This is a genomic window from Geodermatophilus sp. SYSU D00700, assembly GCF_054050255.1.
Genome location: NZ_JBJGZA010000008.1, coordinates 1 through 110,536, shown reverse-complemented (window position 1 = coordinate 110,536; position 110,536 = coordinate 1). Strand labels below are relative to the sequence as shown.

Here is a 110,536-nt window from a genome sequence, read left to right as displayed (position 1 = left end):
GACCGCAACCACCTGGCCGCGCACGTGACCCTGTTCCACGCCCTGCCCGGGGAGCAGCGGCCCGCCGTCGACGCGGCGCTGGCCCGGGCCGCCGACCGGCCGCCGTTCGACGTCGAGGTGACCGGCCTGCAGCTGCTCGGGCGCGGCGTGGCCTACCGGCTGCGGTCCGGCGAGCTCTCGGCGCTGCACGCCGGCCTGGCCGCGGAGTTCGACCCCTGGCTGACCCGGCAGGACCGCCAGCGCCTGTCGGCCCACGTGACCGTGCAGAACAAGGTCGAGCCGGAGGTCGCCCGGCGGCTGCGCGACCGGCTCGCTGCCGGCTTCACGCCGCACGCGGTGCCGGCCCGGGGGCTCGGGCTGTGGCGCTACCTCGGCGGCCCGTGGGAGCCGCTGGCCGAGCACCCGTTCGGGAGCTGACCGCTACGGCCGGCGGGTGGCCAGCAGCAGGCCCGCCCCGACCGGCAGGACGGCGGAGGTCAGGTGCTCGTCCTCGCGCACGGTGCGGGCCAGCTCGCGCCAGGCCACCGTCTGCGGGTCGCGGGCCGAGCGGTCGCCGATGCGGTCCCCGGCGAGCAGGCCGTGGCAGGCCAGCGTGCCGCCGGTGCGGACCAGCCCGACGACGGCGCCGAGGTGCGCCGACCACTCGGTCGGCGGAGCGGCGCAGACCACCAGGTCGTAGGCGCCGGGGGACAGCCGGGGCAGCACCTCGGCCGGCGTGCCGAAGATCAGCCGGGTCCGGCCGGGCGGGACACCGGCCTCGGCCAGGGTGCGCCGGGCCGCCCGCAACTGCTCGGGATCGGTGTCGAGCACGGTGAGGACGCCGTCGGGGCGCATGCCGCGCAGCAGCCACAGGCCGGCCACCCCGCCGCCGCTGCCGATGGAGACCACCGTGCGGGCGTTGCTCCCCGCCGCCAGCACGGCCAGGGTGGCCCCGACCGCCGGCCCCACCGGCGGCGGCCCGCCCAGCGCGCCGGCCCGGGCGCGGGCGGCGGCGAGGACGGGGTCCTCGGTGGCGTACCGGTCGGCCCACGCGGCGCTGCCGGTGCCGCCCGCGTGCGACGGGGGTCCCTCGGCGCTCATCACCGGCCGAGGGTAGAGGCCGCCGGCGCCGCGACCCGGGACCCGGAGGTGTGACCCCGACCTGTGAGGTGCCTGTGAACGGGAACACCCGGTGATCCGCCGTCCGTTGCTCCCGTCGTGACACCCGAGCGTGCCGCCGTCCCCTCCCAGCCTGCGGGGGAGGCCGGCAGCGTGCGCGTCCGCGATACTGACGACGTGCCCGAGGCCCCCGTCCCCGCCACCGCCGACCGGCCGGACGCGTCCGGCGCCGGCGAGGTGTGGGTCGCGCCCACCTGGGAGCAGGTCGTCCGGGACCACTCCGCCCGGGTCTACCGGCTGGCCTACCGCCTCTCGGGCAACGCCCAGGACGCCGAGGACCTCACCCAGGAGACCTTCGTCCGGGTGTTCCGCTCGCTCGCTGACTTCTCGCCGGGCACCTTCGAGGGCTGGCTGCACCGGATCACCACGAACCTGTTCCTCGACATGGTCCGCCGCCGGCAGCGGATCCGGTTCGACGCGCTGCCCGAGGACACCGAGCGGCTGCCCGGCACCGCGCCCAGCCCCGAGCAGGTCTACGCCGACACCCACCTCGACCCGCAGGTGCAGGCGGCGCTGGACGCGCTGCCACCGGAGTTCCGCGTCGCCGTCGTCCTGTGCGACATCGAGGGCCTGACCTACGAGGAGATCGCGGCCACCCTCGGCATCAAGCTCGGCACCGTGCGCAGCCGGATCCACCGCGGCCGCGTGCAGCTGCGGCAGGCCCTGGCCCACCTCGCCCCGCGGGGGGTCGCGGCACCGGGAGCCCCGGCATGAGCCTGCCGGAGAGCCACCTCGCGCAGGAGGCGATCGCGGCCCTCGTCGACGGCGAGCTGGGCAGCGGCCCGGCCGCCCGCGCCGCCCGCCACCTGGCCGGCTGCGCCGAGTGCCGGATGCTCGTGCAGGCCCAGCGGGAGGCCAAGGAGGCGCTGCACACCGCCGCCGACGTCGCCGTCCCCGGTGACCTGCTCTCCCGGCTGTGCGCCATCCCCTTCACCGCCGACGTCCCCGGCTCCGGCGGCCTGGGCACGGTCGCCGCGGGGCCCGGGCAGCTGACCGTCACCGACTCGTCGGGGCGTTGGACCATCGCACTCGACGACCCGCCCGCACACGGCGCCGCGCCGCACCAGGCGCGCTGGCTGCGCCGCGGCGTGGCCGGCACCTTCCTCGCGCTGAGCGTGGGCGTCGCCGTGCTCGCGCTCAACCTGCCCGACGTCGGCACCGTCCCGCCCGGCCCGACGCCGGCGTCGGTGGCCGACGGGTCCGGTCCCGACGAGCGCACCGAGGTGGTGCCGCCGGTGGTGCGGACGGTGATCTCGTCCGCGCCGCACGACCCGGCCGGCGGCGCGCCCTGAGCCGCGACACCCGATCCCGCCGCACCGGCCTGCCGGGCCGGGGGAGGATCCTGTACCCGTGACGCCCCCCGACGCCCGGCAACCCGGATCCGACGACGGCGACCGCACCGTCGAGGCCGTCGTCCGCCCCCCGGTCGACGCCCCGCGCGCCGCCGACCCCGGCCGGCCGGCCGACGGCGACGCGGTCTTCGCCCGTCCCGCCGGCGCCGCCGGTCCGTTCGACCCGCCCGAGCGCCGGCGTCCCGCCGTGCAGCCGGCCCCGCCGCCGAGCCCCGCGCAGCAGGCCGCCTTCGGGCGCCCGGCCGCCGTCGCCGGCAGCTTCGCCAGGGACCGGCCCACCCCGCCGCCGCAGCCCGTCGCCCCCCCGCCGCCGGAGGCCGTGCTGCGGGCCTTCCGCGCCCCGGCCGGGCAGGGCGGCCTGCAGGAGCCGCCCGGCGGGCGCCCCGGCCGGCGGCGCACCTCCGCCGGGCCGTGGTGGAAGTCCGACGCCCGCAGCGACCCCTGGCGCGACCCGCACGCCCCGGCCGGCCTCACCGGTCCGGCGGTGTTCGACGAGGAGGCCGAGCAGGAGGGCCCGGTCGTCGTCGACCGCAAGGGCCGCCGCAAGCTGCGGCTGCGCGACCTGTCGGTGCGGGTGGCCGCGCTGGTGCTGCTGGCCGTGCTGCTGGCGGGGGCGCTCGGCGGCGGCGTCGGCTACCTGCTCACCCGCGAGGCCGCGGAGACCCCGCTGCTCGCGCCGGGCACGACCCTCTCGGAGACCGGCGACGCCGTCACCCGCGAGCCCGGGTCGGTGGCCGACATCGCCGAGCGGGTGATGCCGGCGGTGGTGTCGATCGAGGTGCGCGTCGGCGAGGCCGGCGCCACGGGCTCGGGCGTCGTCGTCGACGGTGAGAACGGCTACATCGTCACGAACAACCACGTCATCTCCGGTGCCGACGGCGTCGAGGGCGCCGGGATCCGCGCGGTGTTCAGCGACGGCACCGGGTCCGAGGCGCGCATCGTCGGCCGCGACCCGGCCAGCGACCTCGCCGTCCTCAAGGTCGACCGGCCCGGCCTGGTCACCGCCTCGCTGGGCAGCTCCGACGACGTCGTCGTCGGCGACCCGGTGGTGGCGATCGGCTCCCCCCTGGGGCTGGCCGGCACCGTCACCAGCGGGATCGTCAGCGCCCTCGACCGGCCGGTGCGGCTGGCGGGGGAGGGCAGCGACACCAACGCGGTCATCAGCGCCGTGCAGACCGACGCCCCGATCAACCCGGGCAACTCCGGCGGCGCGCTGGTCGACGCCACCGGCGCGGTCATCGGCATCAACACCGCGATCGCCTCGCTGGGCGGTGGCAGCGTCGGCCTGGGCTTCGCGATCCCGATCGACACCGCCCGCGAGATCGCCGAGCAGCTGATCTCCACCGGCGCGGCGGTGCACGCCTCGCTCGGGGTCAACACGCGGTCGGTCACCGACGGCACCCGCGACGGCGCCCTGGTGCTCAACGTGGAGCCCGAGAGCGCCGCGGCCGCCGCGGGGATCCGGGAGCAGGACGTGGTCATCGCCGTCGACGACGTGCCGGTGGGCAGCTCCGAGGAGCTCGTGGTGGCCATCGACGCGCACCGGCCCGGCGACGTGGTGACCATCGAACTGATCCGCAATGGTTCCTCCACGACGGTGCAGGCGACGCTCGACCAGGCCTGACGAAGGACCCCGCTGCCCCCCGCCACTCGCAGGCTCGCGGCGGGGCCCTGCAGCGGGGCCGAACTACGCTGGGTCCACGGAGGAGGGATCGGCACGTGTTCGACTCGATCGGCTGGGGCGAGATCGTGGTCCTCGCCCTCGCCGCGCTGTTCATCTTCGGCCCCGAGCGGCTGCCCACCCTGGCCCGCGACGCGGCGGCCGGCCTGAAGAAGGTCCGCACCGCGCTGACCGGGGTGCGCGCCCAGGTCGACGACTCGCTGGGTGAGGAACTCGCCGGACTGCGCGACCTCGACCTGCGCAAGTACCACCCGAAGACGTTCATCCGGCAGCAGCTGTTCGAGGACGACGACGCCCCGCCGGTGCGCCGCGGCAGCGCCGGCGAGCCGGGCGTGCCCGCCGGTGCGACCGCGGCCAGCCTGGTCAAGCCGCCGCCCGCGGTGCGGCGCGACCCCGCCGTCCCGCCGCCCTTCGACGTCGACGCCACGTAGCCGGCCCCGCTGCGCAGAAAGGCCCGGCTCCCTCGCGGGAGCCGGGCCGTTCTGGGTGCCGGTGGGTCAGCGGCGGACGGGGGTGAGCCCCAGCGACATGCCCGACAGGCCGCGCTGCCGGACGGCGAGGGAGTCGGCGATGCTCGTCAGCGCCTGCGCGGCGGGCGTCCCGGGCTCGGCGAGCACGATCGGCGCGCCGGCGTCGCCGGATTCGCGCAGCCGGGTGTCGAGGGGGATCTGGCCCAGCAGCGGCACCCGGGCGCCGAGCGTGCGGGTCAGCGCGTCGGAGACCGCCTGGCCGCCGCCGGAGCCGAAGACCTCCATCCGGGAGCCGTCGGGCAGCTCCAGCCAGGACATGTTCTCGATGACGCCGACCACCTGCTGGTGGGTCTGCGTGGCGATCGCGCCGGCCCGCTCGGCCACCTCGGCGGCGGCCTGCTGCGGTGTGGTCACCACGAGGATCTCGGCGTTGGGCAGCAGCTGGGCGATGGAGATCGCGACGTCGCCGGTGCCGGGCGGCAGGTCGAGCAGCAGGACGTCGAGGTCGCCCCACCACACGTCGGCGAGGAACTGCTGCAGCGCCCGGTGCAGCATCGGCCCGCGCCACACGACCGGGGTGTTGCCCGGGGTGAACATGCCGATCGAGATGACCTTCACGCCCATCGACTGCGGCGGCATGATCATGTTGTCGACCTGGGTCGGCTTGTCGTCGACGCCCAGCATGCGCGGCACCGAGTGGCCGTAGATGTCGGCGTCCACGACGCCCACCGACAGGCCGCGCTTGGCCAGCGCGGCGGCCAGGTTGACCGTGACGCTGGACTTGCCCACGCCGCCCTTGCCGGAGGCGACGGCGTAGACGCGGGTCAGCGAGCCCGGCTGGGCGAAGGGGATGACCGGCTCGGCGGTGTCGGTGCCGCGCACGGTCCGGCGCAGCTCGGCGCGCTGCTCGTCGCTCATCACGTCGAGGCCCACCTGCACCGAGGTCACGCCGGCGACGGCGGACACCGCGGTGGTGACGCGGTTGGTGATCGTCTCGCGCATCGGACAGCCGGCCACGGTCAGGTAGACCTCGACCCGCACGGCACCCGGGTCGCCGCCGACGCCGATCTGCACGTCCTTGACCATGCCGAGCTCGGTCAGCGGGCGGTTGATCTCCGGGTCCTGGACGGTGGCCAGAGCGGCGTTGACGGCGTCGAGCGCCGGCGAGCCGGTCAGCGTGTCGGACATGGGGGTGTGTGTCTCCTTCGACGGGGGGACCCGGCTGCGGCCTGCCGCACACGGCGGGGACCAGCTCCGCGGGCCACCTGCCACTGTACGGCGGTCGGCACCGGGTGCCGCCCGGCGCGGGGGTGACGTACTGCGCAGTCCGGCGCGGCGCACCCGTGCAGGTCAACGCGGTGCCGGGCGCCGTGCTTCCCCTCCGCGGCCGGTCGCTAGCCTCGGGTCCCGTGTCCGGATCCGCCCGCGCCGCCGTCCTGCGCGACGCGATCGGGCTCGGTGTCGCCGTCGGCCTCTACGGGGTGGCCTTCGGCGCGGCCGCCGACGCCGCGGGCCTCGACCCCTGGCAGGCGCTGGCGATGTCGCTGCTGATGTTCACCGGAGCCTCCCAGTTCGCCCTCGTCGGCGTGCTCGGCGCCGGCGGTGGCGCGGCCGCGGCGGTCGGCAGCGCGCTGCTGCTCGGCACCCGCAACACCGTCTACGGCGTCCGGCTGGCCCCGCTGCTCGCCCCGCGCGGCCTGCTGCGCCGGCTGGGCGCGGCGCACTGGGTCATCGACGAGACGACGGCGCTGGCCGTGGCCGCCCCCGACCGCCCGCTGGCCCGGCTGGCGTTCCTCGCCGGCGGCGCGACGATCTTCACGGTCTGGAACACCACCACGCTGGTCGGCGCGCTCGGTGCCGCGGCGCTGGGGGAGACCGCACAGGCGGCGCTCGACGCCGTCGTCCCCGCCGCCTTCCTCGCCCTGCTCTGGCCGCGGCTGCGCGCCGGCGCCGAGGAGCCCGCCGTCGCCCGCCGGGTCGCGCTCGGCGGTGCGGCCGTGGCACTGGCGCTCACCCCGTTCGTGCCGCCGGGCGTGCAGGTGGTGACCGCCGTCGTCGCGGTCGCGCTGGCCGGCCGGCCCCGGCAGGAGGCGGCGGCGTGAGCAGCGGGACGCTGTGGGCGGTGGTGCTGGCCGGGTCGCTGGGCTGCTACCTGCTCAAGCTCGCCGGGCTGTCGGTGCCCGCGGCGTGGGTCGAGCGGCCCTGGGTCACCCGCATGGTCACCTTCGTCCCGGCCGCGCTGCTGGCCGCGCTCGTGGCGGTGCAGGCGGTCGCCGCGGGGCGCGACCTGGTCGTCGACGGCCGGCTGGCCGGGCTGGCCGTCGCCGCGGTGGCGCTCGCGCTGCGCGCCCCGTTCGTCGTCGTCCTGGTGGCCGCCGGCGCCACCGGGGCGCTCGTGCACGTCCTGGGGAGCTGAGATGACCGAGCCCACCTCGCTGGCCGACGTCCGGAGCGCGATCGACCGCCTCGACGAGGACCTCGTGGCCCTGCTGGCCCGGCGGGAGCGGCTGGTGCGGGCGGCGGCCCGGTTCAAGACCGACGCGGCAGCCGTGCGGGCTCCGGGCCGGGTCGAGCAGGTCGTCGCCCGGGCGCGGCGGCTCGCGGCGGCCCGGGGGGCCAGTCCGGAGGTGGCCGAGCGCGTCTACCGGGCGATGATCGCGGCCTTCGTCGACCTGGAGCTGTCCGTGGCCGGGGTGCCCGACGACGGGCCCGACTCCGCCGGGACCTGACCGGCGCCGGGTCAGAACAGCCGGCTGTCGCGCTGCTCGAGGTCGAGCAGGAAGCGCTTGCGGGCGAGTCCGCCGCCGAAGCCCACCAGACTGCCGTCGGCGCCGACCACCCGGTGGCAGGGGACGACGACGGCCAGCGGGTTGCGCCCGCAGGCGAGGCCCACGGCCTGCGCGCCGCCGGGCTCGCCGACGGCCGCCGCGACCGCGCCGTAGCTGCGCGTCTCGCCGTAGGGGATGCGGGTGAGCTGCTGCCAGACGGCCAGCTCGAAGTCGCTGCCCACCGGCCGCAGCGGCAGGTCGAAGGCCTCCCGGTCGCCGGCGAGGTACTCGCCGAGCTGGCCGGCGGCGCCGGCGAGGGCGGCGTCGTCCCGCGCGCCGATCTCGGCCCGGGGGCCCGGCGGGGAGAGGTACAGGCGCACGAGCACGCCGTCGTCGGCGACGACGGTCAGCGGCCCCATCGGCGAGGGCACCACCGTGTGTGCGCGCACGCCCCGCAGGATGCCGCAGGGGGACGACGAAACGGTGCGCTACGTCGCGGGGTCGGCCAGGGCCGGCTGGGCGACGTCCTTGTGCCGCTTCTTCCCCTTCTTCTCCCGCTCCTCGGCGGGGAAGCTGTCGACGAGGCGGGTGAGCTCGCCGCGGATGAAGTCGCGGGTGGCCACCTCGCCGATCGCCAGGCGCAACGCGGCCAGCTCACGCGCGACGTACTCGGTGTCGGCGCGGGTCTGCGCGGCGCGGGCCCGGTCCTCCTCGGCCTGCACGCGGTCTCGGTCGGCCTGCCGGTTCTGGGCCAGCAGGATCAGCGGCGCGGCGTAGGCGGCCTGGGTGGAGAACGCCAGGTTGAGCAGGATGAACGGGTAGGGGTCCCAGCGCAGCCGCACGGCGAACACGTTGAGCGCGATCCACAGGATCACGATGATCGTCTGGACGGCGAGGAAGCGGCCGGTGCCGAGGAACCGGGCGATGGCCTCGGCGAACCGGCCGACCGCGTCGGGGTCCAGCCGCAGGTAGCTGCCCAGCCCGCGGGGTGAGCCGCGGGGGACGTCGAGCCGCCGGCCGTCAGCCACGGCGGGCCCGCTCGCGCCAGTTCTCGGGGAGCAGGTGGTCGAGGACGTCGTCGACGCTGACCGCGCCCACCAGCCGGCCGCGGTCGTCGACCACGGGCGCCGCCACCAGGTTGTAGGTGGCGAAGTACCGGGTGACCTCGGCCAGCGGGGCCTCCGGCCGCAGCGGCTCCAGGTCGTCGAGCACGCCGCTGACCAGGGCCGACGGCGGCTCGCGGAGCAGCCGCTGGATGTGCGCGAGTCCCAGGTAGCGCCCGGTCGGGGTGGCCGAGGGCGGGCGGCAGACGTAGACCTGGCTGGCCAGCGACGGGGTGAGCTCGGGCTCGCGCACCCGGGCCAGCGCCTCGGCGATGGTCGCGTCGGGCGTGAGGATCACCGGCTCGCTGGTCATGATCCCGCCGGCGGTGTCCTCGGAGTACTGCAGCAACTGGCGCACCGGCTCGGCCTCGTCGGGCTCCATGAGCTCCAGCAGCCGGTTGCGGTCGACGTTGGACAGCTCGGAGAGCAGGTCGGCGGCGTCGTCGGGGTCCATCTCCTCGAGGACGTCGGCGGCGCGGGCCTCCTCGAGGTTCTGCAGGATCGCCATCTGCTCGGTCTCGGGCAGCTCGCCGAGCACGTCGGCCAGCCGCTGGTCGTCGAGGGCCCCGGCCACCTCGTGCCGCCGCTTGACCGGCAGGTCCTGCAGCGCGTGGGCGAGGTCGGCGGCGTTGAGCTCGCGGTAGGTGGCGATGAGCGTCTCGGCGCCCTGCCCGCTCTCGGGCAGCGCCAGGCCCACCACCTCGTCCCAGGCCAGCTGGTGCAGCTGCCCCCGCCGGCCCAGCCGGCCGGGCTCCTGCACGGCGAGCCGGGTGATCTCCCACTCGCCGGTGCGGGTCTGCTCCATCCCCGCGTCGACGACGGTGGCGGGCCGGCCGGTCTCCCGGATGGTGACCGTGCGGTCGAGCAGCTCGCCGAGCACCAGCGTCTCCCCGCGCCGCTGCTCGAACCGCTTGAGGTTGAGCGTGCCCGACGACAGCACGATCGCCCCGGGGTCGACCGTGGTGACCCGGCCCATCGGCACGAAGATGCGGCGGCGGGCCACCACCTCGACGACCAGGCCCAGCACCCGAGGGCTGGCGGTGCCCACCCGCAGCGCCACGACCAGGTCGCGCACCCGCCCGACACGGTCGCCGTTGGGGTCGAACACGGGGAGCCCGGCGAGCCGCGCGACGTACGCCCTGGTCACCGTGCTCACGGTTCGTGAGGTTACCGTCGGGCCGTGGCCACCCCGGGTTCCGTGGAGTACGAGGTCGTCGACGTCTTCGCCCCGCGGGCGTTCGCGGGCAACCCGCTGGCGGTGGTGTTCGACGCCGACGACCTGACCACGGAGCAGTGCCAGGCGCTGGCCGCCGAGTTCGCGCTGTCGGAGACGTCGTTCCTGTGCGCGCCGACCGAGCCCGGCGCGTCGTACCGGGTCCGCATCTTCACCCCGTACGCCGAGCTGCCCTTCGCCGGGCACCCGAGCGTCGGCGCGGCGCACACGCTGGTGCGCACCGGCCGGCTGCCCGCGGGCACGCTGCACCAGGAGTGCGGGGCCGGCGTGCTGCCCATCGAGGTCACCGAGGACGGCGCCACCCTCACCGGCGGCCGGCCGACCTTCGAGGACGGCCCCGACCCGGCGGTGCTCGCGGAGGCACTGGGGCTGGCCGCGGCCGACGTCGTCGGCGTGCCGGCGGGGGTGGCCGGGTGCGGCCTGCCGTGGACCTTCCTGGCCGTGCACCCCGGCGTCGTCGACCACGCCGCCCCGCAGCCGGCGGCGCTGGCCGCGCTCGGCGTGGGGGAGGGCGTCTCGGTGCTCTCCTGGGACGCCGCGACCTCGACCGCCTACGCCCGGGTCTTCGCCCACGACCTCCGCTGGAGCGAGGACCCCGCCACCGGGTCGGCCGCGCTGGGCGCCGGCGTGTGGCTGGTGGCCTCCGGGCTGCTGGCGCCGGAGGGCACGTCGGCCTACACCGTGCGCCAGGGCGAGGCGATGGGCCGGCCGTCGGTCCTGCGCTGCACCGTCACCGCCGACGGCGGCCGGGCGTCCACGGCCACGGTGGCCGGCGCGGTGGTGCCGGTGGCAGCCGGTCGCATCCGCGTGCCATGAAGGACCCTGCTGCCCCCCACCACTCGCAGGCTCGCGGCGGGACCCTGCAGCAGGGCCGAGGGGCAGGCGCGGTCGACCCGTGGGCGGTGCACCGCCCGGGCGCCCGCGACGTCGGGCTCATGGCGGTCGCCGTCGTCGGGATCTCGTTCTCCGGGCCGCTGACCGCGATGGTGACCGCCTCGTTCCTCGCGATCGCCTTCTGGCGCAACGCCGCCGGCGCGGCGCTGCTCGTGCCGGTGCTGCTGGGCCGTGAGCGGGCCACCCTGACCGGCCTGCGGCCGCGGGACCTCACGACGTCGGTCGTGGCCGGGCTGTTCCTCGCCGCGCACTTCGCCGCGTGGCTGCCCAGCCTGTCGATGACCACCGTCGCCGCGTCGACCGCGCTGGTCACCACGACGCCGGTCTGGACGGCGCTGGCCGCGCGCGTCTCCGGCGTGCGGCTGCCCGCGCAGGTGTGGGTCGGGCTGGCGCTGGCCGTCGTCGGCGCGGCGCTGATCGCCGGGGTCGACGTCGCGGTGAGCCTGGAGGCGCTGGCCGGTGACGGGCTGGCGCTGCTCGGCGCGATCTGCGCCGGCGGGTACATGCTGGCCGGCGCCCGGGCGCGCACCCGGCTGGCGACGTCGGCCTACTCGGTCGTCTGCTACTCCACCTGCGCGGTGGTGCTGGCCCTGGCCGCGCTGGTGACCACCACCCCGCTCGCCGGGTTCAGCGCCCGCGACTGGTGGCTGATCGCCGCGATCACCGTGTGCGCCCAGATCCTCGGGCACACCCTGCTCAACCTGGTGCTGTCCACGGTCGGACCCACGGTGGTCGGGCTGGCGGTGCTGCTCGAGGTACCCGGGGCGCTGCTGGTCGCGCTGGTGCTGCTGCAGCAGACCCCGCCGCTGCTCGCGCTGCCGGGCATGGTCGCCGTCGTCGCCGGGGTGGCGCTGGTGGTCCGCGCGGGCCGGCCGGTGACGCCGGTGGAACCGGTCACCTGACGACGGACCCCCTCGCCCCCCTGCAAGGACCTTCCTGCCCCCCACCGCTCGCAAGCTCGCGGCGGGCCCCTGCAGGGAGGCCGACCGCCGCTCGTGGCGGGACCCTGCGAGGGGACCGACGGGCCGTCACTACCCTCCGATCAACGATCACCACTGGAGGCACCGTGGCCGAGCTCCGATCCCGCCGTTCCAACCTGGCCGTCCCGGGCAGCAACCCGCGCTTCCTGGAGAAGGCCAAGGGCCTGCCGGCCGACCAGGTGTTCCTCGACCTCGAGGACGCCGTCGCGCCGCTGGCCAAGCCGGGCGCGCGCAAGAACGTCGTCGCGGCGCTCAACGAGGGCGGCTGGGGTGAGCGGATCCGCACGGTCCGGGTCAACGACTGGACGACGGAGTGGACCTACCGCGACGTCGTCGAGGTGGTCGAGGGCGCCGGCGCCGAGCTCGACTGCATCATGCTGCCCAAGGTCGCCGACGCCGCCCAGGTGCGGGCGCTGGACCTGCTGCTCACCCAGATCGAGAAGACCAACGGCCTGGAGGTCGGGCGGATCGGCATCGAGGCGCAGATCGAGACCGCGCAGGGGCTCGTCAACGTCGACGACATCGCCTTCGCCAGCCCCCGGATCGAGACGATCATCTTCGGCCCGGCCGACTTCATGGCCAGCATCGGCATGCGCTCGCTGGTGGTCGGTGCGCTGCACCCCGACTACCCGGGCGACCCGTTCCACCACATCCTGATGACCATCCTCATGGCCGCCCGCGCCCGCGGCGTGCAGGCCATCGACGGGCCCTTCCTGCAGGTGCGCGACGTCGACGCCTTCCGCGAGGTGGCCAAGCGCTCCGCAGTCCTCGGGTTCGACGGCAAGTGGGTGCTGCACCCGGGGCAGATCGACGCCGCCAACGAGATCTACGCGCCGTCGCAGGAGGACTACGACCACGCCGAGCTCATCCTCGACGCCTACGACTGGTACACGTCGGAGGCCGGCGGGAAGAAGGGCTCGGCGATGCTCGGCGACGAGATGATCGACGAGGCCAGCCGCAAGATGGCGCTGGTCATCGCGGGCAAGGGCCGCGCCGCGGGCATGTCCCGCACGTCGTCGTTCACCCCGCCGGAGGCCTAGGCACCTCCAGAGGCCTAGGCACCTCCAGAGGCATAGGAAGCCATCCGCACGTTCGCGGCCCCGATTCGTGGGGATTGCTTCCTATGCCTCGGAGCGGCGCGGGGGTGACCCGGGACACGGCGACGGTGCCCGGGGGGTGGCCCATACTCGCCGGTAACACGGACACCGGAGTCCCGGAGGAGCAGACGTGGCCCGACTGGCGCAGACCGCCGACCTGACCGACATCCAGCAGGAGATCCTGTCGACGGTCCGCAGCTTCGTGGACAAGGAGATCATCCCGCACGCCCAGCAGCTCGAGCACGGCGACGTCTACCCGCAGGAGATCGTCGACGGGCTCAAGGAGCTGGGCATCTTCGGGCTGATGATCCCCGAGGAGTACGGCGGTCTCGGCGAGTCGCTGCTCACCTACGCGCTGGTGGTCGAGGAGATCGCCCGCGGCTGGATGAGCGTCTCGGGCGTCATCAACACCCACTTCATCGTCGCCTACATGATCCGCCAGCACGGCACGCAGGAGCAGAAGGAGCACTTCCTCCCGCGGATGGCCACCGGCGAGGTGCGCGGCGCGTTCTCGATGTCCGAGCCGGGCCTGGGGTCCGACGTCGCGGGCATCCGGACCAAGGCCGTGCGGGACGGCGACGACTACGTCATCGACGGCCAGAAGATGTGGCTGACCAACGGCGGCTCCTCCACGCTGGTCGCGGCGCTGGTGCGCACCGACCTGGGCGCGGACAAGCCGCACCAGAACCTGACCACCTTCCTGGTGGAGAAGCCCGCCGGCTTCGGCACCGTCGCTCCGGGCCTGACCATCCCCGGCAAGATCGACAAGATGGGCTACAAGGGCGTCGACACCACCGAGCTGGTGTTCGACGGCTACCGCATCGGCGCGGACATGGTCCTCGGCGGGGAGCCCGGCTGCGGCTTCGCGCAGATGATGGACGGCGTCGAGGTGGGCCGGGTGAACGTCGCCGCCCGCGCCTGCGGCATCTCCATCCGCGCCTTCGAGCTCGCCGTCGAGTACGCCCAGCAGCGGGAGACCTTCGGCAAGCCGATCGTGCAGCACCAGGCGATCGCGTTCCAGCTCGCCGAGATGGCCACGAAGGTCGAGGCCGCCCACCTGATGATGGTCAACGCCGCCCGGCTCAAGGACGCCGGCCGGCGCAACGACGTCGAGGCCGGCATGGCCAAGCTGCTGGCCAGCGAGTACTGCGCCGAGGTGACCACCCAGTCGTTCCGCATCCACGGCGGGTACGGCTACTCCAAGGAGTACGAGATCGAGCGGCTCATGCGTGAGGCGCCGTTCCTGCTCATCGGCGAGGGCACCAGCGAGATCCAGAAGACGATCATCAGCCGCGGCCTGCTCCGGGAGTACGGCCTGCGCCGCTGAGGACGCCGCCCGGGACCACCACGGTCCCGGGCCGCTCGCGCGTCAACGGGGCGGGCGGCGCTCGTAGTTCGCCCGGGCCCACAGGTGGCCGACCAGTGCGATGCCGGCGCACCAGGCCACCGCGAGGAGGGCGGACGACCCGATCGCCGTCCCGGTGAGCAGGCCGCGCAGCGTCTCGACGATCGGGGTGAACGGCTGGTGCTCGGCGAACCAGCGCAGCCAGCCGGGCATCGACTCGACCGGCACGAAGCCGCTGCCGAAGAACGGCAGGAGCATCAGCGGCATCGGCAGGTTGCTGGCCGCCTCGACCGTCCTCGTCCACAGCCCCATGGCCACCGACAGCCAGGACAGCGCGAAGCTGGTCATGGCCAGGACGCCGACCGTCGCGAGCCACTCCAGCGCGCTCGCGTCCGGCCGGAAGCCGATCAGCAGCGCGACGGCGAGGACGAGCGCCAGCCCGACCAGCGTCTGGACCACGGCGCCGACGACGTGCCCGGTGAGGACCGACGCCCGGGCGATCGACATGGTGCGGAACCGGGCGATGATGCCCTCGGTCATGTCCATGGCGATCCCGATCGCCGTGCCCTGCGCGCCGCCGGTGACGGCCAGCACGAGGATGCCGGGGACGACGTAGGTGACGTACTCCGCCCGGCCGCCGGACGGAGCGCCCAGCCCGGCGCCGAGCGTCCCGCCGAAGACGTAGACGAACAGCAGCAGGAAGACGATCGGCAGCGCGGCCACGATGACCGTCAGCCCGGGGTAGCGCACGGCGCGCCTCAGGTTGCGCCGCAGCATGGTGGCGGAGTCGCTCAGCGCGAGGGCCAGCGTGGTCACGAGGCCACCTCCTCGGCAGCCGGCCGGCCGGTCAGGGCCAGGAAGACGTCGTCCAGGTCGGGGGTGTGCACGGTCAGGTCGGCGGCCTCGACGCCGGCGTCGTCGAGCCGGTCGAGCAGCGCCCGCAGCGCGGGCACGCTGCCGTCGCCGGGGACCTCGAGGACCAGCGCCGCGGGGTCGGCGGTGCCGGTCGGCAGGGCGCGGGCGGCCCGCCAGAGCGCCGCGGCGTCGGGGAAGCGCAGCCGCACCGAGGCGCCGGGGACCAGCCGCTTGAGCTCGTCGGCGGTGCCCTCGGCCACCAGCCGGCCGCCGTCGAGGACGCCGATGCGGTCGGCGAGCTGGTCGGCCTCCTCGAGGTACTGCGTGGTGAGGAGGACCGTGACGCCGTCGGCCACCAGATCGCGGACGGCGTCCCACATCGCCCGCCGGCTGCGCGGGTCGAGCCCGGTCGTCGGCTCGTCGAGGAAGACGACCCGTGGGCGGGCCATGAGCCCCATCGCCAGGTCCAGCCGGCGGCGCATGCCACCGGAGTAGGTGGCCGGCGGCCTCCCCGCCGCGTCGGTCAGGTCGAACCGGGCGAGCAGCTCGGCGGCGCGGCGGCGGCCCTCCTCCCGGCCGAGGTGGTGCAGGTCGGCCATGAGCCGCAGGTTCTCGGCGCCGGTGAGCAGCGTGTCGACGGCGGAGAACTGGCCGGTCAGCGCGATCGCGGCGCGCACCGCGTCCGGCTCCCGGTGCAGGTCGTGCCCGGCGACGCGGACCTCGCCGCCGTCAGCGGGGAGGAGCGTCGAGAGGACGTCGACGGTGGTGGTCTTGCCGGCCCCGTTGGGGCCGAGCAGGGCGTAGACGGTGCCCTCGGGCACGGTCAGGTCCAGCCCGTCGAGGACGGTCGTCGGGCCGAAGGCCTTGCGCAGGCCGGTGACGGCGATGGCGGCGGTGGCGGCGGTCATCCCGGTCCTCCTCAGGCCCGGCGGACGAGGATGTCGCCGTAGGCGGTGCGCGCCTTGAGCTGCACGGTGCCGGTGGCGTCCTCGGGGCCGTCGGCGGCGGTGAGCTCGTTGCGGATGCTGCCCGAGGCCGACTGCAGGTCCAGCCAGGCCGCGGTGCCCGCGGCGATGCCCGCCTCGACCTCGCCGTAGGCGGTCTCGAGCACCAGCGACCCCCGCACCGCCTCGCCCACGCGCACCCTCCCGTAGCTGGTGCTCCCGAGCAGCGAGCCGGCGATGTGGTCCACGGTGACGTCACCGCAGTTGGTCCGCAGCCGGGTGTCGCCGTCCGTGCGGCCGATCCGCACGTCGCCGTAGTCGGTCTGCGCGACGGCGTCGCCGGAGACGGCGCCGACGGTGATGCCGCCGCTGCTGGTGCGGGCCCGCAGCCCGGCGGCCGAGTCGAGCTGGAGGTCGCCGTGGCGGCTCTCGAGGGCGGCGCGGCCGAGCCGGCCGGAGCAGGAGATCCCGCCGGCCGTCGTCCGCACCTCGACCGACGAGCCCTCGGGCAGCGCCACGTCGACGTCGACCTCGCCGCCGGAGCCGAGGAACAGCAGCCGCGGCCGGCCGGTGGTGCGGACCAGCAGGTGCCCGCCGGCGCAGGTGACGGTGGCCTGCTCGGCGGCCTGGACGTCGGCGCTGCTGCGGTCGTCGTGCGGCCGGACGTCGACCACCGTGACGGGCTGGTCGGTGGCCCGCACGCGGACGCTGCCGGCGGCGACGTCGATGCGGGCGGTGATCGGGTCGGGGGTGTCGAAGGTGGGCATGGCGGCGCCTCCCGGGCGTGCCGGATCGGCCCCGGCCGGTCGGCCGGGGGTGCGGTGCGGGCGTGCGTGTGCGGTGTGCGGGCTAGCGGACCCAGCCGGTGTAGGACTGGCCCGCCGACCAGCGCGAACGGCGCGGCTCGGCGGCCGGGGGACGGTCGGCCCGGGCGACGGCGTCGGCCACGACCCGGACCAGCCAGGTGTTCACCGACGAGCCGAGGCGGGCGGCGGCCTCCTCGACGCGGACCTTGAGCGTCTCGGGCAGCCGCAGGGTGATGCGGATGGTGCTGCCGTCGTCGGCGTCGGGGACGACCGCCTCGGGAGCCGGCGCGGGCAGGTGCTCCTCGGCCGGGGGAGGGGTGACGACGAAGCCGATGTCGCTGCCCCGCAGCCGCACGTCGACCGAGCCGGGGGCGAGCTGGCCGGTGATCTCCTCCGCCGCCGCGGACAGCGCGCTGAGCAGGGCCAGCCGGACCGAGGACTCCAGCGGGGCGGTGAGCCGCTCGGCGAGGGCCTGCGCCTCCTCACCGCCCGGCGCGGCGGCCAGCGCCAGCTCCCGGCGGAGCTGCTCGACGTACGGCGTGAGGTCCATGACGTCATATTGACACCACTGTGACGTCATCCGCAAGCCCCGTGACGTCATGGCGCGGGAGGCCCCTAAGGTCGGGGCGTGCGAGCCGTGGGAGTGACCGAGTTCGGCGGGCCCGAGGCCCTCTCCGTCGTCGACGTCCCGGACGAGCCCCTCGGGCCCGGCCAGGTGCGGGTGCGGGTGCGGGCCGCGGCGGTCAGCCCGACCGACACCCACCTGCGCGAGGGCGCCTACGCCGGGCGCGACCCGGTGAAGACCCCGCCGTGGGTGCCGGGCATGGACGCCGCCGGTGAGGTGGTCGAGGTCGGCGAGGACGTCGACCGGGTCGCGGTGGGCGACGCGGTCATGGGCATCGTCGTGCCCACCGGCGCGCACGGCGGGTACCGCGAGGACCTCGTGCTGCCCGCGGCCTCGGTGGCCCGGGTGCCGGCGGGCGCCGACGCCGTGGCCGCCTCGACGCTGCCGATGAACGCCCTCACCGCCCGGCTCTCGCTCGACCACCTGGCCCTGCCGCCGGGGTCGGTGATCGCGGTGACCGGCGCGGCCGGTGCCTACGGCGGCTACGTCGTCCAGCTGGCGAAGGCAGACGGGCTGACCGTCGTCGCCGACGCCGCCGAGGCCGACGAGCAGCTGGTGCGCGACCTCGGCGCCGACGTCGTCGTCCGGCGCGGCGACGACGTGGCCGACCGGATCCGCGCCGAGTTCCCCGACGGCGTCGACGGGCTGGCCGACGGCTCGGTGCAGGACGCCCACGTGCTGCCGGCGATCCGCGACGGCGGCCGGCTGGCCACGGTGCGCGGCTATCGCGGCGACGGCTCGGGCCGGGTCGAGGCCTTCCCCACGCGGGTGCGCCACTACGCGGAGAACGCGGCGGCCCTCGACCGGCTGCGCGAGCAGGTGGAGTCCGGCGCGCTGACCCTGCGGGTGGCCCGCGCGTTCGCGCCCGAGGAGGCGCCCGAGGCGCACCGGGTGCTCGCCGCCGGCGGGGTGCGCGGGCGGTTGGTGATCACCTTCTGAGGTCGCGGGGACGGGGCGGTGCCTGACAGGGTGGGGCCGACCGGGCGCGGCGCCCGGCCCGACCCCCAGGAGTGGCGCAGATGGTGCACAGGCTCGTCGTCAGCTACGGGCAGCCCGAGGACCCGGCGGCGTTCGACGCCCACTACCGGGACACGCACGTCCCGCTGACCGTGCAGCTGCCGGGCCTGGTGCGCTTCACCACCGGCCGGCCGCACTCCCTGGACCCCTCGCACCCCGCGCCCTACCTCGTCGCGGAGCTCGACTTCGACTCCGAGGAGGCGATGGGCGCGGCGTTCGCCTCCGAGGAGGGCAAGGCCGGGGCCAAGGACATCGCCTCCTTCGCCACCGGCGGCGCCACGATGACCCACTACGAGGTGACCGAGGTGCACGTCTCCCGGTGAACGGCGCCCAGGCTCTCATCCGCACCCTCGTCGACGCCGGCGTCGACGTCTGCTTCGCCAACCCCGGCACGTCGGAGATGCACTTCGTCGCCGCGCTCGACGACGTCCCGGAGATGCGCGGCGTGCTCACCCTCTTCGAGGGCGTGGCCACCGGCGCCGCCGACGGCTGGGCCCGCATGACCGGCCGGCCCGCGGCCACGCTGCTGCACCTGGGCCCGGGCCTGGGCAACGGGCTGGCCAACCTGCACAACGCCCGCCGCGGCCGGGCGCCGATGGTCAACGTCGTCGGCGACCACGCCCGCTCGCACAAGCGCCTGGACGCGCCGCTGGAGTCGGACGTCGACGCGCTGGCCGGCACCGTGTCGGGCTGGGTCCGCCGCTCGCTGGCCCCCGAGGACGTCGCCGCCGACGCCGTGGACGCCGTCGCCGCGGCCGCCCGCGGCCAGATCGCCACGCTGGTCCTGCCGGCCGACGTCTCGTGGTCCGACGGCGCGGCCGTGGCCGACCCCCCGGCGGCGCGCCCCCGCCCGCGGGTGCCCGCCGCCGCGGTGTCCGCGGCGGCGTCGGTGCTGCGGTCGGGGGAGCCCACCGTGCTCTTCGTCGGCGACGACGTCGTGGCGTCCGAGACCGGCCTGCTGGCCGCGGCCCGGGTGGCCGCGGGCACCGGCGCGCGGCTCCTGTCCGAGACCTTCCCCGCGCGCATGGTGCGCGGCGCGGGGCTGCCCGCCGTGGACAAGCTGCCCTACCCGCCGGAGGTGGCGATCAAGGCGCTCGCCGGCACGCGGCACCTGGTGCTGGCCGGGGCGACCTCCCCGGTGCACTTCTTCGGCTACCCGGGCACGCCGGGCACGCCGGTGCCCGAGGACTGCACGGTGCACGTCCTCTCCGCACCGGGCGAGGACGGCGTCGCGGCGCTGGAGGAGCTGGCCGGGGAGGTCGCCGCCGGTGCCGAGCCGGAGCTGCTGGAGGCCTCCCGCCCGGAGCTCCCGACCGGGCGCCTCGCGCCACGGACGGTGTCGGCGGTGGTCGGCGCGCTGCTGCCCGAGCGGGCGATCGTGGTCGACGAGGCCATCACCTCCGGGATCGGGCTGGCCGAGCTGACCTCCGGCGCGCCGCGGCACGACTGGCTGGCGCTCACCGGTGGCGCGATCGGCGACGGGCTGCCGATGGCGGTCGGCGCGGCGGTGGCCTGCCCCGACCGGCCCGTGGTCGCCCTGCAGGCCGACGGCAGCGCCATGTACACCGTCCAGGCGCTGTGGACGATGGCCCGGGAGCAGCTCGACGTCACCGTCGTCCTCTACGACAACGCCTCCTACGCGATCCTGCAGGGCGAGTTGTCCCGGGTGGGCGCCACCGGCGGCGGCGAGCGGGCCGGGCAGCTGCTCGACCTCGGCGGACCGGCCCTGGACTTCGTCGCGCTGGCCACCGGCATGGGCGTGCCGGCCACCCGCGCCGAGACCGCCGAGGACCTCGCCGACCAGCTCGGGACGGCGCTGCGCGAGCCGGGGCCGCACGTGGTGGTGGCGGTGCTGCGCCCGGGGAGCTGACCCGGGGTCACCCCCGCGGGGGACCGGCGACCGGAAGGGTTCCAGACCGTTCCGTTCCACGCCGATGCGCAGACCGTGTCATCGACCAGCGTCCGCGTCGGCAGCGTCGCCGTCCCCCCTGCGGTCCTGCGCCGGGCGGTCCTCGGCGCGGCCGTCGTCCTGGTCGCGCTGGTGCTGTGGGCACTAGCCGCCTGGTCGGGCAGCACCGCGGGCACCGCGCTCTACTTCGGCGTCGTCGGGCTGACCGTCGTCGCCGCCTGGGGCGGGGCCGCGCGGGGGAGCCGTCGCCCGGCCGCATCGTGCATCGCCGCCGGCGCGACCCTCTCCGCCGTCGGCGACGTGCTGTGGCAGGTGCAGGCCTCCTCCACCGGGTCGGGCACGGGGGCCGGCCCGGCCGACGCCGTCTACCTCGCCGGTTACGTCGCGCTGGCGATCGGGTTGGCCCTGCTCGCCCGCAGCCACACCGACGACCGCGACGAGCAGGTGGCCGGCTGGATCGACGCGCTGGTCGTCTTCGTCGCTGTCCTCCTGGTGGTGTGGGAGGTGTCGATCGCCGCGACCGTCGGGGACGCGTCGCTGGACCTGCCCACCCGCATCGCGCTCGCCTGCTACCCCGCGCTCGACGCGGCGCTGATCGGACTGGTCGTGCGCCTGCTGGCGACCCGGCGGCAGGGGGAGCGGACGTCGCTGGTGGCGGCCGCCTGCGCGTGCTGGCTGTTCTCCGACGTCGCCTACCTGCTGCACGCCGACGCGGACAGCTTCGGCTCCCTGCTCGACGCCGGCTGGGTGCTCGGCAGCGTGCTGCTGGCGGTCGCCACCTGGCTGCCGGGCTCCCCGGCGTCCGGGACCGCGCCCGCGCCGTCCCGGCGGTCGGACCTGGCGCGGCTGGCCGTGTGCCTCGGCGCGCTGCTGGTGCCGCCCACGACCGACCTCGCCGTCCACGCGAGCGGCGGCGCGGGCGACCCGGTGGCGATCCTCGCCGGCATGGTGGTGCTCACCGCGCTGGTCTTCCTCCGCGCCGCGCTGCTGGTGCGCCGCGAGGCGGCGGCCCGGGCGCTGCTGCGCTCGCGGGAGCGCCACGCGGCCAAGCTCGCCGCCCACTCCTCCGACGCGGTCCTGGTGGTCTCCCGCGACGGCCGGCTGCTCAGCGACCCCGCACCGATGGCGGCGGTCCTCGGGACCGCCCCGCTGCGCGGGCACAGCGCGGGGGAGGCGGTGCGGCTGGCCGGCCTCGACCTCGAGCAGGCCCAGCGGGTCTTCGACCGGGCGCTCGAGGCGGCCGGCACGGTGGTCGACGCCGAGGTGCCCGCCCGCTGGCGCGGCGAGGACCGCTGGCTCGGCGTCCGGCTGGTCGACCTGGGTGACGACCCCGACGTCGGCGGCGTCGTCGTGCACGTCACCGACGTGACCGGCCGCCGCCGCGCCGAGGAGGCCCTGGCGCACTCCGCCCTGCACGACGGCCTGACCGGCCTGGCCAACCGGGAGCTGTTCGCCGACCGCGTCCAGCAGGCGCTGCTGCGCACGGTGCGCGGCGGCGGCTCGGCCGCGGTCGTCTGCCTGGACATCGACGGCTTCAAGACGGTCAACGACACCCTCGGCCACGCCGCCGGGGACGCGCTGCTGCGCGAGGTGGCCGCCCGGCTGCGCGCGGCGGTGCGGGCCGACGACACCGTGGCCCGGCGGGGCGGTGACGAGTTCGCCGTGCTGGTCGAGCAGGCCGGCGGAGGGGACGACGAGGCGCTGGCCACGTCCGCGCGCGTGGTCGAGGTGCTGCGCCGGCCGGTGCAGCTCGACGCCGGGCCGGTGACGCTGTCGGTGAGCGTGGGCGTCGCCGTCGGCCGGGGCGAGGTGGGCGCCGGGTCGCTGATCGGCGACGCCGACCTCGCGATGTACACCGCCGAGCTCGACGGCGGCAACCGCGTGCGGCTGTTCGAGCCCGGCATGCGCGCCGCGGTGCAGGCGGCCCGCGAGCTGGAGCGGGAGCTGGGCGGCGCGCTGGCGGGCGGGGAGTTCCGGCTGGTCTACCAGCCCGTCGTCGCCCTGGCCGACCGGCGGGTGACCGGCTTCGAGGCGCTGCTGCGCTGGGACTCCCCGCGCCTGGGCCCGGTGGGCCCCGACCGGTTCGTGCCGGTGGCCGAGGCCGCGGGCCTGATGGGTCCGATCGGCGCGTGGGTGCTGCGCGAGGTCTGCGCCACCGGGGCCGCGTGGCGGCAGGCCCACCCCGGCGCCGGTGACCTGACGATGGCGGTCAACGTGTCGGCCACCCAGCTGACCTCGCCGGACCTCGTGGGTGCCGTCGCGGCCGCGCTGGCCGACAGCGGCCTGCCGGCCTCCGCGCTGGTGCTCGAGGTGACCGAGACCGCGCTGGTGGACGACCCGGAGCGGGCGGCCGCGTCACTGGCGGCGCTGCGGGCGCTGGGTGTCCGGTTGGCGCTCGACGACTTCGGCACCGGCTACTCGTCGCTGGCGCACCTCCAGCAGTTCACCGTGGACGTGCTCAAGATCGACCGCTCGTTCGTCCACGGGATCGCCGAGGGCGACCCGCTGCCGGCGATCGTGCGCGGCACCATCGAGCTGGGCCGCACGCTGGGGTTGGAGGTGCTGGCCGAGGGCGTGGAGCACGAGCACCAGGCGCGGCTGCTCGCCGAGGGGTGCTGCGACACCGCCCAGGGTTTCCTCTTCGCCCGGCCGCTGGAGCGCACCGACGCCGAGGCGCTGCTGCTCGAGCGGGCCGCGGGCCGTCCGTCGCCGTCGGCGGCCGTGCCCCGGCCGCGCACGCGCCGGCAGCTGAGCCGCCGGGGCTGACCGGGACGCACCGAGCCCCGCCGGTGCGGGCACCGGCGGGGCTCGGGTGGGTCGTCGCCCGGGTCAGGGCTGCCCGGGGAAGGCCGAGGCGATCGTGTGGTACGCGTACAGCGCGCGAGCGCACTGCTCGCGGTCGTTGGCCCGCAGCGAGGGGAAGGGGCCACCCTCGGCGTAGAAGGTGTACGGGTAGGAGATCGCCCCCTCGTCCTCGTACAGGGCGCACTGCGCGTACGGGTCCCCGGCGCCCTCGACGACGGGCACCCGCCCGGCCAACGTCCGGACGCACGAGCTGTAGCGGAAGTCGTCGAGGGTGCCGCCGTACTCGGCCACGGTGTTCTGGATGGTCGCGCAGGCCTGCGCGGGGTTGGCGACCTTGACGGCGCCCGAGCCGCCGGACGGGGCCGCCGACGCGGAGGTGGCGCCGGTGACGACGGCGGCGAGGGCGGCGGCCGCCACGAGGCCGGTGCGGGCGAGGGTCTTCATCGGGGAGGTCCTCCTCAGGACGGGGTTCATCGGGTGCCACCCGGGAACAGCGGCGCGCGTCCCGGGTCGATCTCGCCGTGCGCCACACCGCTCATGACCTCGATGCAGTCGGCGCGGTTCTGGAGCACGTACGTCTGGGCGAAGCGGACGGTGATCGGGTAGGGCCCGAAGCGGGCCTCGATCCCGGTCCGGCACTGGGCCGCGATCGCCGCGGTCGACAACTGGCCGTCCCCGTGCGCCCAACTGCTGGCGCAGCCGCCGGTGGTGGGGACGGCGCGCTCGTAGGCGCCGTCGGCCGCGCCGGTGGCGCCGTCGTAGGTCGCCTCGTACTGGATGACGAACCAGTTGCCGTCCTGGCAGAGCTGCCCGGGGCCGGCGCTGGGCGCGGCGGCGGCCGGGGCGGCCGCCAGCACCAGCGAGGACGCGGCGGTGCACAGCACGGCCGCGAGGGATGTACGTCGCCTCACGCGGGTCTCCTCGGTCTCGGAAGCCGGCGGAAGCTAGCACCGGGACCGGAGGCCGAGGAGCACGTTGAGCGTGATCAAGTGTGCTCTGCGTCACACATCGACGAAGCCCTGGGCAGGGCGGATGCGTGCGACGTCCCCGGGAACGGGGTCTGGGGCGGCCCGGTGGGGCCGCCGTTGGTCAGCCGGTGGCGCTCGGCGCGGGCTCGAAGGTGACCGTGACGCTGTCCACGCCGAGGGAGCCCGCCAGCGTGGTGAGCATGTCGCGGGTGTTGGCCTCGGCGCGCTCGCCCAGGTCGCTCTCGGCGGCGGCCGACTCCAGCCGGTCCTCGGCGAGCGCGAACAGCGCGCTCTCGTCGGTGGGGTCGTCGGCGAGGGCGTCGCCGAGCCGCTCGACCAGCCCGCGGTCGCGGTCGAGCACCCGGCTCTGCTCGGGGTCCACCCGCGCCTGGCCCAGCTCCGGGGCGGGGAGGGTGATGGTGGCCGACTCGCCGTCGGCGGAGAGCTCGACGTCCCCCTCGCCGATGCCGGAGAAGTCGACCGAGGCGTCGACGCTGCCGGTGGCCAGGAACTGCACGCGCTCGCCGCTGATCACCGAGGGCACCCAGGCGGTGTCGCGCTCCTGGTCGATCACGACCTGGAAGGTCCCGGTGGCGGCGCGGTACTCGGCGAGGTCCTCCAACGCCAGCAACAGCGGGGGAGTGCTGCGGTCGACGACCTCCTGCTCGAACGGCGCCGTCCAGTCCGCGACCCGGTCGGCCACGACCAGCCCGACCGGGACGGCGACCCCGGCGGCGACGCCGAGCGCGACCAGCCGGCGGGGAGCCCGGGAGCGCCGGCGCACCGGGCGGTGGGAGGAGGAGGCGTCGGGGTCCCGGTGCAGGAGGGTCGTCGGCATGCTCGGGCGGTCTCCTCACGGGCGGCGTCGGGGGACTGTGGGCTGGAGCACGCGCCGCGCCGGATCTGTTCCCGGTGCCCCGGCGTGTCGGGCCCGGCCGCAGCGGTGGGGGCACGCCGCGGCCGGGCGGTCACTCACCGGACGACGCGCCGGCCGGCTCTCCTTGCCCCCCGGGCGAGGAGCCGGGTCCCCGCGACGCGACGTCCCGGCTCGGCCCGGGGGGTGAACACCACGGCGGTGAGCCGGCCCGTGCCGTCGACGGCCCCCGCCAGGCGGCGGAGCAGTGCCGCGACCTCGGCGTCCGCGGCGGCCACCGCCGGGTCGGCGTCCCGGGGGTGCCAGACGCCGCGGTGCGACGGGACCGGCGGCTCGAGACTCACGGCCGGCCCACCTGCTCGAGGGCCGAGGCGTCGGCGGGCACCAGGTCGCTGGGCTCGGGCAGCTCCACCGGCAGGCGCCCAGGGGCCTGCTCCGGGGTCACCACCACCCGGTTGGGCGCGCCGTTGAACAGCAGCCGGAAGACGTCGGGGCGCGAGTAGTGGCCGACCGGGTCGGCGGCGGACTTGGCGATCGCGATGAGTGCGGGGTCGAGGTCGGCGTAGAGGATCCCCTCGGCGTCCTCGGGCAGCGGCTCGGCGAGCTCGGTGCCCTCGGGGCCGTAGATCCGGGTGAACCCGCCGCCCTGCAACAGCAGCTGCCGCTTGGCCTCGGTGTCGGCGAACAGGTCGTGGGCGGCCTGCCCGATGACCGAGCACGGCGCGAGGACGAAGGTCTGCCCCTCCACCGCGTACACCCGGCTGGCCGCGGTGTTCACCTCCGGGCCCAGCGCCGTGGCCGCCCCGCGGTAGATCGAGAAGCTGGGCCAGGAGGCGACGTGGATCTGCTCGCCCATGCTGTACATCGCGTACTTGGTCAGCGGCTGGAAGTGCTCCCAGCAGTTGAGCGCCCCGAGCCGACCGAGCGCGGTCTCGTGCACCTGGATGTCGCTGCCGTCGCCCTCGCCGAAGACGCTGCGCTCGACGTGGGTCGGCTTGAGCTTGCGGCGCACCGAGACCACGGTGCCGGCGTCGTCGATGAAGGCCTGCGACATGTAGAGGCTGCCGCCGGCCCGCTCGGCGAAGCCCAGGACGACGTGCACGCCGTGGCGTCCGGCCGCGGCGGCGATCCGGCGCATGTGCTCGCCGTCGCGGGTCATCGAGTTCGCGGCGTAGCGGGCGACGAACTGCATGCCCCACGCAGGCGAGTCCAGCCATATCCACCACGGGTAGCCGGGGACGAACGTCTCCCCGAAGGCGACCAGGTCGGCGCCGTTGCCGGCCGCCTCGCCGATCAGGTCGACGACCTGGTCCACCCCGGCGTCGAGGTCGAGCCACCGCGGTTCGGCCTGGACGGCGGCCGCGCGCACCGGACGGACGGGAGCGGAGCTGTCGGGGACGCTCATGCGGTCCTCCTGCGACGGGCCCGCCGGCTGCGGGCGTGCGACCACGGTGAGCCGACCGCGCGCAGGCGGACTCGCGGTCCGTGCCAGGTCCCTGCCGCTGCGTGCCAGGTCCGGCCGCTCCTCAGGGCCGGCCGGTGACCGCCCGCCGGTAGGCCGCCGGGGTCGTCCCGGTGACGGCGCGGAAGGCGCGGTGGAACGAGGCCTCCCCGCCGAAGCCGGAGCGGACGGCGACGGTGGCCAGGGGCAGCGTCGGCGCGGTGCGCAGCAGGCGCTGGGCGGCGGTGACCCGCAGCCGGCGCAGCACGTCGCCGAGCCCCTCCGGCTCGCACTCGAAGAGCCGGAACAGGCTGCGCCGGGAGAGGTGGCAGGCCGCGGCCACCCCGTCGGCGCAGAGCCGGGGGTCGGTGTGGTGGGCGGCGAGGTGGGCCAGCACCCGCTCGCGGTCCAGGGCGGCCGCGCCCGGGGGCGGCCCGGTCCCGGCGGCCAGTCCCAGGGCCGAGGTGAGCAGCCCGAGCGCGTGCGGGGCGAGCGCCGCCGTCCCGGCCGGGTCGGTCGCCTGCTGCCGGGCCAGGCCGCGGAGGAAGTCGGCCACCAGCCGGGCGCTGCTGTCGGCGCCCAGGGTCACCGCGGTCGCCCCGGCCAGGGGGCCGGCGGGCAGCACCCGCCGCGGCACCTGGACGACGAGCTGCTCGAAGGCGCCGTCGAAGTGCAGCGTGTAGGGCCGGGTGCTGTCGTAGAAGGCCATCGCACCGGGCACCAGCCGGGCCTCGCGGTCGTCCTGCGAGACGATCCCCCGCCCGGCCAGCTGGATGCTGGCCAGCACGTACTCCTCGTTGCTGCGGGCGATCAGCCGGCGGGTGCGCTGCACGTTCTGTCCGCTGGCCCGGACCGTGGTGAGCTCGACGTCGCCGACCACGCCGTGCGCGATCCGGCCGCGGAACGGGAGCTCGGTGGTGGGGGACGCCGAGAGCTGGACGAAGGTGTCGCAGATCAGGTCCTGCCAGAAGGAGAACGCCTCCGCGGGCCGCACGGAGTCCGTCGTCACCGTGACCTGGTCGGACCCGGTGCCGGCGCGCTCCTTGGCCGACCTCGTGGGCACGTCGCGATGATGACCCCGGCGCCGGGGGACGTCCATCCCCTCGGTGCGGACTCCGTTGGCGTGCCGGTCGTCGGGTCGTGAGCATGGGGGCTCGACACCACGAGGGGGATCCGGATGGACGCCGTCCAGCTGCGGGAACTGCAGGCACCGCTCAAGCAGCGCTACCGCGACGACCCGGGATCGGCCTGCGCGCGGATGTCCGCCGAGGCCGACTTCTCCGCGCCCGGCATCACCGCGACCGTGCGGACCTGGGCCGGACCCGCCCGCGCCGGGCTGCACCCCTCCACCGGCGGCGACGGCAGCGACGCCTGCTCCGGCGACATGCTGCTGCAGGCGCTGCTGGCCTGCGCCGGGGTGACGATGCGCAGCGTGGCAACCGCGATGGGGCTCGACGTCCGCGCGGGCCGGCTCACCGCGTCGGCGGACCTCGACCCGCGCGGCACGCTCGGTGTGGACAGGTCGGTGCCCGTCGGGCTCGGGCCGATCACCGTGGACGCCGAGCTGGACACCGACGCCGACGACGCCGCGCTGGCGCGGCTGGCGGAGCTGACCGAGCGGTACTGCGTGGTGGCGCAGAGCCTGGCGCACCGCCCGCACCTGACCGTCCGGCGCGCCTGACCCAGGTGCCAAGCGTGTGCGCCGGCGCCGGGTTCCCGGGCTGCGTCTGCCGCGCCTGCGCACACGCTCGGGCCACCCGGGGGCGGGTCACCCGACCGGATGGTGCCGGTGCGGGCTGTCCACAGATCGGTTGACCGGGCTCCCGTCCACGCCCGGAGTCGACCTACGGTCCCTCCCGTTCTGCAACGGGGTGTGACGGGGGTCCAGTGCCGACGAGTGCGCTCGACGTGGTCGACGGCGAGGTCCGCGAGCTGATCCGCCGGCGCGGACTGGACCCGTTCACCGACCCCGCGCCGGTGCGGGTGCTGGTGCGCGACGTGGTCGCCGACTACTCCGAGCGGTCGCTGACCTCGGCGCTGCCGCCGGTCGGCGACCCGGATGCGGTGGTGCGCGACGTGCTCGACCGGGTGGCCGGGTTCGGGCCGCTGCAGCGCTGGCTCGACGACCCCGAGGTCGAGGAGGTGTGGGTCAACGAGCCGGGCCGGGTGTTCGTCGCCCGCCGCGGCCGCAGCGAGCTGACCACCACCATCCTGGGCGCCGGTGAGCTGGCCGACCTGGTGGAGCGGATGCTGCGCACCTCGGGACGGCGGATCGACATGAGCCAGCCCTTCGTCGACGCGATGCTGGCCGACGGTTCCCGGCTGCACGTGGTCATCCCCGACATCACCCGCCGGCACATGGCGGTCAACATCCGCAAGTTCGTGCTGCAGGCGCACTCGCTCGACGAGCTGGTGGCCACCGGGACGCTGACCGTGCAGGCCGCCCGGTTCCTGGAGGCCGCGGTCGCCGCGGGGCTGAACGTGATGGTGTCCGGCGGCACGCAGGCCGGCAAGACGACGCTGCTCAACTGCCTGGTCGCGGCGATCCCGGCACGGGAGCGGGTGATCACCTGCGAGGAGGTCTTCGAGTTGCGGGTCCCGCTGCCCGACGTCGTCGCGATGCAGACCCGCCAGCCCAACCTCGAGGGAGCCGGGGAGATCCCGTTGCGCCGGCTGGTCAAGGAGGCGCTGCGGATGCGGCCCTCACGGATCGTCGTCGGCGAGGTGCGGCAGGAGGAGTGCCTCGATCTGCTCATCGCGCTCAACAGCGGCCTGCCCGGCATGTGTACGCTGCACGCCAACAGCGCCCGCGAGGCCGTGGTCAAGATGTGCACGCTCCCGCTGCTGGCCGGCGACAACATCGGCCACGCCTTCGTCGTCCCGACCGTGGCCGCGAGCGTCGACCTGGTCGTGCACGTGGCCACCGAGGCCTCGGGGCAGCGGCGGGTCCGCGAGATCGTGGCGGTGCCCGGGCGCGCCGAAGGTGGCGTGGTCGAGCTGGCCGACGTCTTCACCACCCGCGAGGGCCGGCTGGTCCGGGCCGAGGGCTTCCCGCCGCACGCCGAGCGCTTCGCCGCCGCCGGGTTCGACCTGCCCGCGCTGCTGGAGGCGCGCCGGTGACCGGTGCCCTCCTGGGGCTGCTGCTGGGTGTCGGCCTGCTGCTGGTCTGGCGCAGCGGGCCACGGGCGCCGCAGCGTCGCTCCGGCCCCCGCCCGCCCGGCCGCCGGGCCCGGCTGCTCGCCGAGGCCGGCCTGACCGGCATCAACCCCGCCCAGCTCGTGGCGCTGCAGGCCGGGCTCGGGCTGCTGGCCACCGTCGTCGTCCTCCTCACCACCGGCACGGTCAGCGTGAGCCTCGCCTTCGGCGTGTTCGGGTTCGTGCTGCCGCACGTGCAGGTGCGCCGGCTGGCCGGCCGCCGACGCGCCGACCTGCGGGAGGTGTGGCCGGAGGTCGTGGACAACCTGGCGTCGGCCGTGCGGGCCGGGCTGTCGCTGCCCGAGGCGCTGTCGGCCCTGGCCGTCCGCGGGCCGGAGGTGCTGCGCCCGCCGTTCGCCCGCTTCGCCGCCGACCACCGGTCCAGCGGCCGGTTCGGCGAGAGCCTCGACCGGCTCAAGGCCGACCTCGCCGACCCGGTGGGCGACCGCATCGTCGAGACGCTGCGCGTGGCGCGCGAGGTCGGCGGCTCCGACCTCGGCCGGGTGCTGCGGACCCTGGCGACCTTCCTGCGCGAGGACGCCCGCGCCCGCGCCGAGCTGGAGACCCGGCAGGGCTGGGTCGTGCAGGCCGCCAGGCTGGCCGTCGGCGCGCCCTGGGCGGTCCTGCTGCTGCTGGCCACCCAGTCGACGACGCTGGCGGCCTACGACTCGCCGCTGGGCACGGCGCTGCTGCTCGGCGGCGGCGTGGTCTGTCTGGTGGCCTACCGGCTCATGATGCGGATCGGGCGGCTGCCGCAGGACGTGCGGGTGCTGCAGTGAGCGAGCATCGCAGCGAGCGCCAGCGAGCGAGGAGCGGAGCGAACGGGCCGCGGAGCGGCGGGGTGTCGTCGTGAGCGCCTCCTCGACGGGCATGCTGCTCGGGTTGGCGGCCTCCTCGGGCCTGCTGCTGGTGGTCGGCTTCGCGCCGCCGTTCCGGTCGGTGCGGCTGGTCGACCGGCTGGCGCCGTACGTCCACGACACCCCGCCGCCGTCGCGGCTGCTCGGGACGGCGACCGAGCCGGGTCTGCTGGTCGCCGTGCGTCGGGTGTTCGGCCCGCTGGTCGCCGACGGGGCGCGGCTGGTCGACCGGGTGCTCGGCGGCCGCTCCGCGGTCCGGCGCCGGCTCGACGCCCTGGGTGCGGAGCAGACCGTCGAGGACCTGCGCGTCGAGCAGGTGGTCTGGGGCGGGCTCGGCCTGCTCGGCGCGGCGCTGCTGGCCGGCGTCTCGTCGCTGCTGGCCGGCAGCGTCAACGTGCTGTCGGTCGCGCTGCTGTGCCTGGGCGGGCTGCTCGGCGGCGTCCTGGGGCGGGACTGGTGGCTGACCCAGCAGGTACGCCGCCGCGAGGAGTTGCTGCTCGCGGAGTTCCCGGTGGTCGCCGAGCTGCTGGCACTGGCGGTCACCGCGGGGGAGAGCCCGACCGCGGCCATCGCCCGGGTCTCGCGGCTGTCCGGCGGCGAGCTGGCCAGCGAGCTCGGCGGTGCCCTCGGCCGGGCCCGCGCCGGCGTCCCGCTGGTGCAGGCGCTGCAGGAGGTGGCCGACCGGACGTCGGTCGACGCGCTGGCCCGCTTCGTCGACGGCCTGCTCGTCGCCATCGAACGCGGCACCCCGCTGGCCGAGGTGCTGCGCGCACAGGCCGCCGACGTCCGGGAGGCCGGCAAGCGCCAGCTGCTGGAGGCCGGCGGCCGCAAGGAGATCGCCATGATGGTCATAGTCACCGGGCGCGTACATTCCGAGCATGCGCGCCGCCGTATACGTCCGCCAGTCTCTCGACCGGTCCGGTGAAGGCCTCGCCATTGCCCGGCAGGAGGCCGACTGCCGTGACCTGGCCCAGCGGCGCGGCTGGGAGGTCACCGAGGTCTTCCGCGACAATGACCTGTCCGCCAGCAGCGGCAAGCCCCGGCCGGGCTACAGGGCACTTCAGGCCGCCATGCGTGCCCGCTCCGTCGACGTGGTGGTCTGCTGGGCCGTGGACCGGCTGGTACGCCGCATGGCCGACCTCGAGGAGGTCATCGGGCTGGCCGAGAAGACCGGGGTGGGCCTCACCACGGTCACCGGTGACCTGGACCTGACCACGGACACCGGCCGCATGAACGCCCGCATCCTGGCCGCCGTGGCGCAGGGCGAGGTGGAGCGGAAGGGGGCGCGTCAGCGGCGCGCGAATAGGCAGCGCGCCGAGTCCGGGCGCGTGGGGTGGACCCGGCGGCCCTTCGGCTACGACCGCCGCGACGGGGTGGTCTTCGTGGTGGACGCCGAGGCCGATGGGCTGCGGGACGCCGCGCGCATGGTGCTGGACGGCGAGACGCTGGCCGCCGCCTGCCGCATGCTGAACCTGCGGGGGCTGTGGACCACGGGGCACCGCGTGGTCCGCGACGAGGACGGCGAGCCGCTGCGGGACGCGGACGGCTCGACGCTGAAGCGGACGTGTCTGAAGTGGGACACCAAGGCGCTGCGGGGGGCGCTGCTGAACCCGCGCTACAGCGGGCGGGTGACGTACCGGGGCGCGGACGTGGACGCCGAGGCCACCTGGCCGACCATCCTGGACGCGGACACGCAGGAGCGGGTGGCGAACGTCCTGCGGAACCCGCAGCGGCGCACCGCGCCGGACACCGCCGTCAAGTACTGGCTGTCCGGGCTCGCCCGCTGCGGCATCTGCGGCGGCCCGCTGTTCGCCTCCCCGATGGGCGCGAAGGGCAAGCGGTGGATGGTCTACAAGTGCCGGGCGGCGCACCTGGCGCGCCGGATGGACCTCGTGGACGAGGTTGTCGACGCCGTCATCGTGGCTCGCCTGACCCGGCCGGACGTGCTGGCGCTGGTGTCCGTGGGCGAGGACGTGGCTGCGCTGGCCGCCGCGCTTCGGGACAAGCGCCGCCGGAAGGCAGACCTGGCGGCGCTGCTGGCCGAGGGGCTGCTGGACGCCGCCGCCGTCCGCGCGCAGGCCACCAAGCTGAACGCCGAGATCGCCGCACTGGAGGAGCGCATGGCGGCGGCCGAGGCGAGTGGTCCGCTGGCCGCGCTCGTCGCCGCCGATGACGTGGTGGCGCACTGGCGGACGCTGCCGCTGGGGGACCGGCGCAGCATCACCGAGCAACTGCTGACAGCCACGGTCCTGCCGGTGACGAAGGGCGCGCGCTTTACGCCCGACCAGGTTGCGATCACGTGGAAGGGCGCGGATCGGCCCGCATGACTCGCGTGGCCCGATAACGGCTTCGGTTGCTCGCTGCGGCGGCCGGGGCCGGTGCACGTCCAGGCCCCGGAAGTTTGCGCGTGCGCTAGTAGGCACCGCCGCTAGGCACGCCTAGCGTGGGTCCTGTCAGCAGCCGGGGCACAGGCCCCGCACCCCGCCGATAGGGGCTGACACCGGAGGCACTAGGCGGCCAGGGACGCGCCTTCGAGGTATCCCTGACCCCAGGAGAGACACCGTGTCTTCGGTGACTCATCAGCGTGCGCGCGTGGCGCACGCGACGCGCTTCCACGGCCCCACCGCTCCCGAGACCGAGCTCGCGAAGCGGGACCTGCGCGCCGCCAAGCTGGAGGCGTACGTCCTGCGCGTGCTAGCCACGGCTCCCCGGCTGACCAGGGAGCAGCAGGACCACATCCGCTCGCTGATGGCCCCCGGTACCGCCGGGGAGCAGCGCCGCCGGGACGCCGCCCGTGCCAGCGGCGTGGACACCGGCCAGGACCCCGAGCCGGCCGCAGAGGCGGCCCGGTGACCGCCCCCGCGCAGCACGTCCGGTGACCCAACCGTGCCCCGTGATAAGTCCCCCGAGATCCGTGCCGCCGTCGGCCGGATGATGACCGCCGCCCGCGTCCAAGGGCGCGGGTCACCCGAGGCGGTGGACGCCCGCCAGGGCGTCGCCGCAGTAGTCCTGACCGGTGACATCCGCGAGGCCCTCGACGCCGGGCTGCTGGCGGACCGCCACTGCCGAGAGCTGGCCGACATGCTGCTGGCCGGTGGTCCGCGATGACCGGCCGGACGGCGGACGCCTGGACCGGCCGTCTGCGGACCGCTGCCCTCAGCACCCCAGAGCGACTTGTCGCGGGCCAACTGGCCGACCGGCTGGCCCGCGCCTGCTACGGCGCGCACGTCGACCTCGACGACCTGGCCGCGTGCTGCGCCCTGCCGAGCGAGGTGGCCCTGGCCGCCGTAGAAGGGCTGGCCGCGCGAGGCCTCGTCTCGTCCCGCGCCGACGGGCGGCTGGTGCTCGCCGTGCCAGGTGGTGACGCCTCGTGAACGGCGGGGGCCGACCAGTGCCGCCACGTACTGACCGGCCCACCACCACCAAGACCGCCGCTGACGCCAATCACCAGGGGGTCCGTGACGCCCAAGCTAGCGCGCCCTCGGGAGCCCGCGCCGCCAGCAGCGCGACGGCGCACGACGTCCTGGGCGATGCGGTGCGCGACCTGATGGCCCACCGCCGGGACGGGCGGCTGCTGGACCGGGTGACGGACGCCGCCGCCCGGCTGAGGCCCCACGTGGCCGCCGGTGACCTGTCCCGAGTGTCCGTGGTGGCTGCGCTGACCGCCGCCGCTGCCGCTGGCGCGGTGGCCCAGGACGCCGCCACGGCCGCCGTCCTGACCGGGCTGGACCGGGGGGTCGAGTAGTGGCCGGGCACTCGAAGCGGAAGCCGAATGCCGGGCTGCGTGCCAGGTGGATCGAGGCCGTCCTGCACGACAGCAAGCTGCAGCCTCCGGCGGTGAGGGTGGCGTGGCGGCTGTCCCTCGACATGACCGACGACGGGCGGGTCAGCGTCAGCCGGGCGGAGCTGGCGGAGTCCCTGGGCGTCGACAACCCGCAGCGGGTCACCGACCGCATCGCCGACCTGCGCCGCGCCGAGTACCTGTGGTGGGACCCCACCAGTGGCGTCGGCGGCCGAAAGGCCCGCTACCAGGCGATGATCCCGTTGCCCGCTCGTCAGTGGTTGGCTACCCGGCACCGCATCCCCACGCCGAACGACCGGGGGTCAGGCACCGCAGAGCCAGGTACCACGGAGCGCGGTACCTGATGGACGCCAACAGGGGGTCTTGCGCACTGTCTGGTAACGGGCAGCGCGGTACCACGGAGCGCGGTACCAGCCCGAGCCGGCAAGCTGTGAAGACGCGAGGGCCTGGTACTGCGGAGCGCGGTACCAATACGCGCGCGGTCTCTAACGGGACGTTCCACGGTCCCCTGCGGGACCGCACCCGGCAGCGGTCCGCAGCCACCGCCGGACCCCACCTCGTCCTTCGCTGCGGTGACGCCAACGGCGGCACCTACGGGACCGGACCACGACGGCCCCGCCGGAGGCGCGGCCAGGTGCTGCGGGCTGACCGCCGGACGGCGACGGCACGAGCCACCGTCAGCGATGAAGAACAACAAAGTCATCTCCCGCCACCACGACGGCACCGGCGGACGGCGGGCCAGCAGCACCGCCCTGCGGGGCCGTCCGTCCGACGCCCGACCGATGTCGCGGGGCGCGGTACGCGAAGCCACCTGCGGGCCGCAGGACCGCGTACGCGCGCACATCTCCCAGGACGACGCTGTGACCATGACGCAGGACCCGCCAGGTGACCGCATGACCGCCATCGCCGGGGTGCACCCGTACGCCGAGAAGTTCCCGATGCTGCCCGAGGACGAGCTGGCGGAGCTGGCCGAGTCCGTCCGGGCAAACGGCCTGCGACAGCCCATCGTCGTCACGCCCGACGGGCTCATTCTGGACGGGCGCAACCGATGGGCCGCCTGCCAGCGCGCGGGAGTGCCGCCGGTGACGGTGGTGTACCAGGGCGAGGACGCGGCCCAGTTCGTCATCGACTGCAACGTGACCCGGCGGCACATGAGTACGGGGGCGCCGGCGATGGCCACCGCGCTGGTGCTGCATGCGGCAGGCCGTCGCGCCAACGGCCGGTGGAAGCGCGGCAGCGTGCCAGCCGATAACCGAGACTCCTCGGTTAGCAGCGGCTGGGAGCAGGCGATGCGCCAGGCCGGGGCCGTCCTCGACGAAGCGCCGGACTTGGCCCCCAAGGTGGTATCCGGCGAGATGACCCTGAACGCCGCCTACGAGTGGATCAAGCGTGCGGACGTTGACGGGCTGCCCACGGACGAGGACGCCGCCCGCGCCTACGTGCAGAAGCACGCCCCGGACCTGGCCGAGCTGGTTGCCGACGGCACATATCGGTCGTACCGCGAGGTGGTCTGGTGGGCGCACTACCTCGATGCCGACCGGCAGCGACAGGAGCGGGCCGACCGCGAGGCGCAGCGGCGCATGGAACGCGGTTACACCAATCTCGCAGCGAGCGTGCACCGGCTGGCTGGGCTCGACGGCGCTCTGATCGGGGGCGTTGACCGCATCATGGGCGACTACGACCCCGCCAAGCTGGACGCCACCAGTGGTGTCAGTCCACGCGACCTGGAGCCGGATAGCCTGCGCCGCGCGGCGCACTTCCTGACCCAGCTCGCAGAGTGGGCGGAGCGGCGGACCAAGCCGTGACCGGCCCGCGAACGGGATCTACCCCCAGCACCCCCACCCGGTGCCCCCTCCCGCGATCACGCACGTCGCCCTGAGCGCCCCGACGTCGTGACGCACCGGGGCCTCGGGCCGGTCACACCAGGGGCCACCCCCTCGCCCGGCTCCGTCCACTAAGCGGGGCAAGGGCCAGGGGCTCCGTCCCCCGGTGCATCCACCCCCGTGGACCCCACGCCCACCCCGCACGGGGCCAGCACCCACCCCCGCCCGAGCACCCCACCGCCGTCCACCCACCTGCCCGCCCGCGGGCCTAGGTACTTGGGGGCCTCACACCCCAGCGGCCCAGCAGCAGCCAGCCAGCAGGGCAGGGCAGGGGACAGGCAGCCCAGCCGCCAGCCCGGCAGCCAGCAGGGGCACGGGACAGCAGGCAGGCGCAGGCAGGACAGCAGCAGTACGGGCGGCAGCACAGGCACAGCACGGAAACCGAGGCACACGGGCATCGCACGGTCAGCGATGCACACGGCAACGGCGTCCCGCGACGTGACGCGCACATCGGCATCGGCAGTGCATCGGCAACGGCAATGTATCGGCAGGCACAGGCACGTGGGCATGGCACGCGGCACCCGGCCGCACCAGCGCCACCACCACGAGCACCACCGCTAGTACCACCACGAGCACCGCTACGGCGATCCGCGCCGCGAGCCGGCCGACGTCGGCATGACGCCCAACGGCGGCAGCAGCAGCGCCCGCAGCGGCCAGCACGCCGACCGCGCCACGACCGGCGGCACATCGTCAGCCACCCGCCGCAAGCTCGACGGCCGGGACCAGGCAGTCAGGCCCGGCCCACCGTCAGAGGGGGAGAGGGTTCGAATGTCCGACCCCCCGCCCGGCCTGACCCCGCGCCGCTCAGCCATGCGTCCCCCTACTGGAGTGCTGAAACCGACGGGACCACCGAGAGCCCGCCGAGTGGCCCCGAGTCGCCCTGCCGGACCGCCCGGCAGCCACTGACCCACGACAGGAGCGCACCCCATGAGCGCCGACGAGACCGCGCAGCAGCCGCCGCCCCCGAAGGACCTGGGGCCGGACGGCCTGCGCCTGTGGACCGCCATCACCGCCGAGTACGACCTGGACGAGCACGAGCTGGCGCTGCTGCGGCAGGCGGCGCGGGTGGCGGACTTGTGCGCCGACCTGCACGGCATCGAGAGCCAGCAGGGGCTCATCGTGGACGGCCGCATCAACCCGGCCACGGTGGAGCTGCGGCAGCAGCGCATCGTCCTGACCCGCCTCATCGTGGCGTTGCGGGTGCCGCTGGGCGAGGACGGAGAGGCCGCGCCGGACGGCACCCGCTCGCAGTACCGGGGGACCCGTGGCGTCTACCAGCCGCGCGGCCTGCGGGCCGTGGACGGTGGCGCGTCGTGAGGCGGCGCACGTCCGGCGCGCCCGAGACAGGGCTGCCGTCCCGCGCGCTGGTGGCCTTCGATCCGGCGGACTGGCCGGACGACGGGCCGGTGCCTGGCGGCGGCTGCGCGCACTGGCCGCCGGACCTCGCCGGGCCGATGCGCGCGTGGTGCCGCTGGAAGGCGGCCCGGCAGGCGTGGGCCGACGAGCACGGCTGGTGGCCTACCGGCGGCGTCGAGCGGTGGGTGGAGGAGCGGGCCGCGCGGCCCAGCGGCCGGACACGGCCCGCGCTGTGGAACGCCTACGACGAGGACTTCGACGACGGCGGGGTGCTGTGATGCCTGCGCGGCACGGTCCTGACCGGACGGGCGTAGCGTCCCGGTGGCCGACGGCGTGGGTCCCGGCGCGGCCCGTGCTGGAGCAGGCGGCGACTGCCCGGCACGCGCTGTCCAGGGAGGCGCTGGTCGCCTACCGGGACCTCGGCCGTGCCATCGCCGCCGTCGGTCCCACGCCCTGCCAGGTGGCCCAGGAGTGTGATCGCTGGTTCGCGGACTGGACCCGCGCGGACCAGGCTGCCGCCCTGTGCGCGGGGTGCCCGGTCGTCGACGCGTGCCTGCGGTACGCCCTGGTGGCCAGGGAGGACGGCGTGTGGGGCGGCCTGAACGCGTCGGACCGCGAACACCTGCGCCGTGAGCGCCGCGCCACCGCCAGGCGGGACGCCGCCAGGGCCGCGAGGGACGCCGGGGACCGCCAGCCGGTGACCGTGGGCGGCTGACCCCTGGGCAGGCTGCTGACCTGCGCGAATGCGCGAGGCTGCCACGAGGGCGCGCGAGGCGGCCTGACGGCCCGGTCGGGGGTAGTCAGCCCGGCAGCCGCACGCCGGGGCCGTGTCGCAAAGCCGTCACAACTTGCTCAAGGAGACCCCGGCCGGCGCGCCACCTCTCGCCAAGCGCGCGGGCCGGTCCTGAGGTGGCGTCCGGGGCGGCAGCCGCGCGCCGGGGGACTCTCACCGGCCACCCGGCGCGCGGCCGGACCAGCCTCACCACCGGGCCGAGGCAGCGGCCAGGGTGGGCCGCCTGACCGCTGCCCGCCAGCCCCCTCGGCGTGTTATGCCGGTCGTGCGCTCGGCGCGGCGCGGCGGCCGGGCTGCCCATGCTGTGTGGTCCTTCGTTGCCACGCTCTGCGAACCGCTGCCAACTTGGAGCCGCAGCCACCACCGCACCGTCGGGGGCTGCCGCGCCACCCCTGGCCTGCCCGTCGAGCGACGACCGGCCCGCCGGGGGGACGCCACGGCCCCAGGAGGGCCGGGTCCGATGGCACTACCCGACCGCTACATCGCCGCTGGCCGCGTGGCCGCCCTCACCCGCAGCCGCACCGACGACGATCCCGAGCTGGTGCAGGCCCGCCGCGACCTGGCGCTGGGCCGCGCCGCCCAAGCCGCCCGGCAGGCCGTCGCCGCGCTGCCGCAGGACGTGACACCGGACGAGCTCGATGAGTTGGCCCGGCTGGTCTACCGGGACCGCTGGTGACCGGCCGCCCGCCGTTGGCCCGCGCCACCCGCGCCGACGTGCTGGACCGGCTGACTCCGGGGATGCGCGAGGTGCTGGCGCACCGGCTGCTGTCCCGGGTCACCCCCGGCCCTGGCGGCTGCTGGATCTGGACTGGCAGCACCACCGGCGAGGACGGCACCGACTACGGCCTCATGAAGGTCCGGGGCCTGCCGGTGCTGGTGCACCGCCTGTCCTACGTGCTGCACCACGGCCCAATCCCCGCGGGCAGGAGATCGACCACCGATGCCACCGGCCGGACGAGTGCGCCGGGGGCACCGGCTGCTTCCACCGCCGGTGCGTCCGGCCGGACCACCTGGCCGCCTGCGACCACCGGACCAACGTGCTGCGCGGCGCGTCCCCCCCTGCCGTCCGCTGGCGCGCCCGGCAGCGGCAGCAGGCCCCCAGGGCTGCCCGGTGACCGGCGCACCGGCGGACCGCTGGCCGGTGCTGGACGCCGCCGACGGCTACGCGGTGCGGCTGCCCGGCGGCGCAGTGGCCCTGGGCGGGCAGGCGGTCCTCGACGTGCTGTGCGCTTTCGAGGCCGTGCAGCGGCTCGAGCGGGCGAACGGGGGTGGCACCGTCCCCCCGCGCGTGCGCGGCCTGATGGACACCCTGGGCCGGGTGCTCGCGGACCAGCAGCGCACGCCGCTGACCAGCACGAGTGCCGCGTCCGGCACAACGGCACAGCCGGACAGGCCACCCCTGCCAACGTGGGAGGCGTCCGAGTGGTTGACCGTCGACGAGGCGGCCCGCCTGCTGGGGCTGGGGGTCCGCCGCGTGCGGGTGCTGGCCTCGGAGGGACGCCTGACCGCCCGGAAGGTGGGCGGGACCTGGCAGATCGACAGGGCCGACGCCGAGCGCGCCGCCCGTGAACGCGATGGGAGCGCCGCAGCATGACCCGCATCCCCCTGGCCGCTGACGTGGCCGACACCGAGCCAGCCACCCCCGAGCTCCGCGCGGCCGCCGCGCTGGAGCCGCTGCTGGACGACGCCTACCGGCTAGCCGGGCTGCACCGCCGTACCCCGGCGGACGTGGCCGCCGACTACGCCGCGAGCCGCCAGCGCGCCGCCGAGGTGGAGCAGAGGGTCACCGCCCGCGAGTACGACCTGGCGCTGGCCTACGCGCTGGCGCAGACCGGCCGGACGGGAGCTGTCCGATGACGCGCGGCAAGCCCCTGAGCCGGGCGAACGCGGAGATCACCGCCAAGGCCCTGGGCGTGGACCTTGCGCAGGTGACGGCCACCGGCCCCCGTGGCGCGTACACCACGACCGACCTCGTGGACGCCTCCCTCGGCGTCAGCACCATCGCGGCTCGGCACCCGGCCCCGGTGCCCGAGCCGTCCGCCGACGCGCGGCCCTTGACGCTGCACGGCCGCGCGATCCAGCCGTGGCTCGCCGCCGAGAACGCCCGCGTGCCCGCTGACGCGGACGTGCGGCAGGCCGCCGGGGAGCGCGAGGTACGGCTGGCCGAGGTGGAGGGCACCGGCCCCGGCGGGCGGCCCACCATGTCGGACGTGCTGGCCGTCGCCCGGCAGCAGGACGCGCAGCGAGCCGCCGCGCACCGCGCCGCCTTCCCCGCACCCGCCCCCGAGGCGGACCCCGTGATGCCACCCTTCAGTGCGTCCGGGGTGGACCCGCGTGCGCTGCTGGCCGGGGTGCCCGCCGTGGCCTGGCGCGCGCTGGCCGCCGCCGAGACAACGGCCGAGGCCTACCGGCTGCGCGAGCGGTACCTGGGCCTCAGCGACGACGAGGCCCGTGCCGCGCTGGCGAAGGACCGCAGCGTCGCCACCCGGCACGGCGGTCTCGCCACCGGCGGTGCGTGGCCCCAGGGCTAATCCGTGACCGGGGGCGGTGCGCCGTCAGGTCGGCCGGAGTGGTGTCCCGGCTGTGGCGCACCCCCCTGCCGCCTGGCCTGCTGCCTCCGGTGCACTCCTTCCCACCGTGGGCGGCTGCCAGGCCCCCCGACCGGCCGGGCTGGCGAGCTCCTCGTCCCTCGCTGGCCCGGCCAGTCCCCGGCTGCCCACCAGGGTGCCCGACGACCGCTGAGAGGACTGACCTGTGACCCGCCGCTCGCCCCGGCGTCGTCGCTGGCCCGTGTGGCTGGCCGTGCTGGCGCTGCTGGCCGTCATCGCCGCCGTCCTGCCGGACCCCGCGCCCCCGGCCCTGCTGCCGGTGGTGGTGACCACGCCGCCCCCGCCGCCTGCGCCGGTGGAGACGGTGCCCCTGGTCGAGGACCTCGACGTGCCGGACGTGGACCTGCCCGGCAACGCGCGGGTCTGCACGGGTTCCTCGTGGGCTCGGGTGTGCCTCTGATGCCCGCCGACCGGACCGCGAGCGGCTGGCTGCCGTCCTGCTGCGCGAGCAGTGGGTGGAGAACAGCCGCATCGGCCCGGTGCTGGTCCGCGTCGAGGCCAGCGTGGATGAGACCGGCGGCCTGGTGGCGGACCGCACCGTCGCCCTGTGCCGTTCACCCAAGCCCGCGCAGGACCCCGCGCCGCAGGACCCGAAGCGCGAGCCCGGCGGCTCCCTCTAGGGTTCAAGCCTCAGCCTGGGTCGCACCGGGGCGGCGGTGGGCCGCAGGGTCCAGTGCCGCTCGGTCTCGTCCCTCGCGCCCGCGTGCAATCGCACGGTGTCCCCAGTGACCGAGACGCCGCCACTGAAGGCGATGCGGTGCTCCTCGCCGTCCTGCGTGGTCACCACCAGCAGTCCGGCCCCGCCGATGTCCTGGGCGGCGCGGTCCCCGATCCGCACCCACACGGCCACAGCTCGGAAGCGGCGCATCTGACGGATCCACGGCTGCTGCCCCTCCCTGTCCCTGGTGTGGTCGACGTCGTAGTAGGGGTCCAACTCCTCCTCGACGTCCCACACGTAGGACAGGTCATCGAGGTAGTTGCGCTGGCCGTGGTGGCCCTTCGCGACGCTCGTCATGGGCTCGTGTCCCTCCGCTCGGCTGGTGCCGCGAGGGTCGTTGGCCCCGCCGCGACGGGCAAACCGGGCACGGTGCCCGTCCTCGGCGTGCATGTGGGCAGCGGCGGCCGGTGCTGCCGGACCTGCCCCCGGGCTGCGGCTCTCCGATGTTGGCCCGACAGCCCTGCGAATCGGCCTCTCGCGGAGAGCGCCGTCCTGGCGGGCTGGTTCGTCAGTCCAGCCGCCAGGTCATCAGCGCCGCGCTCGTCGGCCCCGTCAGCCACCCCACGGCGGCCACGCACCCGACCCACAGGACCGCCAGGCTGGCCGCGACCCACGGCCGGTGCCGTGTGCGCCAGGCGGCCACCGGGCCCAGGAACACCAGTCCGACCAGCGTGAGCGGGGTCCACGCCAGGGACAGCAACCCGGCCACGTCCAGCAGTCCGCCGCACTCGGTGTACGAGGGCCACAGGAGCTTCGGGTCGTGCCGGCCGGACGCCACCTCAGCCAGTGGCAGCCGGTGGAGGCCGTTGACGTAGTAGGGCAGCAGGACGCCCGCGCCGTAGGGCAGGACGGCCGCCAGGACGCCGCCGAGGTAGGCGGCCAGCCAGCGGCGGGGACGGGCCGGGGCGGGCGGAGCGGTGGGCGCGGGTGCCGGTGCGGTGAGGGCCACGCCGCCGAGGTTGGCACCGGCCGGCTCGGGTGGCGACAGTGGCGGTCGCAGAGTCGAGCTGAGCCGGCCCCGCATTGAGGGCATGGGCATGGGCGCGGGCACGGACAGGCGGACTGGGTGCGGCGTGCCCGGTCGGAAGTTGTCAGACCCCTCCTTAGACTCCGAAATCATGCGAGGCCGCCACAAGCTAGGGACGCCGACCAGCGACCAGGCGTGGCAGGCGCTACGCAGCGGGGCTACGCACTCGGGCGACGACTACGCGCTCTACCTCGACGACGCTGCCGATGCTTTAACTCAGATGCCTGACGGCAGCATCAACACTTGCTTGACGTCCCCGCCGTACTGGGCGGTGCGGGACTACGGTCACCACGATCAACTGGGGCTAGAGGACGAGGCCGAGGACTACGTCGAGCGCCTCGTCAAGATCTACCGCGAGATCTACCGCGTCTTGGCCGATGACGGGACAGCGTGGCTGAACATCGGAGACAGCTACTTCAACCGAACGATTACGGTGGGCGGCAAGCCGCCGCGCACAGGTTGGCGGCGGCACAAGCAGCTCAGCCTGATCCCCTTCCGCGTCGCGCTAGCCCTAGAGGACGACGGCTGGTGGGTCCGCAACGTCGCGGTCTGGCACAAGCCGAATGCGATGCCTAGCAGCGTCTCGGACCGGCTGACCAACACGTGGGAGCCGGTCTTCCTGCTCGCCAAGTCCGAGAAGTACTACTTCAACCTGGACGCGATCCGCGTCCCCCACGTCACCGATGACGGTGTCGAGCGCGTTCGTGCCGAGCGCGGTGATGCTGCTGGTAAGGCCAAGGGGCAGGCCGAGCTCCGCCGCTGGCTAAACTCGCCGCGGCACCGCTCGACCATTGACGGCCTCAAGGAGGTCGAACGCCGGCCAAACGCGCCGGAGGCCGTGGAGTTGGCGGCCTATCTGCGTGCCGCACTCAAGCGCGAGAAGCGGTCCATCGGCTGGGTCGCTGAGCAGATTCAGCAGCCGTTTGAGCGGACGCGGCACTACTTCCGCACGGACGCGATCGGGTCCCGTGTGCCGCCTAACGAGACGTGGCTGCGGTTGAAGGAGCTACTCAACCTCGATGACACCTTTGACGAGGCGATGCGGGTGGAGGTAGGCGACAACGTCTTCCGTAACCACCCGCTGGGACGTAACCCTGGCGACGTGTGGCCTATGCCGGTGGCCGCTAACCGAGGCGATCACCTCGCTGTCATGCCGAAGGCCCTTGCGAAACGGACGCTGACCGCAACGCTGCCAACGGGTGGAACTTGCCTCGACCCCTTCATGGGCACGGGCACTACCGGACTCGTGACCCGTGCCCTCGGTGGTCGCTTCGTGGGTATCGACGTGCAGGCGGACTACATGCATAGCTACCTGACGGCCAGCATGCAGCCCGTTCTTATCGAGGTAGATACAGAAACGGCTGATTGACCTCCATCCCGGCGGCGTCCACGTCCCGCCAGGAGGCAGCCGTGTATCCATCCGTTGAGCCGGCGTAGGTCAACTGCTGAAGTCGCCACGGGCAGGCTCCCCGTAGGCGGTTGAAGTAGACCCTGATCCGGGGCTCCTCGCCGCGTGCAGGGGAGTGCTTACCCTGGCCGAAGAAGCCCGTCGTGGCATCGGGGTTGTACCGCTCCTTCAGTCTGTTGTGGGGCACCGCCAGGACGTAAATGTCCATCAGCTCGCGGTACGGCGGGACAGGCGATGCGAGGTCCCGGTAATAAAAGTGAATAAAGATCGAGGTGGTCACGGCGTGCAACGGTTGGCCGTCCGCCGCCTCGATCTCCATGTGTGGAGAGACGCCTGCCGGCAGGTGCACCATCTTGCCGTTGCTGGTTCTGAAATCCGCGTCCATCGGGAGCTGTGATTGCTGCAGGGTGTCGCGGTTGTTCTCCGTCGATGCCTTGGCATCGACGAGCAGGACCTGAGGGAACAGCCCATCGCCCGTAGGCAGCCAGCGAGCGCGCTTGTAATCGATGAAGCCAGCGAAGCGCTTGTTGATGGGGTAGACCTCGGCGACCTCAAGCGCGTACTGCACCAAGTCCTCAGCCAGGACAATGACCTCGCTGCCGGACGCCGCAGGCGTACGCTCGAAAATCTCCTTGGCCTCGCGGGAGTACTGCTGCAAGGCCTGAACGATCATCCGCAGCGTCTGTTTCTCAAGTAGCTCGAGCCCGTCAAGGGGAAGCAGGCGGTAGTCCTGGTGCACCGGCGGACCGTATCCGGGCACACGGTCCGCCAAGCTGTAACGCGCATGGTCGCCACTCATTGGTGTCATCTGACGAGGCTGATGGGTCACTTGGGGTTGAACCTGCGTCGGTCGACAGGCTCAAGCAGCCCTGCGTGCGGACCTAGCTAGGAGCCGGACAACAAGTAGTCACCCGTCAGTGTCAGCCCGCTCCACCGCCGCTGAGTCCAGCAGCCGCGCGAGGACACTCAGCGCCGCCAGCGCTTCGAAGCCCCGCTGCTCGCTCCACACCTCGGCCACGTTGTGCGTTGCCGGGTTCCGCAGCAGCGACCAGACACCACGGGCGTAGAACAAGGTTCCTTGCTGTAGCGCCTCCTCGAAGGGCCGTCCTGGGGTGGCCGGGACCCGGAGGCGTGGCTGGCTCTGTGTGGGTGGCTTCTCACTCAGGGCCGCCGTCATTAGGGCGTCGTCCGCCACGTCCCATCGGTCCAACTTCACCTGCACCTGCAAGCTGACGTTCCCTGCGGCTGCCGCCACCGCCTGCCGGTAGTGCTTGCCCGGCCATAGCTCAGCGGCCGGCTCCCATACCCACGGATGCAGGCCCTCGGCCTGCACCTGCGGACCGGGCGGAGCGAAGGCCCGCTCGACCGCGTCGCGGTCCCGTAGGACGCCCTCGGCGCGCAAGACGGCTTCGCGGTGCTCCTGACGTCCACCGGGCGTCTTGCCAGTGTTGCGAACGCGCTCACCGCACTCCTCCAGCAAGCGCCGGAGGGTGGGCTGCGCACGCAGCATGTCGGCGGCTATCAGTTCGCGGTCCCTGGACGGCTGCTCGGCATCGATGTCGTCCAGCAGCGCGAGGTAGTGCTGGAAGTAGCCGAGCGCGAAGGTGGCGTCCACGGGCACCGGTGAAGGCTAATTTGGCCTCCCGACAAGCTCGATGAAGGTCCCCGCAGTATGCGGAGAGGGGATCGCGCAGACACAGCTCGTCTGAGCCTCCGGGCTCCCGAATCCGGTCCGCGGATTAGGACTTAGAGCCGCTCCCGCGTCGCCTTGCCTTTCGCGAGGGCTTGCGGCCCCGCCCCTCTGTCGGCGGACTGGGCGGCGTCGCTGCTGGTGCCGGAGACTGCTCCCGCGTCGCAGGAGGCTCCGCGTCGTCTTCCCCCTTGAGTGCCCGGGAGAGCTTATGCCTCCAAGAGGCGAGCCCAATAAGCGCGGCTCCAATCGATCCTGCAATGAAGAGCACCTTGGGCCAATTCCGCGTCATCCAGGCTTCGGCCCGGTCTATCATTCCCGACTGTACTTCGATATCAGTCTCATAGGTACTCGTCAGACTCGAAGAGTCAACGTTTGCTGGGACGACATAACCTCCGTCTCGCACGGCGACGGCCGGCCGCATCTCAAGGCGAACCTTGGCATCGTTAGGTTCCTTAGCTCGGATGGTCCAATGCCATTCAATGATCCCCGGGGTATCGAATTGCTGAAGTAGCCAATCGCTGTTGTCTTCAATGGCGACGTTGCTGCCGAGCGGTACAAGGCGCGCACCAAGCCCGCATCGCACCTGCACGTTTGCGGTTGCGATGTTGGCGTCCGATGATTGCTGCTGCTGGGCACCGGGTCGGATGTCGACACTGGCTCGATAGGTGGTGGACTCGTTTAATGGGATGGTAAGCGTCTTGGGGTAGCGAACCTGCCCCTGCCGCCAATCGTTGAGTTGCTGCTCGCAATCCGATATGTAGCGGTCCATCTCTGCTTGATCAGGGGGAGGTGTATACGGTGGGAGATCCCCGGCAAAACCGCAGGCGCGGCTAGCAAATAGGTTGATGAGCAAGAAAATGAGAAAGAGCGCGATGGTGCTGCCAGTCGCGGCGGTGAGACATCCTAAGCGCCGCCTCTGGCGCGGCCTTCCTCCTCGGTCCTCGATCCCCATGGCGGGCTCCCCCGGGACGTTGGTGCGTAGAGGGTATCGCCGCGAAGAGAGATCATGGGGGACTTCTCGGTCGGATCTTGCTGCTCCGGTAGACGCCCTTACTGCGCCCCGATGATGGGCCAGCTGACGTTTTCCGGGCTCACTGCGTAGACCGGGCACGCATCGTGACTCATGCCGAGCCGGACAGTTCACGCTGGTGAACCGCGCTGCTGACCGCCCAGCCTGGTCGTGCGGGACGCGACCGTGCTGGCCTACGTCACCCCCATGTCCAAGCTGGTGCAGAAGATCCCCGCGCACATCCCACCCATCCTGGACAGCGCCGAGAAGCGTGGACGTACTGAGGTGGACGCGATGGGGCCAGCCATCCAGCGGGCCGCCGTCTACGGGCGGGCGCTGGAGACGCTGGAGCGAATGACCCGGGAGCGCGTAGTGGAGTACCCCTTCGAGTTCCGGCGGCGGTGGTGGCACCGTATCCCGCTGCGCTGGACGCGCAGGCGCGCGTGACGGTCAGCCCAGGAGGCGATAGACGCCTGGCTGCCCGGACCTGCGTGAGGTCCGGCCCGGAGGCGCTGCACGCCTGGGGGCTGGCGTGGCCTGACCGGCTGGCGTGCCGCCCCGCCGGGTTGTGGGCCACCGGCCGGCTCGGGGCGCTCGGTGTCAGCAGCCGCCTTCGCCCTCGGGGAACAGCAGCCGGGACAGGCTCTCGGCGCGTTCGAGGTAGGCGGCGGCCGGTGTGCCTTTCAGCGGGTCCGGTAGCCGCCAGCGCGCGCCCCTGGTGGCCGCCCCGTTGTGCTGCACCACCCTCGCATTGCGTAGGCGGGCCAGGTGGTGCCGGGCCGTTCGGTCGGGGATACCTGCGCGGGCGGCCACATCGGTGCACGCCTGCCAGCCGGGTGCACCAGCCACCAGGGCGCGCAGGACGGCCATCTCTCGGGGAGAGGGCACGGACGCGCCGGTGCCGCTGACCCTGGGCGTCGTCATGTGGCCACCGTAGCGACTACTGGCAGAGGCATTGCCAGATTCGCGCAGTGGTGGGCAACCTCTGCGAGCCGGGCCCCCGCCCGGCACCGCCGGGGCTGACCACCCCGGCAGCACCGCCCACCACCAGCGGCCCGACCAGCCGCACCAGGGAGCCACCCGTGAACCCCACCCACACCCTGCACGCCACCGGCATGAAGATCGGGCACATCCGGGGCGTCCAGCCCGTCCCCGTGGACCTGGCGGCGGACACCCGCCCAGTCGTGGACGTGCTCAACGAGGCCATCGTCACGGCCACCCGCCGGGTGCTGCCCAAGGCCAGCGACATTCGCGTCGAGTGGACCAGCGACCAGCGCGCCCAGGTGTCCATTGGCCTGTCCCAGCGGATCAACGGCTTGACGCGAGTGAACGTGGCCCACTTCACGCTGCGGCCGGTGACCCGGTGACCGCCCAGGACCGGCAGCGGGCCGCCGCCGCGCCCGCCCGCTGACCGGCACCGGGCCACCCGGCCCCGGTGTCAGCATGACCCCCGACGGCTGCCCGGCCGTCGGGTCCGCGCCAACCCGAAGGAGTGCACCGTGAACTTCCGCCGCCTGACCGCCGCTGCCACCCTGGCCGCCGCGCTGACCACCGCCGGGGTGGGCACCGCCACCGCCGCGCCCTCGGCGGACCCCGCCGCTGCCTGTAAGAAGGGTGGCTTCGCCTCGTACGTGGACCCGGCCACCGGGCGGCCCTTCGCGGACCAGGGGACGTGCGTGTCCTACGTCCGCAACGGCGGGGTCCTCGAGCCCCCGCTGCGCTTCCTCAACCTGTTCGCCTACCCGTACGAGATCGCGCCCGGCCAGTGCAGCGTCGTCGCGGTCTTCGACAACTACCTGCTCGACCACCCGTACGCCGTCGCGTGGGCCGTTGACGGTGCCGTGGTGACCCCGCCCGGGTTCACCGCCAGCACAGGGCCGGTGGACGCCGGGCTCTTCTACTTGGGCTGGAACTTCGTCCCGCAGGGCTCCACGGTCACCCTGACCATCCAGGGGCAGACGTACACGTTGGAGAACGTCGTCTGTCAGCCGGTCACGCCCTGACCGGACCGCGCCAGCGCGACTGAGGCGGTGCCGCTGAGGCGATGACCGCCAGCGCGGACCGGGCCCCCGTCAGCCCCCACCGGGTGTTGGCGGGGCCCGCTGCCGTCCCGGGCCCGGTGGCACCCGGCGGACGGGCGCAACCGCCCGCCGGGCTCCGCCGCCGGTGTGCACCCCGGCTCGGGCCGCCAAGAACCACCAAGGCGGCTTCCACCACCACTCGGAACCATCCGAGGGGCGGTGCCCATGATCGCACCGCCTTGGACCCGAGCTTCTGACGTACCGAAGGGCGGCCTGCTCGCAGTCGAACCCATTGCGCCTGACAACGACCCCCGCGAGGCTTGGTGAGTTCCGACCCGACATACGGCCGAGACCATCACTGGGGGGGACATGTCGTTACAACAAGGTGCCGGCGGTACCGTCGATGCTGACCCGAAGGTCCTGGCCCTAGGCGCATTCGAGCGGTGGAGCAACTACCTCCTCGTCACTACCGTAGCTGCCGCCGGTTGGATCGCATCCAAGAATCTCGAGATACGGCCGGGATGGCGCGACGCGGCATTGTGGTGTCTGGGGCTGTCCATCGTCTTCGGCATCCTGACGCTGGCACTGGTCCCCCTGATCGTCCAGACAATGGCCGCGCGTCACACCTCGATCTACCGAGTGCCGGTGAAGTTTCACCTCTTCACAGGAGAAATGCCGAGAGTCTTCTTGACGCAGGCGTGCAGGCCCCAGCACGCATTTTTCATCGCAGGCATTGCGTGTTATTGCATCGGCGTGTCGGAGCGGGGGAATTGGCAGACGCCCGCAATCATCACTGCGGCCGCTGTTGTGTACGGCCTACTCTCGTTCCCGAAGGATCACAAAGACATTCCGGACGGAGAGGATATACATAAGGAGCGGTCGGAAACTCCCTCAGTAGGCGGCGCGCCGGGGGAGTCTGCGCGCACGGAGTCGTCTGGAGCAGCCCCGGCCTGATGGTTTGCCTTCGTCGGATCCTAAGTCTCCGCGCCCGGCGCGGAGACGACAGGGGCGGGCTCGCGCTCGTCCCGCGCATGTCCGGCAACGGCGACAGCGGCTGAGCCGGCGGCCTGACCAGTGCTGGCGTGACAGTCGCGCCCGCTGGGACAGGCGGGCTCGGCCAGCGTGTGCGGCGGTCTGTTGTTGGTGACCTCGCCTTTCGTTGCGTGTTCCACTGCCCCCGCCGTCATCGGAACACGGGGGTACAGGAACGTGTATAACCGCAAGGCGCTGCGCTTCGTCGCGGGCGTCCTCATGGCCATCGGCTGCCTGCTGCTGCTACTGCCCTTGTCGGCCAGAGCTACAGCGGATGCAGTCGGCTGCGGCAGCGCCCTAGACCTGTCCGGGCGCGAGGCCACCGAGCAGTTCCTGGACGACCTCGAGTCCAACATCGACGGTGGTGGGCTGAGGCGCGAGGATATTGACTGGCGTGCCCTCTGCGCGGACCGCATCGAGACGCAGCGCATGATCGCCTGGCCGCTCGTTGTCGCGGGCGGGCTTGCCCTCCTCTACCTGAACGGGCAGACGCCCAAGGCGGACTCCCGGTTCGGTCGCCGGTCCGCGCAGCAGGAGCCGGAAGGCAACGAATCCAAGCAGTGACGGGCAGGCTGACCGCCGCCGCGCCCGCCGGTCAGCCCGCGGCCAGCGTCCGGCAATCGGGGCAGGGGCGGCCCGCGCCCAGTCCCCGGCCGGGGGTCCACGGCCCCCCGATGACGCGGACAGTCGTTCCGCACTCGGCCCGCCACGGCCCCTCGCCAACCTCGGCCACCTGGCGGGCCACCGCGTGGGCCCAAGCCGGCACGGTCCTGGCCCTGCCCACGGTGTCACCCAACTTCGGGGCGTCGTCCTGATCGTGCTCGCTGCCGGTCACGTAGTCCTGTGCCATGACCGGAGCATCGCTGCCCCGGCCGACGGCACCCGGTAGCGCAGCGACAGGTGGGGCCGGTGCGGCGGGTGTGGCTGGTGTGCCGCGGGCCGGGCAGCAGAGCCGGGAGGGCGGGCCGCCGCCTCTAGGGTCCCCGGCGTGGACTACGACATCGTGCGGCGCTTCCGGGCCGAGTTCGGCGGGCAGGTCGAGGAGGTCTACGTGGAGGGCCGCCGGGTGGGCATGGTCTACCGGGACCCCAAGCCGCCCGCCGGGATCGGCGAGCTGTGGATGGCTCACACGCGGGGCGGCCACGGGACTGGCAGCCGCGACGAGGCGCTGCGAGCGGTGCTGCGGCACGCGCAGGAGAACCCGGACTACGAGCTCAGGTAGGCCCGCCGGGGTCAGCCGGGCGGGTCCTGTGCCCGCCTGCGTCTGCGGTCCACCAGGGCAGTAGCGACCCCGTGGACGAACAGGGCCGCCTCGTGTGCGACCTCCCAGCCGAAGCCCTCGTCGAGGGCCGCCCGGTGCCAGCGGACCGCCACCGCCTGCGCCGCGTACCGGATGCCGACCTGCTGCCGCTCGGCCTCGGCCATGATCTCGCGCTCGGCCTGGGCGGCTGCCGCGTCCCTGGCCTGCCCCGGCTGCGGCGCGTCCTGCGCCCGCTGTTCGTCCGCCTCGTGGGCTGGGCCGCCACCGGTGCGCTGCACCGGCCGTCGCCGGTCCTGGGGCAACGGCGGACGCGCCTGCGCCAGCACCCCGTGCACGTAGTCCACCAGCCGCCGCTCGGGCTGGCTTGGCTGCCGCCGTGGGCCTGTCATGGGGTCAGGGTCCGCCGGGCCGCAAGGCTCCGGCCGGGGTCAGCCGCGCGTGTCCTGCTGGCCGTCCGCTGTCCCCTGCGCGTACTCGCCGGCAGGCACGCAAGCGTGGCAGACCCGCCACGTGAGGTCGTCAATCTGCCGCTCGAGGTCCCGCAGTTCGTCGCACGTGGGCAGGGGTTCGTGCCGCGCCACGGCGATCTCCGCCTTCCGGGGGTGCAGCAGCATGAACGGAGTGCCTGGCGTGCAGCCCCCTGTGATGAGTGAGTGGGTGATCCGGTTGCGCTCGGCCACCAGCGCCTCGGCCTCGCGCACCAGTCCCCGCACCAGCGTGGGCAGCGGCCCGCGCGGGAGCTGGCTGGACAGCCGCCGTAAGTCCCGCAGCGGACGGCCCGGCTCGGACGCCACCGCGAACGGGTCCTCGGAGCGGGTCAGCAGGCAGGCCAGCGCCGCCATCTGCATGTCAAGCCAGGCGCAGGCCATGACCACTCGGCCGACGCCCTCGTAGAACCACGATTCGGGCTCGGCTGGCGCGCCGGGGTGGAACGGGTCCCCGTTGTCCTCAGGCTTCGTCACCGCCTAAGCATCGAGCAGGGGTGCGACGTCGGGTGCCGCACCCCACGCCGTGCCAAAGCACTTTCGACTCAGGTTGAGACGACATGCACTCGCGCAACCTGTGTGACGCCTGCACGGGAGCTAGTCTCACCGCACGCTTCCGAAGGCCACTCACCATGGCCTGCGACGTACTTGGGGGAGTTCGTGACGGCGGATGGGTGGGGCGGCGTTCTTATCGGGCTAGCTGCAATTCTTGCTGCATTTGCCATATTCGCATACACCCAGAAAAAGCCGCGGTGGTGGACCATTGCCGCAGGGGTTGGCAGTGTGCTTAGCACTATCGCTGCACTATTTGCCGGCTTCATCATTGATGAGGGACCGGGACCGGGGCCGGATGAAGACTTGTCGGCAGTCTTCGATGCACCCGCGGAGGACGCGGACGTGACGAGCCCTATAGATGCGAGCGGCTCGGCCGAGCTAACTGAAGGATGGGTCTTGTGGCTGCTCTCAAAAGCCCCTAATGGCAACTACTACACCACCACGTCAAACCCGTCGCCGGTTGACATCAATGCGCGCGGTTATTGGACCGTTCGCGAGGTCGGTCTAGGCAAAGAGTCCAGCGATCTACCCGACCCCTATGAGCTCGTTCTAGTAGCCGCACCGAGCGACGACAGCGCGATCGAGGAGGCGGTTCAGAATCGGGACGGGATGGCCGCCAACCTCGGAAAACGACTCCCCGAGGACACGCTGGAACTGGACAGGGTGGCGGTGACGTTGACTGCAATCCAGGGGTCAACTACCTCCCCCACCTCCATACCTACTTCAAGCTCGACCCCTACTTCCAGTGCCAGTCCGAGCCAGGCGGTCCTCCGGTTCGACTCGCTGGGCGGTGGGTCGCAGTACATCAGTGTCTACCCGGGCGTGGAAGACAGGCCGGAAGACAAGATCAGCAATGGCAGCTTCGAGCATGACCAGACTGCACCGGCCCTTTGTCGGACGACGGGCCGGTTGGTCGTCTCGGATACGAATGCCGGTGAGGAGTCGCGAGAGTCAGATATCTGGATCCGCATCGAGGGGTCGCCGAATGTGGTGCAGTACGCGTCCCTGACCTACGGCGAGATTGAGGACGGCGCTCTTGAGGGACTGCCTCAGTGCTGAGCGGGTGTCGACGGGGCAACTGAAGTCCGTAGAAGTGCCTTTCATCGACGGCTGCGGAATGGCTACCCTGCGCATCACTGGATGCCTGGCCGAGCTAGAGCGCCCGGCCAGGCACCCAGGCGGCGGACCTAACGGATCACGGGTAGGAGCGTCGTCACGACCGTCGTCATGTCAGGCGAGTCGGCGAAGATTGCCGTCAGCGTGACTGCGCTCGCAACAATCGCCAGTCGCGCGACACGCTGCCACCCGTGCGGCGGGGGAGGCGTGCCTGTGGCGCGCATGGGCCTCGCCCCGACGAGGGGGGTGACCCCTCTGCGGCGTACACGAGCTGGCGTAAGCCCGCTAAGCGTGTGCCTCTGGGGGGCACACGGGCGTTTGCCGATCGGCGCGGTCGAGGCTGCAAAGGCCGGCTCGATGCGTCATGCTGTTGCTCTCGGAGGTACAGCCATGCGGCGCAGCCCGATGATGCCGACCGTCATCGTTGGCGCTTGCTCTGGTGCAGCTGCGGCTGCTGGAGCCCTAAGCTCAGCCGATTATCTGCCTCCGGCCGTCCAGCTGATGTTCACCGTCCTCGCAGCCGTCACCGCCGGAGTAGGCGCTTCCCAGGCAGTGAGCTCGCCATCAAAAAACGTCTAAGGGAGACGATCCTGTTCCCCTTTGTTGACCGACGGCGCTCTGAGAAGTAGGGCTCCGTACACCTCTGCTAGTCCGTCGTCCTGCGGGTGACGTCCCGTCTCTCAGGCGGGAGGCTGCACACCGGCATCTCCATGATCGTGGCGTTCGGCATCCTAGCGGTCATGATCATCGGCCTAGAAGCGGAAGCGCCCGGAAAGAAGAGCCCAGGAAGCTGGCTGATGTGGATGCTGGCCGTCTTTCTCGCGTTCCTCTGGATTGCATGGTGGCGGGCGTGACGCATGTCCTGGGAGCGGGCAGATGAGGGGTCATGTGAAGTTCGGAGTCCCGCTTCGGTAGGCCAGAAATCTGCTAGGTCGTTGTGCTGCGGGTGCCCTGGACGCTTGCCGACTCTCCGGACAAGCAGGGTTGCCAGGGCGCGGCCCGCCGCCGTAGGTACGGCAGTCGGTCCTCTTGCTTCGGATAGGACTAGGTCCTCCTGACGATTGTGGTGCCGGTCGTCTTCCTGGTGCTGCCGGTCACCGTCCTGTTCGCCCTGTTCCCGGGGCTGATCAGCATCGTCTCGCTGGCGCGCTGAGCGCCGGCACAACCCGAGGAGGACGACGGATGCGGGCCCTGGCCTGGCTTCTCACGCTCACGGCGGCACTGGCCGCGCGGCTCCGGGAGGACGATCCCGAGCGGGGCGACGTGCCCGGCTGGGTGATGATCACCGTGATGACCGCGGCGCTGGTGCTGGCGATCCTGGTGCCGTTCCGCGAGGCGATCGTGTCGGCGGTGCAGAACGCGCTGGCCTCCGTCACGGCCGGTGGCTGAACGGCGGGACCCCGAGAGAGGCGGCGCCGTCGTCGACTTCGTGCTGGTGTCGGTGCTGGTCGTGGTGCTGCTGCTGGCGGTGCTGCAGGTGGCGGTCTACGTGCACGTGCGCAACGTGGTGACCGCCAGCGCGCAGGAGGGTGCCCGGTACGCGGCCAACGCCGACGTGCCGACGTCGGCGGCGACCGGCCGGGCGCTGGCGACGGTGGCCCGGGCGACGTCGACCGGCACCGCCGAGGGGCTGGTGTGCACCGCCGCGGAGGAGGTCGACCCGACCGGGCTGGTGCTGGTGACGGTGCGCTGCACCGGCGCGGTGCCGACGCTGCTGGCCGGACTGGGTGACGTGCTGCCGCTGGAGGTCACCGGCCGGGCGGTGGAGGAGGCGGCGTGAGGTGGCTGCGCGCCCGGCTCGGGCAGGTCGCCGGGGAGCGGGGCTCGGCTCTGGTGGAGTTCGTGTTCGTGGCGCTGGTGGTGTTCGTGCCGCTGGTGTACGTGGTGGCCGGGTTCTCCGCGGTGCAGCGCGGGGTGTTCGCCGCGACCGCGGCCGCGCGGGAGGCCGGGCGCGCGCTGGCCACCGCGCCGGACGCCGTCTCCGGGCTGGCGCGGGCCGAGCGGGCCGCGCAGCTGGCGGTGGCCGACCAGTCGGTGGAGGCGTCTGACGTGCGGCTGGTCTACGTCCCGGCCGGCGCCGACTGTGCGGCGGCGGGGGGCTACGCGCCGTCGCTGGCGCCGGGGGAGGAGTTCTCCGTGTGCGCCACGGTGACCGTGCGGATCCCGCTGCTGCCGGAGTTCGTCGACGCCAACACCGCCACCGGCCAGTTCGTCGTCGAGACCGACCGCTACGTCGACCGCTGAGCCGTCCACGGCTCAGCGGCCGAGTGCCTCCTCGGGACTGAGAACTGCGCAGCGGTGATCAGCGGTGCGCCCAGAGCCTCGGCCAGCGCGACGTACCAGGCGTTGTGGGCGGTCATGTCACCGCGCAGGTCCACCAACCGCTAAAGGAACGACGTGAAGGGATGAATGCCGCACGACGGTGCCCTCAGTTTGGCGGTTCGTCGCGCAGGATGTCGTCAGGTGCAGTCCCGAGTTGCTGCGACTTCTCACCTTCCCACTGCTGCACTCGTAGATACTCTTCGTGTAGGTCGCGGTAGCACGCTCCGACGGGCCCGGGGATCTCAAGGTCTTCGTCCGTAACCCACAAGGCATCAATTGCCATATGAGGGGCGCCGAGGATGGCCACGCCTGCGTCGAGTACATCGGAGTTGCCATCACGGGTCAGAGATATCTGCACTCTGTACATGTGAGTGCCCACTACGTTCTCAGGCTCGGGCACCTGCATGGAGAATTCGAACCGATCGGCTTGGCCGGGTTCGATCTCCTGGGCGACGTCAACGTCCAGGATCTGATTGGGCTGCGGGTCAAGGGGCAGCGTCACGTCATACGTCTGGCTGACCATCAGCGCGCCGCCAGCTTCGCAAACGTCGAAGAAGGCATGGTCGAGAATCTGAAGCCGCGCGCCATCCACTACGGAGACCTGATCACCGACATTGCGTAATACGACCTGCAATCGGGGTGCCACTATCTTGAATTCGCCTTCTCGTTGGCCGACCGCGATGGAGCCGTCTTGCACCGCAATGTCGACGATCTCGAGCTCGGTGCGCGGTCGACTCATCCACCACGTGAATGCTGCGGCCACCAGAGCGACGAGTAGCGGGGCGATCAGATACACGGCGACCTTCTCCGAAGTCAGCCAACGCGACTTCGTTGCCGGTCCGACAGACTGGCCCTGATCAGTCACCATTCCGCTCCCGTGGCATCCGGAAAGGGTGAGGACGACGCCGTGGTCGTCCGTTCAACGCCTTCACTAATAGGCAACGTGATATTGGCCGACCTGGCGTCACGGGTCCGTCACCAGGGCGTCACCGTTCCGATTGCGCGTTACTGGCAGGGCGCTTGCCCTGCTGGGCTCCGAGGCGTGACCTGTCTCGTTGGTCCGCAGGCGGGCCGCAGGACATGCCAAGAGCCATCAGCCACGAGCGCGCGTGTGATCGGCATCGGGCTTGGTCGCGTCGCTTCGGCCTCAACGACCTCCGCCCTCGACCACGTGGTGTTGCTCAAGGAACTGGGCGGGTGCCGCATGCTCGCTGAGCTGACACCCAGGTGTGAGCAAGGTGACGCGGCTCGATTGGGCCTAATGGCCTGGCGTGCGCCATGGCGATCGTCTGGATCACCGACGAGGACCGCCAGGACATGCACCATGCAGCGGAAGAGCGTCGCGTCCCAGCTGAGCTCGAGCAGAAGTACGCGGTGTACCGGGAGGCGGACAGGACCCCGCTGACCGAGGGGCGGCTGCGGATCCTCAACGGGCAATTGGACCTGTCGCCATCCAGGAGAGGGCGGAGAAGGAGGACCGAGAAGGTCGACGGCAAGGTGACGGATGAGTGACCACCGTCCGCGGTGCTGTCTGGCTGGCCGCTCTCGCCATCGCGTCTGTCGCGGCGTACGCCACGCTCGTCGTGCTGCCCTACTTCGTCAACGACCTCGATCGCTTCCCGTTGGCCGAGGTCGGAGGCGGCTACCACGACCCCAAGGACCTGTGGCCGACGACGGTCCCGTACGTCGGTGGATAGCTGCACCTGGGTGGCGTGCTGTCGATGGTCTTCGCCCCGATGACGCTCCTGTGTGTGGCCTTCACGAGCGGGTGCGCGTCGGGGGGCCATCACCCGCCGGGCACCAGGGGTTGCAGCCGCGCACGCAGTCGGTCCCTGGTGTGCGTCGTCGCTGCAGCGTGGTTCTTCAGCCCCTTCGCGCAGGCTCTCGCCGCGTGGCAGATGGACCAGCGCGGTACCGGTGACCCTGAACCGTCCCTGACTTGAGCGCCGGAAATCCGATGTCGCCTCGCGCTGGCGGACGCGTCGAGCACCTTCACCCGCTGTCGCGGTCGGCGCGGACCACGTCGGCCGACGAGAACGTGCTGAACCCCGCACCGGCGCCGCGCTCCAGGTGTGCCCGGACCTCCGACACCACGGCGGCCGGCCGTTGCCCACCGGCGTCCTCGACGACCCCCGCCGGCACCGGCTCCTCCAGGCCCTCGCCGGTCTCCTCGGCGCGCCGGTGGACGTCCCCCGACATGTCGGAGGTCAGCCCATCGTCTTCTGGCCGTCGATCGACTCCCGCAGGATGTCGGCGTGACCGGCGTGCTGGGCGGTCTCCGCGATGACGTGGAGGAACACGCGCCGGACCGACCAGCTGGCGCCCGGCTCGAACCAGGGCGCCTCCGGCAGCGCGTGCTCGGCGTCCAGGTCGAGCGTGGCGACGAGCTCGTCGGTGTGCCGGGCGACCTCCTCGTAGTCGGCCAGCACGCCGGCCAGCGTCTCGCCGGGCGCGAGGTGCCAGTGCCGGGTCGCGGCGTCGGGGCCCCAGTTGCGGTGCATCGCCTCGGCGCCGCCCTCGGCGAACCGCACCCAGCCGGCCTCCGTGGCCGCCACGTGCTTGATCAGCCCGGCCAGGTTGAGCGCGCTGACGGTCGGCCGCCGCGTCGCCTGCTCGTCGGTGAGATCGCGGACGGTGAAGCGCAGGAACGCCCGGTGCCGCCGCAGCGACTCGATCAGGTCGGCCCGCTCGCGGGTGAGGGTGGTCGAGCCGGTCATGGGGTCCCCTTCCGCCGTCCTCGGACTGGTCGGTGCCGACGCTAGGGGGAGGGAGTGCCGGACGGAACGGATCGGCATCCGCCGATGACCCCGGCGTATCAGAACCGTCATACCTGCGTCCTAACGTGCAGCTCACAGGCACCGTTGGCCAGGAGGTCGTCATGAGCCCGACCATCACCAGCATCGACCAGCTCGACCTCGACATCTCGGTCGCCTACATCGCGCTCGGCGTCGCCCGCAGCTCGTGGGACCGGTGCCCGAGCGCGGAGAACAGCCGCGCCGTCGACGAGGCGGAGCGCAGTGTCAACCGCCTCCTCGAGGACCGGTTCGCCGCCCAGCAGTGACCCGCCACGAGGAGGGTCGTCCGAGCCGTCCCCACGGGCCGCGACGGCGGGTCCGGCCGGCCGATGCCGGGGTCGCGACCCGCGCCGCCCGGAGCCCGGACATCCCCCTTTCGTGTTCGGGGAGTGACGAGAGCCACTCTCGTGATCTCCACAATCGTCACGAAGGGTGATGACAACCGACTAACTCGTGCGCGACACCCCGCGTAGAGCGGGTCCAAGCGCAGGTTCCCCCGATCGGTGCGGCATCTGACGATCTAGCGCGCTTACGGTGCGTCAGGCGCCCGACCGGGTGCCAGCGAGAGGACCGATCGGCTCCCCCCGACCCCGCGCAGCGGCGCGCGGGTGCGGCACCGGGCGCCGGAGCCTGCCACGGACGGCAGCCCCGGCCGGCCCCGTACCGCGGGTCCTCTGGTCCTGCCTGTCCGCCGGGCGCTGCGCCGTGTGCGCGCGCCCGGACCGCTCCACCGACGAATGGGTTCGCTCTTGCCTGTCACAGCTCCTCCGTCGTGCCGCGTGCCGTCGTCGTCGGTCGCCCTCCGGGAAGGAGGCAGCCTCCCGGTCACGTCCCGGCGTGGCTGACCTCGACACCCGGACGGACTACCCCTACGACGACTTCAGCGAGCTCGCCGGACCGCTGCAGGAGCCGGCCGCGGACCACCGCGTCCGCTTCCGCCCGGTCACCCGGGGCGGGGCGCGCGTGCGGGCCTGGCTGCTGGTGTCGACGGCCCTGCTCTTCGAGGTCCTGTTCCTCGCCTTCCTGCTGCGGCCGGCCAACCACCCGGTGTTCACCGGCGGCTGGCAGGCGTACCTGGCCATGGCGCTCATCGGCAGCATCGCCGTCATCGAGGGGCTGCGGCTGCTCAACGTCTGCACCCTGGCCGTGGCCACGCTCAACGCCCGCGACCCGGTCCCGATGACCCCGCTGACCGGTCAGCGCCTGGCGTTCATCACCACGATCGTGCCGGGCTCGGAGCCCATCGAGATGGTGCGGCGGACCCTCGAGGCCGCCGTCGCCGTCCGGTACGAGGGCACGTTCGACGTCTGGCTGCTCGACGAGGGCGACGACCCGGCCGTGCGGGCCATGTGCGCCGAGCTCGGCGTCCGGCACTTCAGCCGGGCCGGGGTGCCGCGGTGGAACCAGAGCTCGGGCCGGCACAAGGCACGCACCAAGCACGGCAACTACAACGCCTGGCTCGAGGCCCACGGCGCCGAGTACGACTTCTGGGTGTCGGTGGACACCGACCACGTGCCGATGCCGAACATGGCCGAGCGGCTCATGGGCTACTTCCACGACCCCGACGTCGCCTTCGTCGTGGGGCCGCAGGTCTACGGCAACTACGACAACCTCGTCACCCGGGCCGCCGAGTCCCAGCAGTACCTGTTCCACAGCGTCCTGCAGCGGGCGGCGAACCGGTCGACCAGCGCGATGTTCGTCGGCACCAACAACGCGGTGCGGATCTCGGCGCTGCGGGCCGTCGGCGGGCTGCAGGACTCCATCACCGAGGACGCCGCGACCAGCCTCGTCTGGCACGCCGCCCGCAACCCACAGACCGGGGCGCGGTGGAAGTCGGTGTACACCCCCGACGTCCTGGCGGTCGGCGAGGGCCCGAGCACCTGGCGTGACTACTTCACCCAGCAGGGCCGCTGGGCCCGCGGGACCGACGAGGTCGTCCTCCGCCGGTTCTGGCGGCTGGTCCCGCGGATGCCGTTGCGCCGGCTGACGCACTACGCGCTGCTGATGTCGTACTACCCGGCCGCTGCGATCAGCTGGGTGCTCGGCATCACCAACCTGGTCGCCTACCTGCTCACCGGCGTCGCGGGCCTGATGGTGCCCGCCCAGCTGTGGCTGATGCTCTACGTCAACGCCGCGGTGCTGCAGGTCGCCGTCTACTTCTGGAACCGCAAGCACAACGTCAGCCCGCACGAGGAGGAGGGGTCCTCGGGGGTCAGCGGGATGGCCATCTCGGTGATGTCGGCGCCGATCTACGTCAGCGCCTTCCTCGCCGCGGTGCGCAACCGCAGCACCGGGTTCCACGTCACCCGCAAGGGCGCGGTCAGCGGTGACCGGCTCGGCGTCTTCGGCCGGCACCTGGGCTGGGCCGCCGTCCTGGTGGTCGCGCTCGCGGCCTCGCAACTGCTCGGCCACACCCACCCGGCCATCCGCGTCTGGGCGCTGCTGAGCCTCGCCATGGCCCTGCTGCCGGTCGCCCTCTGGAGCGCCGGGCGGGCGCGCGCACGCCTGCGCACGCCGGCCCCGGCCCTGCCCGCACCCGACGTCGTCCCGGCGCCGGCCCTCGCCGCGCCGGCCGTCCGGTTCGTCGGCAACCGGCTCGTCGACGTCCCCCAGACCCAGGAGAGCACCCGATGACCCGACGCAGGCCGCGCCCCGCGCGGCGGCTGCGCAACGCCGCCCTGGTCGCCGCCGCGGTGGCCGGGCTGGTGGCCGCCAACGGCCCGGTCGTGACGGCCGTCGCCGAGGAGGTCTACACCGACTACCAGCGCAGCCGCCCCGACTACCAGGCGGAGTACGGCTCCTGGGAGACCATCGAGCTGCCCGAGGAGTACCGCGGCCAGGCCGTGCACGCCGCCCTGCTCCACACCGGCGACGTGCTGCTCATCGCGGGGTCGGGCAACAACGCCCGCGACTTCGAGGCCGGCACCTTCCGGACCATCCTCTGGGACCCGGTCAGCGGAGAGGCCGAGGAGATCCCGACGCCGGAGGACCTGTTCTGCTCCGGGCACGCCTACCTGCCCAACGGCAACCTGCTCGTCGCGGGCGGCACCCGCGACTACGAGGTCCTCGCCGACGACGTCACGCACGCCGCCGGCGTCCTCACCGTCAAGAACGAGCGCCTCGACGGCCCGGTGACCCTGCCCGCGGGCACCCGCTTCACCGCGCTGGGCAACGCGTACGTGACCGCCGAGGAGGTCACGGTGCCACCCGCGCACCTCATGCCCGACGGCAGCTCCATGGCCGGCGAGATGGAGGTGTGGATCGAGGCCGAGGAAGAGGGCGAGCAGGCCGTCGTCCGGGGCGGCCAGCAGTTCCAGGTCGAGGAGTTCAGCCCGGAGGAGCGGTCCACGCTCTACGGCCAGGGCGACACGATCACCCTGGACAAGCAGAACTACACCGGCCTCGACGCCTCCTACGAGTACGACGTCGCCAGTGAGCGCTACGTCGAGACCGAGCGGCTGACCGAGTCGCGCTGGTACCCGACGCTCGTGGGCCTCGAGGACGGCGGCGTGCTCGCCGTCTCCGGCCTCGACGAGTACGGCCAGGTCGTCGACGGCGACAACGAGGTCTACGACCCGGCCACCCGCACCTGGGAGAACCGCCCCGACCTGGAGCGCTACTTCCCGACCTACCCCGCGCTGTTCCGCCTCGCCGACGGCCACCGGGTGTTCTACAGCGGCTCCAACACCGGCTACGGGCCGGCCGAGGAGGGCCGCCAGCCGGGCATCTGGGACTTGCGGGACAACAGCTGGCAGGACGTCGAGGGCCTGCGCGACCCGGAGTTCAACGAGACCAGCACCTCGTTCATGCTCGCGCCGGTGCAGGACCAGCGGGTCGGCATCGTCGGTGGTGGCGGCGTCGGCGACAGCGAGGAGTCCACGGCCCGCTTCGACGTCGTCGACCTCAGCGAGCCCGAGCCGCGCTACGAGCCCGCCGGCGTCGACTACCCGAGCCCGGCCCGCTACGTCAACGCGGTGACGCTGCCCGACGACACCACGCTGCTCACCGGGGGTTCGGTCGGCTACCGCGGCAACTCGCAGAGCGACCTGTTCCTGACCACGCGGTACGACCCGCACAGCGGCCACCTGCACGAGGCGGCGCCCAACGAGGTGGGTCGCAACTACCACGCGACCGCGCTGCTGCTGCCCGACGGGCGGGTCATGACCATGGGCTCGGACCCGCTGTTCTCCGACGAGGAGAACACCATCCCCGGCCGGTTCGACACCCGTATCGAGATCTACTCCCCGCCCTACCTGTTCGCCGGGGACCGGCCGGCCATCACCGAGGCCCCGCAGGAGATCGGCCGGGGGAGCAGCTTCCGGGTCGAGACCGAGGGCAGCGTCGCCGAGGCCCGGCTGATGCGGCCCAGCGCCGTGACCCACCAGACCGACCCCGAGCAGCGGTCCGTCGCGCTCGAGGTCGGGCCGGGGTCCTGCCCCGAGGACGCCTCCGGTGCGCACGCCGCCCACGGCGGCGCCGGTCACCAGGCCGCCGACGGCGGCGGCTCCTGCCCGGACGGCTGCTGCGGCAGCGGGACGGTCGAGCTGACCGTCCCCGAGGAGGAGGGGCTGACCCCCTCGGGCTGGTACATGTTGGTCGTGGTCGACGACGAGGGCGTCCCCTCCCCGGCGCGCTGGGTGCACGTGGGATGACCGCAGCACCCCCGCGCCGGCGGTCGCTGCGCGCCGCGGTGCTGGCCGTCGTGGCCGGCACCGCGGTCGCCTGCGGCGGCGGCACGGCCGACCCCGAGCCCGCCGCTCCCGAGCAGGACAGCCAGGGCCGGAGCGCCCTGGCGGGCGAGGAGCTGTGGCTCAACCCCGAGGGCCACGGACCCGTCGCGGTGGAGCAGGCGCGGGCCGAGGGGCGGACCGAGGACGCCGAGGCGCTCGCCGAGCTGGCCGAGCAGCCGACCGCCACCTGGATCGCCACGAACGACAACCCCTATCCGGCGGTCGAGGAGATCTCGCTGGCCGCCGACGCGGCCGGGCAGCTGCCGGTCCTGGTGGCCTACAACGTGCCGGGACGCGACTGCGGCTCCTACTCCAGCGGCGGCGCCCCCGACACCGACGCCTACCTCGCCTGGATCGGCAGCTTCGCCGCGGCGCTCGGCGACCGTCCCGCCGTCGTCGTGCTGGAGCCCGACGCCGTCCCGCAGGCCGTGGTGGGCTGCCCGGGGCTCGACGCTGCGGCCCGCTACGAGGTGCTCTCCCAGGCGGTGGAGATCCTCGACCGGCAGCCCGGCGCCCGGATCTACCTCGACGCCGGCAACGCCAGCTGGATCCAGGACCTGCCGGTGCTCGCCGACGCCCTGCGCAGCAGCGGGATCGACTCGGCCGACGGGTTCTCGCTCAACGTCGCCAACTACGAGACGACCGCGGCCAGCACGGAGTACGGGACGGAGCTCTCGCAGGCGCTCGAGGAGGGCGCCCCCGAGGGAGCGCCGCCGGCGCACTTCGTCGTCGACACCAGCCGCAACGGTTCCGGCCCGCCGGAGACCGCCGACAGCGACGAGGGCCGCTGGTGCAACCCGCCGGGGCGGACGCTCGGTGAGCCGCCGACGACCTCGACCGACGTCGACCGCCTGGACGCACTGCTGTGGATCAAGCAGCCCGGCGACTCCGACGGCACCTGCGGCGGCGGCCCGCCGGCGGGTCAGTGGTGGCCGGAGGCGGCCCTGGAGCTGGTGGCCGGCTGACCCCGCCGGTGCGTCACTCGCTCCAGGGCGCGTAGTCCGTGCCGCCGCCGAGCGCGGTGAGCACGATCATCCCGGTGAAGGCGAGCAGGATGAACGCCACCACGACGGCGAACAGCACCCAGCTGCGCTCCTCGATGCCGCGCTTCTCGGGGGTGAGCGGGGTGGCCGGTTCGTCGGAGGGCCGCTGGGTCTCCTCGTCCGCGGCGGGCGGGCGGTCGACGGGCGTGGTCATGGCGACTCCCTGGGTGGGCGCCTCGGGCGCCGGGTGATCGGCGTCCGGTGATCACGCTAGGGCGGTCACGGGGCGCCGGAACGGGTCGGAAGTCCCTGCCGGAGGGCACCTGACGGTCCGCCCCGGGACTCCCGATCCGATCCTGGGCGGTCCGCGCGCCCGGTGAGCCGGGCCGGAGGTCCCGCGACGCAGGGCCCCACGACCTCATCCCGACGCCCGGGGTCCGGACCCCGGGGTCCGGACCCCGGGGTCAGCCGCCGCGCTCGACCTCGGCCTGCACGATGCCGCCGATCGCGGTCTGCAGCGCCGGGTTGGCGGTGTCGCCCTCGGCCAGGGCGGCGCGGGCGGCCTCGGGCAGCAGCGCGGGGTCGACGTCGTCGAGCCAGGTCACCTCCCCGCCGACGCGGCGGCCCACCTGCAGGCCCTCGGTTCCCTGGCGCAGCACGTACTGGTCGCCGTCGACGTCGATCGTCAGGTCGTCGCTCATGGGCGGCCCCTACCCCGCGGGCACCGGCGCACGCACCGCAGGATGGGGGCGTGGAGACCGAGGTGGTCGAGGTCGTCGTCACCGGGCCGGACGCCGACTGGCTGGCCGGCTACGCGCGGACGCTGGTCGAGGAGCGGCTGGCCGCCTGCGGGCAGCAGCTCGCGGCGATCCGCTCGGTGTACCGCTGGGAGGGGGCGGTGCACGACGAGGCCGAGGCCCGGGTCGCGCTGCACACCCGCCGCTCCCTGGTGCCGGCGCTGGTCGCGCGCACCCGCGAGCTGCACCCCTACGACGTCCCGTGCGTGCTCGCCCTGCCGGTCGCCGACGGCGATCCCGGCTACCTGCGCTGGGTGCTCGCCGAGACCCGCGAACCCTAGGGGGTCAGCAGCAGCTTGCCGCGCACGTGCCCCTCGCGGCTGCGCCGCAGCGCGTCGGCGGTCCGCTCGAAGGGGTAGGTGCCCGCGACCGGCAGCTGCAGTCTGCCCTCCGCCACGAGCCGCGCGATCTCGGCCAGCCGGGGCTCGGCGCCCTCGCTGCTCGTGGTCACCTGCACGCCGAGGTCGCCGGCGCCGAAGTCGGCGGTGGTGACCACCCGCCCGGGGTCGCCGGTGAGGGTGACCAGGTCGCGCACCGATCCCCGCCCCGCGGTGTCGACGGCGCCGTCGACCCCGTCCGGCACGAGCTCGCGCACCCGCTCCGGCAGGCCCTCGCCGTAGGTGGTGGCCAGGGCGCCGAGGGAGCGGACGAACTCGGTGTTGGCCTGCGACGAGGTGCCCACGACGCGCAGCCCCCGGCTGAGGGCGACCTGCACGGCGGCGATGCCGACCCCGCCGCTGGCGCCGTCGACGACGACGGTGGAGCCCTCGGGCAGCCCCAGCAGGTCGAGGACGCGGACGGCGGTCTCCCCGGCGACGCCGAGCCCGGCCGCGGCCGCGAGGTCCACGCTCGGCGGCGCGGGCGCCCACGCGGTGAGGACGGCGTGCTCGGCGGCCGTGGCGCGGCCCAGCCCGAACACCGCGTCGCCGACGGCGACGCCGGTCACGCCCTCGCCGACCTCGTCGACGACCCCGGCCGCGTCGAAGCCCGGCACGGTCGGCCCCGCCGGCGCGCCGCCGCGGGCCGTCAGCCCGGTGACCTGCTTCCAGTCGATCGGGTTGACGCTCGCCGCCCGGACGGCGATGCGGACCCGGCCCGGCCCGGCGTGCGGCTCGTCGACCTCCCCGACGCCCACGACCTCGGGCTCCCCGTACTCGGTGTAGACGACGGCGCGCATGGGCGGGCTCCTCCCGGACGGCGGTGACGTGCGGCTGCAACCACCGTGGCCGCCGTCACCTTCCGCGGGGCCGGTCAACCGGGCTCGCCGCGCGCCTTCCGCCGGGCCACCACGACCAGGTCGACCAGCGCCACCGCGGCGAGGACGAACAGCAGCACCGCGGGCCAGGACGGCAGGTCGGTGCGCAGCCACAGGACCCCGAACACGACGCAGGTGACCAGCCCGAACGCGGCGAGGACCAGCCGCAGGGTGAGCGCCGACTGCGCCGGCGCCGCGCCGCCGATGCCCGCCGTCGGGTCGTGGTGGTCGGGCAGGCCGCGCGCGTACTCCTCGCGGGTCCGCCGGCGCCGGGGCTCGCTCATGCCGGGGGGATACCCGGCGCCGCCCCCGGCCACCCGGCGGCCCGCTGCGAGGATGGCGGCCGTGACACCGGCCGCCCGCGACACCACCGCCGTCCTCCGCGAGCTCGGCGCGGCCCTGCTGGCCGCCGCGCCGGCGGACGCGGCGCGGCTGCGCTACCGCGCCACGGTGGTCGGCGACGTCCGTCGCGACCAGCTCACCGCGGAGCCCGGCGACGGGCCGCCGGTGCCGGTGCCGGTGACCGACGCCGTCCGGGCGCGGGTCGAGGAGCTCAAGCGGGTCATGTGGACGCCCGAGCGCGGCACATGGCTGCAGACCGAGATGGTGCTCGACCGGTCCACCGGCCGGCTGCTGCCGCTGTTCAACGCCGAGGCCGTGCCCGCCGGCCCGCCGCTGCCGCGGGAGGCGCTGGTCGCCGAGCTGCGTGACTTCCCCCGCCCGCCCGACGCCGTCCCCGGGTGGATGACCGAGGTGATCGGCTGACCCTGCCGCCCGGCACCGGCCGCCCCCGGGCGCACTACCCTGGATCGACGTGGCCGCAGACTTCGCCGTCGTCCTCGACGAGCTCGACACGACCCTCCGGAGCATCGAGTCCGTCCTCGACGTCGACCGGCTCCGCCGGGAGGTCGCCGACCTCGAGCAGCAGGCGGCCGCGCCCGACCTCTGGAACGACGTCGAGGCCGCCCAGGCGCTGACCTCGCGGCTGTCCTACCTGCAGGGCGACCTGCGCCGGGTGGAGGAGCTGCGCAGCCGGCTCGACGACGTGGGCCTGCTGCACGAGATGGCCGCGGAGGAGAACGACGAGGCCACCACCGCCGAGGCCGAGCGGGAGCTCGAGGCGCTGCGCAAGGCGATCGACGAGCTCGAGGTCCGCACGCTGCTCAACGGCGAGTACGACTCCCGCGAGGCGCTGGTGACCATCCGCTCGGAGGCCGGCGGGGTCGACGCCGCCGACTTCGCCGAGATGCTCATGCGGATGTACCTGCGCTGGGCCGAGCGGCACAAGTACGCCGTCGAGGTCTACGACACCAGCTACGCGGAGGAGGCCGGCATCAAGTCGGCGACCTTCGCCGTCAAGCAGCCCTACGCCTACGGCACCCTCTCGGTCGAGCAGGGCACCCACCGGCTGGTGCGCATCTCGCCCTTCGACAACCAGGGCCGCCGGCAGACCTCGTTCGCCGGCGTCGAGGTGCTGCCCGTCGTCGAGCAGACCGACCACGTCGAGATCCCGGAGAACGAGATCCGCATCGACGTGTTCCGGTCGAGCGGGCCGGGCGGGCAGAGCGTGAACACCACCGACTCCGCCGTGCGGATCACCCACCTGCCCACCGGCATCGTCGTCTCCTGCCAGAACGAGAAGAGCCAGATCCAGAACCGGGCCGCGGCGATGCGCGTGCTGCAGGCGCGGCTGCTGGCCAAGCGGCAGGAGGAGCAGCGCGCCGCGATGGACGCGCTCAAGGGCGAGGGCTCGAGCTGGGGCAACCAGATGCGCTCCTACGTGCTGCACCCCTACCAGATGGTCAAGGACCTGCGGACCGAGCAGGAGACCGGGAACACCACGGCGGTCCTCGACGGCGACATCGACGCGTTCATCGAGGCCGGCATCCGCTGGCGCCGTCAGCAGGAGAGCGTGCCGGCCAGCTGAGCATCGCCTCCGTCACACCGCGGCGCGGTTGGCGGGCCGATCCCGCTGGGTAGCGGGGGAGGTCGCGGAATCGCTCCCGGAGCGTCTCGGTGCGAACCGACCAGGGTGCGGCTCCGGACAGGTACCGTGGCCCCTCGTGATCGAATTGCAACACGTCACCAAGCTCTACCCGGCCAGCCCCCGGCCGGCCCTCGATGACGTGACGACGGAGATCGACAAGGGGGAGTTCGTCTTCCTCATCGGCTCCTCGGGCTCCGGCAAGTCGACGTTCCTCCGGCTGCTGCTCAAGGAGGACGACCCCACCCGCGGGACGATCACGGTCAACGGCAAGACCCTCAACGGCATGAGCAAGTGGCAGGTGCCCAAGCTCCGCCGCACCATGGGCTGCGTCTTCCAGGACTTCCGCCTGCTCCGCAACCGCACCGTCGCGGAGAACGTGGCCTTCGCCCTCGAGGTCATCAACAAGCCGCACCGCACGATCAAGCGGGTCGTGCCCGAGGTGCTGGAGATGGTCGGGCTCGACGGGAAGGCCAACCGGCTGCCGCACGAGCTCTCCGGTGGTGAGCAGCAGCGGGTCGCGATCGCCCGCGCGTTCGTCAACCGGCCGCTGGTGCTGCTCGCCGACGAGCCCACCGGCAACCTGGACCCGGACACCAGCGAAGGGATCATGCTGCTGCTGGAGCGGATCAACCGCACCGGCACCACCGTGATCATGGCGACGCACGACTACCACATCGTCGACTCCATGCGCCGCCGCGTCATCGAGCTCAACGGGGGCCAGATCACCCGCGACCAGTCGCGCGGCGTCTACGGCGTCGGCCGCTGACGGTCGCCCCCCGCCACGACCTGCACCTCACGACAGGGAACCCATGCGCGTCAACTTCGTCCTCTCCGAGGTGGCCACCGGGCTGCGTCGCAACCTGACCATGACGGTCGCGATGATCCTGACCACGGCCATCTCGCTCGGTCTCATGGGGACCGGCCTGCTCATCGCCGGGATGATCTCCGACATGAAGGAGATCTACTACGACAAGGTGCAGGTCTCCATCTTCCTGGCCGACGGCGTCACCGACGAGCAGCGCAGCGCCATCGAGACCCAGCTCGCCGACTCGCCGGAGGTGGCCACCTTCCTCTACGAGTCCAAGGAGGAGGCCTACGAGCGCTTCCGGCAGCAGTTCTCCCAGCAGCCCGAGCTGGTCGAGAACACGCCGCCGGACGCGCTGCCGGAGAGCTTCCGGGTGGAGCTGGTCAACCCCGAGCGCTACGAGGTCATCGCCGCGGAGTTCCCCAACGGGCAGAACGGCGTGGACCAGGTCCGCGACGAGGGCGACTTCCTCGACCGGCTGTTCAGCCTGCTCAACGGCGCCCGCAACGCGACCATCGCCGTGGCGGTGGTCCAGGCGCTGGCGGCGCTGCTGCTGATCTCCAACACGATCCAGCTGGCGGCGTTCAACCGGCGCAACGAGACCAACATCATGCGCCTGGTCGGTGCCTCCCGCTGGTACACCCAGCTGCCGTTCATCCTCGAGGCGGCGCTCGCCGGGCTCATCGGCGCGGCGCTCGCGGTGGGCGGCCTGGTGCTGACCAAGGTGCTCTTCGTCGACCGGACGCTGGCCGGGCCGATCAAGGCGGGCATCATCCCGCCGGTCGACTGGAGCGCCATCGCCACGATCAGCCCGATCATCGCCGGTGCCGGCGTGGGCCTGGCCGCGGTCGCCGCCTACGTCACGCTGCGCCTCTACGTGCGTCTCTAGCGGGTTCGCCGCCTCCCGTCGCGGGCGGGGCCGGAGGCGGGTAGACAGCGGGCATGACGACGGTCGACGTCAGCGGTGTCCACGAGCAGGCGGCAGCGGGGGCGGGCGACGTCGACGCCGGCCGCGCCGACGTCCGCGCCGCGCTGCGGCGGCTCGGCGGGGTCGGCGCGTTCGGGTCCGACGACGAGGACCCCACCGAGGAGCTGCTGACCGCGGTGCGGATGGTCCGCCGGCTGGCGTCGGTGTCGCTGGCCACCGCCTTCGCCGCCTGGTCCCAGCGGATGGTGATCGAGTACCTGGGCGGCGCCACGCATTCCGGACCGCTCGGCGCCCTGGCCAAGGGGCTGCGCGCCTGCACAGTGGCCGGCGCCAGCGCGATGGCCCCGGCGGTCGCCGACCTCGCCGGCACCGGCACGCTGCCGGTCACCGCCACCCGCGACGGGGACGGCTGGCGGCTGTCGGGCACGGTCGCGTGGGCGTCGAACCTCTTCGACGACGCCGTCGTGGTCACCCCCGCGCGGATCCCCGACGAGGGCCGGCTGGTCGTGTGCCTGCGGCGCACCGACGACGGCGTGACCCCGACCGCGCTCTACGACCTGCTCGGCCTCAACGGCACCGGCACCGGCGGGCTGGAGCTCGACGGCGTCGCGATCGGCCCGGGGCAGGTGCTCAGCGACGACCTCGCCTCCTTCATGGCGGTGTGTCGGCCGGCGATGCTGCTGATGCAGACCGCGATGGCCGTCGGCGTCACCGACGCCGCGCTGGCCGCCTCGACCGAGCACCGGCCCGCCGTGCTGCGGGCCGACGGCGACGCCCTGGGCGAGCGGCGCGACGACACCGTGCGGCGGCTGGAGGACCTCGCCGGCGACCGGGTGGGCGTGCACCCCGGCGACCTGGCCCGGCTGCGGCTGGCCGCGCTGGACCTGGCCGCCGACGCGGTGCGGCTGGAGTCGGCGGTCGCCGGGGGAGCGGGCTACCTGGCCGGCAGCGACACCGCCCGCCGGGTGCGCGAGGTCGCCTTCCTCCCGGTGCAGGCGCCCACCTACGCGCAGCTGCGCCGGGAGGTCGCGGTGTCCGACGGTGGGCGGGCACCGGCCCGGTAACCTGGGGATATGCCGCGGGAACAGGGGCGCAAGCTGATCGCCCAGAACAAGAAGGCGCGGCACGACTACTCGATCCTCGACACCTACGAGGTCGGCCTGGTGCTCACCGGCACCGAGGTGAAGAGCCTGCGCGCCGGCCGGGCGTCGCTGGTCGACGGCTTCGCCACCGTCGACGACGGCGAGGTGTGGCTCCAGCACGTGCACATCCCCGAGTACACGCAGGGGACCTGGACCAACCACGCCCCGCGCCGCAAGCGCAAGGTGCTCATGCACCGCGAGGAGATCGACAAGCTGATCGGCAAGACCCGCGAGGGCGGCCTGACGCTCGTGCCGCTGGACCTGTACTTCAAGGACGGCAAGGTCAAGGCCACCCTCGCCCTGGCCAAGGGCAAGAAGTCCTACGACAAGCGCCAGGACCTCGCCGAGCGCGACTCGCGCCGGGAGATCCAGCGGGCGTTCGGGCGGTACGTCAAGGGCCGCCGGTGATGCGGGGGATCGCCTACGACCGGTTCGGCTCCTCCCAGGTCCTGACGCTGCGCGACGACCTGCCCGAGCCCCCGGTCGGGCCCGACACCGTGCTCGTCCGCACCCACGCCGCCGGGGTCAACCCGGTCGACGTCGGGATCCGCGAGGGGCACCTGGCCGCGGCCTACCCGCACCACTTCCCGATCGTCCCCGGCTGGGACCTGGCCGGCACCGTCGAGGCGGTCGGCCCGGCGGTGGTCGACCTCGCCCCCGGGGACGAGGTCATGGGCTACCTGCGCCGCGACGAGGTGCAGTGGGGGACCGCCGCCGAACTGGTGCCGGCGCCGCAGCGCTGTCTGGCGCGCAAGCCCGAGTCGCTGTCGTTCGCCGAGGCCGGGGCGCTGCCGCTGGCCGGGCTGACCGCCTACCAGGCGCTGACCGAGGCGCTCGACGTCGGCGAGGGCGACCGCGTGCTGGTGCACCGGGCCGCGGGCGGGGTCGGCTTCTTCGCCGTGCAGATCGCCGTCGCGCTCGGCGCGCACGTCATCGGCACGGCGAGCCCGCGCAACCACGGGTTCCTGCGTGACGCCGGCGCCGCCGAGGTCCTCGACCACTCGGCTGGGCCGGTCAGCGGGCAGCTGTCGGAGCCGGTCGACGCCGTCCTCGACCTCGTCGGCGGGGCGGCGCTGGCCGACGCCCCGGCGCAGGTGCGCGACGTCGCGCGCCTCGTCAGCGTCGTCGACCCGGCGGTGAACGGGATGGGCGGGCGCTACGTGTTCGTCCGGCCCGAGCGGCACGACCTCGAGGAGCTCGGCCGGATGGCCGACGCCGGCCAGCTGCGGGTGTCCATCGCCCGGGCGTTCCCGCTGGAGCGCACCGCCGAGGCCCACGACCTGGTGGCCGGCGGGCACGTGCGCGGCAAGGTGGTCGTCACGCTGTGACGGTCCGGCCGCCGGCGGGGGACGACGACGTCCCGCGGTTCTGGCGCGAGCTGGGCCTGCCCGGCCTGGTCGACGTCCACGTGCACTTCCTGCCCCCGCGGGTGCAGGCCAAGGTGTGGTCGTACTTCGCCGCCGCGGAGACCCACTACGGCGCCGCCTGGCCGGTGCACTACGCGCTGCCCGAGGACGAGCGCCTGGCCGTGCTCGGCCGGCTCGGCGTCCGGGCGTTCCCGACGCTGCCCTACCCGCACAGGCCGGGCATGGCGGCGTGGCTCAACGACTGGTCGTCCGCCTTCGCCGACGCCCACCCGCAGGTGCTGCGCTCGGCCACGTTCTTCCCCGAGCCCGAGGCGCCGCACTACGTCGCCGAGGCGCTCGACCGCGGCGTGCGGGTGTTCAAGGTGCACGTGCAGGTGGGTGGCTTCGACCCGCGCCACCCGCTGCTCGACCCGGTCTGGGCGCGGCTGGAGCAGGCCGGGACGCCGGTGGTCGTGCACTGCGGCTCGGGTCCGCTCGCCGGTGAGCACACCGGGCCCGGGCCCGCGGCCGGCCTGCTCGAGCGCCACCCCGGGCTGTGCCTGGTGATCGCCCACCTCGGCATGCCCGAGTACCGCGAGTTCCTCGACCTGGCGCAGCGGTACGAGCGGGTGCACCTGGACACCACGATGTTCGCCACCGGTTTCACCGAGCGGCTCATGCCCTTCGACCCCGCGCTGCGGCCGCGGCTGGCCGCCCTGCGGGACAAGGTGCTGCTCGGCAGCGACTTCCCGTCGATCCCGTACCCGTACGCCGAGCAGCTGGCGGCGCTGGCCCGGCTCGACCTCGGCGACGACTGGCTGCGCGCGGTGCTGCACGACAACGGCGCCCGGCTGTTCGCCCTGGAGGACTGAGTGCCCACGTTCCGGTTCACCGCCGCCGTCCTCGGCACCCCGGACCCGCGCGGCCTGGCCCGCTTCTACCAGCGGCTGCTCGGCTGGCCGATCCGCGACGACGAGCCGGAGTGGGCGACCCTGCGCCCCGCCGACGGCAGCACCGGGCTGTCCTTCCAGCTGGAGGCCGACCACGTGCCGCCGGTGTGGCCGCCGGAGCCGGGCACCCAGCAGATGCAGGTCCACCTCGACCTGGAGGTCGACGACCTCGACGCCGCCTGCGCGCTCGCCGAGGGGGCCGGCGCCCGGCAGGTGGGCGGCCACGAGGACGAGCACGAGGTGGTGCGGGTCTACGCCGACCCCGCGGGCCACCCGTTCTGCCTGTTCGTCCGGCGGTAATCCGGTCGCGGCCGGGGGAGGGACCGGCCTACCGTCCTCGTCCGTGGCCGACCTCCTCGCCGACGTGATGGGCCTGCCCGACGGGTTCACCGTCCGCCCGCTCACCCTCGACGACGCCGATGCCGCCGCCGGGCTGCTCGCGGCGGCCGAGGCCGTCGACGGCACCGGCGAGCACGAGGACGCCGACGACCTCACCGAGTGGTGGGGCAGCGACCTGGTGGACCTGGCCCGCGACGGGCGGGCGGTGGTGACCGCGGAGGGCCGGCTGGCCGGCTGGGCGACGTCGATCGTCTCGCGCGGCGGCCGCGAGGCCCTGCGCATCTGGGCGGAGGGCCGGGTCGCCCCGGAGTTCCGCGGCCGCGGCATCGGCCGCGCGCTGCTGGCCTGGCAGGTGCGCCGCGGCACCGCGCAGCACGCCGAGGTGGCGCCGGCCGGGCTGCCCGGCCGGCTGGTCGTCTCCGTGTGGCCGGCCATGACCTCGCTGGGGTCGCTCCTGCAGCGGACCGGGTTCGAGGTCGAGCGGCTGTTCGCCACCATGGAGCGCCCGCTGACCGACCTGCCCGGGGTGTCCCCGCCGGCCGGTGTGGAGCTGGTCCCTTTCGACGGGAACCGCGACGACGAGGTCCGCCGCGCACACAACGTCGCCTTCGCCGACCACCACGGGTCCACCGAGCGCGACGAGCAGGCGTGGCGGACCTGGTTCACCGGCGTCAAGGCGTTCCGCCCGGACCTGTCGGTGCTGGCCCTCGCCGACGGCGCCGTCACCGGCTACGCGCTGGCCTACGTGTACGACGCCGACACCCGCGCCACCGGCGTCCGCACCTCGCACCTGGGCCAGATCGGCGTGCTGCCCGCGGCCCGCGGTCGGGGGGTGGCCTCGGCGGTCATCGCCGCCGCGCTGGCCGCCGCCGCGGCCGGCGGCTGCGACCGGGCGGCGCTCGACGTCGACACCGAGAACACCACGGGCGCCTTCGCCCTCTACGAGCGCGTCGGCTTCCGCGTCGTCCGCACCTCCCACTCCTGGGCGTACCCGGTCCCGCCGCTCGCCTAGGGTGCCCGCATGGTCAGCGCCGATCAGCCCGCACCCGCCCTCGACCCGGTCCTCGTCGGCCGCGCGTACCGCGCGCTGGCGCCGCTGCACGACCACGTCTACTTCGTGCCCGAGACCGAGCAGCACCTGACGGCGGTCGGCCTGCGCCCGGGCCGGATGGTCTACTTCGCCGGGCGCGCGGCCCCGATGGGCGCCGTCGGCCCGGGCGTGGTGACGGCGACCTTCTCCAACTTCTCCCCGGCGATCGTGGCGCGGCACGTGCCGCGGGCCTGGACGCTGGCCACTCCGGAGCAGGTCGTCGCCGCGCGGTTCGCCGCCGCCCGCGCCTCGCTGACCCGGCTGCTCGGCGGCGAGGAGGCCGCCGCGGCGCCGGAGGTCGGCGAGCTCGGCGACCTGCTGGCCGAGGCGTGCGGCGTGCTGACCGCCGAGGGCCGGCCGCTCTACGCCGGGCACGCCGACCTCGCCTGGCCGGCCGACCCGGTCAGCCGTCTCTGGCACGCGGTCACCCTGCTGCGCGAGTGGCGCGGGGACGGGCACGTGGCCGTGCTGGTGCGACACGGGCTGTCCGGGCTGGAGGCGCTGCTCACCCACACCGCCACCGGCCGCGGCTTCCAGCCCGCCGCCGCCCGGGCGACGCGCGGCTGGACCGACGAGGAGTGGGCCGCGGGCCTGGCCCGGCTGGCCGCGCGCGGGCTGCTCGAGGGCGAGGCGCTCACCGACGCGGGGCGGGCGCTGCGGGCGGAGCTCGAGGCCGAGACCGACGCGCTCTCGGCCGCACCGTGGGTCCACCTGGGGCCCGAGCGGACCGGCCGGGTGGTCGAGCTGGGCAAGCGGCTGTCGACCACCGTCGTCGGCAACGGGGCCTACCCCTCCGGCGTCCTCGCCGGCCGGTGAGCGCACGGCTGCCCTCCGCCCCCGACGACGGCCCGGCCGCCGACCTGCTGCGCGCCCGCCGCGGCGGCGTGCTGACCGACCTCGACCGGCTGCTGCTGCACAGCCCGCCGGTGGCCGAGGGGTGGAACGCGCTGGTCGGCGCGCTGCGCGGCGGCACCACGCTGGCCGCCGACCTGCGCGAGCTGGTGGTGCTGCGGGTCGCGGCCCTCGCCGGAGCGGGGTTCCCGTGGGCCGCGCACGAGCCCATCGCCCGCCGCGCGGGGCTCACCGACGGGCAGCTCGAGGCACTGCGGGCCGAGGACGCCGCCGCCGGGCCGGGGTGGACGCCCGTGCAGGCCGCCGTCCTGGCCTTCACCGACGCGTCGGCCCGCGCCGTCGCCGTCCCCGGCGCGGTGTTCGACGCGGTCCGCGCGCACCTCGACGACCGGCAGGTGGTGGAGCTCGCCGTGCTGGTCGGGGCGTACGGGATGGTCGCCCGTTTCCTCGTGGCGCTCGACGTGCCGCCGCCCGGCGGCGAGGTGCCCGGCTGACCGGTCCTCCCTATGGTGTGGGTCACACCATCCGGGGGAGGCGTCATGGCCACGATCGAGCGCCCGGGCCAGCCCGGGCAGCGTACCGACGTCGACGCCGCGTTCCGCGGCTCGGCCACCTACCGCAGCCTGGGCGAGCAGCGGCTCAGCCCGGCCGAGGAGCGCTTCGAGAAGGGACGGCGCACGGTCGGGCTCTTCCTCGCCCCGGTCGTGACGATCGTCTTCGCGCTGCTGCCGCTGGACCTGCCGCGCGACCAGCACCTGCTCGCCGCGATCCTGCTCGGCGTCATCGTCCTGTGGATCACCGAGCCCGTGCCGATCCCGGTCGGCGGCCTCATCGGCGTCGGGGCGATCGTCGTCCTCGGGGTGGTGCCGGCGGACGACGCCGTCGCCCCGTTCGGGTCGACGACGGTGTTCACCTTCATCGGCGCCTTCATCCTCGCCGCGGCGATGCTCAAGCACGGCGTCGCCCGACGCTTCGCGATGGCCATCCTGTCCATGAAGTGGGTCGGCGGCTCGACCGCGCGGGTGGTCATCGCCTTCGGGCTGATCACCGCGCTGCTGTCGGCGTTCGTCTCCAACACCGCCACCGTCGCGATGCTGCTGCCCACGGCCATCGGCATCCTGTCGGTGATCGCCAAGCTGCTGCAGGACAAGGAGCTGGTGGCACCCGACTTCGACCCGCTGCGGCTGCGGGTGGGCGTCGCGCTGATGCTGATGCTGGCCTACGGCGCGAGCGTCGGCGGCCTGATCACCCCGGTCGGCACCCCGCCGAACCTGATCGGCCGCGGGCTGATCGAGGAGGCCACGGGGGAGCGGATCGGGTTCCTGCAGTGGATGCTCATGGCGCTGCCGATCTGCGCGCTGATGTTCGTGGCGCTGGCCGTCGTCCTGCTGCTGCTCAACCGGCCGGAGATCAAGCGGATCGAGGGCGTGCACGAGTACGTTCAGGCCGAGCGCGCCGAGCTCGGCCCGGTCTCGCGCGCGGAGCGGAACACGCTGGTCGCCTTCGGCATCACCGTGGCGCTGTGGATCACCCCGGGCGTCATCGCGCTGACCGCCGGCACCGACTCCGACGTCTACACGACGGTCAGCGACCGGATCGACGAGGGCATCGTCGCCGTCCTGGGGGCGTCGCTGCTGTTCCTGCTGCCCACCGACTGGAAGCGGCGGGAGTTCACCCTCAACTGGTCCGACGCCGCGAAGATCGACTGGGGCACGATCCTGCTGTTCGGCACCGGGATCATCTTCGGCTCGCTGCTGGCCGACACCGGGCTGGCCGAGACCATCGGCAACGCCTCGGCCGACACCCTCGGGCTGACCAGCACCTTCGCGATCACGGTGTTCGCGGTGATCCTCGCGATCATCATCTCGGAGACCACGTCGAACACCGCGTCCGCGGCGGTCGTCGTGCCGATCATCATCCCGGTGGCGGTGGCCGCGGGCATCAACCCGTTCGTGCCCGCGCTGGCGGCGACCTTCGCGGCGTCGTTCGGGTTCATGCTGCCGGTGTCCACGCCGCAGAACGCCATCGTCTACGGGTCCGGCGTCGTCCCGATCACCAAGATGATCCGCTCGGGCATCTCCTTCGACGTCCTGGGCGCGCTGCTGATCGTCCTCCTGCTGCCGCTGATGGTCGGCCTGGTCCTGGACGTGTGACCGGACGCCTGACCGGGGGGTGAACGGAGGGGGAAGTCATCCCCTCGGACGGGCGGGCCCGTCGGGAGTCGTGTCACGATGGACGACGGCCGTACGCAGGGAGGCCACCGACGGGAGGGAGGGCGAGGGCATGCGCAGCGAACCGCCCAGTCCCAGTCCCGAGGCCCTCCTCACCACCTGATCTCCCGGCCGCCGTGCGCGCCGGGGTGCCGGTGCGTGGAGGGCCGCTGCTGAGTCCTGTCACCCAGCGTCCTCCGGGAGCCCCGCCATGGCCGACCGCCGCCTCGCGCCCCTCACCGCCCTGTCCACCCTGGGCCGCCGCCCGCGCCCGCCGGTGCTGCGTCCCGCCCCGCCCGTCCCGCCGGCGCCCGTGGAGCCGGTGCGCCCGTCGCGGCTGGTGGACAACGCCGTGTACGCCGGTGGCCGGCGCATCGCCACGCCGCCGTCGGCGGAGGAGAGCCACGACTGGCTGACCGAGGGCTTCGACGACCGCATGGTGTGGCTGGGCCTCTACCGGCCCGAGCCGGCCGAGCTGGGGGAGCTCGCCGAGCAGTACGGGCTGCCCGAGCTGGCCGTCGAGGACGCCATCCAGGCCCACCAGCGGCCGAAGTTCGAGCGCTACGGGGACACGCTGTTCGTCGTCCTCAAGGCCGCCCGGTACCTCGACGCGGCCGAGGAGGTGGAGTTCGGCGAGCTGCACCTGTTCCTCGGGCGGCAGTTCGCGATCACCGTGCGGCACGCGGAGTCGCCCGACCTCGCCCGGGTGCGGCGGCGGCTGGAGAGCGAGCCGGCGCTGCTGGCCAAGGGCAGCGAGGCGGTGCTGTACGCGATCCTCGACGCCGTCGTCGACGGGTACTCGCCGGTGGTCGCGGGCCTGGCCAACGACATCGACGAGATCGAGACCGAGGTCTTCCGCGGGGACCCCGGTGTCTCGCGGCGCATCTACGAGCTCTCCCAGGAGGTGCTGGAGTTCCAGCGGGCCGCCCGGCCGCTGACCGGCATCCTCGCCGCGATCACCGCGGGGTTCGACAAGTACGGCGTCGACGAGGACCTGCGCAGCTACCTGCGCGACGTCGCCGACCACGTCACCCAGGTCAACGAGCGGATCGAGGCCTTCCGGCTGCAGCTGCGGGACATCCTCACCGTGAACGCGACGCTGGTGGCGCAGCGGCAGAACGACGAGATCCGCGAGCTCACCGAGGCCTCGATCGCCCAGGGCGAGGAGGTCAAGAAGATCTCCGCGTGGGCGGCCATCCTGTTCGCCCCGACGCTGGTGGGCACGGTGTACGGGATGAACTTCCAGGAGATCCCCGAGCTGACGTGGCACCTGGGCTATCCCTTCGCCCTGGTGCTGATGCTCGGGGTGAGCGTGACCCTGTACGCGGTGTTCAAGCGCCGCGACTGGATCTGACGCGCTCGTGTTGATCATCGGATGCGTGCACGACGACACGCCGTCGCACGGCGTGTCGAGTGGCACCCATCCGATGATCAACGCGCCGTGGCGCCGGGGGAACAACCCGGTGGCGGTCCCGGTTACGATGGGTGCACAACTGCACAGGGGGTGAATGGTCTCGACTGCGGTCGGGTGACCAGGGGAAGCGAGCCGAGGAAGCCGACGATGAGCTCGTTAACCACGCGTCGGAAAACACACAAGCGCCGACAACAGTCAGCGCGCGTTCGCCCTCGCTGCCTGATCAGCGAGTGTGACGCTGTCAGCCCGGGTTCCGTCATCGGCCCGGAGTCTGGCATCAGCTAGATGACTCACCGTGCGTGCCGGTCGCGGGCGTGCACGGGACACCTCACAGCGACTGGGCCCGTCATCCCGACGTGTTCGTGCGATCGGGAGGGCCGAGCAGAGACAGAGCGGACTGCGCTCGGAGAAGCCCTGGTGATGCGTCGCAGGACGCGGGTTCGATTCCCGCCACCTCCACCCCACCCCGGGGTGCTGGCGACAGGCCGGCACCCTGGTTGGCGAGAAGCCGGGGCCACCGCGACCAGCGGTGGCCCCGGCTTTCGTCGTCCATGGGCCCAGCGTCTCGGCCGTGTCGGTATCCGGTGTCGGCCGGGGGCGGCAGTATCGACTCCTGTCAGGGGATGGGGAGCGCTCTGCGGCCCAACGCGTTGAGGGCCCGCACGGTCACCGCGTCGATCTCACCCATGGCCTTGATCGCACGTAGGAGACCGGCCTCGGCGTAGAACGCCGTCAGTGGCGAGGTCAGGTCTCGGTAGACCTCCAGGCGGCGGCGCACCGTCTCGGGCTTGTCGTCCTCGCGCATGGTCCACTGGCCGTCGACCAGCATGCGGCGGCCGGAGAGGCGACGGACGACCTCGGCCTCGTCGACCACGAGCTCGAGGACGTGGTCGAGTCGGTGCCCTTGGTGAGCAAGCGCCTCGTCCAGGCGTTCGGCCTGCGGGATCGTGCGCGGAAAGCCGTCCAGGAGGAAGCCGCGGGCGGCATCAGGCTCTGCGAGCCGGGCCGAGACCATGGCGACCGTGATCTCGTCGGGGACGAGGTCGCCGGCGTCCATGAACACCTTGGCCTGTCGGCCGAGATCCGTGCCGCCGCTGACGTTGGCGCGGAAGATGTCGCCGGTGGAGATCGCCGGGACACCCAGTTCTCGGGCGATGATCTGAGCTTGGGTGCCCTTGCCGGCACCGGGCGGTCCGAGCAGCACGACGCGCATCAGTGCCTCATTCCGTCGCCGGACCGGCCGGCACGACACCGGTTCCGATCACGTAGGTGCGGGTGTTGGTGAACTCGAGCGCCCCGGCTTCGCCCAGTTCGCGGCCGTAGCCGCTGCGCTTGGTCCCGCCGAACGGCAGGCGGGGGTCAGAGGCGACGACGGCGTTGACGAACAGCGCACCCGACGTGATGCGCCGGCCCACGGCCAGGGCCCGCTGCGGGGCGCTGCTCCACACGCTGGCGGCCAGCCCGTACCGGGTGGCGTTGGCGACGCGGACCGCCTCGTCGTCATCGGAGACGGTGACGACGGCGGCCACCGGACCGAACGTCTCCTCGGCCATGACCGGCATGTCGGGCGTGACGTCGGTGACCACCGTCGGGGCGAACCAGGCGCCCTCGCGGTCGAGCCGCTGGCCACCGACGAGCACGCTCGCCCCGGCCGCGACCGACTCGCGGACCTGCCGTTCGAGGCCGTCGAGCAGGTCGGCGCGGGCCATCGGGCCGATGGTGGTGGCCGGATCGGTCGGGTCACCGACGCGGAGGTCGGCGACGGCGGCCGCGAACCGGCGGCTGAACTCCTCGGCCACGGCCCGGTGGACGACGAACCGCTTGGCCGCGAGGCAGCTCTGCCCGGAGTTGATGAAGCGGCTCTTGACCGCGCCGGCGACAGCGGCGTCGAGGTCCGCGTCGTCGAGGACCACGAAGGGGTCGGAGCCGCCGAGCTCCAGGAGGCTCTTCTTGATGACCCGTCCGGCGGTGGCGGCGACCGCGGAGCCGGCGCGCTCGCTGCCGGTGAGGCTCACGGCGGCGATCCGGTCGTCCTCGAGCAGCGCCTGGCTGACCGCAGGGACGTCCTCCTCGGCGACGACGATGCTCCGGAACGCGTTCTCCGGCAGCCCGGCGTCGCGGAAGACCTGCTCGACGGCCAGCGCGCAGCCGGTCACGTTGGGGGAGTGCTTGAGGATGGCCGTGTTGCCGGCCAGCAGGGTCGGTGCGGCGAACCGCAGCACCTGCCAGAACGGGAAGTTCCAGGGCATCACGGCGAGGACGACGCCGAGGGGCTCGGGCGCCACCCAGCTGCGCTGGTCGCCCGTGTCGACGTCTCTCGGCGCGAGGGCGGCCGGCCCGTGGTCGGCGTAGAAGTCGCATGCCGTGGCGGACTTCTCCACCTCGGCGCGCGCCTCGACGATCGGCTTGCCCATCTCAGCAGTCATCAGGGCGGCGAGCTCGTCGGCCTGCTTGCGGAGTTGAGCGCCGATCGATCGGACGACCTCGGCCCGCTGCTCGACTGGGGTCCCGGTCCACGCGGCTTGCGCCTCAGTGACGGATGCCAGGACGGACAGGGCCTCGCCGACGTCCGAACCGGGGTAGCTGGTCAGGGTCTCGCCGGTGGCCGGGTTGACCGTGGTGACGGTGGAAGGCACGGGGGCTCCTCGGTGCGGGTCAGCGGCGGTTGCCGAGCCGGCCGATGGCCCAGCCCAGGACGAAGACGTCAGCGAGGACCAGGGCGGCGGCCAGCCGACGGCGGACCGTCGGCGAGATGCCCAGCAGGGCGAACGCGTCGAGCTCGGCGGCGGCCGGAGCCGTCACCGCCGGCCGAGCGGCCACCGGGACGGGAGACGTCGCCGCTGCGGCCTGCGTCGGCGTCGAGGGCGCAGCGGCGGGAGCGCCTTCGTCCGAGGTGAGGAGCGTGGCGAGGTTGCCGGCGAACTGAGCGACGATCTTGTTGGCGACGTCGTTCATCACCCCGCGGCCGAACTGGGCCGGCTTGCCGGTGATGTTCACGTCCGTGGTCGTGGCGACGGTGGTGGTGCCGGCGTCCTCGGTCAGCCGCGCGGTCACCGTGGCGCTGGCCGAGCCGTTGCCCTTGGCGTCCTTGCCGGAGCCCTCGATGACGACCGTGCGCGTCTCCGGGTCGACGTCGACGAAGCGTGCCGTCCCCCGGTAGCTCAGGCCGATGGGCCCGAGCTTGATCTTGACGTTGCCGGTGAAGCTGTCGCCGTCGACGGACTCGAGGCTGGCCCCGGGCATGCAGGGCGCGATGCGCTCGGGGTCGTTGAGGGCCTTCCACGCGGTCTCGATGGGCACGGGGACGGCGAAGGTCTGGGTGAGTTCCATGTGTCTGCTCTCGAGTCGTCGTGCCGGGTGTCCGGCGTCAGGTGCGGTCGATGGCGAAGGTGCTGACCCGCAGGGATCGGTCGGAGAGGACGGCGTACTCCAGGCCGCCCACCCAGGGCGGCTCCCCGGGGTCGTCGCCGAGGTGGGCCAGCGCGCAGGCGCGCAGGACGGGGGAGTGCGTGACCGCGACGGTGAGCCCACCGGAGGGGCCGCCCGGGTCGGCCAGGCTGCCGGCGAAGGCGTCGATGCGGCGGGCGAGGGTCGTCGCGTCGTCACCGGGGACGTCCGGTAGCCGCAGCCACCAGCCGATCTGGTCGGGGTGGTCGAAGAAGTCGGCGAAGAACGGGTTCGTCGCCGCCTCGTCCTCGGCCATCCCGGGGACCTGCTCGGCCAGCGCGGCGGCGCTGCTGACCATGTCGACCCGTTCCCCTGCCACGTAGATGTCGGGATTGCGCAGGGCGAACGCGACGCGGGGCCCCTCGACGTCCGCCCCTCCGCTCCGGGCGCCCTCGGCCACGGCATCGGCGGTCTGCCGCGTACGCAAGGTGCCGCCGGTCAGGACGCGGAAGGCGGCGTGCTCCTTGCCGAGTTCGCGGCCGACCTCGCGGGCGATCTCCACCCCGGTGGCGGTGAGCGGGACGTCACCGCGGTGGGAGGCGATCTCGCTGTGGCGCACCAGCAGGAGCCGGTGCGCCACGGCGACGTCCGTGCCGGTCGGCTCAGACATCGATCGTTTCGTACGTCTTGACGCTGCGCTCGGCCAGGTACTCGATGACGTAGCCGAACACGTTCTCCTGGAAGTGCGGCGTGTTCTTGTGGTCCTCGTAGGCCTGGGCGTCGACGTACTGCTCGTAGAGGAAGAAGGTCTCCGGGTCCTCGGGGTTGACCTGTGCCTGGTAGAAGACGTTCCCCGGCTCGGCGCGCGACAGGGGCGTCATCTTCTTGATCACGTCGGTGACGCGCTTGGCCTCTCCGGGCTTGGCCTTCCACGTGGCTGCGACGACGAATGCCATGTCAGTGGTCCTTCCGGTTGGGTGTTCCGACGGTGTTGCGCAGGACGCCGATGGGTCCGGCCTCCATCTCGATGACGTCGCCGGGCTGCAGCCAGCGGTCCAGCTCCAGGCCCGAGCCCCCGGTGGCAGTGCCCGAGCCGAGCACCTCGCCGGGGAGGAGGGTCTGGTCCTGGGCGGCGTAGGCGATGAGGTCACCGAAGCCGTGGTGCATGGCCGCGGTGGTGTCGCCGCCCCAGCGCTCGCCGTTGACGCGGACCTCCAGCTCGAGCGTGGCGAGGTCGATCTCGTCCGGGGTGGCGATGCACGGGCCGAGGACGTTCGAGCCGTCCCACTCCTTGGCCTTGGCCGGCCCCATCCCGACCGGCAGCTCGCGCCGCTGGACGTCGCGGGCGGACATGTCGTTCCAGATCGTGAAGCCGAAGACGTAGTCCAGCGCCTCGGCGGCGGTGACGTCCCTGCACGGCCTGCCGATCACCGCGGCGAGCTCGAGCTCGTGGTCGAGCAGCTCGGTGTACGACGGCCAGGTCAGCTCGGTGTCCGGGCCGGTGACCGTGCTGCCGACGCTGCGATAGAAGGCCGGCACCTCGTACCACTCGGCGGGGATGTCGCGGCCGAGGTTCTTGAACGCGTTCTTCAGGTGCCCCTCGAAGGCGAGGAAGTCCCGGAAGGACCGGGGTTGCAGCGGCGCGAGCAGGCGAGCGTCCGGCGCCGGACGCTCTGTGCCGATCGGGGCGCCGGCCTCGATGAACGCGATCATGTCGCCGTCGAAGCCGACGTCGAGGACGGTGTCGCCGTCCAGGCGTCCCACCCGGCCGGTGCCGTCGGGAGCTGCGTAGGTCACGTACCTCACGAGCCGACCTCCTGGACCGCGTCGATGATCTTGACGTAGCAGCCGCAGCGGCACAGGTTGCCGCCGAGGGCCTCGGCGATCCGCTCGCGGGACGGGCAGGTGCCGCTGCCGGCGCACTCGCCGAGGAAGGCCTTCGAGGTGAGCACCATGCCGGGGATGCAGTAGCCGCACTGGAAGGCGTGGTGCCGGTCGAAGGCCTGGACCACCGGGTCGTCGTCGGGCAGCCCCTCGACGGTGGTGATCGCGCGGCCCTGTGCGAGCGGGGCGAGCATGATGCACGACGAGATGGGCTGGCCGTCCACCAGCACGGTGCAGGCGCCGCACAGGCCGACACCGCAGGTGCCGCGCGCGCCGAGCAGGCCGAGTTGGTCGCGGAGGACCTCCAGCAGCATCACGCCCTCGTCGACCTCGAGGTCGACCGGGGCGCCGTTGATCTGCAGGGTGATGTTCACGCGTCCTCCTCGCTGGCGCTCGTCGTACGCGCGAACACCGTTGCTCTGTTCTCTGGTGACCTCGCACGCTCGGTCACGCGGGCTCCTTCGCGCAGGCCAGCACCCGTTCGGGGGTGAGGGGCAGCCGGGTGGGGGAGTAGCCGTGGCTGGCGAGCGCGTTGCCGATGGCCGGCGGGACGGGGGGCAGGGCGGTCTCGCCGAGGCCGTGCACCTCGGCCCCCTCGAGCTCGAGGATGGTCTGGGTGATCGGCGAGCAGTCGAGGGCGGAGGGGATGTTGTAGTCGGAGAGGTTGGGGCCGACGACCTGCCCCTCGTCGAAGGTCATCTCCTCGAACAGCGTGGTGCCGAGGGCCATGATCATCGAGCCCTCTTGCTGGAGCTCGGCCGCCGCCTTGTTGACCACACGGCCCGCGTAGGAGGAGGCGTGCAGTCGGCGGAGGGTGAGGACGCCGGTCTCCTCGTCCACCTCGACCTGGGCTGACGCAGCGCCCTGGTGCCAGTGGGAGGACGCCACGCCCTGGCCGGTGTCGAGGTCCAGGCCGCCCTCGTTGGCGATGCGCCCGTGCCCGTGGTCGGTGCCGTTGTCCTTGAGGTCGGCGACGGCGGCCTCGAGTGCGCGGCTCATCATGTGCGTCGAACGGCTCGACGTCGTCCGGGTGTCGTACGGCACGCGGTCGGTGTCCGGCGGCGGCACGTCGACCTGGTCCGCTTCCACACCGAGCAGCTCGGCGGCGAGCTGAGCGATGGCCCTGGCCGAGCCCTGGCCCATCTCGGTGGTGGCGCTGAGCACCTCGTACCGGTCCGGGCCCACCCGGCGGATGCCGACCTCGGCCTTGCTCGGGGTCTGCATCCCCTTGAGCATCACGGCGATGCCCTTGCCGGGGTTGGGTCCGCCGGGCCGCCAGTCGACCGCGCGCGCGGCGTCGTCGAGCAGCTCCTCGAAGTGGACGTCGTGCATGGTCTCGCCGGTGCAGTACACGTCGCCGTCGACGAGGACGTTCCTGCGCCGCAGCTCCACGGGGTCCATGCCGAGCCGCTCGGCCATCAGGTCGGTGACGCGCTCGGAGGCCCACACCGACTGGGTGGCTCCGTACCCGCGGTAGGCGCCGGCGGGCGGGAGGTTCGTGTAGATGCAGTAGGAGTCGACGGCGACGGCGTCGAAGCGGTACGGGCCCACACCGGCGTAGCCCATCTTCATCGCGACGCCGGGCCCGCAGTCGGCGTAGGCGCCGGTGTTGACCCAGCACCACACGCGCTTGGCGACGAACCGGCCGTCGCGGGTGGCACCGAGCCGGATCCGCACGGTGGCCGCGTGCCGGGTGATGGTGACGAACTCCTCGTCCCGGTCCAGCACCAGGCGCACAGGGCGGTTCACGCGCTGCGCGGCGGCGGCGGCGATGGCCTCGGTCCGGACGAAGGTCTTTGCGCCGAACGAGCCGCCCATGGGTGGGACGACGACGCGGACGTCGGACTCCGGGACGCCGAACAGCACAGCGAGGTCCTGGCGCATGTTGAACGGCGTCTGGGTGCCGGTGGTCAGCTCGAGCCGGCCGTCGGTCCAGGTGGCGATGCAGGCGTGCGGCTCCATCGGCACGTGCTGCACCGCCGGCATGTAGAAGGTCTCGTCGACGATCACCTCGGCGGCCGAGAAGCCCTCCGCGGCGTCGTCGGGCTCGGGGTCGGCGCTGTAGGGCTCGCCCTGGGGGATGCCGTTGGTGCGGATCCGGAAGCGGTGGCAGATGTTCGTGCCCTCCAGCGGCCGCATGCCGAAGTAGGCGGAGTCGCTGGAGCTGACCGGGATCGTCTCGTGCACCAACGGCGTGCCGGGGCGGAGCGCCTCGCGTTCGTCGAAGACGGCCGGCAGCTCCTCGTAGCTGACGTCGACGAGCGCGGCGGCGGCGCGCGCCGAGGCCTCGTCGGGCGCGATGACGACAGCGACCGGGTCACCGATGTGCCGCGCGGTGCCGGCCAGGATGTGCTGGTCGCGGATCTGCGCGCCGTAGCGCCCCAGGCCCTCGACGTCGGCCGGGGTCAGGACGACGACCCCCTCGGGGACCATCGACGTGTCCACGTCGGTGACCCGAGCCGAGGCGTAGGCGGAGCGCACGACTCGTGCGTGCCACATCCCGGGAACCGTCAGGTCGACGGGGTAGCGCAGCTGGGCGCGGATGCGGGGGTCGGTCATGCCGCTGCCTTCCGTGAGGTCAGGGCCGCCGGTGTGAGGTCCTCCAGGGCGCGGCGGACCTCGACGGCGATGGCGCGGGTGCGGTAGGCGGCCGACCCGCGGTTGTCGCTGATCGGTTCGATGCGCTCGGCGTAGCCATCGGCGACCGACCGGACGCTGGCGTCCTGGCCCGGCACCCAGGTGGCGCAGAGGTCGGGGAAGAACTGCGGACGCCCGGAGACCGCGCCCACGACGACGGACACCGTCCCGTCGTGCAGCGCCGCGGCGACCGCCACGCTGGGCCGGTCCTCCTGGCTGCGGGTGCGCAGCTTGCGGTAGGTGGTGTGGTGCCGCCCGCGGGGGACGAGCACCCGGGTGATGAGCTCGTCCTCGGCGAGGCTGGTCTCGTAGTGGTCGAGGATCAGGTCGGCCACGGGGATGCGGCGCAGCCCCCGGACGCTGAGCGCCTCGACCCATGCCCCGCAGGCGACCAGCATGGCGGGCGGGTCGGAGGCGTAGTCGGCGTCGCCGAGGACGCCGCCGATGGTCGCCGCGTTGCGGACACGGGGGCTGGCCACGACGGCGAAGACCTGGCGCAGTCCCGGCCATCCGGTGGCCACGTCGGGGTGCAGCTCGATCTGCCGGTGGGTCACCATCGCCCCGAGAGCCAGCTCGGCGCTGGTGTTCATGTGCCGCAGCTCGCGGATGTTCTGCAGCGAGATCCACTCGTCGCTGTCGAGCAACCCCTGCCGGGTGAGGATGCCGACGAAGGTGCCTCCGGCCACCACGGTGGCATCGGGGTGGGCCGCCTTGAGTTCCACCGCCTCGGCGACTGTGCGGGGCGCCATCCAGGTCACGTGTGCTCCCTGTTCGTGGTTCGTGTGCTCGACGGGCATGGCTCCGCCGGGGAGCACGGCGACTCGGGCCGCCGTGCCCCCGGCGAGCCGTGGCTCAGACGGTCGTGATCGGCCGGGACTGCAACAGGTACAGGTCGCCGGCCTCGTCGAAGGCCCACTCGATGTCCTGGGGGACACCGTGCAGCTCGGCGAGCTTCTGCCCCATCTGGGCCAGGGCGACGCACTCCTCGTCGGTGAGCACCGGCTCGGCGTCCACCACCTTGGACTTCTTCACCGCCCCCTGGCGGGACAGCGTGTAGTTGTCCGGGGTGACCTCGCCGGAGACGACGGCCTCGCCCAGTCCGCGGGCGGCCTCGACCACCATGCGGTCCCTGCGGCCGTGCACCGGGTCCACGGTGAACATGACGCCGGACTTCTGGCTGTCGATCATCTGCTGGACGACGACGGCCATCGCGACGTCCTCCAGCGACCCCTTCTCCTGGCGGTAGAAGACGGCGCGGTCGGTGAAGAAGGACAGCCAGCACTCGACGACGTCGTGCAGCACCGCCTCGAGACCGTCGGTGTTGAGGAAGGTCTCCTGCTGGCCGGCGTAGCTGGCGCCCTCGGAGTCCTCGGCACAGGCCGACGACCGGACGGCGACCAGACCCTGCAGCTTGGCGTACTCGCGTTCGATCAGCTCGCGCGGAGGCTTCGCCGCGGCGACGAGGGATCTCGCGGCCTCGACGTCCTTGCGGCGCATCGCCTCCCGCAGGGCCTCCTCGTCCACGGCGGCCGCGAAGGCTGCCGAGGTGATGACGAAGCCGGGCGGGACCGGCAGCTCCTCGGCGGTCATGGTGGCCAGGCTGGCGCCCTTGCCGCCGGTCAGCTCCACCACCTGGCAGCGGGGGTCGCTGAACGGCAGCACCAGCGGCTGGTCGTGCGTGGACACGGCGGATCGCTCCTCGGCGGTCGGGGGCGGCAGGATCGCGGTCATCGGGCTCACCTTCAGAGGGCCTGGGAGGACGCGGCCGGGACATCGGCCACGATCTCGACGCGGCCGGTGGAGCCGTTGACCCGGACGCGGTCCCCGGTCTTGATGCGCCGGGTGGCGTCCGAGGTCCCGACGACCGCGGGGATCCCGAACTCGCGGGACACGACAGCCGGGTGCGAGGCCATGCCGCCGGCATCGGTGACCAGGCCGGAGATCTTGGTGAACAGCACGACCCAGGCCGGGCTGGTCATCCGGCAGACGATGATCTCGTCGCGCTGCACCTCGCTGAACTGCTCCGGGGAGAGCACGACCCGCGCGGTCCCCTCGACGACGCCGGCGGAGGCCGGGAGGCCCGGGATCTCGCCGGCGTGCGAGGGCGCGGGTCGCTCCAGCTTCTCGGGGAAGGCCCACAGCGAGAGGTAGGGGAACGCCACGGCCTCCTTGGTGGCCGTGCCGACCCAGTCTCGCGGACGCAGCTCGTAGGCGTCCTCGCGGGCATCGCGACGGTCCCCGACCAGCTCCTGGGCGTCGAACGAGTTGGTGTCGGCCATGAGGCGACGCAGCTCGTTGTACTTGAGGTACATGACGTCCTCGGGGTCGTCGAGCTTGCCGTCCGCGACCAGCTTGTTGCCGATGGCGATGAGCACCAGCCGGACCCGGGCGTTGGTGCCCTGGTCGATGTAGAAGTGGTGGTCCGGGGTGAGCGGGTTCATCCGCAGGCTCAGGTCGAGCGCGCGCTCCAGCTCGTCGCGTGCGGGGCCGGGTTCCACGCCGACGAAGACCTCGGCCTTCGCCTTCTCCAGGTCCTCGGCCACGGCCTTGAGCTCGGAGGGGTAGTCGTAGTCGGACTCGAGGTAGCCGCGGACCGCCTCGACGATCGGGGCCGGGTTCTCCCGCCAGGTCTTGAAGGAGAACTCGTGGGCGTACATCGACTTGAAGCCGAAGGTCTTCTGGTAGGGCTCGATGTGCTCGGCGAGGAACGCGCGGCCCTCGTCGGTGCCCTCCAGCGCGCGGATCACGTCACCGGCGGTGGGGCGGGTGAACGCCTTGGCGACCTCGCCCTGCTCCTTCTTGACCCACTCCTTGGTCTTCCACAGCTCCTCGATGGAGTCCCAGTTGCGGTTCTCGGTGGAGCTCTGCAGCCGCCCCATCAGCGCCGAGTGGTCGCCCTCGCCCTTGGCCGCCGCGATGGCGGCGTTGAGCGCGAGGGTGGAGGAGAACTGGGCGAAGTTGAGCACCCAGTGGATCTGCCAGTGCCGGTCGTGCATGTCGATCGCGTCCTCGAGGAGGATCGCGAGCTCGACCAGGCTCGCGGCGTCGTAGTCGTACTCGTCGAACCGGACGAAGTTGCGCTCCATCTCCGGGCGGAGCCGGTCGCGCCACCAACCGAGGAAGTTCTCGGCGTAGTAGGGGAGCGTCCAACCCATGTAGCCGCCGAGCTCGGCCGGGTCCTGCGGGTCCAGCGGGACGCGGGGCGTGTAGCGGGCGCCGTACTCCGACGCCTCCGCCGACAGGCCCGGCGTCGCCGGGATCGCGGCGGTGTAGACGTAGCCGTTGACGATCTTGGAGATCCAGTCGGAGGCGAACGGGGTACCGAAGCGCCGGAACATGTAGTCGCACTTGAGCCACCAGCCGCCGATGTCGGCGTACATGGGGGAGACGGGGTTCGGGATGTGCAGGTCGTCGTGCACCCAGAACAGTTCCTGCTGGCCGGCCTCCCACTGCACCGGGAACTCGTCGTCCCCGAAGAAGGTCGCCAAGACGTTGTCGTCGCTCATGCCCACTCCGGTTGGGGGTCAGGGGGTCGGTGGGGGGCCGTACTGAGGGCGCTGCCTCGGAGGCAGGCGGTCGAACTATCGATAATCTGGCAGAGCGATGTGACGCCCGTCAACCCCGCAGCACGGATTTCCGTGACTGACGCCTCAAGTAACGGCGCTGGCCGCTCGATGACCGTGGTTGACAGCACAGTCACGGGCCGTAGTATCGATAATCAGACGGGCCCGGGTGCGGTCCTGACCGAGGGAGAACGCGTGGATCGGCCACTTCGGCGCAACGGCGTCCTGCGCGACCAGATCAAGGATCTGATCGTCGAGCGCATCCTCGACGGCACGTACGGACCCGGGGAGCGCGTCAAGGAGAGCGTGCTCGCTGCCGAGTTCGGCGTCAGCCAGGCACCGGTGCGAGAGGCGCTGCGGGATCTCGAGGCGATGCGGTTCATCGAGTCGCAGCCGCACAAGGGCGCCCGCGTCCGCGAGATGACCGTGGATGAACTCGGCCAGATCTACCCGGTACGGGCCGCCCTGGAAGAGGTCGCCGGCCGGGAGGCCGCGACCCGGATCACCCCGGACCACCTGGACGCTCTGCAGGATGAGCTGACCGGTATGCGCGAGGCCGCCGACGCCGGCGACCTGCACGCGCTACTGGTCCACGACACCCGCTTCCACGAGATCATCGTCGAGGCCTCGGGCAACCAGGTTCTCCTCGAGGTGTGGCGCTCCCTGCGGGTCGAGGCCAGGACCGTGGTCAGCGTGCTGCGCGGCCACTCCGACCTGCATGCCATCGCCGAGCTCCACCGCCCCGTCCTGATGGCCGTCCAGTACCGCGACCCGGACCTGGCCGGCAAGGAGATGCGCGCGCACATCGAGTTCTTCGGCGCGTCCCTGCTGAACCGCGCAACCGCCGCTCGGGACAACTGACCCCGTCCCACGCCCCCTCCGTCCGCACCGACCGAGCCCCCCGGAGACTTGGATGCAGCAGCTCAACGACCGCGTGTTCACCGAGACCAAGGTGCGGGGGTGCAACCCCAGCTTCGTGGTGACCTCGGCCGGCCCGGTCGTCATCGACACTCCGCAGCTGCCGACGCGGGCCGTGGAGATGCGCCGGTTCGTGGAGACCTTCGGCGAGGTCCAGTACCTGGTCAACACCGAGCACCACGTCGACCACATCTTCGGCAACTGGTACTTCCGCGGGGCCGGCACGGTCGTGAACCACAAGGGGCTCTACGACAACTTCATGACCGTGTACCCCGAACTCGACCCGTTCGAGTACGCCCGCGAGGCCCTGCCCACTGACGACCCCGACGGGATCGCGCTCTTCCCGGACCGGGACGAGTACTACGCGGACCCCAACAAGGGCCAGATCGTCTTCACCGGGGACCTCTCCCTGCGGGTCGGGGACCACGACTTCCACCTGCTGCACACGCCTGGTCACACCCCCGGACAGCTCGCGGTCTACGTGCCGCAGGAGCGGATGGTCTTCACCGGCGACAGCGTCTTCTGCGAGTGCCAGACCTGGCTGATGACCAGTGACGTCGACCAGTGGCTTGCCTCCCTGGAGATCATCCGGGCCCTCGAGGTCGACACCGTCGTGCCCGGGCACGGGCCGGTCACCGATCTCTCGTACGTGGACCGTCAGCGCGCCGCCCTCCTCAGCTGGAAGGCGGCCGTTGCGGAGGCCGTGGCGGCGGGTTGGAGCAAGGAGGAGACGCAGGCGCGGGTGAAGTTCCCGAAGCTGGGGCCCGTCGACATCGGCCAGGAGTACATGCTGGACTACGTCGAGACGCTCAACGCCGGCTCACTGTTCGACAAGTTCAGCGCCCGTCAGGAGGCGCCGATCCCTCCCCGCAGCAGCTGAGCGGCGATCCATGTCCGGTTGGCACGGCGAGGGCGCGACAGCGGCCGGCGGAGCGGAACCGGTGAGGGCCTCGCTCGAGGATCGCGTGTTGGCGACATGGGGAGGCGAGGCGGCCTTCGTGTGGCCGCGTCTGCCTCGTGGCCGCCCGATGACGAGCCGGCGCCCCGGTCGCCGCACGGAGCCTGATTCCGCGCCGGAACCCGTTGAGGGCATCCTCCTCGGTGCTGTCGACTGAGGCCGGACGCAGCAGATGAGCTGGCCGGGCGGCCTAGGCGTCGGCTCGGGCGTCCGCCACGACGGTGAACCACTGGGTCACGTTGGGTCCTGACTCCAGATCCTGGAGCACCGCGCGCTTGTCGAGAAACGCCGGATCGTCATGCCAGGCCATCCAGTCCTCGCGGCTGTTCCAGGTCCCGACGATGACTCGCGACCGAGGCTCGTCTCCAGGGATCAACAGCTGGCCAGACACCCAGCCTGGCCGGCGTTGCGCGGATTCGAACCGCTCGCGCATCGCTGCATCCCACTGGTCCTCGGACCCAGCGCGCAGTCTGCTGGTCGTCAGGACCGTCATCATCGTCTGCTCCCTCGCCGAGTGCTCGCCCTGCCGATCTTCGCGTGTCCGTGCGTCGGCCGGGGACGGCATCTGTGCCGGGACCCACGCTCGCACGGCGCCCGGGCGTCCGGTGCGGCGCGGACCGCACGGGGCGTGACGGCATTCTCCGTGGTGAGGCCGCCTGCACCCGGCCAGGTGCAGCCCAGTCAGCCGGGATGCGGGTCAAGCCGGTACAGCGGTGTCCCGCGTTCCTCGGCGTAGGCGATCGCCTCCGAGTCCGAGGACACTGTGCGAACTCGGCGCAGTTCGTGTGCGGACTCGGCGCAGGGGCTCGGAAACAGGGCTCTTGAGCTGCGGGTCTGCACTTCGCCAAGATCCCACCCCACCCCGAGGTCTCCGCGGCGGGGACGGCACAGGTGCTCGGCGTCGACGGCTCCGCCTCCGTCGTCAGGTCCGCGGGAGCGCGGCCGGGATCCTCCGCCCGCGGAGCCGCCCGGGTCCTGGCATCCTCTGTCCAACGGCGCGACGTCGACCGGTGCTCCTGGCCTTCGCCGGTTCGGCGGCTCACGACGCAGGAGGTCGCATGAGCACGACGGCGGGGCGAGCGACGGGGCAGCCTGACCAGGAGCGCCGTCGGGGCGCCTTCAGCAACAGGCGGGTCTTCATCCTGGCGGCGATCGGCTCGGCGGTCGGGCTGGGCAACATTTGGCGGTTCCCGTACGTCGCCTACGAGAACGGCGGCGGTGCCTTCGTGGTGCCCTACCTGGTCGCACTCCTGACGGCGGGCATCCCGTTCCTCCTGCTCGACTACGCGATCGGCCACCGCCACCGCGGCTCCGCGCCGCTCTCCTTCGCCCGGCTGCGCCGTGGCACCGAGGGCCTCGGCTGGTGGCAGGTCGGCATCTGCTTCGTCATCGCCATCTACTACGCGGCGGTCATCGCCTGGGCGCTGCGGTACACCCTCTTCTCCCTCGACGAGGCGTGGGGCGCAGACCCCGAGGGGTTCTTCTTCGGGGAGTTCCTCCAGGCCGGAGACGTCGAGGTCACCGCCGACGTGGTGCCCGGGGTGCTCGTGCCTCTCCTGCTCGTCTGGCTGGCCGTCCTCGTGATCATGGCCCTGGGCGTCCAGCGCGGGATCGGTGCGACCTCGCTGGTCTTCATCCCGGTCCTGGTGCTCGCCTTCGCCGTCCTGGTGGTCCAGGCGCTGTTCCTGCCGGGCGCCGCTGCCGGCCTCGACGCGCTGTTCACTCCCGACTGGTCGGCACTCGCCTCGGCTCCCGTCTGGGCCGCCGCGTTCGGCCAGATCTTCTTCTCGCTGTCGATCGGCTTCGGCATCATGATCACGTACGCCTCGTACGTCGGCCGTCGCGAGGACATGATCGGCTCCGGCCTCGTCGTCGGCTTCTCGAACTCCGGCTTCGAGCTGCTCGCCGGCATCGGCGTGTTCGCCGCCCTGGGCTTCATGGCCCAGGCCGGCGGGGTCGCGGTCGGCGAGGTCGCCAGCGACGGGATCGGGCTGGCCTTCATCGCCTTCCCGACGATCATCAGCGAGGCCCCGGCCGGCGCGCTCCTCGGCGTCCTGTTCTACGGCTCGCTGGTCATCGCCGGCATCACCTCGCTGGTCAGCGTGATCGAGGTCGTGATCTCCGCCGTCCGTGACAAGCTCGACACCAGCCGTCTCACCGCGACCCTCGCGGTCGGCGTTCCCGCCGCTGTGCTGAGCCTGGTGCTGTTCAGCACCACGAGCGGCATCTACGTGCTCGACGTCGTGGACCACTTCGTCAACCAGTACGGCATCCTGGTCGTGGCGCTGATCAGCATGCTGATCGTCGCCTGGGTGCTGCGGGCCCTGGGCAGCCTCGGCGACCACCTCAACGTCCACGGCCGTCCCCGGGTCGGCACGGGCTGGCGCGTGCTGACGAGCCTCGTCGCCCCGGTGGGCTTGGGGGTCGTGCTCGTCCTCGCGCTGCGCGACGACCTCGCCGCGCCCTACGAGGACTACCCCACCTGGCTCCTGCTGGTCTTCGGCTGGCTGCTGGTCCTGGCGCTGCCGCTGGTCGGCTTCCTCCTCGCCCGGCTGCCGTGGCGCGCCGGGACCCACCTCGACGGGCCGCCACCCGGCTCTGATCCGGCGGCGCCGCTGCACGCGACGTCCGCGGCTGATCCGGCCCGCCGCGACCGCCCGGTGACCGGGCACGACGAGGGAGGCATCCGGTGAGCGCGGCCGCGATCGTCATGATGGTGGTGGCGATGGTCGTCATCTGGGGCGGCCTCGCACTCGCCATCGCCAGCCTGGTGCGTCACGGCGCCGTCGAGGACCGCGCCGACGTCGTGCGCCGGGACCGCTGACCTCCCGTCGCGTCCGCACGGTGCCCGGGGTCAGCCGGCGCCGGTGGTCCCTCCACGACCTGACCCCGGCCCCACTGCTGGCCGACGTCCCGGATCCACGCGGACCGGCGCAGGGCCCTCGACGGCGCCACTGCCGTGCTACGACACCACCCGCGCACCCCGACGGCGGTGGAGGAGGAGACGTTCCGGCGAGGGCCGACGAGGTGCTGACCGCCCACCACCGCGTGCCGGGCGGACTCCTGCGGGGACCCGCCGGGACCACCGGCGAGCAGGTCGCGGCACGCCGGGCCTGACCGTGGAACCGTCGGTCCGGCCACGGATGCTGGTCCGGAGCGTCTCGCTCCGCCAGAGTGGCGGCTGTCACCGTCCGACCCGAGGAGCGCCCGTGATCGAGAACCCCTTCTACACACCCGAGGTGCAGGGCGCCTACCGCATGCACTCCCTGGGCGGCTTCGACCTGGAGGAGGGCGGGCACATCCCCGACCTGCAGATGGCCTACGCCACCTACGGCGAGCTCAACGCGGCCAAGGACAACGCGGTCCTCATCCCCACCTGGTTCAGCGGCACCCACGCCACCTGGGAGATGGTCTACATCGGTCCCGGCCGCGCGCTGGACCCCAGCCGCTGGTTCATCGTGGTGGTCAACCAGATCGGCAACGGGCTGTGCACCTCACCGCACAACGCCGACGGCGACATCGCGATGTCGGGCTTCCCGCACGTCCGCATCGGCGACGACGTCCGCGCGCAGCAGCAGCTGGCCGCGGAGCTGTTCGGCATCGAGCGGTGGGCGCTGGTCGTCGGCGGCTCGATGGGCGCGCAGCAGACCTACGAGTGGGCGGTGCGGTTCCCCGAGCAGGTGCTGCGGGCCGCGCCCATCGCCGGCACCGCGCAGAACACCCCGCACGACTTCCTGTTCACCCAGACCCTGATGGACGCCATCACCTCCGACCCCGGGTGGAACGGCGGGGAGTACCGCTCGCACACCGAGGTCGCCGACGGGCTGCGCCGGCACGCCGACATCTGGGCGGTGCTGGGCCTGTCGACCGAGTTCTGGAAGACCGAGTACTGGCGGCAGATCGAGCTGCCCGACGTCACCTGGTCGACGTTCGAGGAGTTCCAGGACCGCTTCGTCCGGGCGACCTTCCAGGCCATGGACCCCAACGCGCTGCTGAGCATGGCCTGGAAGTGGCAGCGCGGCGACGTCACCCGCCACACCGACGGGGACCTCGCCGCGGCGCTGGGCCGGATCACCGCGAGGACCTTCGTCATGCCGATCGACGAGGACATGTTCTTCCCCGTCCGCGACTGCGCCGCCGAGCAGGCACTCATCGCCGGCAGCGAACTGCGGGTGCTGCCCAGCATCGCCGGCCACTTCGGGCTGTTCGGCTTCGAGAAGACCTACCTCGACGAGGTCGACCGCAACCTCTCCGAGCTGCTCGACACCCCGGTCTGACCCGCGGCGGGCGGCTCCCCGCCGGAGCCCGCCCCAGCGACGACCGGTGGCCGAGCGTCCGTCCGGAGCCCGCACCGCCCTGCCGGACCCCGGCCGCCGGGTGACGCACCTGCGGTCGGCGGACCCCTCGGACGGCTGTGTGCGCGGCGCACATCCCCGGCGTCGCCGCTTGTGGGATGGGCACGTGGTGCATCGCAGCCGGCCACCCCAGCATGTGATCCGACCCACCGTGTCGTCCGCGTCCTCGACGGCTCGTCGTCGAGGACGCGGACGGCCGACGGCCGGACGAGGGAGTCCCAGTGTCACAGCGCAGGCGCACCACCTCCATCACACTCGGCGTCGCGGCGGCGCTCGCGCTGCAGGCAGCACCGGCCGCAGCCGCACCGGGAGGTCCGGGCGCAGGCCCTCGGCCGTGCGCGGCCGGTGACACGGTCGAGGTCCCCGGCGCCGAGCACAGCGTGACCGCCTGCCTGCCCGACCTGACCACGTCCGGCCTGCAGCAGGCGCCCCCCGGCCAGTACACCGACGCCGCGGACTGGACGGGCCTGCACGTGCCCGGCACGCCGAACCCGACCGGTGTGCCGGGGTTGCAGATCGACGGCTACTTCCCCGACACGTCCACCTCCAACACCCTCCACGGCTGGAACCACGACAGCCAGTTCGTCCTCCGCATCCCGGACGACTGGAACGGCGGCCTCGTGGTGACCGGCGCACCCGGCACCCGCAAGCAGTACGCCTCCGACTTCCTCGTCTCGGACTTCGTGCTGGCCCAGGGCTTCGCCTACGCCTCGACGGACAAGGGCAACAACGGCGTCGACTTCTACCGGGACGGCGTCGCGCCCGGGGACGCCGTCATGGAGTGGCACGAGCGGGTGACCGAGCTCGCGGTCGCGGCCAAGACCGCCCTCCGCCAGCACCTCGGCAGGGCGCCGGAACGGACCTACATGGCCGGCATCAGCAACGGCGGCTACCTCGTGCGGTGGCAGCTGGAGAACCGGGCGCACCTCTACGACGGCGGCGTCGACTGGGAGGGCACCCTCTTCACCCCCGACGGGCCCAACCTCTTCACCTACCTGCCGACCGCGGTGCGCTACACCCTGGGTCAGGCGACCGCCGAGGAGATGTACGCCGCCGGTTTCGCGCGCGGCTCCGAGCCGCTGTGGGACTACCACGAGCAGGTCTACTGGGGCCTGACGCAGAAGACCTACCGGACCGAGTTCGACCCCTCCTACGACCCCGCCTGCCCCGGGCCGACGGCCGGCACGAGCCTGCCCGCCATCCTGGCTCCGTGCCCGAGCGACGCCACCTACGACGCCTGGTTCGCCGACCCCCGGTCCGGGGCGGTGCACGACGCGCTCGCCCGGATCAGCCTGACAGGGAAGATCAAGAAGCCGCTGCTCACCCTGCACGGGACGCTCGACACCCTGCTGCCGATCGCCACCGACAGCGACGTCTACGCCGGGATGGTCGCGGACCGGAGCCGGGACCGGCTGCACCGGTACTACCGCATCGAGGGCGGCAACCACGTCGACAGCCTGGTGACTCTCGACCCGCAGCACCTGCGGCCGATGCTGCCCTGCTTCCGCACGGCCTTCGACGCGCTCACGGGCTGGGTGGAGGAGGGGGTCCAGCCGCCGGCCGGCACGACGGTCCCGCGTCCGGCCGGGGTGGGCGCGACCGACCCGGCACTGCGGGACTCCTGCTCACTGGGCTGAGCCGCCCCGTCGCCGTCGTGGGGGCCCCGGTGCGGACGCCGTCCGTGCCAGGGGCCCTCCGCCTCGCGGCTCGTCCCGCTCCCCGTCGCAGGTGGGAGGACGGCGAGGAGCACGACGTCGCCGGTGTGCACGGCCATCGCTCGGAGGCGGCTCGCGGCTGCGGGCGTGGCACGACCTGCTGGCCGAACGCGCGGGCTGGCTGCCTCCTCACGGCGTCACCCAGTGCCTGACACGATGCGCGCCGGTCCCGGTCCTGCTCGCTGAGCCGCCACCACGACGAGGCGCCGGCGCCGGCGCCGACCCGGCGGCGGACCCCGCGCCGACGAGGACGGGCTCGTGACAGCCGCTCCCGCAGGGAACGGCCGCTGCGGGTGCCGTTGCTGCCCGCTGACCACCGGCGAGCGTGCGTCGGCGGCCTCCGGTCCGGTGCTCGTGGCCTCCGACGGCTCGCCCGGGGCCTAGCGCACCGCCGCCGCGTCCGCAGCCCTCCTCCCCGGCTGGGAGCTCGTGCGGGTCACCGTGGACGGCCACGGGGAGCCGGTCCCGGCCGGCACGGTCCGGCTGCCGACCTGGGCCGGTCGGAAGCGCCCGCGCCGTCGCGGCCACCCTCGCCGAGTACGCGGCCGACCGGGGCGCCGCCGTCATCGCCGTCGGCTCCCGGGGCCGGTCGGCCGGCCGGGAGCTCCTGCTCGGCAGCGTGGCCCGGGCGGTGCCCCACTCCGGAGGTGGTCATCGGTCCTCCTCTCCTCGGCCTACCCGGGGCAGACCGGTGCACGCCGCGGATCTCGTCGCACTCCCCCGGAGGAGGGAGCCGGCCCGCCCGGCTGCACTCCGCGCCGTCGGTGCCGATCACCGGAGCATGAACCCCATCGCGTGCCGAACCGTGGCGCAGGCCGGCCTCGTCGCGGCCACCGCCTCGGCCGACGACGAGCGCCCCTGGCCCCTGCTGCTGGTCGCCGGCTGGCACACCACCGCCACCGACCTGGTGCTGGCCGACGCCCGGCTGGCCGAGGAGGTCGCCGCCCTGCCGGTCTGACCGGCATCCCTCGACGCCCGGGCCGGCGGGCGGGTCCCTCGGGATCCCGCCCGCCGGCGTCCGGGGGTCAGTCCGAGGTGCAGGTCCGGCCGTCGAGCGTGAACAGCCACGGCTCGGTGACCGGCGCCCCGTCGCCCGCCGTCGTGAAGGACAGCGGGACCTGCTGACCGGGCCGGATTGTGCGGTTCCGGTGGAGGGACTCCACCGTCACGGACGCCCCGTCCTGCTGCGCCGTGCCGCCTCGCAGGTCCGACACGGTCTCGTCCTCGTGGAAGGCCCACTCCAGCCGCCAGCCGTCGACGGCGGTGGCGCCGGTGTTGCGGACCCGGACCTGGGTCGTGGCCCCCTGCGGCGAGGAGCCGGTCACCCGGAAGGAGACGTGGCAGGTGGGCGCCGGCACCGGCGGGTCCGCCAGCGCGATGAGCTCCCGGGCCTGCTCGGGGAACCACTGCCCGGCAGCGGGGTCGGGCGTCCGGTCGTCCGGGTGGGGCACCGCCGACCCGCGGTGGCAGGAGCCGTCCGATTCACCGGGCACCTTGATCCACAGGTAGGCGTCGAGGAGCGCGTGCCCCGTCTCGGTCGTGGGCAGGTGGCCGAGCCCGCGGCCGGGCGGGTTGCACCAGTCCAGCGGGCTCGGGAAGCCGGCCGGCGGCGTCCAGGTGCCCTGCCCGTTGCGGCTGGTGTCGATGACGAAGTGCGCCTGGCCCGCCGGGTCGCGCGCCAGGCCGGTCCGGGCGAACGCCTCGTCGTAGGCGGCGTCGGTCCGGGTCCACGTCGCGAGGTCCGCGGGGTCGGCGGGGGAGTACTGGCTGCCGCACCAGGAGCGGTCCCACCAGCTGTTGAGGTCGAGGTGGATGCAGTCCGACACCCAGGTGCCGTATTTCTCGAGCCGCTCGGTGGCGACGTAGTTCGAGGCGTTGAGGAAGAAGCCGTCGGCGTCGGCCACCCCCGCCCGGATCAGCCGGTCGGTGATCTCGCCGACGCCCAGCCAGCCGCTGTGCGTCCCGTCGAGGTAGACGTCGGTGGCCGGCAGCGCGCCGAGCACGTCGACGGCGTGCTCCAGCATGGTGAACCGGTCGGCGGCGGCCGTGGCCGGGTCGGCCTCGGCGGGCCGGCACCACTCCTGCTGACCGTCGAGGGTGGTGTACCAGGGGATGATGCCGAGGCCGTCCGGCTCGAGGACGACCACCGCCTCGCGGTCCCCGATGCCGGCGGCGAAGGCGTCGATCCAGGCCTCGTACTCGGCGACGCTCGTGGCACCGCCTGCGGAGTACTGGGCGCAGTCGCGGAACGGGACGTTGTAGGCGACGAGCACCGGCGCGGCGTCGTCCGCGTCGGCCGCGGCGACGACCTCCGCGACGACCTCCGCGACCTCGGCGCGGACCTCGTCGGGTGTGCCCCGGGTGAACCAGGTGGCCGAGGCGTACCCGCCGAGCAGTTGGGAGTCGGCGCGCGCCTGGCCCGCGAGGTCCTGGGCGGCCTCGAGGGTGGTGCTCTCCGGGTTGGTGGACAGCGGGGTGCCGGGCTGGAGGACGTCGTCGGCCGTGGCCGTCGCGGTGGGTCCGGCGAGCAGGAGCGTGGCGGTGGCCGCGACCGCGGTCGCCACCCGTCGCCTCGTCGTCGAGGCACGGGGCATGGAGGTCCTCCAGGGGACGGGACGCAAGCGCGTCGAGATGTCCCGTCACTCTGAGTGGTTGAACGGCTACGGTCAACTCCGGGGCGGGTCCGTGTCCCGGCGCGGTCGCCGGGACGCACCCGTCAGGTGCGCGCGTAGTGGCCGTTGGGCCCGTGCGAGCGGACCACGACCAGCACGTCCTCGCTCTGCAGCGTGCCGATCAGGGGGTCGTCGAAGCGCAGCGTGCGCCCGCCGCGGGTCACCGACAGCACGATGTCGCGCAGGTCCCGCGGGCCGAGACCCACCTCCCCGGCGGTGACCTCGCGCTGCGAGAGGTCCAGCCCCTGGCCGCCGGTGACGAGGTCCTCCACCACCGAGACCACCCGGGGGCTGTCGGTGGACAGGCCGAGCAGCCGCCCCGCCGTGGCCGAGGTGGTGATGACCGTGTCGGCACCGGACTGCCGCAGGAGCTGGGCGTTCTCCTCCTCGCGGACGCTGGTCGTGATCGGGACGCTGTGGTTGAGCTGGCGCACGGTCAGCGTGATGAGCACCGCTGCGTCGTCGCGGTTGGCCGCCACGATGACCGCCCGCGCCCGCTCGACGTGCGCCCGGCGCAGCACGTCCGTGCGGCCGGCGTCCCCGACGATCCCGGTCAGCCCGGTGGAGTTGGCCTCGTCGATCGCCCGCGTCTCGGGATCGACGACGACGATGTTCTCGAGCGGCGTGCCCGTGGCCTGCAGGGAGCGGATGGCGCTGCGCCCCTTGGTGCCGTAGCCGCACACGATGACGTGCTGGCGCACGCGGGACCTCCAGCGTCGGATGCGGAACTCCTCGCGCGAGCGCGCGGTGAGCGCCTCGAGGGTCGTCCCGATGAGCACGATCAGGAACATGACCCGCAGCGGCGTGATGACGGCGAAGTTGAACAGACGGGCGCCGTCGGTCACGGGCACGATGTCGCCGTAGCCCGTGGTCGAGAGCGAGACCGTGGAGTAGTAGGCGGCGTCGAGCAGCGTGACGTCGCCGTCGGCGTTGTCCCGGTAGCCGTCCCGGTCGAGCCACACCAGCAGGATGGTGATCACCAGGATGACCGTCGCGATGAGCAGACGCCGGGTCACCTGACGGATCGGCGAGGGCTCCTCGTGGGCGATCTGCACCCCGGTGTGCGGGTCCTCACCCGCGCCGTGTCCGCCCATCACGTGGCGGACGATAGCGAGCGGACGGCGGCCGGGCGTGCAGGACGCCGCGGCCGCCGCCCGAACGGGTCAGCCCTGCCCGGCCGCCTCCCGCTCCCGCGCGGCCAGCTCGCGCTTGAGCACCTTGCCCGCCGCCGACACCGGGATGGCGTCGATGAAGACGACGTCGCGCAGCCGCTTGTAGTGCGTGACCCGGTCGTTGACCGCGGCCATCACCGACTCGGCGGTCAGCGCCCGCCCGGCGTCGTCGTCGCGGCGGACGACGTAGGCCACCGGCAGCTCGCCCGCGGCCTCGTCGGGCCGGCCGACGACGGCGGCGCCGGCCACCCCGGGGACGCCGAAGAGGACCTCCTCGAGCTCGCGCGGGAACACGTTGTAGCCCTTGTAGAGCAGCATGTCCTTGGTGCGGTCGACGATCGACAGGTAGCCGTCCTCGTCGATGACGCCGACGTCGCCGCTGTGGAACCAGCCGTCGGCGTCGATGGACTCCGCGGTCGCCTCGGGCCGGTGGGCGTAGCCGCGCATGACCTGCGGGCCGCGGATGCACACCTCGCCGCGCTCACCCACCGGCAGCGGGTCGCCGCCGCCGAGCGGGCGGATGCTGATCTCGGTGTCGAAGATCGGCACCCCGACCGTGCCGGCCTTGCGGGTGCCCGAGCGGAACGACGGGTTGCCGGTGGCCATCATGGTGACCTCGGTCAGCCCGTAGCCCTCGCCGATGACCGCGTTGGGCAGCAGCGCCTGCAGCCGCTCGATCAGCGGCACCGGCAGCGGCGCCGCGCCGCTGGAGACCCCGCGGACGGACGAGAGGTCGGCGTCCTCGATGCCGGGCACCTGCAGCAGCGCCACGAACACCGGCGGGGCGCCGCCGATGCTGGTCACCCGGTACCGCACGGCGTCCTCGACGTACCTGACCGGGTCGAACCGCATGTGGATGACCGTCGTGGTCCCGGCCATGACCATGCCGTTGAGGTAGCCGATGGCGCCCATGGCGTGGAACCACGGGGTGAGGTTGACCAGCCGGGCCTCGCCGAGCCGGATCGGGTACTCGTCCTCGCCGAGCACCTGCCGGAGGGTGACGTCGCCGGCCTCGTCGAGCTCGGGCAGCGACCCGGAGGTCCAGCACGCCGACTGCAGCACGTTGGTGACGACGTTGCGGTGCGGCAGCTCCACGCCCTTGCTCACGCCGGTGGTGCCGCCGGTGTAGGCCAGGTGCGCGAGGTCGGCGGCGGGGTCGAGGCCGGCGTCGAGCCGGCGGTCGGTGGGGTCGGCGGCCAGCAGGTCGGCGAGGTCGACGTCGCCGCCCTCCAGGCCCGGCAGGCGCGCGCCGAGGTCGAGGGTGTGCGCCTCACCGGTGACGACGACGGTCCGCACCGGCGTGGCCACCAGCGCCGAGCGCACGAAGGGCAGCACCTGGTCCCAGGTGACCAGCACCGTCGCGCCGGAGTCGGTGAGCTGGGCGGCGAGCTCGGCCGCGGGCAGCAGCGGGTTGGTGGGGGAGAACACCGCGCCGGCCATCACCACGCCGTAGTAGACGGCGGGGTACTGGCGGCAGTTCGGGATGTGCACCGCCACCACGTCGCCGCGGCGCACGCCGTGGTCGGCCAGCCAGTTGGCGACCGCGGCGGCCCGCGCGCCGAGCTCCTCGTAGGAGAGCTCGACGTCGTGGTCGACGAACGCCGTCCGGGTGCCCCAGCGGCGCACCGCCGCGCGCAGGATCGACCCGACCGGGACCTGCGGGTACTCCAGCGAGCGGGGCAGCCCGGGCGGCCAGCTGGCCGCGGTGGGGGTCGAGACGGGCTGCGTGGCGGTCATCCGGGGTCCTCCCTGTCGGGGTGCGAGCCGGCACAGCGTGGCTCACGTCACAGCCGGCTGTCGAGGGCTGCACGGTCCGTGCACTTCCGCGGAAGTGCTCACACGGCAGGGTCGCTGACCAGGGAGCCCGCCCGGTGCTCGGTGCGCAGGGACGTCTTGAGCACCTTGCCGCTGGGGTTGCGCGGCAGCGCCGGCACGAAGGCGTACTCGCGCGGGTGCTTGTAGCGGGCCAGCCGCTCCCGGCACCACGCGGTGAGCTCCTCGGGGGTGGGCGGGGCGTCGGGGTCCCGCGAGGCGACGACGGCGAGCGGCGCCTCGCCGTAGCGGGCGTCCGGGACGCCGATGAGCGCCACCTCGGCCACGCCGGGGTGGGCGGCGAGCACGTCCTCCACCTCGGCGCAGTACACGTTCTCGCCGCCGGTGATGATCATGTCCTTCTTGCGGTCGACGACGTAGATGTAGCCCTCCTCGTCCTGCCGGACCAGGTCGCCGGAGTGGAACCACCCGCCGGCGAACGCCTCCGCCGTCGCCTCGGGCTTGCCCCAGTACTCCCTCATCACCATCGGGCTGCGGTAGACGATCTCGCCCACCTCGCCCTGCGGCACGTCCTGCATCCGGTCGTCGACCACGCGGACCTCGACGTTGAGCATCGGCGTGCCGACCGAGCCGATCTTGCGCACCGAGTCCTCACCGCGCAGGAAGCAGGTGACCGGGCTGCACTCGGTCTGCCCGAAGGCGGTGACGACCTCGGCCTGCGGGAACGTGTCGATCATCGTCCGCAGCAGGCCGGTCGACGCCGGGGCCGCGCCCCAGGAGATGCGCCGCAGCGACGACAGGTCGCGGTCGGCGATGCCCGGGACGGCGACGACGGCCGCCCACATCGCCGGCACCAGGAAGATGCTGCTGACCCGCTCCCGCTCGACGAGGTCGAGGGTGGCCACCGGGTCGAAGCCGCCCGAGCGCAGGACCACGTGGGTGCCGCCGAGCAGCAGCGGCGGCAGGCCCCCGGCCAGCCCGGCGATGTGGAACAGCGGCGCGCCCGGCACGGCGACCCGGTCGTCGGGGTCCCAGCCGAGGTGGGTGACCTGGCTGAAGACGTGCATGAGCAGGTTGCGGTGGGTGAGCACGGCGCCCTTGGGCCGGCCGGTGGTGCCCGAGGTGTACATGATGAACGCGGGCGCGGACTCGTCGACCTCGGTGTCGAGCGGCTCGGCCGCAGCGGCGGCCAGGGCGTCCTCGAGGTCCCCGCCGATGGTGAGCACGGTGTGCACGTCCGGCGCCTGCTCGCGGGCCTTGGTGGCCACCTCGGTCAGCGCGGCGTCGACGACGAGGGCGGTGGCGCCGGAGTCGGTGAGCACGTAGGCGACCTCGTCGGCCACCAGCCGGAAGTTGACCGGGACGACGACCGCGCCCAGCCGCACGCCGGCGAGGTAGGACTCCCAGACCTCCATCGAGTTCAGGCCCAGCACCGCGACGCGGTCGCCCGGGCCGACCCCGCGGTCGGCCAGCGCGCGGGCGAGCCGGGTGACCCGCTCGTCGACCTCCGCGTAGGTGCGCCCGCCGCCGCCGAAGCGCAGCGCCCACGCGTCCGGGGTCCGGCGGGCCCAGCGGGCGAGCTGGTCGGCGGCGGTCATGCCGCGGCCCTGCAGAACGGGGATCGGGGCGCTCACGGGTCCTCCTCGGGCCGGGTGTGACCCGCGTCATGCTGCTGGGGACCGGAGCCGGCGGTCAACGGGCGGGCCTCAGCCCTCCGGACGGGCGAAGAGCATCCGGGCGGCGAGCCCCTTCCACAGCGCCAGGTGCGGATCGGTCGCGGGCGGCCGGTCGGCGAAGGCGTACACGCAGGCCACGCCGCGCATGCTGGTGAACAGCAGCTCGCACAGCTCGGCGTAGAGAGGCGCGGCCGCGATCTCCGGGCCCCAGATCCCGTCGGCCACCCGGCGGATCGCCGCGCGCAGCCGCCGCTCCTCGGCCCGCAGCGCCGTCCGCAGCCCGGGGTCGGTGCGGGCCGCCGTCCACAGCTCCATGGCCGCCCAGAACGGCGGCTCGTGGAAGGTCGCCCACATCAGGTCGATGGCGCGGCCCACCCGCTCCGGGCCGGCCGGCTGGTCGGCCATGACCGCGGCCGCCCGCTCCTCGACCTCGGCCAGCAGGGTGGTCGACACGTGCCCGGCCGCGGCGACCAGCAGCTCGGCGCGGGACGGGAAGTGGTGCAGCAGCCGGCCGCGCGACACCCCGGCCCGCGCCTGGACGGCGAGGGTGGAGGCGCCGGCGTACCCGTCCTGGACCAGGCAGGCGACGGCGGCGTCGAGGATGAGCGCCCGGCTGTCGGCCGTCCGCGCGGAGCGGGTCCGCGGCGGGCCGTCGACCGGGACGGGGTCGGCGGTCACCGGGGCAGGGTAGGCGCCACGCCCGGCGTCGAACAGTCACCGTTGACCGTCGCGGGTGACCGGTGTCACGCTGCGGCGCGACCGGCCCGACGAGCAGGAGGCGCCCGCGTGGACTTCGACGACACACCCGAGGAGGCCACCTACCGGGTCCGGGTCCGGTCGGTGCTCACCGACCGCGCGGCCGACCTGCTGCACGTGGCGCCCGGCGAGCCGGTCGACGCCCGCTCGCGCGAGGCGGAGCTGCGCGCGACCCAGCGGGTGCTGGCCGAGGAGGGGCTGGTGGGGGTCACCTGGCCGCGCGAGTACGGCGGGCAGGGCGGCACGCTGGTGCAGCAGGCGATCGTGGCGCAGGAGCTGGCCCGCGCCCGGGTGCCCACGCTGATCAACCACATCGGCATCGGCATGTGCGGGCCCACCGTCATCGCCCACGGCAGCGACGACCAGCGGTCCCGCTACCTGGCCCGGCTGCTGCGCGCCGACGACGTCTGGTGCCAGCTGTTCAGCGAGCCGGCGTCGGGCTCGGACCTCGCCGCGCTGCGCACGTCGGCGGTCCGCGACGGCGAGGACTGGGTGGTCAACGGCCAGAAGGTGTGGACGACGCTCGCGCACGTCAGCGACTTCGGCATCCTGCTCACCCGCACCGACCCGGAGAAGCCCAAGCACGCCGGGCTGACGATGTTCGTCGTCGACATGCACGCCCCCGGCGTCACGGTGCGGCCGCTGCGCCAGATGAGCGGCGGCGCGGACTTCAACGAGGTGTTCTTCGACGACGTCCGCATCCCCGACGCCGAGCGGCTCGGCGAGCCCGGCGAGGGCTGGCGGGTCGCGCTCACCACGCTGATGAACGAGCGGGTGGCCATCGGCGGCGCCGGCAGCGACATCGGCCAGTCCGCCGAGGCGCTGGCCGCGCACGCCCGCGAGCGGCTGCCCGCCCTCGACCCGGAGCGGCAGGCGCTGGCCCGGCAGGCGGTCGGCCGGGCGCTGGTCGCCTCGCTGGCCACCCGCTACACCGGCTACCGCCGGTTCACCACGCTGTCCCAGGGCGGCGTGCCCGGCCCCGAGGCCAGCGCCGGCAAGCTCGGCGGCACCGCCGCGGCCCGGCTGGTCGCCGACGCCGGCGTGCGGCTGCTCGGTGACGACGCCGTCCTCGGCGCCACCGCCGGCGGCGACGAGACCTGGCAGCGGGCGCAGGCCTACGTGCCTGGCATCGCCATCGCCGGCGGCACCGACCAGGTGCTGCGCAACATCCTCGGCGAGCGGGTGCTGGGCCTGCCGCCGGAACCGCGCACCGACAAGACCGCCCCCTTCTCCTCCGGAGGACGACGGTGAACTTCGACCTCTCCGACGACCAGCGGGCGGCCGCGGCCGGCGCGCGCGAGTTCTTCACCGGCTCGGTGCCCCTGTCGGCCGCGCGGGCCGCGCTCGACGGCGACGGCGTGCCGGCCCCGGGCCGCAAGGCGCTGGCCGACATCGGCTTCCTCGGGGTCACCGTGCCCGAGTCGGCCGGCGGCGCGGGTGGCAGCGTGCTCGACCTCGCCGTCGTCGCCGAGCAGGCCGGCGCGGTGCTGGCCGGGCCGTCGCTGGTCACCGCGGCGCGCGCCGCGGTGCTGCTGGAGGGAGTGCCCGACCTCGCCGCGCAGCTCGCCGACGGGTCGGCGGCGATCGCGGTGCTCGACGGCCCGGTCACCGGCTCGGCGCCGTCGATCGACGCCGCCGACGCCACGCTGTTCCTCGGCCTCGACGGCGGGACGCTGGTCGCGGGCGAGGGCGAGGTCGTGCCCGGCCGGCCGCTGGACGCCACCCGCGGGCTGGCCCGGGTGCGGCTGACCTCCCGCCGGGTGCTCGCCGAGGACGCCGGTGCGCTGTGGGCGCGGGCGCGGCAGGTGGCGGCGGTCGTGCTGGCCGCCGAGGACCTCGGCGCCGCCGACCGCGCGGTGCTCATGGGCGTGCAGTACGCGCAGCAGCGCGAGGCGTTCGGCCGGCTCATCGGCTCCTACCAGGCGGTCAAGCACATGCTGGTCGACGCCTGGGTGGGCGTGGACCAGCTGCGCTCGCTGGTGTGGTGGGCGGCGTGGGCGGCCGACTCCGCGCCCGACGAGCTGCCCCTGGCCGCCTCCGCCGCGAAGGCCTACGCCGCCGAGGTGTTCGAGCGGGCGGCCGAGACGGTGGTGCAGGTGCACGGCGGCATCGGCTTCACCTGGGAGCACGACGCGCACCTGTACTGGCGCCGCGCCAAGACCGACCGGCTGCTGCTCGGCGACGCCGCCGAGCACCTCGACACCGTCACCCGCCTGGCCGTGGCCGGCGCCCTCGGCTGACTCCCTGTCGTGCACTCCCGCGGACGTGCACGGCGCACCGTGCCCACCTCGACCCGGGAGCCCACCACGGAACCGACGCAGCTGCGCTACGAGGTCGCCGACCGCGTCGCCACGATCACCCTCGACCGGCCGGACCGGCTCAACGCCTTCACCCCGGTGATGGCCGCCGAGCTCGCGCGGGCCGCGGCCGACGCCGACGCCGACGACGCGGTGCGGGTCGTCGTCGTGACCGGGGCCGGGCGGGCGTTCTGCGCCGGGGCCGACCTCGCCGCGGGTCCCGGCGGGCTCGGGGACCGCGCCCGCGGCGGGATCGGCGGTGCCGCCGAGCCCGGCCGCGGCAGCGTCGACGGCGTCCCGCGGGACTGGGGCGGCATCGCCGCGCTGCCCTTCGCCGCGCTGCGCAAGCCGGTGATCGCCGCCGTCAACGGCCCGGCGGTGGGCATCGGGGCGACCCTGACCCTGCCGATGGACGTCCGGATCGCCGCGGAGTCCGCGCGGTTCGGGTTCGTCTTCGTCCGCCGCGGCATCACCCCGGAGGCGGCCTCGTCGTGGTTCCTGCCCCGGCTGGTCGGCATCAGCCAGGCGGTGGAGTGGGTGGCCACCGGCCGGGTGTTCGACGCCGCGGAGGCGCTGCGCGGCCGGCTGGTGTCGCGGGTGGTGCCCGACGCCGACCTGCTGCCGACCGCGCTGGGGCTCGCCCGCGAGATCGCCGACAACACCTCCGGGGTCGCCGTCGCCGCCGCCCGCCGGATGCTGTGGTCGATGCTCGGCGCGCCCTCGCCGTGGGACGCGCACCGCGCCGAGTCCCGGGCGCTGGCCGAGCTGACCGCCGGCCCGGACGTCGAGGAGGGGGTGGCCGCCTTCCTCGCCAAGCGGCCCCCGGAGTTCACCGCCCCGCTGGGGGAGGGGCCGGTGGCCGGCGTCCCGCCCTGGCCCGCACCCCCGGACGACGTCGGCCCCTGACGGGCGCCCTCAGGCGAGCAGCCGATGGGCGGCACCGACGGCCCGGTAGGTCGCCGCCGCCCGGGCGTCGAGGGAGACGAGCTCGGCTCCGTGCTGCTGGGCGGTCACCGCGATCAGGGCGTCGTACGCCGCGCCGCCGGAGATCCCCCGGCCCGCCAGCAGGTGCGGGAGCCGCGCGACCTCCTCGGCCGGGAGCGTCAGGGGTGGGGCGGTCGCGACCTGCCGGAGGAACTCCGCCGCCAGCCCCGGCACCACCCGGTGCGGCGGCGGGAGCCGGGTGAGCACCGAGTACGTCTCCACCACGCTGTGCGCCACCACCCGCGCGCCCCGCAGTGCCTCCTGGGCCGCGGCGTGCGCCTCGTGCCAGGACGCGAAGGCGGCGACCAGCACGCTCGTGTCGGCCGCGATCACCGCCGGGTGTTCTCGAGCGCCTCGCGCACCTGCTCGGCGGTGAGCGGAGGGAGGTCCACCTCCGTCACGGCCCGGATGCCCCCCGCGGACTCCTCCAGGCGCATGGCCACCGGCGCCGGCTCGATCTCCAGCCGCCCGTCGCGGACCTGGACGGAGACCTCGTCCCCCGCCCGCAGTCCCAGGGCATCCCGCAGGGCCTTGGGGACGACGAGGCGCCCGGCGCCGTCGATGGTCGTCCGCATGGCAGAAAAATACCACCGCCCGCTGGGGGAGGCCTGACGTGCCCTTGCGCGGGTGTGGCCCGCGGCCATCCCCGGCAGTTGCCGCCACACACCCGCCCGCATGCGGCGCACCGTGGCCTGCGA

The 110,536-nt window shown here is 73.6% G+C and carries 127 protein-coding genes, 1 other RNA gene and 1 pseudogene (1 of these 129 cut by a window edge); 81 read left to right on the top strand and 48 right to left on the bottom strand.

Annotated elements, in window-relative coordinates; all coding sequences use genetic code 11:
* Positions 1–417 carry the 3' portion of a 2'-5' RNA ligase family protein gene (locus tag ACI79V_RS09090; RefSeq protein WP_456888503.1) on the top strand. 147 nt of this gene lie to the left of the window's left edge, so 417 of the gene's 564 nt are visible here — the last part of the coding sequence; its start codon lies off the left edge, out of view; its stop codon occupies positions 415–417.
* A gap of 3 nt (positions 418–420) precedes the next feature.
* Here ACI79V_RS09090 and ACI79V_RS09085 read toward each other — a convergent pair whose 3' ends face one another.
* Positions 421–1,080, bottom strand: coding sequence for an O-methyltransferase (locus ACI79V_RS09085; RefSeq protein WP_456888586.1), 660 nt, complete (start codon positions 1,078–1,080; stop codon positions 421–423).
* Between the two features lie 195 nt (positions 1,081–1,275).
* Here ACI79V_RS09085 and sigE point away from each other — a divergent pair, with 195 nt between their 5' ends.
* The 4 genes from sigE to ACI79V_RS09065 all read left to right on the top strand — a co-directional run bounded on the left by sigE (position 1,276) and on the right by ACI79V_RS09065 (position 4,622).
* Positions 1,276–1,872 carry an RNA polymerase sigma factor SigE gene (sigE, locus tag ACI79V_RS09080; protein ID WP_456873920.1) on the top strand — a complete coding sequence of 199 codons (597 nt, stop codon included), beginning with the start codon at positions 1,276–1,278 and terminating at the stop codon, positions 1,870–1,872.
* The gene (locus ACI79V_RS09075) at positions 1,869–2,450 is read left to right on the top strand and encodes an anti-sigma factor family protein (protein WP_456888501.1); all 582 of its coding nucleotides are present in this window, start codon (positions 1,869–1,871) and stop codon (positions 2,448–2,450) included. The genes sigE and ACI79V_RS09075 overlap by 4 nt, the downstream gene beginning before the upstream one ends.
* Positions 2,451–2,508: 58 nt before the next feature.
* Positions 2,509–4,134, top strand: a complete 1,626-nt coding sequence (locus tag ACI79V_RS09070) for a S1C family serine protease (RefSeq protein WP_456888497.1) — start codon at positions 2,509–2,511, stop codon at positions 4,132–4,134.
* A 95-nt stretch (positions 4,135–4,229) separates the two neighbouring features.
* Entirely contained in the window at positions 4,230–4,622 is a 393-nt protein-coding gene (locus ACI79V_RS09065) for a twin-arginine translocase TatA/TatE family subunit (protein ID WP_456888493.1), read from the top strand.
* A gap of 66 nt (positions 4,623–4,688) precedes the next feature.
* Here the strand turns inward: ACI79V_RS09065 and ACI79V_RS09060 are convergent, their stop codons facing one another.
* Complete coding sequence (locus ACI79V_RS09060; protein WP_456873924.1) at positions 4,689–5,849, bottom strand: Mrp/NBP35 family ATP-binding protein; 1,161 nt, start codon at positions 5,847–5,849, stop codon at positions 4,689–4,691.
* Positions 5,850–6,070: 221 nt separating this feature from the next.
* On the opposite strand from ACI79V_RS09060, the gene ACI79V_RS09055 reads away from it, so the two are divergent.
* From ACI79V_RS09055 to ACI79V_RS09045, 3 genes are read left to right on the top strand one after another with little or no spacing between them, the layout of a single operon-like run.
* Complete coding sequence (locus ACI79V_RS09055) at positions 6,071–6,763, top strand: AzlC family ABC transporter permease (protein WP_456888490.1); 693 nt, start codon at positions 6,071–6,073, stop codon at positions 6,761–6,763.
* Complete coding sequence (locus ACI79V_RS09050) at positions 6,760–7,077, top strand: AzlD domain-containing protein (RefSeq protein WP_456873926.1); 318 nt, start codon at positions 6,760–6,762, stop codon at positions 7,075–7,077. The genes ACI79V_RS09055 and ACI79V_RS09050 overlap by 4 nt, the downstream gene beginning before the upstream one ends.
* Position 7,078: 1 nt before the next feature.
* Complete coding sequence (locus ACI79V_RS09045) at positions 7,079–7,390, top strand: chorismate mutase (RefSeq protein ID WP_456888486.1); 312 nt, start codon at positions 7,079–7,081, stop codon at positions 7,388–7,390.
* Positions 7,391–7,401: 11 nt separating this feature from the next.
* Here ACI79V_RS09045 and ACI79V_RS09040 read toward each other — a convergent pair whose 3' ends face one another.
* From ACI79V_RS09040 to ACI79V_RS09030, 3 genes are read right to left on the bottom strand one after another with little or no spacing between them, the layout of a single operon-like run.
* Positions 7,402–7,878 (bottom strand): methylated-DNA--[protein]-cysteine S-methyltransferase, encoded by a 477-nt coding sequence (locus ACI79V_RS09040; RefSeq protein WP_456888485.1) that lies wholly within the window; start codon positions 7,876–7,878, stop codon positions 7,402–7,404.
* A 39-nt stretch (positions 7,879–7,917) separates the two neighbouring features.
* Positions 7,918–8,457: a DUF1003 domain-containing protein gene (locus ACI79V_RS09035; protein ID WP_456888483.1), complete on the bottom strand. Its 540-nt coding sequence runs from the start codon at positions 8,455–8,457 to the stop codon at positions 7,918–7,920.
* Entirely contained in the window at positions 8,450–9,688 is a 1,239-nt protein-coding gene (locus tag ACI79V_RS09030) for a magnesium transporter MgtE N-terminal domain-containing protein (protein ID WP_456888482.1), read from the bottom strand. Before ACI79V_RS09030 ends, ACI79V_RS09035 begins: the two co-directional genes overlap by 8 nt.
* A gap of 24 nt (positions 9,689–9,712) precedes the next feature.
* On the opposite strand from ACI79V_RS09030, the gene ACI79V_RS09025 reads away from it, so the two are divergent.
* From ACI79V_RS09025 to ACI79V_RS09010, 4 genes are all read left to right on the top strand, one after another.
* A complete protein-coding gene (locus ACI79V_RS09025; protein WP_456888480.1) occupies positions 9,713–10,582 on the top strand; it encodes a PhzF family phenazine biosynthesis protein in 870 nt (289 codons plus the stop codon).
* Positions 10,583–10,668: 86 nt separating this feature from the next.
* The gene (locus ACI79V_RS09020; protein WP_456888478.1) at positions 10,669–11,562 is read left to right on the top strand and encodes a DMT family transporter; all 894 of its coding nucleotides are present in this window, start codon (positions 10,669–10,671) and stop codon (positions 11,560–11,562) included.
* 164 nt (positions 11,563–11,726) lie between these two features.
* Positions 11,727–12,680 (top strand): HpcH/HpaI aldolase/citrate lyase family protein, encoded by a 954-nt coding sequence (locus tag ACI79V_RS09015; RefSeq protein WP_456888476.1) that lies wholly within the window; start codon positions 11,727–11,729, stop codon positions 12,678–12,680.
* A gap of 187 nt (positions 12,681–12,867) precedes the next feature.
* The gene (locus ACI79V_RS09010; RefSeq protein ID WP_456888474.1) at positions 12,868–14,064 is read left to right on the top strand and encodes an acyl-CoA dehydrogenase family protein; all 1,197 of its coding nucleotides are present in this window, start codon (positions 12,868–12,870) and stop codon (positions 14,062–14,064) included.
* A gap of 42 nt (positions 14,065–14,106) precedes the next feature.
* On the opposite strand, the gene ACI79V_RS09005 is transcribed toward ACI79V_RS09010, so the two are convergent.
* From ACI79V_RS09005 to ACI79V_RS08990, 4 genes are all read right to left on the bottom strand, one after another.
* Positions 14,107–14,898: an ABC transporter permease gene (locus tag ACI79V_RS09005; protein WP_456888472.1), complete on the bottom strand. Its 792-nt coding sequence runs from the start codon at positions 14,896–14,898 to the stop codon at positions 14,107–14,109.
* Positions 14,895–15,845: an ATP-binding cassette domain-containing protein gene (locus tag ACI79V_RS09000; protein WP_456888470.1), complete on the bottom strand. Its 951-nt coding sequence runs from the start codon at positions 15,843–15,845 to the stop codon at positions 14,895–14,897. The genes ACI79V_RS09005 and ACI79V_RS09000 overlap by 4 nt, the downstream gene beginning before the upstream one ends.
* A gap of 11 nt (positions 15,846–15,856) precedes the next feature.
* Entirely contained in the window at positions 15,857–16,648 is a 792-nt protein-coding gene (locus ACI79V_RS08995) for a DUF4097 family beta strand repeat-containing protein (protein WP_456888468.1), read from the bottom strand.
* Between the two features lie 82 nt (positions 16,649–16,730).
* Positions 16,731–17,237, bottom strand: coding sequence for a hypothetical protein (locus tag ACI79V_RS08990; RefSeq protein ID WP_456888466.1), 507 nt, complete (start codon positions 17,235–17,237; stop codon positions 16,731–16,733).
* Positions 17,238–17,315: 78 nt separating this feature from the next.
* On the opposite strand from ACI79V_RS08990, the gene ACI79V_RS08985 reads away from it, so the two are divergent.
* From ACI79V_RS08985 to ACI79V_RS08970, 4 genes are all read left to right on the top strand, one after another.
* Complete coding sequence (locus tag ACI79V_RS08985; RefSeq protein ID WP_456888464.1) at positions 17,316–18,251, top strand: quinone oxidoreductase family protein; 936 nt, start codon at positions 17,316–17,318, stop codon at positions 18,249–18,251.
* Positions 18,252–18,331: 80 nt separating this feature from the next.
* Positions 18,332–18,652, top strand: coding sequence for an EthD family reductase (locus ACI79V_RS08980; protein WP_456888462.1), 321 nt, complete (start codon positions 18,332–18,334; stop codon positions 18,650–18,652).
* Entirely contained in the window at positions 18,649–20,199 is a 1,551-nt protein-coding gene (locus ACI79V_RS08975) for an acetolactate synthase large subunit (RefSeq protein WP_456888461.1), read from the top strand. The genes ACI79V_RS08980 and ACI79V_RS08975 overlap by 4 nt, the downstream gene beginning before the upstream one ends.
* A gap of 75 nt (positions 20,200–20,274) precedes the next feature.
* Complete coding sequence (locus ACI79V_RS08970; protein WP_456888459.1) at positions 20,275–23,004, top strand: putative bifunctional diguanylate cyclase/phosphodiesterase; 2,730 nt, start codon at positions 20,275–20,277, stop codon at positions 23,002–23,004.
* 63 nt (positions 23,005–23,067) lie between these two features.
* On the opposite strand, the gene ACI79V_RS08965 is transcribed toward ACI79V_RS08970, so the two are convergent.
* The 6 genes from ACI79V_RS08965 to ACI79V_RS08940 form a co-directional block, all read right to left on the bottom strand.
* The gene (locus ACI79V_RS08965) at positions 23,068–23,487 is read right to left on the bottom strand and encodes a hypothetical protein (RefSeq protein ID WP_456888457.1); all 420 of its coding nucleotides are present in this window, start codon (positions 23,485–23,487) and stop codon (positions 23,068–23,070) included.
* A 26-nt stretch (positions 23,488–23,513) separates the two neighbouring features.
* Positions 23,514–23,954, bottom strand: a complete 441-nt coding sequence (locus ACI79V_RS08960; RefSeq protein WP_456888456.1) for a hypothetical protein — start codon at positions 23,952–23,954, stop codon at positions 23,514–23,516.
* A gap of 178 nt (positions 23,955–24,132) precedes the next feature.
* Positions 24,133–24,849, bottom strand: coding sequence for a DUF4230 domain-containing protein (locus tag ACI79V_RS08955; protein ID WP_456888454.1), 717 nt, complete (start codon positions 24,847–24,849; stop codon positions 24,133–24,135).
* 134 nt (positions 24,850–24,983) lie between these two features.
* Complete coding sequence (locus tag ACI79V_RS08950; protein ID WP_456888453.1) at positions 24,984–25,229, bottom strand: hypothetical protein; 246 nt, start codon at positions 25,227–25,229, stop codon at positions 24,984–24,986.
* A complete protein-coding gene (locus ACI79V_RS08945; RefSeq protein ID WP_456888452.1) occupies positions 25,226–26,290 on the bottom strand; it encodes a carbon-nitrogen hydrolase family protein in 1,065 nt (354 codons plus the stop codon). The genes ACI79V_RS08950 and ACI79V_RS08945 overlap by 4 nt, the downstream gene beginning before the upstream one ends.
* A gap of 121 nt (positions 26,291–26,411) precedes the next feature.
* Positions 26,412–27,389, bottom strand: a complete 978-nt coding sequence (locus tag ACI79V_RS08940) for an AraC-like ligand-binding domain-containing protein (RefSeq protein ID WP_456888451.1) — start codon at positions 27,387–27,389, stop codon at positions 26,412–26,414.
* 114 nt (positions 27,390–27,503) lie between these two features.
* On the opposite strand from ACI79V_RS08940, the gene ACI79V_RS08935 reads away from it, so the two are divergent.
* The 20 genes from ACI79V_RS08935 to ACI79V_RS08840 all read left to right on the top strand — a co-directional run bounded on the left by ACI79V_RS08935 (position 27,504) and on the right by ACI79V_RS08840 (position 41,441).
* Positions 27,504–28,007, top strand: a complete 504-nt coding sequence (locus tag ACI79V_RS08935; protein ID WP_456888450.1) for an OsmC family protein — start codon at positions 27,504–27,506, stop codon at positions 28,005–28,007.
* Positions 28,008–28,213: 206 nt separating this feature from the next.
* Positions 28,214–29,446, top strand: a complete 1,233-nt coding sequence (locus tag ACI79V_RS08930; protein WP_456888448.1) for a CpaF family protein — start codon at positions 28,214–28,216, stop codon at positions 29,444–29,446.
* Positions 29,443–30,300, top strand: coding sequence for a type II secretion system F family protein (locus tag ACI79V_RS08925; RefSeq protein ID WP_456888446.1), 858 nt, complete (start codon positions 29,443–29,445; stop codon positions 30,298–30,300). The genes ACI79V_RS08930 and ACI79V_RS08925 overlap by 4 nt, the downstream gene beginning before the upstream one ends.
* A 70-nt stretch (positions 30,301–30,370) precedes the next feature.
* The gene (locus ACI79V_RS08920; RefSeq protein ID WP_456888443.1) at positions 30,371–31,303 is read left to right on the top strand and encodes a type II secretion system F family protein; all 933 of its coding nucleotides are present in this window, start codon (positions 30,371–30,373) and stop codon (positions 31,301–31,303) included.
* A complete protein-coding gene (locus tag ACI79V_RS08915; protein ID WP_456888440.1) occupies positions 31,257–32,705 on the top strand; it encodes a recombinase family protein in 1,449 nt (482 codons plus the stop codon). The genes ACI79V_RS08920 and ACI79V_RS08915 overlap by 47 nt, the downstream gene beginning before the upstream one ends.
* Before the next feature lie 265 nt (positions 32,706–32,970).
* Complete coding sequence (locus ACI79V_RS08910; RefSeq protein WP_456888438.1) at positions 32,971–33,231, top strand: hypothetical protein; 261 nt, start codon at positions 32,971–32,973, stop codon at positions 33,229–33,231.
* Between the two features lie 33 nt (positions 33,232–33,264).
* Positions 33,265–33,486: a hypothetical protein gene (locus tag ACI79V_RS08905; RefSeq protein WP_456888436.1), complete on the top strand. Its 222-nt coding sequence runs from the start codon at positions 33,265–33,267 to the stop codon at positions 33,484–33,486.
* Positions 33,483–33,752, top strand: a complete 270-nt coding sequence (locus tag ACI79V_RS08900) for a hypothetical protein (protein WP_456888434.1) — start codon at positions 33,483–33,485, stop codon at positions 33,750–33,752. Before ACI79V_RS08905 ends, ACI79V_RS08900 begins: the two co-directional genes overlap by 4 nt.
* Before the next feature lie 161 nt (positions 33,753–33,913).
* A complete protein-coding gene (locus ACI79V_RS08895; protein WP_456888431.1) occupies positions 33,914–34,123 on the top strand; it encodes a hypothetical protein in 210 nt (69 codons plus the stop codon).
* Positions 34,124–34,215: 92 nt separating this feature from the next.
* On the top strand, positions 34,216–34,524 hold the full coding sequence (locus ACI79V_RS08890) for a hypothetical protein (RefSeq protein WP_456888428.1): 309 nt from the start codon (positions 34,216–34,218) through the stop codon (positions 34,522–34,524).
* A 339-nt stretch (positions 34,525–34,863) separates the two neighbouring features.
* The gene (locus ACI79V_RS08885; RefSeq protein ID WP_456888426.1) at positions 34,864–35,985 is read left to right on the top strand and encodes a ParB/RepB/Spo0J family partition protein; all 1,122 of its coding nucleotides are present in this window, start codon (positions 34,864–34,866) and stop codon (positions 35,983–35,985) included.
* 1,005 nt (positions 35,986–36,990) lie between these two features.
* Entirely contained in the window at positions 36,991–37,380 is a 390-nt protein-coding gene (locus ACI79V_RS08880; RefSeq protein ID WP_456888424.1) for a hypothetical protein, read from the top strand.
* The gene (locus tag ACI79V_RS08875) at positions 37,377–37,697 is read left to right on the top strand and encodes a hypothetical protein (RefSeq protein ID WP_456888421.1); all 321 of its coding nucleotides are present in this window, start codon (positions 37,377–37,379) and stop codon (positions 37,695–37,697) included. Before ACI79V_RS08880 ends, ACI79V_RS08875 begins: the two co-directional genes overlap by 4 nt.
* Before the next feature lie 74 nt (positions 37,698–37,771).
* A complete protein-coding gene (locus tag ACI79V_RS08870) occupies positions 37,772–38,134 on the top strand; it encodes a WhiB family transcriptional regulator (RefSeq protein ID WP_456888419.1) in 363 nt (120 codons plus the stop codon).
* Between the two features lie 538 nt (positions 38,135–38,672).
* Entirely contained in the window at positions 38,673–38,888 is a 216-nt protein-coding gene (locus tag ACI79V_RS08865) for a hypothetical protein (protein WP_456888418.1), read from the top strand.
* A gap of 465 nt (positions 38,889–39,353) precedes the next feature.
* Positions 39,354–39,806, top strand: a complete 453-nt coding sequence (locus tag ACI79V_RS08860) for a helix-turn-helix domain-containing protein (protein WP_456888416.1) — start codon at positions 39,354–39,356, stop codon at positions 39,804–39,806.
* Positions 39,803–40,069: a hypothetical protein gene (locus tag ACI79V_RS08855; protein ID WP_456888414.1), complete on the top strand. Its 267-nt coding sequence runs from the start codon at positions 39,803–39,805 to the stop codon at positions 40,067–40,069. The genes ACI79V_RS08860 and ACI79V_RS08855 overlap by 4 nt, the downstream gene beginning before the upstream one ends.
* Positions 40,066–40,743 carry an E3 binding domain-containing protein gene (locus tag ACI79V_RS08850; RefSeq protein WP_456888413.1) on the top strand — a complete coding sequence of 226 codons (678 nt, stop codon included), beginning with the start codon at positions 40,066–40,068 and terminating at the stop codon, positions 40,741–40,743. The genes ACI79V_RS08855 and ACI79V_RS08850 overlap by 4 nt, the downstream gene beginning before the upstream one ends.
* 223 nt (positions 40,744–40,966) lie before the next feature.
* Positions 40,967–41,221 carry a hypothetical protein gene (locus ACI79V_RS08845; protein WP_456888411.1) on the top strand — a complete coding sequence of 85 codons (255 nt, stop codon included), beginning with the start codon at positions 40,967–40,969 and terminating at the stop codon, positions 41,219–41,221.
* Between the two features lie 55 nt (positions 41,222–41,276).
* On the top strand, positions 41,277–41,441 hold the full coding sequence (locus ACI79V_RS08840; protein ID WP_456888410.1) for a hypothetical protein: 165 nt from the start codon (positions 41,277–41,279) through the stop codon (positions 41,439–41,441).
* Here ACI79V_RS08840 and ACI79V_RS08835 read toward each other — a convergent pair.
* On the bottom strand, positions 41,438–41,836 hold the full coding sequence (locus tag ACI79V_RS08835) for a hypothetical protein (protein ID WP_456888408.1): 399 nt from the start codon (positions 41,834–41,836) through the stop codon (positions 41,438–41,440). The genes ACI79V_RS08840 and ACI79V_RS08835 overlap by 4 nt on opposite strands.
* Positions 41,837–42,047: 211 nt before the next feature.
* Positions 42,048–42,488, bottom strand: a complete 441-nt coding sequence (locus tag ACI79V_RS08830) for a hypothetical protein (protein WP_456888407.1) — start codon at positions 42,486–42,488, stop codon at positions 42,048–42,050.
* 169 nt (positions 42,489–42,657) lie between these two features.
* Between ACI79V_RS08830 and ACI79V_RS08825 the strand changes: the two genes are divergently transcribed.
* Positions 42,658–43,935, top strand: a complete 1,278-nt coding sequence (locus ACI79V_RS08825; protein WP_456888405.1) for a DNA-methyltransferase — start codon at positions 42,658–42,660, stop codon at positions 43,933–43,935.
* Here ACI79V_RS08825 and ACI79V_RS08820 read toward each other — a convergent pair.
* Entirely contained in the window at positions 43,904–44,713 is an 810-nt protein-coding gene (locus ACI79V_RS08820; RefSeq protein WP_456888403.1) for an SfiI family type II restriction endonuclease, read from the bottom strand. The genes ACI79V_RS08825 and ACI79V_RS08820 overlap by 32 nt on opposite strands.
* A gap of 168 nt (positions 44,714–44,881) precedes the next feature.
* On the bottom strand, positions 44,882–45,589 hold the full coding sequence (locus ACI79V_RS08815) for a TIGR02391 family protein (protein ID WP_456888402.1): 708 nt from the start codon (positions 45,587–45,589) through the stop codon (positions 44,882–44,884).
* A gap of 1,273 nt (positions 45,590–46,862) precedes the next feature.
* Here ACI79V_RS08815 and ACI79V_RS08810 point away from each other — a divergent pair.
* Entirely contained in the window at positions 46,863–47,123 is a 261-nt protein-coding gene (locus tag ACI79V_RS08810) for a hypothetical protein (protein ID WP_456888400.1), read from the top strand.
* A 153-nt stretch (positions 47,124–47,276) separates the two neighbouring features.
* Here the strand turns inward: ACI79V_RS08810 and ACI79V_RS08805 are convergent, their stop codons facing one another.
* Positions 47,277–47,600, bottom strand: a complete 324-nt coding sequence (locus ACI79V_RS08805) for a hypothetical protein (protein WP_456888396.1) — start codon at positions 47,598–47,600, stop codon at positions 47,277–47,279.
* A gap of 158 nt (positions 47,601–47,758) precedes the next feature.
* Between ACI79V_RS08805 and ACI79V_RS08800 the strand changes: the two genes are divergently transcribed.
* From ACI79V_RS08800 to ACI79V_RS08780, 5 genes are all read left to right on the top strand, one after another.
* Entirely contained in the window at positions 47,759–48,043 is a 285-nt protein-coding gene (locus tag ACI79V_RS08800) for a hypothetical protein (RefSeq protein WP_456888394.1), read from the top strand.
* 132 nt (positions 48,044–48,175) lie between these two features.
* A complete protein-coding gene (locus ACI79V_RS08795) occupies positions 48,176–48,679 on the top strand; it encodes a hypothetical protein (RefSeq protein ID WP_456888393.1) in 504 nt (167 codons plus the stop codon).
* 387 nt (positions 48,680–49,066) lie between these two features.
* A complete protein-coding gene (locus ACI79V_RS08790; protein ID WP_456888391.1) occupies positions 49,067–49,651 on the top strand; it encodes a hypothetical protein in 585 nt (194 codons plus the stop codon).
* A 255-nt stretch (positions 49,652–49,906) separates the two neighbouring features.
* Positions 49,907–50,293, top strand: coding sequence for a hypothetical protein (locus tag ACI79V_RS08785; RefSeq protein WP_456888389.1), 387 nt, complete (start codon positions 49,907–49,909; stop codon positions 50,291–50,293).
* Between the two features lie 424 nt (positions 50,294–50,717).
* Positions 50,718–50,951, top strand: coding sequence for a hypothetical protein (locus tag ACI79V_RS08780; protein WP_456888388.1), 234 nt, complete (start codon positions 50,718–50,720; stop codon positions 50,949–50,951).
* Between the two features lie 11 nt (positions 50,952–50,962).
* Here ACI79V_RS08780 and ACI79V_RS08775 read toward each other — a convergent pair whose 3' ends face one another.
* Both ACI79V_RS08775 and ACI79V_RS08770 read right to left on the bottom strand, forming a co-directional pair.
* On the bottom strand, positions 50,963–51,379 hold the full coding sequence (locus ACI79V_RS08775) for a hypothetical protein (RefSeq protein ID WP_456888384.1): 417 nt from the start codon (positions 51,377–51,379) through the stop codon (positions 50,963–50,965).
* A gap of 39 nt (positions 51,380–51,418) precedes the next feature.
* Positions 51,419–51,952 (bottom strand): hypothetical protein, encoded by a 534-nt coding sequence (locus ACI79V_RS08770; RefSeq protein ID WP_456888382.1) that lies wholly within the window; start codon positions 51,950–51,952, stop codon positions 51,419–51,421.
* A 183-nt stretch (positions 51,953–52,135) separates the two neighbouring features.
* Here ACI79V_RS08770 and ACI79V_RS08765 point away from each other — a divergent pair, with 183 nt between their 5' ends.
* The 5 genes from ACI79V_RS08765 to ACI79V_RS08745 all read left to right on the top strand — a co-directional run bounded on the left by ACI79V_RS08765 (position 52,136) and on the right by ACI79V_RS08745 (position 55,390).
* Positions 52,136–53,089 (top strand): hypothetical protein, encoded by a 954-nt coding sequence (locus ACI79V_RS08765; RefSeq protein ID WP_456888381.1) that lies wholly within the window; start codon positions 52,136–52,138, stop codon positions 53,087–53,089.
* Positions 53,090–53,856: 767 nt separating this feature from the next.
* On the top strand, positions 53,857–54,000 hold the full coding sequence (locus tag ACI79V_RS08760; RefSeq protein WP_456888378.1) for a hypothetical protein: 144 nt from the start codon (positions 53,857–53,859) through the stop codon (positions 53,998–54,000).
* 328 nt (positions 54,001–54,328) lie between these two features.
* Complete coding sequence (locus ACI79V_RS08755) at positions 54,329–54,535, top strand: hypothetical protein (RefSeq protein ID WP_456873953.1); 207 nt, start codon at positions 54,329–54,331, stop codon at positions 54,533–54,535.
* Positions 54,528–54,926 (top strand): TadE/TadG family type IV pilus assembly protein, encoded by a 399-nt coding sequence (locus ACI79V_RS08750; protein WP_456888377.1) that lies wholly within the window; start codon positions 54,528–54,530, stop codon positions 54,924–54,926. Before ACI79V_RS08755 ends, ACI79V_RS08750 begins: the two co-directional genes overlap by 8 nt.
* The gene (locus tag ACI79V_RS08745; protein WP_456888373.1) at positions 54,923–55,390 is read left to right on the top strand and encodes a hypothetical protein; all 468 of its coding nucleotides are present in this window, start codon (positions 54,923–54,925) and stop codon (positions 55,388–55,390) included. Before ACI79V_RS08750 ends, ACI79V_RS08745 begins: the two co-directional genes overlap by 4 nt.
* A 184-nt stretch (positions 55,391–55,574) precedes the next feature.
* Here the strand turns inward: ACI79V_RS08745 and ACI79V_RS08740 are convergent, their stop codons facing one another.
* Entirely contained in the window at positions 55,575–56,264 is a 690-nt protein-coding gene (locus ACI79V_RS08740; protein WP_456888370.1) for a hypothetical protein, read from the bottom strand.
* 482 nt (positions 56,265–56,746) lie between these two features.
* Here ACI79V_RS08740 and ACI79V_RS08735 point away from each other — a divergent pair, with 482 nt between their 5' ends.
* On the top strand, positions 56,747–56,980 hold the full coding sequence (locus tag ACI79V_RS08735; protein ID WP_456888368.1) for a hypothetical protein: 234 nt from the start codon (positions 56,747–56,749) through the stop codon (positions 56,978–56,980).
* Positions 56,977–57,165 carry a hypothetical protein gene (locus ACI79V_RS08730; protein WP_456888365.1) on the top strand — a complete coding sequence of 63 codons (189 nt, stop codon included), beginning with the start codon at positions 56,977–56,979 and terminating at the stop codon, positions 57,163–57,165. Before ACI79V_RS08735 ends, ACI79V_RS08730 begins: the two co-directional genes overlap by 4 nt.
* A 295-nt stretch (positions 57,166–57,460) precedes the next feature.
* Here ACI79V_RS08730 and ACI79V_RS08725 read toward each other — a convergent pair whose 3' ends face one another.
* Both ACI79V_RS08725 and ACI79V_RS08720 read right to left on the bottom strand, forming a co-directional pair.
* Positions 57,461–57,667 (bottom strand): hypothetical protein, encoded by a 207-nt coding sequence (locus ACI79V_RS08725; RefSeq protein ID WP_456888362.1) that lies wholly within the window; start codon positions 57,665–57,667, stop codon positions 57,461–57,463.
* A gap of 8 nt (positions 57,668–57,675) precedes the next feature.
* The gene (locus ACI79V_RS08720) at positions 57,676–58,185 is read right to left on the bottom strand and encodes a DinB family protein (RefSeq protein ID WP_456873965.1); all 510 of its coding nucleotides are present in this window, start codon (positions 58,183–58,185) and stop codon (positions 57,676–57,678) included.
* A gap of 161 nt (positions 58,186–58,346) precedes the next feature.
* On the opposite strand from ACI79V_RS08720, the gene ACI79V_RS08715 reads away from it, so the two are divergent.
* From ACI79V_RS08715 to ACI79V_RS08700, 4 genes are all read left to right on the top strand, one after another.
* Positions 58,347–58,529 carry a hypothetical protein gene (locus tag ACI79V_RS08715; RefSeq protein ID WP_456888359.1) on the top strand — a complete coding sequence of 61 codons (183 nt, stop codon included), beginning with the start codon at positions 58,347–58,349 and terminating at the stop codon, positions 58,527–58,529.
* A gap of 571 nt (positions 58,530–59,100) precedes the next feature.
* Positions 59,101–60,897 carry a glycosyltransferase family 2 protein gene (locus tag ACI79V_RS08710; protein ID WP_456888357.1) on the top strand — a complete coding sequence of 599 codons (1,797 nt, stop codon included), beginning with the start codon at positions 59,101–59,103 and terminating at the stop codon, positions 60,895–60,897.
* A complete protein-coding gene (gene glxA, locus ACI79V_RS08705; RefSeq protein ID WP_456888355.1) occupies positions 60,894–62,915 on the top strand; it encodes a radical copper oxidase GlxA in 2,022 nt (673 codons plus the stop codon). Before ACI79V_RS08710 ends, glxA begins: the two co-directional genes overlap by 4 nt.
* On the top strand, positions 62,912–63,958 hold the full coding sequence (locus ACI79V_RS08700) for a glycoside hydrolase family 6 protein (protein ID WP_456888353.1): 1,047 nt from the start codon (positions 62,912–62,914) through the stop codon (positions 63,956–63,958). The genes glxA and ACI79V_RS08700 overlap by 4 nt, the downstream gene beginning before the upstream one ends.
* A gap of 13 nt (positions 63,959–63,971) precedes the next feature.
* Here ACI79V_RS08700 and ACI79V_RS08695 read toward each other — a convergent pair whose 3' ends face one another.
* Positions 63,972–64,190: a hypothetical protein gene (locus ACI79V_RS08695; protein WP_456873970.1), complete on the bottom strand. Its 219-nt coding sequence runs from the start codon at positions 64,188–64,190 to the stop codon at positions 63,972–63,974.
* Positions 64,191–64,440: 250 nt separating this feature from the next.
* On the bottom strand, positions 64,441–64,677 hold the full coding sequence (locus tag ACI79V_RS08690) for a hypothetical protein (RefSeq protein ID WP_456888351.1): 237 nt from the start codon (positions 64,675–64,677) through the stop codon (positions 64,441–64,443).
* Between the two features lie 50 nt (positions 64,678–64,727).
* On the opposite strand from ACI79V_RS08690, the gene cutA reads away from it, so the two are divergent.
* Positions 64,728–65,054 carry a divalent-cation tolerance protein CutA gene (cutA, locus tag ACI79V_RS08685; RefSeq protein WP_456888350.1) on the top strand — a complete coding sequence of 109 codons (327 nt, stop codon included), beginning with the start codon at positions 64,728–64,730 and terminating at the stop codon, positions 65,052–65,054.
* Here the strand turns inward: cutA and ACI79V_RS08680 are convergent.
* Positions 65,051–65,950 (bottom strand): NADP-dependent oxidoreductase, encoded by a 900-nt coding sequence (locus tag ACI79V_RS08680; protein ID WP_456888348.1) that lies wholly within the window; start codon positions 65,948–65,950, stop codon positions 65,051–65,053. The two genes, cutA and ACI79V_RS08680, sit on opposite strands and share 4 nt — an antisense overlap.
* Before the next feature lie 74 nt (positions 65,951–66,024).
* Positions 66,025–66,312: a DUF6343 family protein gene (locus tag ACI79V_RS08675; RefSeq protein ID WP_456873974.1), complete on the bottom strand. Its 288-nt coding sequence runs from the start codon at positions 66,310–66,312 to the stop codon at positions 66,025–66,027.
* 61 nt (positions 66,313–66,373) lie between these two features.
* Between ACI79V_RS08675 and ACI79V_RS08670 the strand changes: the two genes are divergently transcribed.
* The 15 genes from ACI79V_RS08670 to ssrA all read left to right on the top strand — a co-directional run bounded on the left by ACI79V_RS08670 (position 66,374) and on the right by ssrA (position 79,553).
* Positions 66,374–66,793 (top strand): hypothetical protein, encoded by a 420-nt coding sequence (locus ACI79V_RS08670; protein WP_456888346.1) that lies wholly within the window; start codon positions 66,374–66,376, stop codon positions 66,791–66,793.
* A gap of 49 nt (positions 66,794–66,842) precedes the next feature.
* Complete coding sequence (gene prfB / locus ACI79V_RS08665; RefSeq protein ID WP_456888345.1) at positions 66,843–67,955, top strand: peptide chain release factor 2; 1,113 nt, start codon at positions 66,843–66,845, stop codon at positions 67,953–67,955.
* Positions 67,956–68,091: 136 nt separating this feature from the next.
* Positions 68,092–68,781 carry a cell division ATP-binding protein FtsE gene (ftsE, locus tag ACI79V_RS08660; protein WP_456888343.1) on the top strand — a complete coding sequence of 230 codons (690 nt, stop codon included), beginning with the start codon at positions 68,092–68,094 and terminating at the stop codon, positions 68,779–68,781.
* Positions 68,782–68,824: 43 nt separating this feature from the next.
* Positions 68,825–69,709, top strand: coding sequence for a permease-like cell division protein FtsX (gene ftsX / locus ACI79V_RS08655; protein WP_456888341.1), 885 nt, complete (start codon positions 68,825–68,827; stop codon positions 69,707–69,709).
* Positions 69,710–69,762: 53 nt separating this feature from the next.
* Positions 69,763–70,812: a hypothetical protein gene (locus ACI79V_RS08650; RefSeq protein WP_456888339.1), complete on the top strand. Its 1,050-nt coding sequence runs from the start codon at positions 69,763–69,765 to the stop codon at positions 70,810–70,812.
* A 9-nt stretch (positions 70,813–70,821) separates the two neighbouring features.
* Positions 70,822–71,298: an SsrA-binding protein SmpB gene (smpB, locus tag ACI79V_RS08645; RefSeq protein WP_456888337.1), complete on the top strand. Its 477-nt coding sequence runs from the start codon at positions 70,822–70,824 to the stop codon at positions 71,296–71,298.
* Positions 71,298–72,218, top strand: coding sequence for an NADP-dependent oxidoreductase (locus ACI79V_RS08640; RefSeq protein WP_456888584.1), 921 nt, complete (start codon positions 71,298–71,300; stop codon positions 72,216–72,218). Before smpB ends, ACI79V_RS08640 begins: the two co-directional genes overlap by 1 nt.
* Positions 72,215–73,108: an amidohydrolase family protein gene (locus ACI79V_RS08635; RefSeq protein WP_456888335.1), complete on the top strand. Its 894-nt coding sequence runs from the start codon at positions 72,215–72,217 to the stop codon at positions 73,106–73,108. The genes ACI79V_RS08640 and ACI79V_RS08635 overlap by 4 nt, the downstream gene beginning before the upstream one ends.
* Positions 73,109–73,486 (top strand): VOC family protein, encoded by a 378-nt coding sequence (locus ACI79V_RS08630; protein ID WP_456888333.1) that lies wholly within the window; start codon positions 73,109–73,111, stop codon positions 73,484–73,486. It begins immediately after the preceding gene.
* A 43-nt stretch (positions 73,487–73,529) separates the two neighbouring features.
* Positions 73,530–74,537: a GNAT family N-acetyltransferase gene (locus ACI79V_RS08625; RefSeq protein WP_456888332.1), complete on the top strand. Its 1,008-nt coding sequence runs from the start codon at positions 73,530–73,532 to the stop codon at positions 74,535–74,537.
* A 9-nt stretch (positions 74,538–74,546) separates the two neighbouring features.
* A complete protein-coding gene (locus ACI79V_RS08620; protein WP_456888330.1) occupies positions 74,547–75,431 on the top strand; it encodes an SCO6745 family protein in 885 nt (294 codons plus the stop codon).
* On the top strand, positions 75,428–75,961 hold the full coding sequence (locus tag ACI79V_RS08615) for a carboxymuconolactone decarboxylase family protein (protein ID WP_456888328.1): 534 nt from the start codon (positions 75,428–75,430) through the stop codon (positions 75,959–75,961). The genes ACI79V_RS08620 and ACI79V_RS08615 overlap by 4 nt, the downstream gene beginning before the upstream one ends.
* A gap of 45 nt (positions 75,962–76,006) precedes the next feature.
* Positions 76,007–77,620: an SLC13 family permease gene (locus ACI79V_RS08610; RefSeq protein ID WP_456888326.1), complete on the top strand. Its 1,614-nt coding sequence runs from the start codon at positions 76,007–76,009 to the stop codon at positions 77,618–77,620.
* Between the two features lie 268 nt (positions 77,621–77,888).
* Positions 77,889–79,031 carry a magnesium and cobalt transport protein CorA gene (locus ACI79V_RS08605; RefSeq protein WP_456873985.1) on the top strand — a complete coding sequence of 381 codons (1,143 nt, stop codon included), beginning with the start codon at positions 77,889–77,891 and terminating at the stop codon, positions 79,029–79,031.
* Positions 79,032–79,177: 146 nt separating this feature from the next.
* Positions 79,178–79,553: a transfer-messenger RNA gene (gene ssrA / locus ACI79V_RS08600) on the top strand.
* 154 nt (positions 79,554–79,707) lie between these two features.
* Here the strand turns inward: ssrA and ACI79V_RS08595 are convergent.
* The 11 genes from ACI79V_RS08595 to ACI79V_RS08545 all read right to left on the bottom strand — a co-directional run bounded on the left by ACI79V_RS08595 (position 79,708) and on the right by ACI79V_RS08545 (position 90,505).
* Positions 79,708–80,304, bottom strand: coding sequence for an adenylate kinase (locus tag ACI79V_RS08595; RefSeq protein WP_456888324.1), 597 nt, complete (start codon positions 80,302–80,304; stop codon positions 79,708–79,710).
* Between the two features lie 7 nt (positions 80,305–80,311).
* Complete coding sequence (locus tag ACI79V_RS08590) at positions 80,312–81,727, bottom strand: NAD-dependent succinate-semialdehyde dehydrogenase (RefSeq protein WP_456888322.1); 1,416 nt, start codon at positions 81,725–81,727, stop codon at positions 80,312–80,314.
* 19 nt (positions 81,728–81,746) lie between these two features.
* On the bottom strand, positions 81,747–82,421 hold the full coding sequence (locus tag ACI79V_RS08585) for an SRPBCC domain-containing protein (protein ID WP_456888320.1): 675 nt from the start codon (positions 82,419–82,421) through the stop codon (positions 81,747–81,749).
* A 37-nt stretch (positions 82,422–82,458) separates the two neighbouring features.
* Entirely contained in the window at positions 82,459–83,148 is a 690-nt protein-coding gene (locus ACI79V_RS08580; protein WP_456888318.1) for a histidine phosphatase family protein, read from the bottom strand.
* Positions 83,141–83,434, bottom strand: a complete 294-nt coding sequence (locus tag ACI79V_RS08575; RefSeq protein WP_456888316.1) for a putative quinol monooxygenase — start codon at positions 83,432–83,434, stop codon at positions 83,141–83,143. Before ACI79V_RS08575 ends, ACI79V_RS08580 begins: the two co-directional genes overlap by 8 nt.
* Before the next feature lies 1 nt (position 83,435).
* On the bottom strand, positions 83,436–84,284 hold the full coding sequence (locus ACI79V_RS08570) for a fumarylacetoacetate hydrolase family protein (protein WP_456888314.1): 849 nt from the start codon (positions 84,282–84,284) through the stop codon (positions 83,436–83,438).
* A complete protein-coding gene (locus tag ACI79V_RS08565) occupies positions 84,281–84,736 on the bottom strand; it encodes a (2Fe-2S)-binding protein (RefSeq protein WP_456888313.1) in 456 nt (151 codons plus the stop codon). The genes ACI79V_RS08570 and ACI79V_RS08565 overlap by 4 nt, the downstream gene beginning before the upstream one ends.
* Before the next feature lie 73 nt (positions 84,737–84,809).
* Complete coding sequence (locus ACI79V_RS08560; RefSeq protein ID WP_456888311.1) at positions 84,810–86,921, bottom strand: xanthine dehydrogenase family protein molybdopterin-binding subunit; 2,112 nt, start codon at positions 86,919–86,921, stop codon at positions 84,810–84,812.
* Positions 86,918–87,748, bottom strand: a complete 831-nt coding sequence (locus ACI79V_RS08555) for an FAD binding domain-containing protein (RefSeq protein WP_456888582.1) — start codon at positions 87,746–87,748, stop codon at positions 86,918–86,920. Before ACI79V_RS08555 ends, ACI79V_RS08560 begins: the two co-directional genes overlap by 4 nt.
* A gap of 103 nt (positions 87,749–87,851) precedes the next feature.
* Positions 87,852–88,730 carry a PEP/pyruvate-binding domain-containing protein gene (locus ACI79V_RS08550; protein ID WP_456888310.1) on the bottom strand — a complete coding sequence of 293 codons (879 nt, stop codon included), beginning with the start codon at positions 88,728–88,730 and terminating at the stop codon, positions 87,852–87,854.
* Between the two features lie 11 nt (positions 88,731–88,741).
* Positions 88,742–90,505 (bottom strand): PEP-utilizing enzyme, encoded by a 1,764-nt coding sequence (locus tag ACI79V_RS08545; RefSeq protein WP_456888308.1) that lies wholly within the window; start codon positions 90,503–90,505, stop codon positions 88,742–88,744.
* Positions 90,506–90,637: 132 nt separating this feature from the next.
* On the opposite strand from ACI79V_RS08545, the gene ACI79V_RS08540 reads away from it, so the two are divergent.
* Both ACI79V_RS08540 and ACI79V_RS08535 read left to right on the top strand, forming a co-directional pair.
* Positions 90,638–91,423, top strand: a complete 786-nt coding sequence (locus ACI79V_RS08540; RefSeq protein ID WP_456888306.1) for a GntR family transcriptional regulator — start codon at positions 90,638–90,640, stop codon at positions 91,421–91,423.
* A gap of 52 nt (positions 91,424–91,475) precedes the next feature.
* Positions 91,476–92,360, top strand: coding sequence for an MBL fold metallo-hydrolase (locus ACI79V_RS08535; protein WP_456888303.1), 885 nt, complete (start codon positions 91,476–91,478; stop codon positions 92,358–92,360).
* A gap of 268 nt (positions 92,361–92,628) precedes the next feature.
* Here the strand turns inward: ACI79V_RS08535 and ACI79V_RS08530 are convergent, their stop codons facing one another.
* A complete protein-coding gene (locus ACI79V_RS08530) occupies positions 92,629–92,934 on the bottom strand; it encodes an antibiotic biosynthesis monooxygenase family protein (RefSeq protein ID WP_456888302.1) in 306 nt (101 codons plus the stop codon).
* A gap of 562 nt (positions 92,935–93,496) precedes the next feature.
* On the opposite strand from ACI79V_RS08530, the gene ACI79V_RS08525 reads away from it, so the two are divergent.
* The 6 genes and pseudogenes from ACI79V_RS08525 (at position 93,497) to ACI79V_RS08500 (ending at position 99,466) form a co-directional block, all read left to right on the top strand.
* A complete protein-coding gene (locus ACI79V_RS08525) occupies positions 93,497–95,131 on the top strand; it encodes a sodium-dependent transporter (protein WP_456888301.1) in 1,635 nt (544 codons plus the stop codon).
* Positions 95,128–95,262, top strand: coding sequence for a methionine/alanine import family NSS transporter small subunit (locus ACI79V_RS08520; RefSeq protein ID WP_456877722.1), 135 nt, complete (start codon positions 95,128–95,130; stop codon positions 95,260–95,262). The genes ACI79V_RS08525 and ACI79V_RS08520 overlap by 4 nt, the downstream gene beginning before the upstream one ends.
* 385 nt (positions 95,263–95,647) lie before the next feature.
* Entirely contained in the window at positions 95,648–96,715 is a 1,068-nt protein-coding gene (locus ACI79V_RS08515) for an alpha/beta fold hydrolase (RefSeq protein WP_456888300.1), read from the top strand.
* 458 nt (positions 96,716–97,173) lie between these two features.
* Positions 97,174–98,430: a tannase/feruloyl esterase family alpha/beta hydrolase gene (locus ACI79V_RS08510; RefSeq protein ID WP_456888298.1), complete on the top strand. Its 1,257-nt coding sequence runs from the start codon at positions 97,174–97,176 to the stop codon at positions 98,428–98,430.
* Positions 98,431–98,833: 403 nt separating this feature from the next.
* Positions 98,834–99,130 (top strand): annotated as a pseudogene (locus ACI79V_RS08505) (universal stress protein); the annotation flags it as partial.
* A gap of 159 nt (positions 99,131–99,289) precedes the next feature.
* Entirely contained in the window at positions 99,290–99,466 is a 177-nt protein-coding gene (locus tag ACI79V_RS08500) for a hypothetical protein (RefSeq protein ID WP_456888590.1), read from the top strand.
* A gap of 67 nt (positions 99,467–99,533) precedes the next feature.
* Here the strand turns inward: ACI79V_RS08500 and ACI79V_RS08495 are convergent, their stop codons facing one another.
* The 5 genes from ACI79V_RS08495 to ACI79V_RS08475 form a co-directional block, all read right to left on the bottom strand.
* Positions 99,534–101,072, bottom strand: coding sequence for a glycoside hydrolase family 6 protein (locus ACI79V_RS08495; protein WP_456888296.1), 1,539 nt, complete (start codon positions 101,070–101,072; stop codon positions 99,534–99,536).
* 152 nt (positions 101,073–101,224) lie between these two features.
* Complete coding sequence (locus ACI79V_RS08490; protein WP_456877727.1) at positions 101,225–102,274, bottom strand: potassium channel family protein; 1,050 nt, start codon at positions 102,272–102,274, stop codon at positions 101,225–101,227.
* Positions 102,275–102,343: 69 nt separating this feature from the next.
* Positions 102,344–104,089, bottom strand: coding sequence for a class I adenylate-forming enzyme family protein (locus ACI79V_RS08485; protein WP_456888294.1), 1,746 nt, complete (start codon positions 104,087–104,089; stop codon positions 102,344–102,346).
* A 98-nt stretch (positions 104,090–104,187) separates the two neighbouring features.
* A complete protein-coding gene (locus ACI79V_RS08480) occupies positions 104,188–105,759 on the bottom strand; it encodes a long-chain-fatty-acid--CoA ligase (protein WP_456888292.1) in 1,572 nt (523 codons plus the stop codon).
* Between the two features lie 72 nt (positions 105,760–105,831).
* A complete protein-coding gene (locus tag ACI79V_RS08475) occupies positions 105,832–106,479 on the bottom strand; it encodes a TetR/AcrR family transcriptional regulator (protein WP_456888290.1) in 648 nt (215 codons plus the stop codon).
* A gap of 108 nt (positions 106,480–106,587) precedes the next feature.
* On the opposite strand from ACI79V_RS08475, the gene ACI79V_RS08470 reads away from it, so the two are divergent.
* The 3 genes from ACI79V_RS08470 to ACI79V_RS08460 are packed head-to-tail and all read left to right on the top strand — an operon-like array spanning position 106,588 to position 109,760.
* A complete protein-coding gene (locus ACI79V_RS08470; RefSeq protein WP_456888289.1) occupies positions 106,588–107,808 on the top strand; it encodes an acyl-CoA dehydrogenase family protein in 1,221 nt (406 codons plus the stop codon).
* Positions 107,805–108,797, top strand: a complete 993-nt coding sequence (locus tag ACI79V_RS08465) for an acyl-CoA dehydrogenase family protein (protein WP_456888288.1) — start codon at positions 107,805–107,807, stop codon at positions 108,795–108,797. Before ACI79V_RS08470 ends, ACI79V_RS08465 begins: the two co-directional genes overlap by 4 nt.
* A gap of 39 nt (positions 108,798–108,836) precedes the next feature.
* Positions 108,837–109,760, top strand: a complete 924-nt coding sequence (locus ACI79V_RS08460; RefSeq protein ID WP_456888287.1) for an enoyl-CoA hydratase-related protein — start codon at positions 108,837–108,839, stop codon at positions 109,758–109,760.
* Positions 109,761–109,769: 9 nt separating this feature from the next.
* On the opposite strand, the gene ACI79V_RS08455 is transcribed toward ACI79V_RS08460, so the two are convergent.
* Positions 109,770–110,171 carry a PIN domain-containing protein gene (locus tag ACI79V_RS08455; RefSeq protein WP_456888285.1) on the bottom strand — a complete coding sequence of 134 codons (402 nt, stop codon included), beginning with the start codon at positions 110,169–110,171 and terminating at the stop codon, positions 109,770–109,772.
* The coding region (locus ACI79V_RS08450; RefSeq protein ID WP_456888283.1) for an AbrB/MazE/SpoVT family DNA-binding domain-containing protein at positions 110,168–110,536 on the bottom strand (369 nt) is incomplete at its 5' end. The genes ACI79V_RS08455 and ACI79V_RS08450, both read right to left, overlap by 4 nt.

Bases quoted from the DNA above. Each gene is read 5' to 3' on its own strand.
- ACI79V_RS08530 (WP_456888302.1), bottom strand. From the start codon at position 92,934: ATGATGACGGTCCTGACGACCAGCAGACTGCGCGCTGGGTCCGAGGAC.
- ACI79V_RS08720 (WP_456873965.1), bottom strand. From the start codon at position 58,185: ATGACCGGCTCGACCACCCTCACCCGCGAGCGGGCCGACCTGATCGAG.
- ACI79V_RS08695 (WP_456873970.1), bottom strand. From the start codon at position 64,190: ATGACCACGCCCGTCGACCGCCCGCCCGCCGCGGACGAGGAGACCCAG.
- smpB (WP_456888337.1), top strand. From the start codon at position 70,822: ATGCCGCGGGAACAGGGGCGCAAGCTGATCGCCCAGAACAAGAAGGCG.
- ACI79V_RS08775 (WP_456888384.1), bottom strand. From the start codon at position 51,379: ATGACAGGCCCACGGCGGCAGCCAAGCCAGCCCGAGCGGCGGCTGGTG.
- glxA (WP_456888355.1), top strand. From the start codon at position 60,894: ATGACCCGACGCAGGCCGCGCCCCGCGCGGCGGCTGCGCAACGCCGCC.
- ACI79V_RS08935 (WP_456888450.1), top strand. From the start codon at position 27,504: ATGGACGCCGTCCAGCTGCGGGAACTGCAGGCACCGCTCAAGCAGCGC.
- ACI79V_RS08650 (WP_456888339.1), top strand. From the start codon at position 69,763: ATGACGACGGTCGACGTCAGCGGTGTCCACGAGCAGGCGGCAGCGGGG.
- ACI79V_RS08835 (WP_456888408.1), bottom strand. From the start codon at position 41,836: ATGACGAGCGTCGCGAAGGGCCACCACGGCCAGCGCAACTACCTCGAT.
- ACI79V_RS08610 (WP_456888326.1), top strand. From the start codon at position 76,007: ATGGCCACGATCGAGCGCCCGGGCCAGCCCGGGCAGCGTACCGACGTC.
- ACI79V_RS08550 (WP_456888310.1), bottom strand. From the start codon at position 88,730: ATGACCGCGATCCTGCCGCCCCCGACCGCCGAGGAGCGATCCGCCGTG.
- ACI79V_RS08945 (WP_456888452.1), bottom strand. From the start codon at position 26,290: ATGAGCGTCCCCGACAGCTCCGCTCCCGTCCGTCCGGTGCGCGCGGCC.
- ACI79V_RS08620 (WP_456888330.1), top strand. From the start codon at position 74,547: ATGGTCAGCGCCGATCAGCCCGCACCCGCCCTCGACCCGGTCCTCGTC.
- ACI79V_RS08995 (WP_456888468.1), bottom strand. From the start codon at position 16,648: ATGCCCACCTTCGACACCCCCGACCCGATCACCGCCCGCATCGACGTC.
- ACI79V_RS08485 (WP_456888294.1), bottom strand. From the start codon at position 104,089: ATGACCGCCACGCAGCCCGTCTCGACCCCCACCGCGGCCAGCTGGCCG.
- ACI79V_RS08965 (WP_456888457.1), bottom strand. From the start codon at position 23,487: ATGAAGACCCTCGCCCGCACCGGCCTCGTGGCGGCCGCCGCCCTCGCC.
- ACI79V_RS08760 (WP_456888378.1), top strand. From the start codon at position 53,857: ATGATCGTGGCGTTCGGCATCCTAGCGGTCATGATCATCGGCCTAGAA.
- ACI79V_RS08535 (WP_456888303.1), top strand. From the start codon at position 91,476: ATGCAGCAGCTCAACGACCGCGTGTTCACCGAGACCAAGGTGCGGGGG.
- ACI79V_RS08700 (WP_456888353.1), top strand. From the start codon at position 62,912: ATGACCGCAGCACCCCCGCGCCGGCGGTCGCTGCGCGCCGCGGTGCTG.
- ACI79V_RS08735 (WP_456888368.1), top strand. From the start codon at position 56,747: ATGGCGATCGTCTGGATCACCGACGAGGACCGCCAGGACATGCACCAT.
- ACI79V_RS08915 (WP_456888440.1), top strand. From the start codon at position 31,257: ATGCGCGCCGCCGTATACGTCCGCCAGTCTCTCGACCGGTCCGGTGAA.
- ACI79V_RS08605 (WP_456873985.1), top strand. From the start codon at position 77,889: ATGGCCGACCGCCGCCTCGCGCCCCTCACCGCCCTGTCCACCCTGGGC.
- ACI79V_RS09045 (WP_456888486.1), top strand. From the start codon at position 7,079: ATGACCGAGCCCACCTCGCTGGCCGACGTCCGGAGCGCGATCGACCGC.
- ACI79V_RS08805 (WP_456888396.1), bottom strand. From the start codon at position 47,600: ATGACGACGCCCAGGGTCAGCGGCACCGGCGCGTCCGTGCCCTCTCCC.
- ACI79V_RS08725 (WP_456888362.1), bottom strand. From the start codon at position 57,667: ATGTCGGGGGACGTCCACCGGCGCGCCGAGGAGACCGGCGAGGGCCTG.
- ACI79V_RS08575 (WP_456888316.1), bottom strand. From the start codon at position 83,434: ATGGCATTCGTCGTCGCAGCCACGTGGAAGGCCAAGCCCGGAGAGGCC.
- ACI79V_RS09085 (WP_456888586.1), bottom strand. From the start codon at position 1,080: ATGAGCGCCGAGGGACCCCCGTCGCACGCGGGCGGCACCGGCAGCGCC.
- ACI79V_RS08755 (WP_456873953.1), top strand. From the start codon at position 54,329: ATGCGGGCCCTGGCCTGGCTTCTCACGCTCACGGCGGCACTGGCCGCG.
- ACI79V_RS08500 (WP_456888590.1), top strand. From the start codon at position 99,290: ATGAACCCCATCGCGTGCCGAACCGTGGCGCAGGCCGGCCTCGTCGCG.
- ACI79V_RS08955 (WP_456888454.1), bottom strand. From the start codon at position 24,849: ATGCCGACGACCCTCCTGCACCGGGACCCCGACGCCTCCTCCTCCCAC.
- ACI79V_RS08885 (WP_456888426.1), top strand. From the start codon at position 34,864: ATGAAGAACAACAAAGTCATCTCCCGCCACCACGACGGCACCGGCGGA.
- ACI79V_RS08580 (WP_456888318.1), bottom strand. From the start codon at position 83,148: ATGTCTGAGCCGACCGGCACGGACGTCGCCGTGGCGCACCGGCTCCTG.
- ACI79V_RS08490 (WP_456877727.1), bottom strand. From the start codon at position 102,274: ATGGGCGGACACGGCGCGGGTGAGGACCCGCACACCGGGGTGCAGATC.
- ACI79V_RS08900 (WP_456888434.1), top strand. From the start codon at position 33,483: ATGACCGGCCGGACGGCGGACGCCTGGACCGGCCGTCTGCGGACCGCT.
- ACI79V_RS08675 (WP_456873974.1), bottom strand. From the start codon at position 66,312: ATGAGCGAGCCCCGGCGCCGGCGGACCCGCGAGGAGTACGCGCGCGGC.
- ACI79V_RS08990 (WP_456888466.1), bottom strand. From the start codon at position 17,237: ATGGACCTCACGCCGTACGTCGAGCAGCTCCGCCGGGAGCTGGCGCTG.
- ACI79V_RS08880 (WP_456888424.1), top strand. From the start codon at position 36,991: ATGAGCGCCGACGAGACCGCGCAGCAGCCGCCGCCCCCGAAGGACCTG.
- ACI79V_RS08560 (WP_456888311.1), bottom strand. From the start codon at position 86,921: ATGACCGACCCCCGCATCCGCGCCCAGCTGCGCTACCCCGTCGACCTG.
- ACI79V_RS08980 (WP_456888462.1), top strand. From the start codon at position 18,332: ATGGTGCACAGGCTCGTCGTCAGCTACGGGCAGCCCGAGGACCCGGCG.
- ACI79V_RS09000 (WP_456888470.1), bottom strand. From the start codon at position 15,845: ATGACCGCCGCCACCGCCGCCATCGCCGTCACCGGCCTGCGCAAGGCC.
- ACI79V_RS08585 (WP_456888320.1), bottom strand. From the start codon at position 82,421: ATGGAACTCACCCAGACCTTCGCCGTCCCCGTGCCCATCGAGACCGCG.
- ACI79V_RS08790 (WP_456888391.1), top strand. From the start codon at position 49,067: ATGTCGTTACAACAAGGTGCCGGCGGTACCGTCGATGCTGACCCGAAG.
- ACI79V_RS09075 (WP_456888501.1), top strand. From the start codon at position 1,869: ATGAGCCTGCCGGAGAGCCACCTCGCGCAGGAGGCGATCGCGGCCCTC.
- ACI79V_RS08825 (WP_456888405.1), top strand. From the start codon at position 42,658: ATGCGAGGCCGCCACAAGCTAGGGACGCCGACCAGCGACCAGGCGTGG.
- ACI79V_RS08865 (WP_456888418.1), top strand. From the start codon at position 38,673: ATGGCACTACCCGACCGCTACATCGCCGCTGGCCGCGTGGCCGCCCTC.
- ACI79V_RS08690 (WP_456888351.1), bottom strand. From the start codon at position 64,677: ATGAGCGACGACCTGACGATCGACGTCGACGGCGACCAGTACGTGCTG.
- ACI79V_RS08555 (WP_456888582.1), bottom strand. From the start codon at position 87,748: ATGGCGCCCCGCACAGTCGCCGAGGCGGTGGAACTCAAGGCGGCCCAC.
- ACI79V_RS08545 (WP_456888308.1), bottom strand. From the start codon at position 90,505: ATGAGCGACGACAACGTCTTGGCGACCTTCTTCGGGGACGACGAGTTC.
- ACI79V_RS08595 (WP_456888324.1), bottom strand. From the start codon at position 80,304: ATGCGCGTCGTGCTGCTCGGACCGCCCGGTGCCGGCAAGGGCACCCAA.
- ACI79V_RS08680 (WP_456888348.1), bottom strand. From the start codon at position 65,950: ATGCGCGCCGTCGTCTACACCGAGTACGGGGAGCCCGAGGTCGTGGGC.
- ACI79V_RS08715 (WP_456888359.1), top strand. From the start codon at position 58,347: ATGAGCCCGACCATCACCAGCATCGACCAGCTCGACCTCGACATCTCG.
- ACI79V_RS08640 (WP_456888584.1), top strand. From the start codon at position 71,298: ATGCGGGGGATCGCCTACGACCGGTTCGGCTCCTCCCAGGTCCTGACG.
- ACI79V_RS08855 (WP_456888414.1), top strand. From the start codon at position 39,803: ATGACCCGCATCCCCCTGGCCGCTGACGTGGCCGACACCGAGCCAGCC.
- ftsX (WP_456888341.1), top strand. From the start codon at position 68,825: ATGCGCGTCAACTTCGTCCTCTCCGAGGTGGCCACCGGGCTGCGTCGC.
- ACI79V_RS09060 (WP_456873924.1), bottom strand. From the start codon at position 5,849: ATGTCCGACACGCTGACCGGCTCGCCGGCGCTCGACGCCGTCAACGCC.
- ACI79V_RS08525 (WP_456888301.1), top strand. From the start codon at position 93,497: ATGAGCACGACGGCGGGGCGAGCGACGGGGCAGCCTGACCAGGAGCGC.
- ACI79V_RS08850 (WP_456888413.1), top strand. From the start codon at position 40,066: ATGACGCGCGGCAAGCCCCTGAGCCGGGCGAACGCGGAGATCACCGCC.